Raw genomic sequence first — 112779 nt, forward strand, 5'->3', positions numbered from 1 at the left:
TTGAATGCCTCGTCGTACTTCGTCATGAAAAACACCCCAAAGATTGGATCAACGTCCAACTTTTGGGGTGCAGTTCACCGCGGGGCGCCGTTCTGTTTTGCCGGCAGGGCAGGGTCAGGCCTGCGCGCCGTAGTTGGGGTCGTTGCGGTCGGTCGAGTCGGACTTCTTCTCGCCCTTGACCAGGTCCTCGCGCTTGACGCCCAGCCACATCGCCAGCGCCGCGGCCACGAACACCGACGAGTAGATGCCGAACAAGATGCCGACCGTCAGTGCCAGGGCAAAGTAGTGCAGCGTGGGGCCGCCGAAGAAGAACATCGACAGCACCATCATCTGGGTCGAGCCGTGGGTGATGATGGTGCGCGAGATGGTGCTGGTGATCGCGTTGTCGATGATCTCGTGCGTGGTCATCTTGCGGAACTTGCGGAAGTTCTCGCGGATCCGGTCGAAGATCACCACCGATTCGTTGACCGAATAGCCCAGCACCGCCAGGATCGCCGCCAGCACCGACAGCGAGAATTCCCACTGGAAGTAGGCGAAGAAGCCCAGGATGATGACCACGTCGTGCAGATTGGCGATGATGCCCGCCACCGCGAACTTCCATTCGAAGCGGAACGACAGGTAGATCACGATGCCGGCCACCACGCACAGCAGCGCCAGCAGGCCGTCGGTGGCCAGTTCCTTGCCCACCTGCGGGCCGACGAACTCCACCCGTTGCAGCTTCACGTCAGGCGAGGCCGCCTGCAGCGAGGCCATCACCTGCTCGCTCTGCTGGGCCGAGGTGACGGGCTTGCCGTCCGCGCCCTTCTGCAGCGGCAGGCGGATCATCACGTCGCGCGAGGTGCCGAAGTTCTGCACCTGCACGTCGGTATAGCCCAGCTTGCCCACCTGGCCGCGGATCTTTTCCAGGTCAGCGGCCTGCTGGTAGCTGACTTCCATCACCGTGCCGCCGGTGAATTCGATCGACAGGTGCAGGCCCTTGTGCCAGAGGAAGAACACGGCTGCGGCAAACGTCAGGAAGGAAATCACGTTGAAGACCAACGCGTGCTTCATGAACGGAATGTCGCGCCGGATGCGGAAGAATTCCATGTTGAATCCTGTTCTGTACTGCTAGTTGTTGCTGCTCGCCTTACTTGGCGACCGGCGTGTCGGTGGTGTTGCCCGGCTTCCAGATCTGGCCGATGGCCACGCTCTGCAGCTTCTTCTTGCGGCCGTACCAGAGGTTGACCAGGCCGCGGTTGAAGAACACCGCCGAGAACATCGAGGTCAGGATGCCCAGGCAGTGCACCACGGCAAAGCCGCGCACCGGGCCCGAACCAAAGGCCAGCAGTGCCAGGCCGGCGATCAGCGTGGTCACGTTGGAGTCCAGGATGGTGGCCCAGGCGCGGTCGAAGCCGACCGCGATCGCCATCTGCGGCGACGCGCCCGCGCGCAGTTCCTCGCGGATGCGCTCGTTGATCAGCACGTTGGCGTCGATGGCCATGCCCAGCACCAGCGCGATGGCGGCAATGCCCGGCAGCGTCAGCGTGGCCTGCAGCATCGACAGCACCGCCACCAGCAGCAGCAGGTTCACGCCCAGCGCCACCACCGAGAACACGCCGAACAGCATGTAGTACAGGATCATGAACACGCCGATGGCGGCAAAGCCGTAAGCGACCGAGTCAAAACCCTTCTGGATGTTGTCCGCGCCCAGCGACGGGCCGATGGTGCGCTCTTCGATGATTTCCATCGGCGCGGCCAGCGAGCCGGCGCGCAGCAGCAGCGCCAGGTCGTTGGCGGCTTCGGTGGAGTAGGAGCCAGTGATCTGGAAGCTGGAGCCCAATTCGGACTGGATCGTCGCCACCGTCAGCACTTCGCCCTTGCCCTTTTCGAACAGCACGATCGCCATCGGCTTCTTCAGGTTCTCGCGCGAGACGTCGCGCAGCACGCGGCCGCCCTGGGCGTCGAGCTTGATGTTGACCGAAGGCTGCTGGTTCTGGTCGAAGCCGGCCGAGGCGCTTTCAATGCGGTCGCCGGTGAAGATGACCTGCTTCTTCAGCACCACCGGGGCGCCGTTGCCTTGCGTGAAGAGCTCGCTGCCGAACGGGATCGGGTCGCCCGGGCGCGGGCTGCGCGGCGCGTCGTTGTCGACCAGGCGGGCTTCCAGCGTGGCGGTGCGGCCGATGATGTCCTTGGCCTTGGCGGTGTCCTGCACGCCGGGCAGCTGCACCACGATGCGGTCGGCGCCTTGCTGCTGGATCACCGGCTCGGCCACGCCAAGCTCGTTGACGCGGTTGTGCAGCGTGGTGATGTTCTGCTTGACCGCGGCATCCTGCACGGCCTTGCGGGCGGCTTCGGTGAAGGTGCCGACGATATTGTTGCCGTCCATGGCGAAGGCGACTTCGCGCAGGTTGTCGGCCAGCAGCGGACGCGCGCGGTTGGCGTCGTCGGCGTTGTTGAAGCGCACCGTCAGGCGCTCGCCGTCGCGGTCGATGCCGCCGTGGCGGATGCTCTTGTCGCGCAGCAGGGTGCGCGCGTCGCCGCCAAGGCTGTCGAGCTTCTTGTCGACCGCGCCCTTCATGTCGACCTGCAGCAGGAAGTGCACGCCGCCGCGCAGGTCCAGGCCCAGGTACATCGGCAGCGCGTGCATGGCGGTCAGCCAGCGCGGCGAGCCCGACAGCAGGTTCAGCGCGACCACATAGGTGGGGTCGGCCGCGTCGGGGTTGAGCGTGCGCGACAGGATGTCCTTGGCCTTGAGCTGCTCGTCGGTGGTGCGGAAGCGCGCCTTGACCGAGCCAGACTGGCCGGAAATATCAAAGAAGACGCCGTCGGGCTGCAGCTGGTTCTGTGCCAGGATCTCTTCGACCTGCTTCTGCATCGACAGGTCGACCTTGACCGTGGCCTTGCCCGAGGACACCTGCACCGCAGGCGCCTCGCCGAAGAAATTCGGCAAGGTATAGATGATGCCGATGGCCAGGGCCACCAGGATCACGAGGTATTTCCAAAGCGGATAACGATTCATCTCTGGCCAGTCATTCAGCGGTTGGCGGGGCCGGCGCTGGCGTGGCGCACCACGTCGGCGGGGCCGAACCGGTTTGGCAAACAGCCGCCTGGCAACCACGGATCGAAGCCACCGGGGCTTCGTCGGGCTGGATCAGGCGGCTGCCGGGGCATGCGCGAACGGGCATGCCGGAAAAGACAAAGGCGGGAGTCGCGCGCGCGATCGGTGGATCAGAGCGCCTTCAGCGAGCCCTTCGGCAGCACCGTCGTCACGGCGTTCTTCTGCACGGTGATTTCCGTGCCTTCGGCGATTTCCAGGCTGACGTACTGGTCGGTGACCTTGGTTACCTTGCCCAGGATGCCGCCGGCGGTCACGACTTCGTCGTTCTTGGCCAGCGCTTCGAGCATTGCCTTGGCTTCCTTCTGACGCTTCATCTGCGGGCGGATCATGATGAACCACAGCACGCCAAACATCAGGATGATGGGCAGGAAGCTCATCAGGCCGCCAGCCGCGCCGCCGGTACCGGTGGTCTGGGCAAATGCGTTAGAAATCAGCACGTTGATTCTCCGTCACAAAATTAGTCAAATAATCGATCATTCTACCATTCGCATTCCGCCCACCCTTGGCATTCTAGGGCGGAATACGGGTTTGTTCGGGTGCGCCCGGGACAACTTGCGGCAGGGGTCGGCAAGGCCGGGCGCTCCGGATCGCGGCTCGCCCCCGGATGACCCGGCTATTCGACCGCCGGCAGCGCAAAAGTTCGCGCCAGCCGGCGTTGTCACTGCGTGCCGCGGGCGCGGTCGGCGGCGAACTGGCGGCGGAAGTCGGCAAAGCGGTGATGCTCGATGGCTTCGCGCATCTCGCGCATCAGCTGCAGGTAGTAGTGCAGGTTGTGGATGGTATTGAGGCGCGCGCCCAGGATCTCGCCTACGCGGTGCAGGTGGTGCAGGTAGGCGCGCGAGAAGTTGCGGCAGGTGTAGCAGGCGCAGCTTTCATCGAGCGGACGCGGATCGTTGCGGTGCGCCGCGTTCTTGATCTTGACGTCGCCGAAGCGGGTGAAGAGCCAGCCGTTGCGCGCGTTGCGGGTGGGCATCACGCAGTCGAACATGTCCACCCCGGCGGCGACGCCGGCGACCAGGTCCTCGGGCGTGCCCACTCCCATCAGGTAGTGCGGCTTGTCGGCCGGCAGGCGCGGCGCGACGTGCTCGAGCACGCGCATCATGTCTTCCTTGGGCTCGCCCACCGACAGCCCGCCGATGGCAAAGCCGTGGAAGTCCAGCTCGGACAGGCCCGCCAGCGATTCGTCGCGCAGGTCTTCGTACATGCCGCCCTGGACGATGCCGAACAGCGCGTTGGGGTTGGCCAGGCGCTCGAACTCGTCGCGCGAGCGCTTGGCCCAGCGCAGGCTCATGCGCATCGACTTGGCCGCTTCCTCGTGCGTGGCGGCGCGGCCGTCGATCTCGTACGGCGTGCACTCATCGAACTGCATCACGATGTCGGAGTTCAGCGTGCGCTGGATCTGCATCGAGATCTCGGGCGACAGGAAAAGCTTGTCGCCATTGACCGGAGATGCAAACGTGACGCCATCTTCGGTGATCTTGCGCAGATCGCCGAGCGAAAACACCTGGAAGCCACCGGAATCGGTCAGGATCGGCTTGTCCCAGCCGATAAACTTGTGCAGGCCCTCGTGGGCGTTGACCACGTCCAGCCCGGGGCGCAGCCACAGGTGGAAGGTATTGCCCAGGATGATGTGCGCGCCAATCTCGTTCAGTTCCAGCGGCGACATCGCCTTGACCGAGCCGTAGGTGCCGACCGGCATGAAGATCGGCGTCTCGACCACACCGTGGTTCAGCGTGACGCGGCCGCGGCGGGCGTTGCCGTCGGTGGTGATGAGTTCGAAGTTGAGCATGGCTTGTGATTCTGGATTCAGGCGCCGGGCTGGCGGGTCAGCAGCATGGCGTCGCCGTAGCTGAAGAAACGGTAGCGCTGCTCGACCGCATGGCGGTAGGCGGCGCGGATGGCTTCCACGCCGGCCAGTGCCGACACCAGCATCAGCAGCGTCGACTTGGGCAGGTGGAAGTTGGTGATCAGGGCATCGACCAGCCGGAAATGGTAGCCGGGCGTGATGAAGATATCGGTGTCGCCACTGCCGGCGGCGAGCGTGCCGTCGGCCTGCGCGGCCGATTCCAGCGCGCGCAGCGAGGTGGTGCCGACCGCGATCACGCGGCCGCCGCGCGCGCGGGTGTCGCGCACGGCCTGGGCCAGGTCTGCGGAGACGGCGTACCACTCCGAGTGCATCTTGTGCTCGGCCAGGTTCTCGGTGCGCACCGGCTGGAAGGTGCCGGCGCCCACGTGCAGCGTCAGGAAGGCGCGCCGCACGCCGGCGGCATCGAGCCGCGCGAACAGCGCATCGTCGAAATGCAGGCCCGCGGTGGGCGCGGCCACCGCGCCGGGACTGCGCGCGTAGACGGTCTGGTAGCGGGTCTCGTCGTAGGCGTCCGGGTCGTGCGTGATATACGGCGGCAGCGGCAGGCGGCCGTAGCGCTCGATCAGGTCCAGCGCCGGCTCGGGGAAGCGCAGCGTGAAGAACTGGTCCACGCGCGGGCCAACGGTGACGGCGAAGGCATCGTCGGCCAGGTGCAGCGTGCTGCCCTCGGCCGGGGTCTTGGAGGCGCGCACCTGGGCCAGCACGGTGTGGCTGTCGACCACGCGCTCGACCAGCACCTCGATCTTGCCGCCGCTGGGCTTGTGGCCGAAGAAGCGCGCCTTGATCACGCGGGTGTCGTTGAAGACCAGCAGGTCGTCGGGACGCAGGTAGTCGATGATCTCGCTGAAGGCGCGGTCGACCATGCGCACCGCGTCGGCGGTGTCGGCCGGGGCCAGCCGTTCGACCACCAGCAGCCGGCTCGCGCTGCGGTCGGGCAGCGCGCTCTGGGCAATCAGTTCTGGCGGCAGCGGGAAATCGAAATCGGAAAGCGTCAACATCGTGGGAGCGGCGGGCTGCGCGATCCCATGCAGGCCGGAGCGGGGCACAAAACGGCACTCCGCTGCCCGTGGTGGCAGCCGGCATGGGTACAATCGGCGAATCCGATATTGTAAGGCCACGGGCGCGCTTGCCGCCGGGCCGGGCGTGATACCGGCTATTCGCCGGCGCCGCGCCAGCCAACCCCGCAGCACGAGAGCGACCGCTGCCAACTTTTTCGCCGATGCCCGGAACCGCCGCTGAACCGATCCACGACCCCGCCGACGCCGCCAAGGAAACGGCGGCGCCCGCGCGCGGCAAGGCCGGCGAAGCCAGGGGCAAGGCCGCCGCCTCCGGCACGTCCTCCGCGGCCGCGCGCCTGGCCAAGCTCGGCCTGCGCCGTCCCGTCGACCTGGTGCTGCACCTGCCGATGCGCTATGAGGACGAGACCACGCTGGCGCCGATCGCCGAGGCCATCCACCGCGCCGGGCTCGGGCTGCCGGCGCAGGTGGAGGGCGAGGTCATCTCCAACGAAGTCACGTTCCGGCCGCGCCGCCAGCTGGTGGTCAAGATCGCCGACGACAGCGGCGAGCTGACGCTGCGCTTCCTGAACTTCTACGGCAGCCAGACCAAGCAGATGGCCGAAGGCGTGCGCCTGCGCGTGCGCGGCGAGGTGCGCGGCGGCTTCTTCGGCGCCGAGATGGTCCACCCCACGGTGCGTCCGGTGGTGCCCGGCGAAGCGCTGCCTGACCGCCTGACGCCGGTGTATCCGTCCACCGCCGGCATCCCGCAGGCCTATCTGCGCAAGGCCATCGGCGGCACGCTGTCGCGCACGCCCATGCCCGAGACGCTGCCGCGGGCTGTGCTGGAGGGGCCGCTGGCACGCCTGCACCTGCGCCCGCTGGCTGACTGCCTGCGGTTGCTGCACGCGCCGCCGCCGCAGGAGAGCGAGGCCGCGCTGGCCGACCGCTCGCATCCGGCCTGGCAGCGCATCAAGTTCGATGAGCTGCTGGCGCAGCAGATCTCGCTGCGGCGCGCGCACGCGGCGCGCCGCGAAAAGACCGCGCCGACCATGCCGCGCCGCGAGGGCGGCCTGCTGACGCGCTTCCTGGCCGCGTTGCCGTTCCGGCTGACCGGGGCGCAGCAGCGCGTGGTCGAAGAAATCGCCGCCGACATGACGCGCCCGCACCCGATGCACCGGCTGCTGCAGGGCGACGCGGGCAGCGGCAAGACCATCGTCGCCGCGCTGGCAGCCTGCCAGGCGATCGATGCCGGCTACCAGGCCGCGCTGATGGCGCCCACCGAAATCCTGGCCGAGCAGCACTACCGCAAGCTGTCCGCATGGCTGGAGCCGCTGGGCGTGCCGGTGGCGTGGCTGGCCGGCAGCCAGAAGGCGCGCGACAAGCGCGAGGCCGTGGCGCGCGTGGAATCGGGCGAGGCGCAGCTGGTGATCGGCACCCACGCGCTGATCCAGGACACCGTGCGCTTTGCCAGGCTGGGGCTGTCGGTGGTCGACGAGCAGCACCGCTTCGGCGTGGCGCAGCGGCTGGCGCTGCGCGGCAAGGCCGGTGCCGCCGACGCCCCCGATTCAGCGGCAACCGCGGCCGAGACCGTGCCGCACCAACTGATGATGTCGGCCACGCCGATCCCGCGCACGCTGGCCATGACGTATTACGCCGACCTCGATGTCTCGGTGATCGACGAGCTGCCGCCCGGGCGCACCCCCATCGTCACGCGCCTGGTCAACGATGCGCGCCGCGACGAGGTGATCGCGCGCGTGCACCATGCCGCCGCCGAGGGGCGCCAGGTCTACTGGGTCTGTCCGCTGATCGAGGAAAGCGAGGCGCTGCAGCTGCAGACCGCGGTCGAGACCTATGAAACGCTGGTGGCCGCGCTGCCCGACCTGCGTGTGGGCCTGGTGCACGGGCGCCTGCCGCCGGCCGAGAAGGCCGCGGTGATGGACGACTTCAGCGCCAACCGCATGCAGGTGCTGGTGGCCACCACCGTGATCGAGGTGGGCGTGGACGTGCCCAATGCCTCGCTGATGGTGATCGAGCATGCCGAGCGCTTCGGCCTGGCGCAGCTGCACCAGCTGCGCGGGCGGGTGGGGCGGGGCAGCGCCGAATCGGTCTGCCTGCTGATGTACCAGGCGCCGCTGTCGCCGACCGCGCGCGAGCGCCTGGCGACCATGCGCGAGACCACCGACGGCTTCGAGATCGCCCGGCGCGACCTGGAAATCCGCGGCCCGGGCGAGTTCCTGGGCGCGCGCCAGTCCGGCGAAGCGATGTTGCGCTTTGCCGACCTGCAGACCGACGCGTGGCTGGTGGAATACGCGCAGGAGGCGGCCGAACTGATGCTGGCGCGCTACCCGGAAGCGGTGGAAGCGCACCTTTCGCGCTGGCTGGGCGGGCGCGAGCACTACCTCAAGGCTTGAGTGCGGGCTGGTTTTTCGACGGATGTGCGCCATCCAGCGCACCTGCCGGTTCGCTGCGGACAATTCGGGCTGGCGCTCTGACAGAAGCGGCAATCGAAGGTAAAATCTATCGCCTACCGGAAACTGATAAGTCATGACGCTCACCGAACTCAAGTACATCGTCGCCGTGGCGCGCGAGCGCCATTTCGGCCGGGCCGCCGAAGCCTGCTTTGTGTCGCAGCCGACGCTGTCGGTCGCGATCAAGAAGCTGGAAGACGAACTCAACGTGCAGATTTTCGAGCGCGGCACCTCCGAGGTGTCGGTGACGTCGGTCGGCGAGCAGATCGTGGCGCAGGCCCAGCGCGTGCTTGAACAGACCATGGCCATCCGCGAGATCGCCAAGCAGGGCAAGGACCCGCTTGCGGGTCCGTTGCGGGTGGGCGTGATCTACACCATCGGTCCGTACCTGCTGCCGTCGCTGGTCAAGCAGATGATCGAGACCGTGCCGCAGATGCCGCTGATGCTGCAGGAGAACTACACCCACAAGCTGATCGAGCTGCTCAAGCAGGGTGAGATCGACTGCGCGGTGATGGCCGAGCCGTTCGCGGATTCGGGCCTGACGGTGCGCCCGCTCTATGACGAGCCCTTTGTCGTCGCCGTGCCGCGCGGCCATCAGCTGGCGCAAGCGCGCTCCATCGACCCCGATGAACTGAAGCAGCAGACCATGCTGCTGCTGGGCAGCGGCCACTGCTTCCGCGACCATGTGCTGGGCGTGTGCCCGGAACTGTCGCGCTTCTCGCAGGCGGCCGACGGCATCCAGAAGACCTTCGAGGGCTCATCGCTGGAAACCATCCGCCATATGGTGGCCAGCGGGGTCGGCATCACCGTGCTGCCGCGCACCTCGGTGCCCGACCTGAAGGCCAAGGGCGACATGCTGTCCTATGTGCCGTTTGCCGATCCGGTGCCCGACCGGCGCGTGGTGCTGGCCTGGCGCAAGAGCTTCACCCGGCTGCCGGCGATGGAAGCGCTGGCCAACGCCGTGGCCGCGTGCGAGCTGGCCGGCGTGCGCAAGCTGGACGCCAAGGAGCTGGCCGAAGCGGCCTGATCTTCCTGCCCCCGCAGTACAGGCATTTCCCTCGGCCGCACCGGAGATTCCGCTGCGGCCGTTGTCATTTCCGGCCCCGCAACGGGGTATTTCACGGACCTGTCTTCGGGCGGTCACCTTCCGCTGCGATAAGTTGCAGGAATCCCAGATAGATTTGACCTAATACATAGGTATAAATAATTGAATTCTCAATTCGATAGATCGTTGGTAGGCTGACTCCTGTCGATGCAGATGGCATCGACCTGAGACAGGAACCAATGATGAGCACCAGCGCCCAGTTCTCTCCAGCAACAATCAACGGGCGCCCGTTTCCCCTCCGCATGGGGCGCTGCCTGCTCGATTGCCTTGCCTGCTATGCCGCCGCGCTCTGATGCGGCGTTCCCTTTCAGCCCACCCACAAAGAGGAAAAGATGAGCAAGAAGGACACCCTTACCACTGCCGCCGGCGCACCCGTCGCCGACAACCAGAACTCGCAGACGGCCGGTCCGCGCGGCCCGATGCTGCTGCAGGATGTCTGGTTCCTCGAAAAGCTGGCCCACTTCGACCGCGAGGTCATCCCCGAGCGGCGCGTGCATGCCAAGGGTTCGGGCGCCTATGGCACGCTCAAGATCACCCACGACATCACCAGGTACACCAAGGCTTCGGTCTTTGCCCAGGTCGGCAAGGAAACGCCGCTGTTCATCCGCTTCTCGACCGTGGCCGGCGAACGCGGCGCGGCCGATGCCGAGCGCGACGTGCGCGGCTTCTCGATCAAGTTCTACACCGATGAAGGCAACTGGGACGTGGTCGGCAACAACACCCCGGTGTTCTTCGTGCGCGACCCGCTCAAGTTCCCGGACTTTATCCACACGCAGAAACGCAATCCGCGCACCAACCTGCGCGACCCGATCGCGGTGTGGGACTTCTGGTCGCGCCATCCGGAATCGCTGCACCAGGTCACCATCCTGATGAGCGACCGCGGCCTGCCGCAGAACTACCGCCAGATCCACGGCTTCGGCTCGCACACGTACTCGTTCATCAACGCGAACAACGAGCGCTTCTGGGTCAAGTTCCACTTCAAGTCGCAGCAGGGCATCGCCAACTGGACCAATGAAGAAGCGGCCAAGGTCGTGGCAACGGACCGCGAAAGCGCGCAGCGCGACCTGTTCGAGAACATCGAGCAAGGCAATTTCCCGCGCTGGAACCTGCGCGTGCAGGTCATGCCGGAGGCCGATGCGGCCAGGTACCACATCAATCCGTTCGACCTGACCAAGGTCTGGCCGCACAAGGACTACCCGCTGATCGACGTGGGCGTGCTCGAGCTCAACCGCAACCCGGACAACTACTTTGCCGAGGTCGAGCAGGTGGCGATGAATCCGGCCAATATCGTGCCGGGCATCGGCTTCTCGCCCGACAAGATGCTGCAGGGGCGGCTGTTCTCGTACGGGGACACGCAGCGCTACCGCCTGGGGATCAACCACAACCAGATCCCGGTGAATGCGCCGAGATGCCCGTTCCACAACAGCTTCCACCGTGACGGCGCGATGCGCGTGGACGGCAACCAGGGCGGCAAGCTCAACTACGAGCCCAACCGCGAAGGCGCCTACGCCGCCAGCGAGCGCGCGATCGAGCCGCCGCTGGCACTGGATGGCGCCGCCGACCACTGGGACCACCGCGTCGACCCGGACTACTACAGCCAGCCCGGCGCGCTGTTCCGCCTGTTCGACGAAGGCCAGCGCCAGCGCCTGTTCGCCAATATCGCGGCAGCGATGCAGGGCGTGCCTGAGGCGATCGTGCGCGTGCAGCTGGAGCACTTCGCCAAGGCCGACCCGGCCTACGGCGAGGGCGTGAAGCGCGCGCTCAACCTGAAGTAAGCGGCAGCCTTGCGCGGCGCCCGTGGCGGGATGCCGCGTCGCGGAGAACGATGATGGCGATGATCCGGTTGTTTATCGAAGAGTGGCGGCAGCTGTGGCATGACGGGCACGACCAGCCCGGGCGCGCCGATGCCGCGCGGCTGCGCCACAAGCTGTGGCGCAAGGAAATCGGCGCTGCCGTGATCGTGCTCGGCGCAGCCGTGATGTTCAGCGAGGTGGCCCGGGGTTTGGCCGGGATTGCCGGCTAGTGCAATAATGCGGGTACTGCGCCGCCCAGCCCCAAAACATGGCAAGCCCGGCGGCGCCCCTCGTGGCTTTACCAGAACGGAGCGTATTTACCATGGCAAAGAAGAATGAGATGAGCGTGAATATCGGTATTTCCGACAAGGACCGCAAGAAGATCGCGGAAGGCCTGTCCAAGCTGCTGGCGGACACCTACACCCTCTACCTCAAGACCCATAATTTCCACTGGAACGTGACGGGTCCCATGTTCAATACGCTGCATCTGATGTTCGAGACCCAGTACACCGAACTGGCGCTCGCCGTGGACTCGATCGCCGAGCGTATCCGCGCACTGGGCTACCCGGCACCGGGCACCTACAAGGAGTACGCCCGCCTGTCGTCGATCGCGGAGGAAGAGGGCGTGCCCGAGGCCACCGAAATGATCCGCAAGCTGGTCGAAGGCCAGGAAGCCGTGGTGCGCACCGCGCGCTCGCTGTTCCCGGTGATCGACGCCGCCGGCGACGAACCGTCGGCCGACCTGCTGACCCAGCGCATGCAGACGCATGAAAAGACCGCGTGGATGCTGCGCGCGATGCTGGCCTGAGGCCAGCTGGCCACCTCCGGCTGCCCTTCAGTGGCGGCCGGCACTGCGCGTCGCAACCGTCCGGGCTGCGGCGCGTTTTCATTGAATCCTCCTTCCCGGATCCGCGCAGTGCAGACCCTCTCGCCGTTGCCCCCCACGCCCATGCTTGAACGCCTTTCCCTCTACGCGCGCCTGGTGCGCATCGACAAGCCGATCGGCACGCTGCTGCTGCTGTGGCCGACGCTGTGGGCCATGTGGATGGCCGCGGGCGGGCCGCCGGCGTGGGGGCTGTTCTGGATCTTCGTGGCGGGCACCTTCCTGATGCGCTCGGCTGGCTGCGCCATCAACGACTGGGCCGACCGCGACTTCGACAAGCACGTCAAGCGCACCAGGGAGCGGCCGCTGACCGCGGGCAAGATCGCCGCGTGGGAAGCGCTGGCCGTCGCCGCCGTGCTGGCGCTGGTGGCTTTTGCGCTGGTGTTGCCGCTCAATGCGCTGACCAAATGGCTGGCAGTGGTGGCGGCGGTGGTGGCGGGCACTTACCCGTTCTTCAAGCGCTTCTTTGCGATTCCGCAGGCTTATCTCGGCATTGCGTTTGGCTTTGGTATCCCGATGGCGTTTGCCGCGATCCAGGACCAGGTGCCGCCGGTGGCGTGGCTGATGCTGCTGGCCAATGTGTTCTGGGCGGTGGCGTATGACACGGCTTATGCGATGGTCGATCGTGACGACGACCTCCTGATCGGCATGAAGACTTCGGCCATTACCTTTGGCCGCTTCGACGTGGCGGCGATCATGCTCTGCTATGCCGCGTTCCTGGCGCTGATGGCGTGGGCGGGGGTGCTGCTGGGGCTGGGGTGGCCTTACTGGGTGGGGCTGGCGGCGGCTGCCGGTTGCGCCGGGTATCACTACACGCTGATTCGCGATCGGGACCGGATGCGGTGTTTCGCGGCGTTCCGGCATAACAACTGGCTGGGGGCCTGTGTGTTTGCGGGGACGGCGGTGGCTTATGCGATTCGCTGATTTACGCGATTGCTAACGGTCCGCTACCGGTTTGCCCCCCTCTCCCGCTTGCGGGAGGGGAGCGTTCACAAAGGGCGGCGGCCAGGTCAGAGCGCCTGTGGTCTGCCCGCCCCTCAATCCTTCCCGAACTCCGCCCCCATCTCCTTGCCCCGCGCCGCGGCAGCATGCATCGCGCGCACGAAGGCATCACCAATGCCCGAAGCTTCCATCGCCGTCAGCGCCGCGTAGGTCGTGCCGCCCTTGGACGTCACGCGCTCACGCAGCGTCGACACCGGCTCGGAAGACTGCCCGGCCAGGGTAGCAGCGCCACGGAAGGTCTCGACCGCCAGTTCGCGGCCTTGCTCCGCCGTCAGGCCCAGCTCGGTGGCGGCGCGTTCCATCGCCTCGATAAAGTAGAAGACATAGGCCGGCCCACTGCCGGAAATGGCGGTGACCGCATCGATCTGGTCATCCCCATCCACCCACACGCACTTGCCGACGGCCTCAGCCACCGCGCTGGCGATCGCGCGGTCTTCGGCCGACAGCCCGGCCGGCGCGGCCAGCCCGGTCATGCCCATGCCCGCCAGCGCCGGCGTATTCGGCATCGCCCGCACCAGCCGTGTGCGCCCGTCCAGCCAGCGCTCCATGTCCTGCAGCCGGATGCCGGCGGCCACGCTGATCACCAGGTTGCCCTTGCCGCTGGCCGGCAGGATTGGGAGCAGCTGCGCCGCGGCGTCGCGGAACTGCTGCGGCTTGACCGCCAGCACCAGCACGTCGCTGGCGCCGAAGGCGGCGTCCGGCGCGCCGGCGGCGTGCACGCCGAGGTCGCGCGCCAGGCGTTGCTGGGCCTCGGGGAAGGGGTCGACCACGCGGATCGAGCCGGCCGGCACGCCGCGGGCGATCAGGCCGCCGATCAGTGCGGTGGCCATGTTGCCGCCGCCGAGAAAGCCAAAGGTAAGGGTATCGAGCATGGGGATCCGTTGGGGGCTTGGAGGGAATGGACTGGGCGCGCCGGGCTACGGGTACTGGCGCGCTCCGAAAATGGCGGTGCCGATCCGCACCAGCGTGGCGCCCTCGGCGATGGCGGCTTCCATGTCGCCCGACATGCCCATCGACAGCGTGTCGAGGTCCAGGCCGTCGGCGCGCAGCGCCTGCAGCATGGCGCGCATGGCCGCGAATGGGCGGCGCTGCGCGGCGGGTTCGTGCTCGGGCTCCGGGATGGCCATCAGCCCGCGCAGGCGCAGGCCGGGCAGCGCGGCGACGGCATGTGCCAGTGCGGGTACCTCTGCCGGGGCGACGCCGCTCTTGCTGGCTTCGCCGCTGATATTGACCTGGATGCAGACCTGCAGCGCCGCCATGCCGGCCGGGCGCTGGGCCGACAGCCGCTCGGCGATCCTGAGCCGGTCGACGGCGTGCACCCAGTCGAAATGCTCCGCCACCAGGCGGGTCTTGTTGCTCTGCAGCGGGCCGATGAAATGCCATTGCAGGCGGTGGCGCAGGTCGGCCAGCGCGGCGATCTTGTCGACGCCTTCCTGGACGTAGTTTTCGCCGAAAGCGACCTGTCCGGCGGCGTATGCGGCCCTTATGCGGTCGGGGGGAGCGGTCTTGGAAACCGCCAGCAGGGCGATGTCCGCGGGCTGTCTGCCGGCTTGTTGTGCGGCCGCCGCGATGCGCTGGTGAACGGCTTGCAAGTTGGCGGCAATTACAGACATAATCCGGCGAACATACAAAAGAAAGTACGCAAAGTACTGATAACTAGGGTGGGGTCATTATAGATGGACATCGCGCAGCTATTGGCTTTCGCTGTCAAGAACAAGGCGTCTGATCTTCATCTCTCCGCGGACATGCCGCCGATGGTGCGGATCCACGGCGACATGCGCCGGATCAACATCGCCTCGATGACGCACAAGGATGTCCACGCCATGGTGTACGACATCATGAGCGATACCCAGCGCAAGGCCTACGAAGAACGCCTCGAAATCGATTTCTCGTTCGAGATCGCCGGCCTGTCCCGCTTCCGGGTCAATGCCTATAACACCCAGCGCGGCGCCGCCGCGGTGTTCCGTACCATTCCCTCCAAGGTGCTCACGCTCGAAGAGCTGCGCGCGCCCGCGGTGTTTGCCGACCTGTGCATGAAGCCGCGCGGGCTGGTGCTGGTGACGGGCCCGACCGGCTCGGGCAAGTCCACCACGCTGGCGGCGATGGTCGACCATCGCAACGAAAGCGACATGGGCCACATCCTCACGGTGGAGGACCCGATCGAATTCGTGCACAGCTCCAAGAAGAGCCTGATCAACCAGCGCGAGCTGGGGCCGCACACGCATTCGTTTGCCAACGCGTTGCGCTCGGCACTGCGTGAAGACCCGGACGTGATCCTGGTGGGTGAGCTGCGCGACCTGGAAACCATCCGCCTGGCGCTGACCGCGGCCGAGACCGGCCACCTGGTCTTCGGCACGCTGCACACCAGCTCAGCAGCCAAGACCATCGACCGCGTGGTCGATGTGTTCCCGCCCGAAGAGAAGGACATGGTGCGCACCATGCTGTCGGAATCGCTGGAGGCGGTGATCTCGCAGACGCTGCTGAAGACGCGCGACGGCAATGGCCGCACCGCCGCGCACGAGATCATGATCGCCACGCCCGCGATCCGCCACCTGATCCGCGAGAACAAGATCGCGCAGATGTACTCGATGATGCAGACCAGCAGCGGGCTGGGCATGCAGACGCTGGACCAGTGCCTGTCTGACCTGATCAAGCGCAGCGTCATCAGCTACAACGACGCGCGCGCCATCGCCAAGAACCCCGACGCGTTCATGGGCTGAGGCCCGCTCCCCAGCAGGACACCGCCATGCTCGATCGCGAATCCGCCGCCAAGTACATCAACGACCTGCTGGAGCTGATGGTCAGCAACCGCGGCTCGGACCTGTTCATCACCTCTGACTTCCCGCCGGCGATCAAGGTCGACGGCAAGATCAAGCCGGTGTCGCAGCAGCCGCTGAACCCGACCCAGGCGCTGGGCCTGGTGCGCTCGGTGATGAACGAGCGCCAGGTGCAGGACTTCGACACCAGCCGCGAATGCAATTTCGCGATCACCGCGCCCAAGGCCGGGCGCTTCCGCGTGTCGGCCTTTATCCAGCAGGGCAAGGCCGGCATGGTGGTGCGCACCATCAATACGCGCATTCCCTCGGTGGCCGACCTGGACCTGCCGGCGACGCTGCATGAGGTGGTGATGGCCAAGCGCGGGCTGGTGATCGTGACCGGCGCCACCGGCTCGGGCAAGTCGACCACGCTGGCGGCAATGCTGGATCACCGCAACGCGCATTCGTACGGCCATATCATCACCATCGAGGATCCGATCGAGTACGTGCATGCGCACCAGAACTGCATCGTCACGCAGCGCGAGGTCGGCATCGATACCGAGTCCTGGCACGTGGCGCTGAAAAACACGCTGCGCCAGGCGCCCGACGTGATCCTGATCGGCGAAATCCGCGACCGCGAGACCATGGAGTACGCGATGCAGTACGCCGAGACCGGCCACCTGTGCCTGGCCACGCTGCACGCCAACAATGCCAACCAGGCGATCGACCGCGTGGTCAACTTCTTCCCCGAGGAAAAACGCCAGCAGCTGCTGATCGACCTGTCGCTGAACCTGAAGGCGATGATCTCGCAGCGCCTGCTGCCGCGCGCCGGCAAAAAGGGGCGGGTGCCGGCGGTGGAGATCATGATCGGCACGCCGCTGGTGGCCGACCTGATCTTCAAGGGCGAGATCCACGAGCTCAAGGAAGTCATCAAGAAGTCGCGTGAGCAGGGCATGGTCTCGTTCGACCAGGCGCTGTTCGACCTGTACGAGGAAGGCAAGATCACCTACGAGGACGCGCTGCGCAACGCCGACTCGCTTAACGACCTGCGCCTGATGATCAAGCTGCACAGCGCGAGCGCCAAGGACACCGACCTGGGTGCCGGCACCGAGCATCTCAATGTCATCTGATTCGTGCACGGCGATGCGCATGGCGTTATGCTTGGGCCACGCAAGGGCCAGTTCCGGCCCCAGGAGTCTGCCATGAGCAATGTCTACCAGTTCGAAGCCAACTCGCTGGCCGGCCAGCCGGTACCGCTGTCGCAGTTCCAGGGCAAGGTGATGCTGGTCGTCAACACCGCCAGCGAATGCGGGTTCACGCCGCAGTACGAGGGCCTGCAGAAGCTCTACGACGAATACCACGAGCGCGGCCTGGAGGTGCTGGGCTTCCCGTGCAACCAGTTCGGCAAGCAGGAGCCGGGCGATGCGCAGCAGATCGGCCAGTTCTGCGAAACGCGCTTTGCGGTGCGCTTCCCGATGTTCGCCAAGATCGACGTGAACGGTGCCGACGCCCATCCGCTGTACCAGTGGCTGACCACGGAAAAGCGTGGCGTGCTCGGTACCCAGGGCATCAAATGGAATTTCACCAAGTTCCTGCTGCGCCGCGACGGCACGGTGTTCAAGCGCTATGCGCCGACCACCAAGCCCGACGAGCTGCGCGCCGATATCGAGATGCTGCTGTCCGACCCGGCCGCCTGAACAGTACTAGGTGCCGCTGGCGCGCACCGCGCGCAGGAAACCGTTGAGCGAGCGGTCGGGCGTTTCGTGGAAATGGTCGTCCAGCATGCGGATGGCGCGGCAGCGGTCCAGCCGGAAGCTGCGATAGTCCGAGCGCGTGGTGCACCACGTCGCCAGCAACCAGGCATTGCCCCAGAAGAACAGGCCCAGCGGCATCACCACGCGTTCGGTGATGCGCTGCTGCACGTCGCAATAGTCGAGCAGCAGCAATTTCTGTTCGCCCAGCGCGCCGTGCACCACGTCGAAGGCCTCGCGCACATGCGCCTGGTTGACGTATTCCGGCGCGAACACGCGGCTTTGCTGCGCCGCCAGCCGGCGCGGCGGCGGCAGCGCGGCCATCAGTTTTTCCAGCGCGGGATCGGCCGCGGCGGCCAGCGCGCCGCCGCCCCAGGCTTTCAGGAGGCGCAGGCCGGCGACCAGCGCTTCGACTTCCATGGCGGTGAACATCAGCGGCGGGACATCGAAGTCGGCGCGCAGCCGGTAGCCGATGCCGGCCTCGCCCTCGACCGGCACGCCTGACAGCGACAGCGCCTGGATATCACGGTAGACGGTGCGTTCCGACACCCCGAGCCGCTGCGCCAGCAGCGCCGCCGTGGTCAGGCGGCGGCCGCGCAGCACCTGCACGATCTGGAACAGGCGGTCGGCGCGGCGGCTCATCGGGGGCGGCTTGCCATCGGGGTCAACCGGCCACGGGCTCGTGCAGCCCGATGCGGTTGCCTTCGCTGTCGGTGATATGGGCGATGCGGCCGATCTCGCCCGGCAGGCGCAGCGGCCCGAACACGGTCTTGCCGCCGGCGCGCGCGGCGCGCTCCAGCAGCACATCCAGTTCCGGCGCATGCAGGTACGGCACCGCGCCGTAGTAGTTGCTGGGGCGATAGCCCTCGCCGGCGACCAGCGCGCCGCCCGGGTCGGGGTGGGGGAACACCGCCATGTCGACCTGGCTCATGGTCTCGCGGCGCAACTGGATATTGAACACCTGCTCGTAGAAGCCGACCGCGCGGCTCATGTCGACGACGGGGATTTCCAGCCAGTTAATCAGACGGTTGCTCATGACAGACTCCTTGGTTCCAGGTGAAGGGGAGTGGGGAGTTCGCATCATGCGCGGGGGCTGCTGACAGCGTGCTGTCAGGAGCGTGTCAGTGTGGCATCCACGCCGCCATCACCGGCACCATGATCGCCGTCAGCACGCCGTTCAGGCCCATGCCCAGCGCGGCAAAGGCGCCGGCTTCCTGGTTGACCTGGAAGGCGCGCGCGGTGCCGATGCCGTGGGCCGCCACGCCGGTGGCGAAGCCGCGCACGCTGTAGTCGCGGATGCGCAGCAGGTTCAGCACGCTGGTGGCGCTGACCGCGCCGATGATGCCGGTTGCCATCACCAGCACCGCCGTCAGCGAGGGCAGCCCGCCGATCTTCTCGGCCACGCCCATGGCGATCGGGATCGTCACCGACTTGGGCGCGAGCGAGCGCACGGTCTCGGGCGATGCGCCCAGCAGCCAGGCAATTCCCACCGCCGACACCACCGCCACCACCGAGCCCGCCACCAGTCCTGCCAGCAGCGGGAACACATGGGTGCGCAGCTTGGGCAGCTGCAGGTACAGCGGCACCGCCAGTGCCACCGTGGCCGGCCCCAGCAGGAAGTGCACGAACTGCGCGCCGTCGAAGTAGGTCTTGTAGGGCGTGCCGGTGACGGTCAGCACCGTGACCAGCAGCGCCACCGCGATCATCACCGGGTTGGCCAGCGGCGAGAAGCGCGAACGCTCATAGATGCGGAAGGCAAAGACGTAGGCCAGCAGCGTGGCGGTCAGCCCGACCAGCGGGCTCGCGGCCAGGTAGACCCAGATCTCGTTGAGGCGGGGCGTGATCATGCCTGCTCTCCTTTCGCATCGGCGGGAGGCGTGTCCGGCGTATCGGAGCGCTTGCGCATCAGCATGCGCGTGACCACGGCGGTGGTGGCGATGGCCAGCCAAGTGGACACTACCAGCGCCACCAGGATCGGCATCCATTCGCCCTCGATGCGGTTGGCATGGACCATGATGCCTACGCCGGCCGGCACGAACAGCAGCGACAGGTGCTTGAGCAGCTCAGTGGTGGTGCCCTGGATGATGGGCAGCAGGCGGTCGTCGAAGACGAGCCAGCCGAACAGCAGGATCATGCCCAGCACGGGGCCGGGCACCGGCAGGGTCAGGGCGTAGCTGATCACCTCACCGATGGACTGGAAAACCAACAGGATTGCAAAGGTCTGGAGCATGGGGGCGTGGCGTTTGGTCGCAGGTGCGCGGCGCGCGTCCGGAAGGGATGCGCGCTGCCGCCCATGCTGCCCGCCCGCGCTAGCCGAGCATCTTGTCGACCAGTTCGATCCAGTGCATCACCGGGGTGCCGGTGCCGCCCTGCAGGTGCGAGATGCAGCCGATATTGGCCGAGACGATGGCTTCGGGCTGCGTGGCCTGCAGTTTGGCGAGCTTGTCGTCGCGCAGGCGGTAGGCCAGTTCCGGCTGCAACACCGAATAAGTGCCCGCCGAGCCGCAGCACAGGTGGCTGTCAGCGCAGAGTTTGACTTCGACGCCGAGGCCGGTCAAGAGCGCTTCGACTTTGCCGCGGATCTGCTGGCCGTGCTGCAGCGTGCAGGGCGGGTGGTAAGCCACGCGCCGGTTGTCGCGCGGGACCGCGCCGGCCAGGGTGTGCAGCTCGTCGGCAAAGTCCGGCAAGACTTCGGACAGGTCGCGCGTCAGTGCCGAGACGCGGCGGGCGCGCTCGGCGTACTTCGGATCGTTGCGCAGCAGGTGGCCGTAGTCCTTGACCATCGCGCCGCAGCCCGAGGCGGTCATCACGATGGCCTCGGCGCCGTCCTCGATATGCGGCCACCAGGCATCGATATTGCGGCGCATATTGTCGAGGCCGCCGTCGTGGTCGCCGGTGTGGAAGCGGATCGCGCCGCAGCAGCCGGCTTCGCGCGCCACCAGCAGTTGTACGCCGACACGGTCGAACACACGCGCAGTTGCGGCATTGATGTTGGGCGACATTGCCGGCTGCACGCAGCCGTCGAGCAACAACATCTTGCGTGCATGCGCATTGCGCGGCCACGTGCCGGGCGCGGTGGTGCTGGACAGCGCCGGCACCTTGTTGCGCAGCGTGCCCGGCAGCAGCGGGCGCACCATCTGGCCCAGGCGCAGCGCCGTGCCGAACAGCGCCGGGCGCGTCAGCCCCTCGCGCAGCACCCAGCGCGCGATGCGCTCGCGGGCGGGGCGCTGCACGCCTTCGGCCTCGAGCTTGTCGTCGACCAGCTTGCGGCCGATATCGACCAGGCGGCCGTAGCGCACGCCCGACGGGCAGGTCGATTCGCAGTTGCGGCAGGTCAGGCAGCGGTCCAGGTGCAGGCGCGTGCTTTCGGTGATGGCATGGCCTTCCAGCACCTGCTTCATCAGGTAGATGCGCCCGCGCGGGCCGTCCAGCTCATCGCCGAGCAACTGGTAGGTGGGGCAGGTGGCGGTGCAGAAGCCGCAATGCACGCAGTTGCCGACGATGGATTTGGCTTCCTCGCCTTCGGGCGTGTTGCGAAGAAAATCGGCCAGGTTCGTTTGCATGGTGTGGGGAGGTTGTGCCGGGGGATGCCTGGACGTGCCGGATCAGAGCCCGGGGTACATGCGCTGCGGGTTGAAGATGCCGGCCGGGTCGAAGGTCTCTTTCAGGCGGCGGTGGATCGCGGCCAGCGGCGAGGCCAGCGGCGTGAACACGCCCACTGACTTGTCGCCGTTGCGGAACAGCGTGGCATGGCCGCCGGCGGCCTGCGCCACGGCGCGCACGCTTTCGGCATCGGTCTTGTCAGTGCCGTCCTCGGGCAGCCACCAGCGCTGGCCGCCGCCCCATTCGATCAGCTGTGGGCCGGGCAGCTCCAGCGGCGCGGCGATGGTGGGCACCGCCAGGCGCCACAGCGCGCGGCCCGCCTGGGCGGGGGCGAAGAACGGGTGGGTCTGCTCGCGCAGCGATTGCCACAGCGCCGCGGCTTCCGCAGCGTCCACGCGCTCGCCGCCCAGCCTGGCGCAGGCGGCGCGCACGGCGGCGGTGGCGCCGGCCAGGCGCACGTGAAGCACGCCCGCGTGCCAGGCCGAAGACGCCAGCGGCAGCGGCTGGCCGCCCCAACGGTTCAGGTGCTCGATGGCATCGGCCTGCGCCAGCTCGAAGCGCAGGGTGGCCTCGTCGAACGGTGCCGGCAGCACCTTGACCGACACTTGCAGGATCAGCCCGAGCGTGCCGAGCGAGCCCGCCAGCAGCCGCGACACGTCATAGCCCGCCACGTTCTTCATCACCTGGCCGCCGAAGTCCATCACCTCGCCGCGGCCGTCCATCAGCTGCGCGCCCAGCATGAAGTCGCGCAGCGCGCCCGCCGTTTGCCGGCGCGGGCCCGACAATCCCGCGGCCACGGCGCCGCCCAGCGTCGCGGTGCTGGGCTGGCCCGGCAGTGCGAAATGGGGCGGCTCGAAGGCCAGCATCTGGCGCTTCTCGGCCAGCGCCGCCTCGATCTCGGCCAGCGGCGTGCCGCAGCGCGCGGTGATCACCAGTTCGGCCGGGTCGTAGTCGACGATGCCGGCATAGGCGCGCGTGTCCAGCAGCTGGCCCGCGGCGGGCTGGCCGTAGAAGTCCTTGCTGCCGCCGCCGTGCAGCCGCAGCGCGGTGCGGGTCTCGGTGGCTTGCCTGACGGCGTCGCGGATGGCGTCGAGGGTGGCTTGCATATGCGTCGTGGGGTAGGGAAGGCCGGCTCAGGAGCCGGCAGGCCCGCCGGGCACTTCCGGCCGGTCGTTCTGGTATTCGGGCAGCTGGCTGCCGCAATGCTTGCAGTAGCCGGCGTCGGGTTCGTGGCCCTCGGTCAGGCAATGGGTGCAGGTGCGCGTGGTGAGCGGCCGCTTCAGGATGCTGGCGGCCAGCTCGGCGCCGACGATGCCGGTGGGGAAGGCGATGATGCCGTAGCCCAGCAGGATGGTCAGCGAGGTGATGAACTGCCCCAGCGGGGTCTTGGGCACCATGTCGCCGAAGCCCGTGGTGGTCAGCGTCACCACCGCCCAGTACATGCTGACCGGGATGCTGGTGAAGCCGTGCTGCGGGCCTTCCACCACGTACATCACCGTGCCCAGGATCACCGTGATGATGAACACCGTGCCCAGGAACACGAAGATCTTGCGGCGGCTGTTGACCAGCGCGCGGTACAGGATCTCGGCTTCCTCGAAGTACACGGTCAGCTTCAGGATCCGGAACACGCGCAGCAGCCGCAGCAGGCGCACGTCGATCAGGAAATGCAGCTCGGGCAGGAAGAAGGCCAGCCAGGTCGGCATGATCGAGATGAAGTCGATGATGCCGTAGAAGCTGAACACATAGCGCCACGGCCGGCGCACCACCAGGATGCGCATCACGTACTCAGCCGTGAAGAACAGCGTGAACATCCATTCCAGCACGGTGAACGCCAGCCCCAGGCGGTTGTTCACCGCGGGCAGGCTGTCGAGCATCACCACCATCACGCTGGCGACGATGGCCAGCAGCAGCGCGACATCGAAGAGCCGGCCCTCGCGGGTATCGGCCTCGAAGATGATGGTGTACCAGCGCTGGCGCCAGCCGGTCTCGGGCTGGCCCAGGCGCTCGCGGACGAACGCTTCCTGCTGCTGGCGTCGGCGTGGATTGGACATGGCGTGGCTCAGAAGCGCGGCAGTTCCGGGTGCGGCAGCAGGCCCCGCTTCACATGCATCTTGCCGTACTCCGCGCAGCGCGCCAGCGTGGGGATGGCCTTGTCCGGGTTGAGCAGCCGCGCCGGGTCGAAGGCGGCCTTGACGCCGAAGAAGGCGTCGCGCTCGGCGGGCGAGAACTGCACGCACATCGAGTTGAGCTTCTCCACGCCCACGCCGTGCTCGCCGGTGACGGTGCCGCCCAGTTCCACGCAGGTTTCCAGGATGTCGGCGCCGAACAGCTCGGCGCGGTGCCATTGGTCCTGGTCCGCGCCATCGAACAGCACCAGCGGGTGCATGTTGCCGTCGCCGGCATGGAACACGTTGATGCAGCGCAGGCCGTACTTTTGCTCCATGGCTTCGATGCGCCTGAGCAGCGTGCCGATGTGCTTGCGCGGGATGGTGCCGTCCATGCAGTAGTAGTCCGGCGAGATCCGGCCGGCGGCGGGGAAGGCGTTCTTGCGGCCGCTCCAGAAGCGCAGGCGCTCGGCTTCGTTCTGCGAGACCACGATGCGGGTGCAGCCCGATGCCGTCAGCACCGCGCTCATGCGTTCGATTTCCTCGGCCACTTCTTCCGGGGTGCCGTCGGATTCGCACAGCAGGATGGCGGCGGCATCCAGGTCATAGCCCGCATGCACGAACTGCTCGACCGCGGCGGTGGCGGGCTTGTCCATCATTTCCAGTCCGGCCGGGATGATGCCGGCGGCGATCACGTCCGCCACCGCATTGCCGCCTTTCTCGACATCGTCGAAGCAGGCCATGATCACCTGCGCCAGCTGCGGCTTGGGGATCAGGCGCACCGTGACCTCGGTGACCACGGCCAGCATGCCTTCGGAGCCGATCAGCACGGCCAGCAGGTCCAGGCCCGGCGAGTCGGGGGCCTCGGAGCCGAACACCACCACCTCGCCCTCCATCGTCACCGCGCGCACGCGCAGCACGTTGTGCACGGTGAGGCCGTACTTCAGGCAGTGCACGCCGCCGGAGTTCTCGCTGACGTTGCCGCCGATGGTGCAGGCGATCTGCGAGGACGGGTCCGGCGCGTAGTACAGGTTGTGGGGTGCGGCGGCGTCGGAGATTGCCAGGTTGCGCACGCCCGGCTGGACCACCGCGGTGCGCGAGTACGGATCGACCGACAGGATGCGCTTGAACTTGGCCAGCGACAGCACCAGGCCCTCGGCGATCGGCATGGCGCCGCCCGACAGGCTGGTGCCGGCGCCGCGCGGCACCACCGGCACGCCCAGCTTGTGGCACAGGCGCAGGATCGCGCAGACCTGTTCCTCGGTGTCGGGCAGGGCCACGGCCATCGGCACCTGGCGGTACGCGGCCAGGCCGTCGCATTCATAGGGGACGGTGTCTTCCGGCTTCCACAGCAGCGCGGCATCCGGCAGGATCTGCGCCAGGCCGGCCAGCAGCGCGCTGCGGCGGCCTTCGGCCGTGGCATGGGCGCCGTCGGGGGCGATGGTTTGGGCTTCGTGCGGGGCATTCATGAACGACTCCTGTGGGGCCTCCTGGATGGCGGCCGGTGCGCGGCCTGCCGGTCGCGGCAATGCAGGGCCTGCCGCGGGGGACGGGTGACTATAGCGCAGGGCACCTGGCACGGGCACCACGGGACACGTGAATTCCGCATGGCAGGCCGATCAAAAATGCTCATCATGGCTGCGCGGGAAATCACTCCTGGCAGGCGGCGCAAGTCCAGCGTACACCGCAGCGCGGGTGCAGGGAAGGCGGTCCGGCCGGACTCAGCGTGCCGGCGGCTGCGGCAGGAAGCAGACCATGTCGAGCTTGTCGTGGAAGTGCGGCGCGACGTACAGCGCATCCGGCTCCAGCCCCGTGCGCACGAAGCCGAGCGACTCATACAGCCGCACCGCGCCCGCGCTGCCGGCATTGACGCACAGTGTCACCTGGCGCACGCCCGGCATGGCGGCGGCCTGTTCCATGGCCCGCTCCATCAACGCGCGGCCGAGCTTGCGGTCGCGCCAGCCCGGGGCCACGTACATGCCCCAGATAAAGGCCTTGTGCCGGTGCTTGGCGTTTTCCTCGCGCATCACCCCGACCACGCCGGCCAGCGCGCTGCCATCGCTGCCGTCGACAAAGGCGCCGAATACGGCCTTGCCCTCGGTCGCGGCCAGGCGCCCGGCGACGACTTCCAGCGGCCGGTCCTGTTCCTCTTCCAGGCTGGAAGCGAAGGCTTCCGGCGCTTCGGCCAGGCCGCGCAGCCGCAGCGCCTGGAAGGCGGCGGCATCGGCGGGGGTCAGCAAGCGGATTTCCATGAGGTCGGTCTCCTACCAGTCCAGGCTCAGCAGCCAGTCGACGAAATAGCGCGCCTCGGGCTTGAGCGGGGCCTGTTCGCGCTCGACGATGTAGTAGCCGTGCGGCGAGACCGATTCCACATCCAGCAGCCGCACCATCTGCCCCAGCGACAGCCAGTGCCGTGCCATGCGCTGGCGCACCAGCGCCACGCCCTGGTTGGACGCGATCGCCTCCAGCATCAGGCCGATGTCATTGAACTGCGGTCCGGTTTGCGGCTCGGCCCAGTCCAGCCCGGCAGTCTCGAACCACGGCTTCCACGGCTCCAGCGGACTGCGCAGCAGCACCAGGCCGTGCAGGTGCTCGGGCTTGGTGATGGCGCGGCCGTTGACGCGCTCGTAGTACTCGCGCCCGCACGCCGGGAACACCGGCTCGACCAGCAGCCGGGTGGTCTTCAGGTCGGGGTAGCGGCCGGTGCCGTAGCGGATCTCGACATCGGTGTCCTCGGCCTTGACGTCCAGGAACGGGATCGCCAGGTGCAGCTCGAGGTCGATATGCGGATACAGCGCGCCGAACTCAGGCAGGCGCGGCACCAGGTGCTGGCGCCCGAAGGTGGGCGGGATCGCCACCCGCAGCCGGGTGCGCAGCTTGTTGTATTCGGGCCGCGCCAGTTCGTTGAGCGACTTGAGCGCGTCCTGCACGTTGCGCAGGTAGCGCGTGCCGGCGGCGGTCAGCCGCAGCGCCGCGTTGGCGCGCACGAACAGGTCTTCGCCCCACAGCTCCTCAAGATTCTTGATGCGGTGCGAGACCGCGCTGGGCGTGACCGACAGCTCTTCGGCCGCGCGCGCGAAGCTGCCCAGGCGCGCCGCTGCCTCGAACGCGATCAGCAGGTGCAGCGGCGGGACGCGGTTGAACATCGAGGCCATCTGCCCGGTACGCCTTACTGCGTGCCCGCGCGCGTGGCGCTGAAGATCTTGCCCGGGTTCAGGATGTGGTTGGGGTCCAGCGCGTCCTTGATCGCGCGCATCAGGTCGAGCGCGTCCTCGCCGTGTTCTTCCACCAGGAAGCGCTGCTTGTGCAGGCCCACGCCGTGCTCGCCGGTGCAGGTGCCGCCCATCGCCAGCGCGCGCTCGACGATGCGCTGGTTGATGGCCTCGGCCTCGGCCATCTCTTCGGGCTTGTCGGGGTCGACCAGGATCGCCACGTGGAAGTTGCCGTCGCCGACATGGCCGACGATGGGGCAGGGCAGCGCCGAGGCGTTCAGGTCCTTCTCGGTCTCGGTGACGCAGTCGGCCAGGCGCGAGATCGGCACGCACACGTCGGTGGTCACCGACTTGCAGCCCGGCTTGAGCTGCAGCATGGCGAAGTAGGCGGTATGGCGCGCGTTCCACAGCCGGCTGCGGTCTTCCGGGCGGGTGGCCCACTCGAAGCCCTGGCCGCCGTGCTCGGCGGTGATCTGCTGCACGGTCTCGGCCTGCTCGCGCACGCCGGCCTCGGTGCCGTGGAATTCGAAGAACAGGTGCGGGGTCTCGGGCAGGGTCAGGTTGTCGTGGCGGTTGATGGCGCGGATCGCCAGCGCATCGACGAACTCCACGCGCGCCACCGGCACGCCCAGCTGGATGGTCTGGATCACCGCCTGCACCGCGCTGCCCATGCTGGGGAAGGCGCACACCGCGGCGGAGATCGCTTCCGGCTGCGGGTAGAGCCGCACCGTCACCTCGGTGATGATGCCGAGCGTGCCTTCGCTGCCGATAAAGAGCCGGGTCAGGTCGTAGCCCGCCGCCGACTTGCGCGCCTGCGTGCCGGTGCGGACCACGCGGCCGTCGGCGGTCACCACCGTCAGCGCCAGCACGTTCTCGCGCATGGTGCCGTAGCGCACCGCGTTGGTCCCGGAGGCGCGCGTGGCGCACATGCCGCCCAGCGAGGCGTCGGCGCCCGGGTCGATCGGGAAGAACAGGCCGGTGTCCTTGATTTCCTGGTTCAGTTGCTTGCGCGTGACGCCCGGCTGCACGGTCACGGTCAGGTCCTCGGGCTGCACCGCCAGCACGCGGTTCATCTGCGACAGGTCCAGGCTGATGCCGCCTGCCACCGCCAGCAGATGGCCTTCCAGCGACGAGCCGGCGCCATACGGGATCAGCGGCACGCCATGCTGGTTGCACAGGCGCGCCACCTCGGCCACTTCCTCGGTGCTGTGGGCGAAGACCACGGCATCGGGCACGGCTGGCGGGAACGGGGATTCGTCGCGGCCGTGGTGTTCGCACACGCCTGCGGAGGTGGTGAAGCGGTCGCCGAAGCGCGCCGCCAGGGCTTCGCTGAAGGCGGGCGGCAGCGGACGGCGGGCGAGGGTGGCGGGCGGCGTGGGGTGGTTCATGCGGGTCTCCGGCGGGTCGGCGCTACGGTGGTGCCGGCGGCGGCAGTCCGGAGCAAGCTCCGGTCTGGCCGGCAGGGGCGCGACCCGGTTATCGAATGGACGATGAATGGGGTACCGGCATTCTACGCCGCGCGGCGGCTCATGCACCCTGGCGGGGCACGCCGGCGGCCGGCGGCCGGCAGGTACTGGCCGATAGCCGCACAGCAAGCGCCGGGACACAAGCGCTTGGCCCGCCGAGGCGGTCCGGCGCGATAATGCATCTTTCCCTTGGCGCCTCGCGTTGCAGGGCGGACCACGACTACCACACGCTTACGAGGAGACCGGCATGGGCAACCGCCTGTCCAAGATTGCCACCCGCACCGGCGACGCCGGCACCACCGGCCTGGGCGACGGCAGCCGCATCGGCAAGGCCAGCCTGCGCATCGCCGCCATCGGCGACGTCGACGAACTCAACTGCCACGTCGGCGTGCTGCTGACCGAGGCCCTGCCGGACGACGTGCGCGCCGCCCTGCTGCATATCCAGCACGACCTGTTCGACCTGGGTGGCGAGCTGTCCATCCCGGGCTACACCCTGCTCAAGCCTGAGCAGGTGGTGCAGCTCGACACCTGGCTCGCCGACTACAACGCCAACCTGCCGCGGCTGGCCGAATTCATCCTGCCCGGCGGCAGCCGCGCCGCGGCGCAGGCCCATGTCTGCCGCACCGTGTGCCGCCGTGCCGAGCGCGCGCTGGTGGCGCTGGGCGCGGCCGAGCCGCTGAACGACGCCCCGCGCCAGTACCTGAACCGGCTGTCGGACCTGATGTTCGTGCTGGCGCGGGTGCTGAACCGGGCCGGCGGCGGTTCCGACGTGTTGTGGCAGCGTGATCGCGACGCGCCGGGAGGTATGGAATAGGCCACTTTCGCCGACCGCGCCGCGCCGGCGGCTTAACCTGCGGCGGCGGATGCCGTTGTATGCGTGCAGAAACCGAGAAAATTACTCGGACTTGCTGGTTCTGCCCTTGAAAAGCCCCCGGACGGCCACATTTCGGCCTCAGGTTGAATTGCAGCCGCGCGGATAGCGCCGGCTCAAGAGGAGAGAATAATGGGTAAGATCATCGGTATCGACCTCGGTACCACCAATAGCTGTGTCGCGATCCTGGAAGGCAACACCCCCAAGGTCATCGAAAACTCGGAGGGTGCCCGCACCACCCCGTCGATCATCGCCTACATGGAAGACGGCGAGATCCTGGTCGGCGCGCCGGCCAAGCGCCAGGCCGTCACCAATCCGCGCAACACCCTGTACGCGGTCAAGCGCCTGATCGGCCGCAAGTTCGAAGAGAAGGAAGTCCAGAAGGACATCGGCCTGATGCCGTATTCCATCGTCAAGGCCGACAACGGCGACGCATGGGTGTCGGTGCGCGACCAGAAGCTGGCGCCGCCGCAGGTTTCCGCCGAAGTGCTGCGCAAGATGAAGAAGACGGCCGAGGACTACCTCGGCGAGCCGGTGACCGAAGCCGTGATCACCGTGCCGGCCTACTTCAACGACTCGCAGCGCCAGGCCACCAAGGATGCCGGCCGCATCGCCGGCCTGGACGTCAAGCGCATCATCAACGAGCCGACCGCGGCTGCGCTGGCGTTCGGCATGGACAAGAACGAGAAGGGCGACCGCAAGATCGCCGTGTATGACCTCGGCGGCGGCACCTTCGACATCTCGATCATCGAGATCGCGGACGTGGACGGCGAGAAGCAGTTCGAAGTGCTGTCGACCAACGGCGACACCTTCCTGGGCGGCGAAGACTTCGACCAGCGCATCATCGACTACATCATCAGCGAGTTCAAGAAGGACCAGGGCGTGGACCTGTCCAAGGACGTGCTCGCGCTGCAGCGCCTGAAGGAAGCCGCTGAAAAGGCCAAGATCGAACTGTCGAGCTCGCAGCAGACCGAGATCAACCTGCCGTACATCACGGCCGATGCCTCGGGTCCGAAGCACCTGAATCTGAAGATGACCCGCGCCAAGCTCGAATCCCTGGTGGAAGAGCTGATCACGCGCACCATCGAGCCGTGCCGCATCGCCATCAAGGACGCGGGCGTCAAGGTCAGCGACATCGACGACGTGATCCTGGTCGGCGGCATGACCCGCATGCCCAAGGTGCAGGAACAGGTCAAGGAGTTCTTCGGCAAGGAAGCGCGCAAGGACGTGAACCCGGATGAAGCCGTGGCCGTCGGTGCCGCGATCCAGGGCTCGGTGCTGTCGGGCGACCGTACCGACGTGCTGCTGCTGGACGTGACGCCGCTGTCGCTGGGGATCGAGACCCTGGGCGGCGTGATGACCAAGATGATCACCAAGAACACCACCATCCCGACCAAGCATGCGCAGGTGTTCTCGACCGCCGACGACAATCAGCCGGCGGTGACCATCAAGGTGTTCCAGGGGGAGCGTGAAATGGCCTCCGGCAACAAGCTGCTGGGCGAGTTCAACCTGGAAGGCATTCCGCCCGCAGCGCGCGGCACGCCGCAGATCGAAGTGTCGTTCGACATCGACGCCAACGGCATCCTGCACGTGGGCGCCAAGGACAAGGCGACCGGCAAGGAAAACCGGATTACCATCAAGGCGAACTCGGGCCTGTCGGAAGACGAGATCCAGCGCATGGTCAAGGACGCCGAGGCCAACGCCGAGGAAGACAAGAAGGCCCGCGAGCTGGCTGATGCCCGCAACCAGGCCGACGCGCTGATCCACTCGACCAAGAAGGCGCTCACCGAATACGGCGACAAGCTGGAAGCCGGCGAGAAGGAAAAGATCGAAGCCGCGATCAAGGAACTGGAAGACGCCGCTCGCGGCGGCGACAAGGCCGAGATCGATGCCAAGGTCAACGCGCTGTCCGAAGTCAGCCAGAAGCTGGGCGAGAAGGTCTACGCCGACATGCAGGCCAAGGCTGGCGAAGGCGCCACGGCCGGTGCCGCTGCCGGTGCCGGCGCGGCCGGTGGCCAGCAGGCGCAGCCGCAGGACGACAACGTTGTGGACGCCGAATTCAAGGAAGTCAACGACAAGAAGTAATCGGGACACGCGGGCGGCGGTGCAGGCACTGGCCGGCACCGCTCCCGCCCCGACGCCGGGCGCGGCCATCGGACCCAGCGGGAAACCGCCGTCGGATGCCTCGCTCGGCTTTTTTGCTATTCGCCGGTATCACGCCGCATGTGCGTGCCGGCCAAAAGGGTTTGAGCCACCATGGCAAAACGTGACTATTACGAAGTGCTCGGGGTAGGCAAGAACGCGAGCGACGACGAGATCAAGAAGGCTTATCGCAAGCTCGCGATGAAGTACCACCCGGACCGCAATCCGGAAGGCAAGGACGGCAAGATCGCCGAGGAAAAATTCAAGGAGGTCAAAGAGGCCTACGAGATGCTTTCCGACCCGGAGAAGAAGGCGGCCTACGACCAGTATGGCCATGCCGGTGTCGACCCCAATATGGCGGGCGGCTTCGGCGGCGCGCAGGGCTACGGCGGTTTCGCCGAGGCCTTTGGCGACATCTTCGGCGACATCTTCGGCCAGCAGGCCGGCGGCCGTCGCGGCGGCGGTGGCCCGCAGGCCTATCGCGGCGCCGACCTGCGCTACAGCATGGAGATCTCGCTGGAGCAGGCCGCGCACGGCCACGAGGCGCAGATCCGCGTGCCGCACTGGGACGACTGCGACCACTGCCACGGCAACGGCGCGGAGCCGGGCTCGAGCGTGGAAACCTGCCCGACCTGCCACGGCGCCGGCCAGGTGCGCGTGTCGCAGGGCTTCTTCACTATGCAGCAGACCTGCCCGAAGTGCCACGGCAGCGGCAAGTACATCCCCAAGCCGTGCACCAAGTGCCACGGCCAGGGCAAGCTGAAGTCGCAGAAGACGCTGGAGGTGAAGATCCCGGCCGGCATCGACGAAGGCATGCGCATCCGCTCGTCCGGCAACGGCGAGCCGGGTATCAACGGCGGCCCCCCGGGCGACCTGTATGTGGAAGTCCACATCAAGGCGCACCCGATGTTCGAGCGCGACGGCGACGACCTGCACTGCCAGATGCCGATCTCCTTCGCCACCGCGGCGCTGGGCGGCGACCTGGAAGTGCCGACGCTGAGCGGCAAGGCCACCTTCCCGGTGCCTGAAGCCACCCAGTCCGGCAAGACCTTCCGCCTGCGTGGCAAGGGCATCAAGGGCGTGCGTTCCGGCTATCCGGGCGACCTCTATGTGCATGTGAACGTGGAGACGCCGGTCAAGCTGACCGAGGCGCAGAAGGACATGCTGCGCCAGTTCGACCGCTCGGTGCATGAGGGCGGCTCGCGCCACAGCCCGCAGGAGCAATCCTGGCTGGACAAGGTGAAGAGTTTCTTCAGCTGACCGGGTTTGCAGTATCGGACCGGCCACGTGCGAGCGTGGCCGGTTTTGTTTTTGGCGCGCGATAATGCCAAGGTTGTCCCCACCGCTCCTTTCCTGACGATTTCCCCGTGGTAGCAAGCATCCAGCCCCCGCCCTCTCCCCCGGCCCCTCTCCCGCAAGCGGGCGAGGGGAGCACACCGCCAGCAAGCGGAGAGGCCTTCGTCCTTCTCGACGACGCCACGGCCCCGGCGGCGCAAGCCGCATCACGCCTCTACACCGGCTTCATCCGTGAAGATGTCTTGCCCGCCGGCAGCGACATCGCGCAGCTCGACACCATGCTTGCCGACGGCTGGCGCCAGGGCTGGCATGCCACCCTGTTTGCCCCCTACGAATTCGCCGGCGCGCTGGTCGATGCCCCGGTGCACACTGGCAACGCGATGCCGTTCCACGACGGCGCGCTGCGCCTGCTGTGGTTCCGCAACCTGCGCCGGCTCGATGCCGCGGCGGTCACGGCGTGGCTGCAGGCGAAAGCCGACCCCAGGCCGGCGGGCCTGATGGGCGTGGCTTCCGATACCTCCCGCGAGGCCTTCGACGACGCCATCGCCCGCATCCACCAGTGGATCGAAGCCGGCGACACCTACCAGGTCAACTACACCCAGCGCCTGCACTTCGATGCCTTTGGCGACCCGGTGGCGCTGTACGCTGCGCTGCGCGCCGCGCAGCCGGTACCGTATGGCGTGCTGGCCAGCCTGCCGGATGGCGCCACGGTGCTGTCGCTGTCGCCCGAGCTGTTCGTGCGCCACGACGGCCAGGGCCACCTGCTGACCCGGCCGATGAAGGGCACCGCGCCGCGCTCGGGCGATGCCGTGCGCGATGCGCAGGCCGCCGCCGCGCTGGCCGCCGATGCCAAGAACCGCGCCGAGAACGTGATGATCGTCGACCTGCTGCGCAACGACCTGGGGCGCATCGCGCAGCCGGGCAGCGTGGCGGTGCCGGAGCGCTTTGCGGTGCAGCCGTTTGGCGCGGTGCTGCAGATGACCTCTACCGTCACCGCGACGGCGCGGCCCGGCACGCGCTTTGGCGCGCTGATGGCGGCGCTGTTCCCGTGCGGCTCCATCACCGGCGCGCCCAAGCGGCGCACCATGCAGATCATCGCCGAACTGGAAGGCACGCCGCGCGGGCTGTACACCGGGGCGATCGGCTGGATCGATGCGCCAACCGACGAAGGCACCGCGGGACCGTTCGCGCTGTCGGTGGCAATCCGCACGCTGGTACTGGCGCCTCTCGCGGATACTGGCCTGCGCGCGGGTGAAATGGGCGTGGGCGGCGGCATCGTCCATGACAGCGTCGCGGCGGAGGAATTCGATGAGTGCGGCTGGAAGGCGCGTTTCCTGACGCGGCACGATCCCGGCTTTACGCTGTTCGAGACCATGCGCGTGCAGGACGGCGAGTGCCTTTACCTGGCGCGGCACCTTGCGCGCATTGGCGCTTCGGCACATACGTTCGGCTTCGCTTTCGATGCCGATGCGGCACGCAACGCGGTGGCCGCGCAGGTAGCGCAGCTGGGCACGGGGACATGGCGCCTGCGTATGAGCGTGGACAAGCGCGGCGCGCTCGCATTTGCCAGCGGCGCGGTGGTACCGATGCCGGCCGGTCCGGTCAGGATCGATATCGCCCCCGAGCCACTACCCGCCGCCGATCCGCTGCGCCGCCACAAGACCAGCGCGCGCGCAGTGTTCGATGCGGGCTGGCAGGCCGCCGAGCGTGCCGGTGGCTTTGACCGGCTGTTCTTCAACACGCGCGGTGAACTGCTGGAAGGCGGGCGCAGCTCGGTCTTCGTCCGCATCGATGGCCGCTGGCTGACGCCGCCGCTGTCGGCCGACATCCTGCCCGGCGTGATGCGCGCGGTGGCGCTGGACGAGGGTGGGGCGGCGCTGGGCGCCCCCGGCGAAGCGGTGACGGAAGCGGTGATCACGCGCGCGATGCTCGCGCGCGCCGAGGCCATCGTCCTGGTCAACGCCTTGCGCGGCGCGATGCCGGCGACGCTGGGCCAGTAAGCCTGAAGACTAAGGGTGGTGCGTGTCCAGCACGCCGTCGCCCAGCTTCCAGCGCACCACGCCCGGCAGGTTGATCAGCTCGCGGTCGTGGCAGATCATCACCACGGTGCGGCCTTCCGCGGCCAGGTCGCCGACCAGCCCAATCACCTGCTCGCGCGCATGGCCGTCCAGGCTCGAGGTAGGCTCATCCAGCAGCAGCAACTCCGGCTCCAGCACCTTGGCGCGCGCCAGCGCCACGCGCTGGATCTCGCCGCCCGACAGGTATTCGGGCGCGGTGTCCTGCAGGTGCGACACGCCGGCCCAGCCCAGCGCCTCGCCCACGCGGCGGGCGATCTCGTCGCGCGGCATCCCGCGTGCGTGCAGGCCGTAGGCGATGTTCTCGCGCACCGAGGTGCGGAACAGGTACGGATGCTGGTGCAGGTAGGCAATGCGCTGGCGCAGCGCCGGCGGCAGCGGGGAGAGGGGGGCGTCGTGCGCCTGGCCGTGCGCGTCGGTCCACTGCGCGCTGGCGCCGGGTGCCGGCTCCAGCCCGGCCAGCATGCGCAGCAGCGTGGTCTTGCCGGCGCCGTTCATGCCGGTCAGCACGATCGCGGTGGCGCGCGGGATCACCAGCCTGTCGATGGCAAAGAGCTTGCGCAGGCCGATGGTGCGCGCCAGTCCGCGCACAGTCAGCAGCGGGCTGTGGTCATGGGCAACCGAGGGGGTCATCGGCGGAAGCCTCCGGCACCCTGCAGCCAGGCCATGCCGATATTGACCAGCAGCGCCAGCGCCACCAGCACGATGCCCAGCGCAATGCCCTGGGCGAACTCGCCCTTGCTGGTTTCCAGCGCAATGGCCGTGGTGATGGTGCGGGTGGAGCCTTCGATATTGCCGCCGATCATCAGCGCCGAGCCGACCTCGGCAATCACGCGCCCGAAGCCGGCGACCACCGCCGCCATCAGCCCGAAGCGCAGTTCGCGGATCACCGTCAGGAAGGTGCGCCAGCGCCCGGCGCCCAGCACCCAGGCGGTCTCGCGCAGGCGCACGTCGGCGCCCTGCAGGGTCGACAGCGCAAACGCCAGCACCACCGGGAAGCCGATCACTGCCTGCCCCAGCACCATGCCCGCCGGCGTGAACAGCAGGTGCAGGCTGCCCAGCGGGCCCTGGCGCGTCAGCAGCAGGTAGAGGACCAGCCCGACCAGCACGGTCGGGAACGACAGGAAGGCCTGCGCCACCACCACCACCGCACGCCGGCCCGGGAACTGCCGCGTGGCGATCAGCCAGGCCGCGGCGATCGCCGGCACCGTGGCCAGCGCCAGTCCCAGCACCGCCACCATCAGCGAGGTCCAGACGATGAACCACAGGCCGGCGTCGCCGCTGGCCAGCAGGCGGAAGGCGTCGGCGGTGGCGGTGCCGATCTCCACCGGCTCAGGCGGAGAAGGTGTGCTCGGCGGCGGGGAAGCTGCCGTCCTTGACGGCGGCCACGTAGGCGCGCACGGCCGCCTCGATCGAGGTCTGGCCGTCCATGAAGTTGCGCACGAACTTGGCCTTGCGGCCCGGGTAGATATTGAGCATGTCCTGTAGCACCAGCACCTGGCCGGAGCAGTCCGCGCCCGCGCCGATGCCGATGGTGGGGACCGTCAGCGATTGCGTGATCTCGCCGGCCAGCGCCGCGGGCACCGCCTCCATCAGCACCACCTGCGCGCCGGCGGCCTGCAGCGCCAGCGCGTCGCGCTTGAGCTGGGCCGCGCCGGCGTTGGTCTTGCCCTGCACCTTGAAGCCGCCCAGCGCGTGCACCGACTGCGGCGTCAGGCCGATATGCGCGCATACCGGGATGCTGCGCTCGACCAGGAACTTGACGATCGGCGCCAGCCAGTCGCCGCCTTCGAGCTTGACCATCTGCGCGCCGGCCTTCATCAGCGTGACCGCGCTGGCAAACGCGGCCTCAGGCGTGGGATAGGTGCCGAACGGCAGGTCCGTCAGCAGCAGCGAGGTCTGGTTGCCGCGCGCCGCGCATTCGGTGTGGTAGGCCATCTGTTCCAGCGTGACCGGCAGCGTGGTCTGCTGGCCCTGCATCACATTGCCCAGCGAATCGCCGACCAGGATCATTTCCACGCCGCAGTAGTCGAGCAGCGCGGCGAAGCTGGAGTCGTACGCGGTCAGCATGGCGATTTTCTCGCCGGCGTCACGCATCGCCTGCAGTTTGGGAATCGTGATGGTCTTGCGGGAGGGATCGAGGAGGTAGCTCATGGCAGTGCCCATATAGGACGGCTTTGCCGGTGCCGGGAGGGCCGCCCGCACGGCAACGACAGCCGTCGTTATTGTGTTGGGTCTGGCAGGCGGAGCCTGTCAGGGCGCAGCGAGATTGAGAAAGGCCTTGCGGCCGCGCATGTTTTCGATGCGCGACAGTAGTGTACGGAAATCGTCATCATTGTCCACCGGATTGAAGTGGGCGGTGTCGACCACCATCACCGGGGCGTCGTCGTACCGGTGGAACAATTCGCCGTAGGCGCCGGCCAGGCGCTGCAGGTAGTGTTCGTCGATGCCGGCCTCGCCGGGCTCGCCGCGGCGCACGATGCGCTCGCGCAAGAGCGACGGGGTGGCCTGCAGCACGATCACCAGGTCGGCGCGCTGCGGCGGCAGGTCAAGGCGTGCGGCGATGGCGTCGTAGAGCGCCAGTTCGTCGTCGGACAGCGTCAGCGCCGCGTGCAGCCGGTCCTTGGCCATCAGGAAATTGGTGACCATGCGCTGTCCGGCCAGCACCCCCGCCTGCCATTGCTGCAGCTGCACCGCGCGCTGGGTCAGGCACCACAGCTGCAGCGCCAGCGCATGGCGCGCGGGATCGCGGTAGAAGGGTTCGAGGAAGGGGCTGCGGCGTGCGCTGTCGGGCAGCTCCTGGGCCTGCAGCGTGCGCGCCAGGCGCTGGGCCAGCGAGGTCTTGCCGGATCCGACGGGGCCTTCGACGACGATGCGGCGCAGGTGATCGAGCATGGCGCTCCGGGCTTCAGTGGGGTGGAAGGCTGCGCCGCGGGCGCCGCCGGGCGGGGTCAGCCAGGGCTGCCGCCATCGCCGGTCTCGCCAGCGGCGGCCTGCATGCGCAGGCACTTGCAGGTAGAGACCTTCTCGATGCGCTGCGCGCCCACGCCGGCCAGGTAGTCGGCGGCGCGTCCGCGCCCGGGGATGGCCAGCGCGGCGTCCAGCTCCAGCAGCGGTACCAGCGTGAAGGCGCGCTCGGTCAGGCGCGGGTGCGGCACCGTCAGGTGCTCGTGGTCGTGCTGCTCGTCGCCGAACAGCAGCAGGTCCAGGTCCAGCGTGCGCGGCGCGTTGCGGAACGGACGCTCGCGGCCGAACTGGTCCTCGATGTGGTGGCAGATGCGCAGGAGCTGCGCCGCGGTGAACGAAGTCTGCACCTTGACCACCGCGTTGTAGTAGTCGTCGCCGCCGGCATCGACCGGGGCGGTGCGGTAGAGCGATGAGCGCGCCAGCACCGTGATGCCGACCTGCTGGGCCAGACACACGATGGCGTCCTTGATGGCCTGGCGGGCATCGCCAAGATTGGCCCCGATGCCGATGAAGGCAAGCGTCATTTAGGTTTCCTCCGGCTGGCCGGGGCCGGCATGTGCTGCCTCGCCCGCGTCCGTGTCGCTCCGGGAAGACACTTTATCCGATTTCCGCGGACCGCGCCGGCGGCGCTTCTTGCGTGCCGGGCCTTCGCCCTCGGCGCCCTGGCCACCCTGACTGCCATGACCACCTTGACCACCGGGGCCGCGCGCGCTGCGTACCGCGTCGATCAGGTCCTCGCGCTCGCCCGGGTCGGCGTCCTGGAAGTCCTGCCACCAGGCGGCCAGTTCCTCGGGCAGCTCGCCCGACTGGCAGCGCAGGTGCAGGAAGTCAAAGCCGGCACGGAAGCGCGGCGACTCCAGCAGGCGGAACGGCATGCGGCCCACGCGCTTTTCAAAGCGCGGCTGCATGCCCCAGATATCGCGCATGTCGGTGACGAAGCGGCGCTGGATCGCCAGCTGGCCGGTCTGCTTTTCCAGCACCATGTCCATGGCGGTGTTCAGCGCGGCAATGGCGTGCTCGCCCTCTTCGCGCAGCCTGGTCCAGCGCTGCAGCACGTGGTGCCACAGCAGCGCGGCGAACAGGAAGCCCGGCGAGACCGGCTTGCCGGCCTGCACGCGGCGGTCGGTGTTGTCCAGCGCCAGCTGCACGAAGCGCTGGCCCATGGGCTGCTCCAGCGCCACGTCCAGCAGCGGCAGCAGGCCCTGGTGCAGGCCTGCCTTGCGCAGCTCCTGCAGCGAGGCCCAGGCGTGGCCGGACATCAGCAGCTTGAGCATCTCGTCGAACAGGCGCGCGCTGGGCACGTTGTGGATCAGCGACGCCAGGCCGGCGATCGGGTGGCGCGTGGCCTCGTCGATGTCGAAGCCGGTCTTGGCGGCGAAGCGCACCACGCGCAGCATCCGGATCGGGTCTTCGCGGTAGCGCGTGACCGGGTCGCCGATCATGCGCAGCGTGCGCGCGCGGATGTCTTCCATGCCGTGATGGTAGTCATGCACGGTCTGCGCGGCCGGGTCGTAGTACATCGCGTTGATGGTGAAGTCGCGGCGTTCCGCGTCTTCGGCCTGCGAGCCCCACACGTTGTCGCGCAGCACCCGGCCCGAGGCATCGATCGCATGGGTCTTGCTGTCGAGCTCGGCGCGCTTGAGGCGGCGGCCTTCGGGCAGGGTCTCGCTGGCGATGGCGTCGACCAGCGCGCGGAAGGTCGAGACCTCGATGATTTCCTGCTCGCGCCCGCCGTAGAAGGTCACGTGCACGATCTGGAAGCGCCTGCCGATGATGCGCGAGCGCCGGAACAGCGCCTGCACCTGGTCGGGCGTGGCGTTGGTCGCGACGTCGAAATCCTTGGGCTTGATGCCGAGCAGCAGGTCGCGCACCGCGCCGCCCACGATGTAGGCCTGGTAGCCGGCCTGCTGCAGCGTGGAGGTGACCTTGACGGCATTGCGCGACAGCAGCGCGGGGTCGATCTGGTGTTCGTCGGCGCCGACGATGCGCGGCGTATGGGCGCGGCCGGTGCGGCGCAGCTTGGGGCTGGGTTTGCCCAGCAGCCGGGTAATGAGCTTCTTGATCACGTCAGAACAGATCCATGATGCGCCAGCCTGCCGCGGCGGCGTGGTGGCGCAGGCGATCGTCCGGGTTGGTGGCGATCGGCTCGGAGACTTTTTCCAGCAAGGGCAGGTCGTTGGCCGAGTCGCTGTAGAAGGTGGTCGTTTCGAAGTGGTCCCACTGCGCGCCCTGGCTCCTGAGCCAGGATTCGACGCGGGTGATCTTGCCTTCGCGGAAGCTGGGCACGCCGTGGACCTCGCCGGTGAACTGGCTTTCCGGCTTGCCGTCGATGGTGGCGGGCTCGGTGGCGATCAGGTGCTTGATGCCGAAGGCCGCGGCGATCGGCGCGGTGACAAAGCTGTTGGTGGCGGTCACCACGGCGCACAGGTCGCCGGCTTCCAGGTGCTTGTAGACCAGCGCGCGCGCCTGCGGCGTGATCACCGGGTCGATCACCTCGTGCATGAAGCGCACCCGCATGGCATCGAGCCGGTCGCGCGGGTTGGCCGCCAGCGGCGCCAGCGCAAAGCGCAGGAAGGCCTGGATATCGAGGGTGCCGGCCTTGTAGTGGCCGTAGAACTCGTCGTTCTTCTGCCGGTAGGTTTCCTCGTCGACGACGCCCAGGCGGACCAGGAAGCGGCCCCATTCATGGTCGCTGTCGGTCGGGATCAGGGTGTGGTCGAGGTCAAAGAGTGCCAGATTCATGGGCGGCGATTTTACCTTAAGGCGAGAGGTCGGGCGGGCAGGCAGGCAGGCGCCGGGGCCGCATTGGGTGCGGTATGGGCGCCGATCCGGCGCTAATCCCGGAATTCAGCAAACATTTCACGCAGCAGCGGCAGCGTCACAGGGCGCTTGCGTTCCAGCGAGTAGGTGTCGAGCGCGTCCAGCAGCGCCATCAGGCTGGGCATGTCGCGGTAATGCCGCGTCACCAGCCAGTGCGTGATCTCCGGCGACAGCTGCAGGCCGCGCTCGCGTGCCGCATGCAGCACAGCGGCCTTCTTGTCGTCGTCCGACAGCGGCGCGACCTGGTACACCAGGCCCCAGCCCAGGCGCGTGCGCAGGTCTTCGCGCACCGGCATCGCGCGCGGGGCCAGGCCGCCGGCCACCACCAGCGCGGTGCGCACGTGGGCGCGCACCTCGTTGTAGAGCGAAAACACCGCGATCTGGCGCGCTTCATCCAGCAGCTCGACGTCATCGACGGTGTAGAGGTGGCACCACGGGTCGAACAGGAAGTCCGACAGCGGGTGGTGCGGGCTCAGGTAGCGGCTGCGGATGCCGTGCTGCGGCCCGGCCTCGCATAGCGCGTGCAGCAGGTGGGTACGGCCGCAGCCGACCTCGCCCCACAGGTAGACCAGCCGGTCGCTGGCGTGCTCCTGGGCGAGCGCGGCGGGCAGTTCGCGCAGGCGCTGCACCGCCTCGCGGTTGGATGCCACCACGAAATTCTCGAAGGTCGAAGGCGGCGGGCTGCCCAGCTCGAGCGACAGTTGCTTGGGACGCGGGGACATGACGTATGGCTAACTTGCGGGTGTGGGCAGCAGTGGGGCAGCCGTTATTTTCGGTACAGGTCGCTGGCCAGGTAAACCCGCCGCAGCTGCCGCGCGCCGACCAGCAGCACGGCACAGGTCGGCAGCGCCAGCAGCACGCCGAAGAAGCCGAACAGCTGGCCGAAGGCGAGCAGCGCGAAGATCACCACCAGCGGGTGCAGGCCGATGCGCTCGCCCACCAGGCGCGGCGTCAGGTAGAAGCTCTCGATAAACTGGCCGAAGCCGTAGACCACCGCCACCGCGGCCAGCCCGTACCAGTTGCCGAACTGCAGCAGCGCGGCCAGGATCGCCATGACCAGCCCGACACCAAAGCCAATATACGGGATAAACACCGCCAGTCCCGTGAAGACCCCGACCGGCACGCCGATATCGAAGCCGGCGATGGTCAGGCCGATCGAGTAGATCGCCGCCAGGATCACCATCACCAGGATCTGGCCGCGCAGGTATTGCGACAGCAGCGCGTCGGTCTCGTTGGTCAGTTCGCGCACCTTGGGCACCCAGCGGCGCGGCACCACGCCCTCGATGCGGCGCATCACCATGTGCCAGTCCATCATCAGGTAGAACATGACGATGGGCACGATAAAGACGATGCCGGCCACCGTGATCAGCGCCGAGCCCGACATCTTGACGTAGTTCAGCAACACCACCAGCAGGTCTTCCGGGCTGGCGGAGAAGCGGTCCGACAGCATGTTGCGCAGGCCCGGGAAGTCAAAGCGGATGCGCACGCCGAACTCCGCCAGCCGGGGCGAGACCACGGAGTTGAGCTTCTTCAGCAGGATCGGCAACTGTTCGCGGATCTGCGGGATCTCGCGTTGCAGCACCGCGATCGCCAGCAGTACCAGCATCACGCAGATCACCGTCAGCAGCAGGATCATCAGCGTCACGCCGACCGCGCGCGGCACCCGGCGGCGCTGCAGCCAGTCCACGCCCGGGTTGAGGATATAGGCGAAGATGAACGCGAACAGGAACGGCGTCAGCACCGGCGCCAGCGCGATGATGGCGGCGAACAGCGCGACGGCCACGACGACCCAGAGCAGGATACGCTTGGCCTCTTGGTTCAACAGCGGGGCATTCATCAATAGTTGGGGGGACGGGCGACTGCGCCGTTTGCGGCGGAATCTCGCCGGAAACTGGAAGCGGGGGGCCTCTATCCGTTAAAATTGCAATTCTACTGGACTCGCGCCCGCCTTCCGATGCCAAGCAACGGAAGCCGCAGTGGCCCGAGCGCCGGATTCCTCACTTTATTTCCTCCAGGACAAGCAGGTTCCCATGAGCGCATCCCCGACCGCCGGCCAGGCAGGCCTTTCCTACCGCGACGCCGGTGTTGATATCGATGCCGGCGACGCACTGGTCGACCGCATCAAGCCGTTTGCCAAGCGCACCATGCGCGAAGGCGTGATGGCGGGCATCGGCGGGTTCGGTGCGCTGTTCGAACTGTCGAAGAAGTTCCAGGAGCCGGTGCTGGTGTCGGGCACCGACGGCGTCGGCACCAAGCTCAAGCTTGCGTTCCAGCTCAACCGCCATGACACCGTCGGCCAGGACCTGGTCGCCATGAGCGTCAACGACATCCTGGTGCAGGGTGCCGAGCCGCTGTTCTTCCTCGACTACTTCGCCTGCGGCAAGCTGGACGTGGACACCGCCGCCACCGTGATCCAGGGCATCGCCCGCGGTTGCGAACTGGCCGGCTGCGCCCTGATCGGCGGCGAAACCGCCGAAATGCCCAGCATGTACCCGGACGGCGAATACGACCTGGCCGGCTTTGCCGTCGGTGCGGTCGAAAAGAAGAAGATCATCGACGGCAGCACCATCACCCCGGGCGACGTGGTGCTGGGCCTGGCTTCGTCGGGCGCGCACTCCAACGGTTACTCGCTGGTGCGCAAGATCATCGAAGTGGCCAAGCCGGACCTGAACGCCGACTTCCACGGCCAGCGCCTGCAGGACGCGATCATGGCGCCGACGCGCATCTACGTGAAGCCGCTGCTGTCGCTGATCGAAACCCTGCCGGTCAAGGGCATGGCCCATATCACCGGCGGCGGCCTGACCGAGAATGTGCCGCGCGTGCTGGCGCAGGACGTCACCGCCGTGCTCAAGCGCGATGCCTGGACGCTGCCGCCGCTGTTCCAGTGGCTGCAGGCGCAGGGCCGCGTGGCCGACGACGAAATGCACCGCGTGTTCAACTGCGGCATCGGCATGGTCGTGATCGTGGCCAAGGAAGATGCTGAGCGCGCTATTCGCCACCTGCAAGCGGCCGGCGAGGCCGTGTGGCAGATCGGTGAGATCCGCGAACGCGCCGAGGGCGAGGCGCAGACCATCGTGGTCTGACGACACCGAAGCCTTCCGGCAAGAACGGCGCATGCCTTAGGGCATGCGCTTTTTTTTCGTCCAGCGTACGGCTCATCAGGGTTTACCCAAAGCCTCACACCCGCTTTGTGCCCTGCGCTGCCCGAGTCCCGTTTTCGTGCATCGCACCAAAATCCAGCATGCATCTTCACCAAGTCTGACAAACAATATTTTGCTTGATTGTATGGCGGTTTATCGCCTAATGTACTGAGCAAAGACGCGGCACACGTATGCCGCGTCCGGAGACAACGCCTCCGCGCGATGCCGGCAACCACCGGCGGCGCAGGGCGCAGGCCAGGACCATTGGAGGATCCACCATGCAAGCAGTCAGCATCGACGCAGCGGCAAAAGGCGCGTCGGCCCAGAAGCAGTCCGTCGCGCGCGTCGCCGGGGCCAGCCTCGCCGGCACCACGCTCGAGTTCTACGACCACTTCATCTACGGATCGGCCGCCGCGCTGGTCTTCCCCAAGCTGTTCTTCCCGCAGAGCGACCCGCTGACCGCGACGCTGCTGTCCTTTGCCAGCTACGGCGTGGCCTTCGTGGCGCGGCCGCTGGGCGCGGCGATCTTCGGCCATTTCGGCGACAAGATGGGCCGCAAGTCCATCCTGATCATTACGCTGCTGATGATGGGCCTGGCCACCTTCGGTATCGGCCTGCTGCCGACCTATGCCGCCGCGGGCGCGCTGGCACCGGTGCTGCTGGTGCTGCTGCGCGTGGTGCAGGGCCTGGCGCTGGGCGGCGAATGGGGCGGGGCGGCGATCATGGTCAACGAGCTCGACCCTGAAGGGAAACGGCGCGGCATCCTCGGCAGCCTGGTGCAGCTCGCCGCGCCGATCGGCCTGCTGCTCGCCAACGGCGTATTCGCGCTGGTGACCTGGCAGGTCTCGGAAGAAGCCTTCCTGAGCTGGGGCTGGCGCGTACCGTTCCTGCTGTCGGCGCTGCTGGTGGGCGTCGGGCTCTACATCCGCTCCAACGTGCGTGAATCCGGCATGTTTGAGAAGCTGGAGGAATCCCACGCCGAAGCGCGCGCGCCGATCATGGAAGTGCTGCGCAACTACAAGAAGCAGCTGCTGATCGCCTTCGGCGCGCGGCTGGGCGGCGACATCGCCTTCTATGTGTTCACCCTGTTCCTGCTGTACTTCGTGCCGACCAAGCTGGGCCTGCCCAAGAGCATCGCGCTCAATGCCGTGCTGCTGGGTGCGGTGGCGCAGATCCTGTTCATCCCGGTGGCCGGTTACCTGGCCGACCGCATCGGGCGCCGCCCGGTGCTGATGATCGGCGGCATCGGCGGTGCGGTGTGGGCCTTTGTCTTCTTCACGCTGGTCAAGACCGGCAGCCCGGCTTTGATCATGCTGGCCTCGTTCGTCGGCATGGTGCTGGTGTCGTTCATGTTCTCGCCGCTGGCGTCGTTCCTGCCGGAGCTGTTTGCCACCCGGGTGCGCGTGACCGGTGCCTCGCTCGGCTTCCAGTTCGCTGGTGTGTTCGGCGGCGCGCTGGCCCCGCTGATCGCGGTGGGCCTGCTCGACCGCTTCGGCAGCACCGCGCCCGTTGCGCTGTACCTGGCGGCGGTGTGCGCGCTGATCGCAATCGCCGCGGCGGCCGCGCGGGAAACCAATCGCATGCACCTGTCCGACGCGGACCGCTGAATGCGGACCAAGGCGAGCGGCAGCAACAATCTTCTCGTGAGCAGTATCGTGAAACAGTTCGACCTGATCATCCGCAACGGCACCGTGGTGACCGCCAGCGACACCATGCAGTGCGATATCGGCATCGCCGGCGGCCGCATCGTGCAACTCGGCCACGACCTGGGCGAGGCCGCGCAGACCATCGACGCCAGCGGCAAGCTGGTCTTGCCGGGCGGCGTCGATGCGCACTGCCACCTGGACCAGCCGATGCCGGACGGCCTCAGGATGGCTGACGACTTCCGCACCGGCTCGGTGTCGGCGGCCTGCGGCGGAACCACTACCGTGATCCCGTTCGCCGCGCAGGAGAAGGGCCATTCGCTGCGCGCGGCGGTGAACGACTACCACCAGCGCGCCGACGGCAAGGCTGTGGTCGACTACGCCTTCCACCTGATCGTGGCCGATCCTACCGAGGCGGTGCTGCAGGACGAACTGCCGGGGCTGATCCGCGAGGGCTATTCGTCGTTCAAGGTCTACATGACCTACGACGACCTCAAGCTGAACGACCGCGAGATCCTTGAGGTGCTGTCGGTGGCGCGCCAGGAGGGCGCGCTGGTGATGGTGCACGCCGAGAATTCGGACTGCATCGCCTGGCTGACCGAGAAGCTGGGAGCGGCGGGCAACACCGCGCCGAAGTTTCACGCGCTGGCCCGGCCGATGGCGATCGAGCGCGAGGCCACGCACCGCGCCATCACCTTCTCCGAACTGGTCGACGTGCCGATCCTGATCGTCCATGTATCGGGCAAGGAAGCGGTCGAGCAGATCCGCTGGGCGCGCAACCGCGGCATGAAGATCTTTGCCGAGACCTGCCCGCAATACCTGTTCCTGACCGCCGACGACCTCGATCAGCCCGGCTACCACGGCGCCAAGTGCGTGTGCAGCCCGCCGCCGCGCGACCGCAGCAACCAGGAAGTGATCTGGGACGGCCTGGCCGACGGCCTCTTCACCATCTTCTCGTCCGACCATGCACCGTTCCGCTACGAAGACGCGCAGGGCAAGAAGCCTGGCGGCAAGGAAGTCCCGTTCCAGTACATCCCCAACGGCATTCCCGGCCTGGAAACGCGGCTGCCGCTGCTGTTCTCGGCTGGCGTGGTGGGCGGCCGCATCTCGGTCAACCAGTTCGTCGCGCTGACCTCGACCAACCCCGCCAAGCTCTACGGCCTGCATCCGCGCAAGGGCACCATCGCCATCGGCGCCGATGCCGACCTGGCGATCTGGGATCCGCAGCGTGAGGTGACGATCCGCAACGCCGACCTGCATCATGCTGTCGACTACACCCCGTATGAAGGCCTGCGCGTGACCGGCTGGCCGGTGACCACGCTGGTGCGCGGCAAGGTCGTGGCGCATGAGGGCGAGGTGCTGGCCGAGGCCGGCCACGGCCGGTTCCTGCCGTGCGGCCTGCCGGAGATGGCCAGGCCGCGCTATCGCACCTCGGGTGGCAGCCTGTGACGGCAGCCTTGCCGATGCTTTGACTGAAACGACTGACATGGAACTGACCAACCGCCTGGACGCCACCACTATCGCGGCCCGCGTCGCCGCCGGCCGCCTCGATCCCGCCGAGGTGGTCGCCGCCTTCCAGGCCCGCATCGCGGCGCGCAATGACCAGCTCAACGCCGTGTTCGAGCAGCGCCAGGAACTGGTCGATGCCGACCTGGCGCAGCTGCGCGCGCGCCTGGCGCAGGGCGAGCGCCCGTTGCTGGCGGGCGTGCCGGTGATCGTCAAGGACGTGATCTGGAGCCAGGGCCGTCGCGTCACGCAGGGCTCGCAGCTGTACCGCGACTTCATTGCGCCCGCCGACGCGATTGCGGTCGAGCGCCTGCACCAGGCCGGCGCGATCGTGCTCGGCATGGGCAATACCTCGGAGTTCGCCTGCAAGGGCCTGACCACCAACAAGGTCTACGGGCTGACGCGCCATCCGCTCGATGCCACGCTGACCGCGGGCGGCTCGTCTGGCGGCTGCGCGGTGGCGGTGGCGGCCGGCATGGCGCCGCTGGCGCTGGGCACCGACGGCGGCGGTTCCAGCCGGCGCCCGCCAGCGCATGCCGGCGTGGTCGGCTTCAAGCCTTCCTACGGCGCGATTCCCGATTCGGTCGGCTTTCCCCATGCCTTCAATGGCATCCAGGTGATTGCGCCGATCACGCGCACGGTGGCTGACGCCGAGCTGATGTTCGAGGCGCTGGCCGGCGCCGATCCGCGCGATCCCGATACGCTGGGCTTCTCGCTTGGCGCCGCGCGCCCGCTGCATACGCTGAAGATCGCGGTCAGCCCGCGCCTGGGCCTGGACACCCCGGTCGACGACGATGTCGCGCAGGCCTTCGAGCAGGCCGTGGCCCGGCTGCAGGCCGCGGGCCTGACCATCGAGCGTGCCGACCCGGCCTGGCCGAAGGGCGCCGACGAGGCCGCGCTGATGCCGCTGCAGCATGTCGGCCTGGCCAATCTCTACGGCGAGGCCTGGCGCCGCGACCCGGAGCTGTTCGATCCCGACGTGGCGCGCCAGATCGAGCGCGGGCTGGCCTGGAGCGGCGCCGACGTGGCCCGCGCGCGCGAAGCCAGCCACCAGATCGCGCTGGCCATGGCCGGGTTCTTTACCGGCTATGACCTGCTGCTGTGCCCGACCACCCCGTGCGTGGCGTGGCGCAACGACCGGCTCGGGCCGGAGCGGATCGGCGGCGTGGCGGTGGAGCCGCGCGCCCATGCGGTGTTCACGCCCTTCTTCAACCATGCGCTGGCGCCGGCCATTTCGGTGCCCTGCGGCCATGGCCGCGACGGGCTGCCGGCGGGCCTGCAGATCGCCGGCCCGCGCGGTGCCGACCGCAACGTGCTGGCCGCGGCCAGGCTGGCCGAAAGCGTGCTGGCGCCGTTGCTCAACCCTGCCGGATAACGTCATGCGAATCCTTGTCCTGAATCCGAACACCAGCGCAGGCATCACCGCGCGGCTGATGGCCGCTGCCACCGAGGCCGCGGCCGCCGGCACCGAGCTGGTGCCGCTGACCGCCAGCCGCGGCGTGCCCTATATCGCCACGCGCGCCGAGGCGCAGATCGGCGGTGCCATCGCGCTCGAGATGCTGGCCGAGCACCATGGCCAGTTCGACGCGGCCATCATCGCGGCCTTCGGCGACCCCGGCCTGATGGGCGCGCGCGAACTGTTCGACCTGCCGGTGGTGGGCATGGCCGAGGCGGCGATGCTGTCGGCCTGCATGCTGGGCCGGCGCTTTGCCATCGTGACCTTTGCGCGGGCGCTGGGGCCCTGGTATGAGGAGTGCGTGGACATGCATGGCCTGCGCGGCCGGCTGGCCGGCATCCGCATGCTCGATGGCAGCTTTGCCTCGGTGTCGGACGTGCAGGAAGAGAAGGAAGCCGTGCTGGTGGAACTGGCCAACCGCGCCGTGGCGGAGGATGAAGCCGATGTGGTGATCCTGGCCGGCGCGCCGCTGGCCGGCCTGGCCGCGCGCGTGCGCGACCGCATTCCGGTGCCGGTGGTCGACCAGATGGCCGCCGCCGTCAAGCAGGCCGAGGCGCTGGTCGCGCTGCAGCCGCGCAAGGCCACAGCGGGCACGTTCCGCCGCCCGGATGCCAAGCCCACGCTGGGTTTGCCCGCGGCGCTGGCGGCGCGCATCGAGCACCGCTAAGCCGCCTCGCCGCCGATGACGCCGCGGCTCAGACCGCGGCGAACACCGCTTCCAGATCGACCTTTTCCTCAGCCGGCAGCTCCAGCCGCAGCGTGCTTTCGACATGGCCGAGGTGCTCCGCCATCAGCCGCGCGGCGCGCTCGCCGTCGCCGGCTTCCAGTGCATCGACGATGTCGTCGTGTTCATGGTGCGGGCACGACGGCACGCCCGGCGCGTCATAGAGCGCGATGATCAGGCAGGTCAGCGAGCACAGCTCGCGCATGTACTTGCCCAGGTACTGGTTGCCGGTCATTTCCGCCAGCTTGCAGTGGAACTCGCCCGACAGCCGGATGATGGCGCGGCGGTCGTTGCTGTCGCGCGCCTGTGCTTCCTGGCGCGTGGTTTCGCGCAGCGCGCGCACACCCGGCGCGCCGATGGCGCCGGCCAGGTCGCGCACCAGCGCGGGTTCCAGCAGGTGGCGTGAATGCAGCACCTGGCGCGCTTCGGCCACGCTCGGGCTGGAGACGAAGGTGCCGCGGTTGGGATGCACCGTCAGCACGCCTTCATGCGCCAGCTTGGCAAAGGCCAGCCGCACCTTGGTGCGGCTCACGCCGAACACGCCGCCCAGCTTTTCCTCGACCAGCTTGGTGCCCGGCGGCAGCCGGTGCTCCCAGATCGCGGTCAGGATGCGGTCGGCGATGGCCTCGACCGACGCGCCGCGCGCACTGTCCGCGTCGGTCTCATTGATACCGTCGGTGGCGGGCAGGTCGGCTTTGGTTCGTGGCATGGTGGTTGGCGTTGACGGCCCGGAAAAAGACAGTCGATGTCGTTATTGTATGGCGGCTCGCCATCAAGTGTATAACAGCGGCGTCGGGCCGGTTGCCGTTCTTACTGCGCGCCGAGCTTGTCCAGCGCCTCGCCGGTCACGCGGCAGATGCGCCAGTCAGGAAGCACGTCGGCGCCCATGGCCTGGTAGAAGTCGATCGACGGCTGGTTCCAGTCCAGCACCGACCATTCGAAGCGGCCACAGCCGCGTTCGACCGCCAGCGCCGCGAGGTGCTTGAGCAGCGCCTTGCCCAGGCCGTGGCCGCGCCAGGCCGGATCGACATAGAGGTCTTCCAGGTACAGGCCGGGCCTGGCCAGGAAGGTCGAGAAATTGTGGAAGAAGAGGGCAAAGCCGACGGCTTGCCGGCCGCCATCGGTGCCGACTTCGACCAGCACCGCTTCGGCATGCGGCGTGGCGCGGAACAGTGCATCCTGGATCTTCTGCGGCGTGGCTTCGACGATATGCGTCAGCTTTTCGTATTCGGCCAGCGCCAGGATCAGGTTGAACAGCGTCTCGCTGTCGGCGGCGGTGGCGGGGCGGAGCGTGAAGGCGGGCTTGGACATGCTGGGTCGGCTCTCCGGAAAACAGGGATTCGGAATTATCGCCTGTGCGTCACTTGCCGCGCCAGCTTGCATGCAATCGGGTCAGTGCCCGAAGTCCGCCAGCTTGCGCACCTGGTCGACATACCCGGGCGCCAGGCAATCCACCACCAGCCGCTCGGGCGTGCTGCGCAGCCAGGTCAGCTGGCGCTTGCACAGCTGGCGCGTGGCGGCGATGCCGCGCTCGCGCATGGTGGCAAAGTCTGCGTCGCCGTCGAGGTACTCCCATACCTGCCGGTAGCCGACGCAGCGGATCGACGGCAAGCCCGGATGCAGGTCGCCGCGCCGGCGCAGCCGCTCGACTTCCTCGATAAAGCCGTTGGCCAGCATCGCGTCATAACGCTGCGCGATGCGCGCGTGCAGCGCCAGGCGGTCCGATGGCTCCAGCGCAATCACGCGGAAGCGCTGGTCCGCCGCGCCGGCAAAGGTGCGCCCCTCGGCCTGGCGCGCCAGCAGCGCCGACATCGGCTGGCCGGACAGGCGATGGATCTCCAGCGCGCGCTGGATGCGCTGCGCGTCATTGGGCGCGAGCCGCGCCGCGGTGACCGGGTCGACCTCGGCCAGCATCGCATGCAGCGCCGGCCAGCCGCGCTCGGCGGCAAGCTGGTCGAGCTCCGCGCGCAGCGCGGCATCGGCCTGGGGCAGGTCATTGAGCCCCTGCGTCAGGGCCTTGTAGTAGAGCATGGTGCCGCCGACGATCAGCGGCACATGGCCGCGCGCGCGGATCTGTGCGATCAGCCGTTCGGCATCGGTGACGAACTGCGCCGCGGAGTAGCTGTCGGCCGGGTCGATGATGTCGATCAGGTGGTGCGGCGCGGCTGCAAGTTCTTCGCGCGTGGGCTTGGCGGTGCCAATATCCATCTCGCGGTACACCAGCGCCGAATCCAGGCTGATGATCTCCACCGGCGCGTCGGCCGCCAGTGCCAGCGCAGCCGCGGTCTTGCCCGAGGCGGTGGGGCCGAGCAGGCAGACCACGGGCGGATGCGTGGCGGAATCGTGGGGTACGGCGGACATCGGAAACCTTGGATGAGTCGTGCGGGCGAGCGGCTTACTGCCCGCGCAGGAACAGCCGGTCCAGCTCGGTCACGGTCAGTTGCACCCAGGTCGGGCGGCCGTGGTTGCACTGGTCGGCGCGCTCGGTCTGCTCCATCTGGCGCAAGAGCGCGTTCATTTCCTCGAGCGTGAGCTTGCGGTTGGCGCGCACCGCGCTGTGGCAGGCGAGGGTGGCCAGCAGTTCGTTGCGGCGCTCGGCCAGCACGCGCGAGCCGCCATAGGCATGCAGGTCGCGCAGCACGTCGCGCGCCAGCGCTTCGGTATCGGCCTGCTGCAGCAGCGCCGGCACCGCGCGCACCGCGAGAGTGGTGGGCGACACCGGGGCGATATCGAAGCCCAGCAGCGTCAGCGTCTCCTGGTGTTCTTCGGCCACGCCGATCTCGACCGGGCTGCCGGGCAGCGTGACCGGGATCAGCAGCGGCTGCACCGCCAGGTCGCGCGCGTCCAGGCCGGCCTTGATCTGCTCGTACAGGATGCGTTCGTGCGCGGCATGCATGTCCACCAGCACCAGCCCGCGCGCGTTCTGTGCCAGCACATAGATGCCATGCAGCTGGGCGATGGCGTAGCCGAGCGGGTGGTCGTCGGGGGCGTCGGCAGGATCGGCAAAGCCGGCGCGCGCCGCCGGCGGCAGCCGGTCCAGCAGGCCGGGCGGGTCGTCGGCGCGTGCCGCCTGGGCGTCGGCCAGCCAGGCCGGCGGCTGCGCCGGGGTGCCGGGCATGGCGCCATAGGGCCGCGCCGCCGGTGCGGCGGCATCGCGCACCATGCCCAGGTAGGCCTGGCGTGGCTGGGCGATGCCGAGTTCGGTCTGGCGTGCCGCGGAATAATTGATCCACTGGCCGCCGCCACCACTGCCGCCGCCATAGCCTGGCCGTGCGCCGGCCGCCGGGGTCGCGCCGCCAGGCGGCAGGGTGATCTCGCCGTCGGCGTCGGTATGCAGGCTGTCGCCGTTCCCGCCGGCCTGCCGCGCCAGGCAGCGCTGCACCGCGTGGTAGACGAACTGGTGCACGGCGCGCGATTCACGGAAGCGCACTTCGATCTTCGACGGGTGCACGTTGACGTCGACCATCTCCGGCGGCAGGTCCAGGCACAGCACATAGGACGGGAAGCGGTCGCCGTGCAGCACGTCCTGGTAGGCGCTGCGCACCGCGTGGTTGAGCAGCTTGTCGCGCACGAAGCGGCCGTTGACAAAGAAGTACTGCTGGTCCGGCCGCCCGCGCGAGGCGGTGGGCAGCCCGGCAAAGCCATACAGGTGCAGCGTGTCGGCCTCTTCGTCCAGTGGCAGGCGGGCGCGGGCAAAGTCATTGCCCAGCACCTGCGCGGTGCGGGTGGCGACGTCGCCGGCATTCCAGTGCTCCAGCGGCTTGCCGTTGTGGTGGACCGAGATGGTCACGTCGGGCCGCGCCAGCGCCACGCGCCGCACCATCTCCAGGCAGTGCCCCAGCTCGGTTTGCTCCGATTTGAGGAACTTTCGGCGCGCTGGCGTGTTGAAGTAGAGGTGCTGCACGTCGACGGTGGTGCCGACCCCGCCCGAGGCAGGCTGCACCGTGCCGGTATCGGCGCTGACCTGGGTGGCATGGGCATCGGCCGCGGTGCGGCTGGTCAGGGCCAGCTGGGACACCGAGGCGATCGAGGCCAGGGCCTCGCCGCGGAAGCCCAGCGTCAGCACCGATTCCAGTTCGTCGAGCGACGCAATCTTGCTGGTGGCGTGGCGCATCAGCGCGACCGGCAACTCTGCCGCAGGGATGCCGCAGCCGTTGTCCGTGATGACGATGCGCCGCACGCCGCCTTCTTCCAACCGGATGCCGAGCTGCGTGGCGCCGGCGTCGAGCGCGTTTTCCAGCAACTCCTTGACCACCGAGGCCGGTCGTTCCACCACTTCGCCGGCGGCGATCTGGCTGATGAGCTGGTCCGGCAGCGGCCGGATCGGGCGCGGCTGCTGGGTGGTGCGCAGGGCGGTGCTGGAGGCGGAGGCAGGCATCCGGCGATTATACGTGGACGCCCGCACGGAGTCGGACGCGCAAAGGCGCCGCAGGTGACGGATTGGCGCGGCGGCTCTTGTATGATTCAGGCCAAGGCGGCCCAGGCCGCATCGGACAGAACGCAGTCAACCAAACCATCAACGGGGAACGACTTGGATCTCGCTTTGCAGCTCATCGACATGCTGGTGCATGTCGACAAATACCTCGGCACGGTCATCGACCAGTACGGCCACTGGGTCTATGCCATCCTGTTCCTGATCGTCTTTGCCGAAACCGGTCTGGTGGTCCTTCCATTCCTGCCGGGCGACTCGCTGCTGTTTATCGCGGGCGCCTTCTGCGCAACCGGCGCCATGAACGAGTGGGCACTGATCGGCCTGCTGCTGGTGGCGGCGATTTCCGGCAATACCGTCAACTACCTGGTGGGCAGCTGGATCGGGCCCAAGGTGTTCGACCACCAGTGGCGCTTCCTGGACCAGGATGCGCTGCGCCGCACCCATGACTTCTATGAGCGGCACGGCGGCAAGACGCTGGTGATGGCGCGCTTCGTGCCGATCGTGCGCACCTTCGCCCCGTTCGTGGCGGGCGTGTCGCAGATGACCTTTGCGCGCTTCCAGATGTTCAACGTGGTCGGCGCCGTGGCCTGGGTGGTCGGCCTGGTCTTTGCCGGCTACTTCTTCGGCAACCTGCCGTTCATCCGCCAGTACCTGAACCTGATCGTGCTGGCCGGCATCGGCGCGGCCGTGGTGCCGCTGGTGCTGGGCGGGCTGTGGAAGCTGGTGCGCGGCAACCGCCGCCGGCCCACGCGCGTGGAGCGCTGAGCCAGTGAGGGGCCGCGCAGCCTTCGCGCCCCTTTTTCACTATGAAGCGGGTTCTTAGTTGAGGCTGCGGCTCATCATCCGCAGCGCCGGCATGCGCTCGCGGATCTGGCCGATATCGGCCGCATCGGGCCGGGCCAGCACATAGGCTTCCAGGTCGGCCAGCGCGGGTCGGAAGCACTCCAGGTTGGCGTACGCCAGCCCCCGGTCGCGCACTTCCTCGATCGAACCCGGCAGCAGGATCACCAGCCGGTTCTGCACCGCCAGTAGCCGCTGCCAGCGCGACTCCTGCAGGTAGATTGCCTTCAGGTTGCGCAGCATGCGCGCGACGATCTCGCGGTGGCTGGCCGCGCGCAGGAACAGGCCCAGCGGCACCTGGCTGGCATCGCTGATGCCTTCGCGCTCCAGGTACGGATCCAGCATTTCCTGCAGCCGTTCCTTCGACAGGGTCTCGCCGGTGAGCGGGTCCAGGATCACCTCGCCGGCAGGAATCGTCATGCGCAGCAGGAAATGGTTGGGGAACGACACGCCCTTGAGCGGCAGGCCGATCTGCTGGCCCAGCTCCATGAACAGCACCGCAAGCGAGATCGGGATGCCGCGCCGCTGGCGCAGCACCACGTTCAGGTAGGAGTTGTCGGGGTCGTAGTAGTCGTTCGCGTTCGGGCCGAAACCCAGGTCGCGATAAAAGAAATGGTTCAGCAGGCGCAGCCGCTGGATCGCGGGGGTGCCTTCGGCGATCCGGCGCTTCAGGCGCAGCGCCAGCACGTCCAGCGCCGCAAGCTCGGCCTGCAGGTCCAGGTCGGGGTAGGCGTCCTGCGCGATGGACAGCGCGGTTTCGGTCAGCGGGATGCCGTTTTCGTCAGCCACGAGGCTGGCGAAATAATCCAGGACTTTGGTGGATGTCATGTCGGTTTCCCGGTGCAGCCGCCGGCACCGCGCGCAGCGTGGGTCACCATTGCCGGCTCGTTAGGTGGCCCATGCGTTGGCAGATTCGCTGGCCCATCAGCCGGCGCGGCGCCTGAAGGCAGAGTAGCGCAGTCCCATGAGCCACAGTGTACCGAAGTAGACCACCGCTGCAAGTACCAGGCACGAAGCCAGCAGCGCGATGCGCAGCAGCGGCGTCGCGCCCAGTCCGATCCAGTCGAAGTTGCGCGCGAACCAGAGCAGCATGCCGGACAGCAGCAGCACCGAGGCGCACAGCTGCGCCAGGAACAGCCACCAGCCCGGCGCCGGCCGGTACAGGCCGCGCCGGCGCAGGCCGAAGAACAGCAGCAGCGCGTTGATGGTGGCGCCGGCGCTGATCGACAGCGCCAGCCCGGCATGGCCGATCCACGGCACGAACGCATAGTTGCAGGCCTGCGTGATCACCAGCACCAGCAGTGCGATCTTCACCGGCGTGCGGATATCCTGGCGCGCATAGAAGCCGGGCGCCAGGATCTTGATCGAAATCAGCCCCATCAGGCCGACGCCGTACGAGACCAGCGCCTGGCGCGTCATCTCGACCGCGTGGGCGTCGAACTTGCCATAGTTGAACAGCACGGCGGTCAGCGGCGCGCCGAACACGAACAGCCCCACCGCGCAGGGCACCGCCAGCAGGAAGGTCAGGCGCAGGCCCCAGTCGAGCAGGCTCGAGTACTCGGCATGGTCGCCCGAGGCGTTGGCCTTGGACAGGCTCGGCAGCAGGATCGTCCCCAGCGCCACGCCCAGCAGCGCGGTCGGGAATTCCATCAGCCGGTCGGCATAGGTCAGGTAAGAGACGCTGCCCGCGGCCAGCCGCGAGGCGATATTGGTATTGATGATCTGGCTGATCTGCGCCACCGACACGGCCAGCAGCGCCGGCCCCATCTGCCGCAGGATGCGGCGCACGCCGGGATCGGAGCACGCCGCGCGCAGGTTGAAGCTCAGCCGCGGCATCACGCCCAGGCGCCGCAGCGCCGGCACCTGGATCGCCAGCTGCAGCACGCCGCCGACCAGCACGCCCCACGCCTGCGCGTAGATCGGCTGGTCCATGTGCGGGCCGACGAACAGGGCCGCGATGATCAGGCACAGGTTGAGCAGCACCGGCGTGAAGGCCGGCACCGCGAACTTGCGCCAGGTATTGAGGATGCCGGACGCCAGCGCCACCAGCGAGATCAGGCCGATATACGGGAACATCACCCGCGTCATGAACACGGCCGCGGTATACGTTTCGCTTTGCCCGCGGAAGCCGGTGGCGACCGCGGTCATCACCAGCGGTGCCCCGATCACGCCAAGCAGGGACACGCCCATCAGCACCCAGGTCATGACCGTGGCGACGGCGTCGATCAGTGCCTTGGTCGGCTCGTTGCCGCGCTTGGTGTGGTATTCGCCGAGGATCGGCACGAAGGCCTGCGAGAACGCGCCTTCGCCGAAAATGCGGCGCAGCAGGTTGGGAATGCGGAAGGCCACGTTGAACGCGTCGGTCATCTCCGACGCGCCGAAGGCGCGGGCGATCAGGATCTCGCGCACGAGGCCGGTGACGCGCGAGAGCATCGTCAGGCTGCTGATGGTGGCGAGCGCTTTGAGCAGGTTCAAGGTGCGGGTCGGTGCGGGACGGTGGATCGGTGCGGGCGCACCGCATGTCGGGGACGCCACTGAGACGCGGTCCGGGCGATAAAGTTGCCGGCGCGCCACGTGCCCCGGCACAATGTGGCGCTTATTATACGGATCGGCCCGGCGCCCGCCCGGCCTGAGCTGGCAAAGTGTCCGCCGTGTTGCTTTGTGCGCCGGCATCTGTGTATAATTGCCGATTCACAAGGACAGTTGCGTTCCGGATTCGTGTGTCAGTGCATCCCGGGTCGCTCGATATGACTTAATTGTTGTGTCCCCCGCGGCACGCATCTGAATTCAGGATATTTTTACATGGCAAATTCCGCACAAGCTCGCAAGCGCGCCCGCCAGGCCGTTGCCCAGAACGCTCACAACTCCAGCCTGCGTTCGCGTCTGCGCACCGCCGTCAAGGCCGTCCGCAAGGCCATCGACGCTGGCGATAAGGCCGCTGCCGCCGAGATCTTCAAGAACTCGCAAGCCGTGATCGACAGCATTGCCGACAAGAAGATCGTGCACAAGAACAAGGCTGCACGTCACAAGTCGCGCCTGTCGGCCGCCATCAAGTCGATGGCTGCCTGATCGCTGCCCGGGCCGCCCCGGCGGTCCAGCAGAGGCGGGTGCCCAGGCATCCGCCAACAAAAAAGCTCGTCATCCGACGAGCTTTTTTGCTTTCCGGCGCCAGGCCGGCAGGCTTATTCCAGCGAACAGGCTTCAACCAGCTGCAGGTTGTTGTCGCGCGCAAAATTGAGCACGAAATCCAGCGCCTTGGGTTCAATGTCGCGCAGCCGCACGTCCACCACCACGCATTTGACATTGCCGGCGAAGATCGGCCGCACGTAAGGGGAGTAGGTCAGGCGCGGGTCGCCGCAGTCGCCCTCGGGGCGGAACTGCGCCATCACGCCGCACAGCCGTTCGGCCCAGTCGCTCGGGCGGAAGGTCTTGCCTTCCTTGGTAATGCCTTGGATAAAGAATTCGCGAACGTTGGGGTTCATGAGGCTGGACACTGCGGGTGAGGCGGACGACTCGACGGTAAACCCGCTGGACGGGCGCCCGTTTGACGCGGCCGGGGCGCGTTTGGTTCGCGCTGGTTCCAGCCGGAAGGCGGGGCGTCGGTGTCTTGCGGGGGCACTTTTGATGCCGGCGGCGGGCAGCGGCATGGGTATGCCGGGCCCCGCGTGAATCAGCGGGTATTATATCTTATATAAGAGTTGCGCATAAGGGCGAATCCTGTCGGGAACCTGTCAGCGGGCCCGGGCAAGTGCAGGGCGCAAGTCCGTGCCGGGTTGTCCCGGACTCGCCAAAGCAGAAATAATCCCTTATGATTCTTGCAGTTAAATTGCGTATGCGACGCGAAAGGCGGCTCCGCGGCGCGCTTGAGTCATGAACACTTCGTGACGGCGCGTCCCCACCGAGCCGCCTTCTTTGTTTTATGAGCTCAACCCCGATCAAGCATTACCTCCAGTTCAGCGACTTCACTCCCGACGAGTATGAGTACCTGCTGGATCGCGCGCGGATCCTGAAGGCCAAGTTCAAGAACTACGAGACCTGGCACCCGCTGCACGACCGCACGCTGGCCATGATCTTCGAGAAGAATTCCACGCGTACGCGCCTGTCGTTCGAAGCCGGCATCCACCAGCTCGGCGGCCACGCGGTGTTCCTGAACACGCGCGACTCGCAACTGGGCCGCGGCGAGCCGATCGAGGATGCGGCGCAGGTGATCTCGCGCATGGTCGACATCATCATGATCCGCACTTTCGGCCAGGACATCATCGAGCGCTTTGCCGCGCATTCGCGCGTGCCGGTGATCAACGGCCTGACCAACGAATACCACCCGTGCCAGGTGCTGGCCGACGTCTTCACCTACATCGAGCAGCGCGGCAGCATCCGCGGCAAGACCGTGGCGTGGATCGGCGATGCCAACAACATGGCCTACACCTGGATCCAGGCCGCCGAGCGGCTGGGCTTCACCTTCCATTTCTCGGCGCCGCCGGGCTACCAGCTCGATCCGGCCATGGTGCCGGCGTCGGCCGCCGGCCTGGTCAAGGTCTTCGACGATCCGCTCACGGCCTGCCAGGGCGCCAGCCTGGTCACCACCGATGTCTGGACCAGCATGGGCTTCGAGGCCGAGAACGACGCCCGCAAGCGCGCCTTCAAGGACTGGATGGTCACCACCCCGATGATGGACCGCGCCGAGCCCGACGCGCTCTTCATGCACTGCCTGCCGGCGCACCGCGGCGAGGAAGTCGAGGCCGCCGTGATCGACGGTCCCAAGAGCGTGGTCTGGGAAGAGGCCGAGAACCGCCTGCACGTGCAGAAGGCGCTGATGGAATACCTGCTCTGCGGCCGCTACTGAACCAGCGCGGCGCGGGGGTGAACAGGGAGGGGCCGCGATGGCCCCTCTTTTTACGTCTTTCGTACAGAAACCCAAGGAGATGGAAGTGAGCCAGTTCGACAACGTGTCGGTCGTCAAGAAAGCCAACCTGTACTTTGACGGCAAGTGCGTCAGCCACACCGTGCTGTTCCCGGACGGCACCCGCAAGACGCTGGGCGTGATCTTCCCGGCCGCGCTGACCTTCAACACCGGCGCGCCCGAGATCATGGAAATCAACGCCGGCACCTGCCGCGTGCGCCTGGCCGGTTCGGAAGACTGGCAGACCTATGGCGCAGGCCAGCAGTTCAGCGTGCCGGGCAACAGCAGCTTCGATATCGAGGTGCAGGAAACGCTGGACTACGTCTGCCACTTCGCGTGACAGGCGCGGCGGGCCGGTCCTGGCCCGCCTGCTTTACAGCACTACCGGCTCCGGTTCGATGCGCACGCCAAAGCGCGCCTGCACCGCATCGGCGATACGGTTGGCCAGTGCCAGCAGCATCGCGCCGGTGCCGCCGCCGTGGTGCACCAGCACCAGCGCCTGCTTGCCGTAGACGCCCACCGGCCCATCGGTTACGCCCTTGAAGCCGCAGCGGTCGATCAGCCAGCCGGCGGCCAGCTTGTACGAGCCGTCCGGCTGCGCATAGCTGACCAGGTCCGGGTTGGCCTGCAGCAGCGCGTCGCGCTGCGCGGCGCTGACCAGCGGATTCTTGAAGAAGCTGCCCGCATTGCCCAGCTGCGCCGGGTCGGGCAGCTTGCGCGAACGGATCGCGACCACGGCGTCGCGAATCGTGCCCGCATCGGGCGCGGCCCGGCCATCGAGTTCGCGCGCCAGCTCCCCGTACGACAGCACCGGTTGCCACGCCTTGGGCAGGCTCAGCGTCACCGCCGTGATGATGTAGCGGCTGGCGCCGGCGCGCTTGAACAGGCTGTCGCGGTAGCCGAAGCCGCAGGCCCGCAGGTCCAGCCACACGAATGCGCCGGTGTGGCGGTCATAGGCGCGCACGCCTTCGAAGCGCTCGCGCAGTTCCACCCCGTAGGCGCCGATGTTCTGGATCGGCGCGGCGCCCGCGGTACCGGGGATCAGCGCCAGGTTTTCCAGGCCGGGCATGCCGTCGGCGATGGTGCGGTTGACCAGCGCGTTCCAGTTCTCACCGGCGCCGGCGGTGACCAGCCAGGCATCGCCAGTCTCCTCCGGCTGGTAGCCGGGGATTTCCATCAGCAGCACCAGCGCGTCCAGGTCGCCGGTCAGCACCACATTGCTGCCGCCGCCCAGGACCACCAGCGGCAGGCCGTCGGCACGCGGGTCGGCCAGGGCCGCGGTCAGGTCGGCTTCGCTGCGCACATGCACCGCAAAGCGCGCGCGCGCGTCGAATCCGAATGTATTGTGGCGACGCAGGGGATAGAATTCGTGGAAATCTGCCATGCAAGGGAAAGGTGACGCGGCCGCCGCTGGAGGGCAAGCGACCCGGAACTGCGAGGTAGGCTGGATTATACGGAAGGCGCCGTGCGCGGCCGGCTTCCGGGCATACGGATCACAAGGAGAATGCAATGCCGTCGTTTGATGTAGTGTGCGAAGCGAACATGGTCGAGGTGAAGAACGCCGTCGAGCAGGCCAACAAGGAAATCTCGACGCGCTTCGATTTCAAGGGCTCGGACGCCCGGGTCGAGCACAAGGAAAATGAACTGACTGCCTTTGCCGACGATGATTTCAAGCTGAGCCAGGTCAAGGATGTGCTGATCAACAAGATGGCCAAGCGCAACGTGGACGTGCGCTTCCTGGACTACGGCAAGATCGATAAGATCAGCGGCGACAAGGTCAAGCAGGTGATCACGATCAAGAAGGGCGTGACCGGCGACCTGTCCAAGAAGATCGTGCGCATCATCAAGGACAGCAAGGTCAAGGTGCAGGCCAGCATCCAGGGCGATGCGGTGCGCGTGTCGGGCGCCAAGCGCGACGACCTGCAAAGCGTGATGGCGATGCTGCGCAAGGACGTGTCCGAGGCGCCGCTGGACTTCAACAACTTCCGCGACTGATTCTTGCCCTCCGCGCCGGCGCTCCTGCCGGCGCCGCCTGGCGCTGCCGCACTCAGCGAGGCTGCGGCAGTCCGCCGATTTTAGCGCCGGCCTTGATGCCTTTCTGCGCGAACCATCCCTTGTTCATTTCCAGCGCATAGCGGATCGCCGCCTTCGGGCAATGGTTGCTCTCCGTGCGCGGCGCCATGTCCTCGATATTGACGATGGTGCCGTCATCGGCCAGGAAGGCGATCGACAGCGGCAGCTCGGTGTTGCGCATCCAGAAGCAGTGGCCCGCCTTCTGCTCGAACACGAACAGCATGCCGGCGTTGGGGGCCATGGTCGTGCGGTACATCAGCCCCTGTTCGCGCGCTGCCGGCGTGGCGGCAACCTCGGCCTGGATCGCAAACATGCCCGCGGTGAGCGGCACCACCGGCAGCGCGGCCTGCGCGTGCGCGATCCCGGCGCTCAGCGCGAGCAGGCCGGCAATCGAGGAGCATCGTGACAACAGCGTGTTGGACAGGAAGGGCATGGTGTTCAGTCTGAAATGGCGCGGGCAGCAGCCGCAAGCATAGCGCACGCGCGCCGTGCCGATGTGCGGCGGGCGGTACGTCGCGCATCACGAGCAATCGCGGCAACAAAAAAGGCAGGCGCCTGGCGGCAGCCTGCCTTCTCTTTCCTGCCTCGCGAGCGCACGGGGCAGGGAGGGGCGCCAGCGATTACTGGGCAGCCGGGGCCGAAGCGGCGGGGGCAGCCTTCTTCTTGCTGTGCTTCTTGTGGGTGGTCTTCTTCTTGGTCGTGGTCTTCGGGGCTTCCTTGGTGGCCGCGGGCGCTGCAGCGTCGGCGGCAGCAGGTGCCGAAGCCTGGGCGAAGGCGCCGGTGGCGAACAGGCCAACAACCAGAGCAGCGATCAGTTTTTTCATGACGTATTACCTCGAAGGATGAGAACAGTCGGAAAGATTGACGCGTGATAGGACGTGTCCCCGACAAGAACGAGGCCGCGGTCGCCAGCGTTGACCCGCGACTTGTTAGTTTTTGTAACGAGAACGCCGCTTGGTGTCGTTCGCCTGTCTGGTCTTCGAGACATGGGATCGCGGTGCCGGCTCCTGGCGCATGTGCGGTGCTGCCGGTGCCAGTCCCAGTTGCGCGGGCAACACCTCGCAGCAGGCCCCGGGCGCGAGGCCGAGCGCCCGCAGGTCGAGCGGGCCGATCCCGACGCGCACCAGCCGCAATGTGGGAAAGCCGACCGCGGCGGTCATGCGGCGCACCTGCCGGTTCTTGCCCTCGCGGATCTTCAGCTCCAGCCACGCGGTCGGGATCGCCGCGCGAAAGCGCACCGGCGGCTGGCGCGGCCACAGCCAGTCTGGTGCCTCGATCGCGCGTACCCTGGCCGGCTGCGTGACGAAGTCGCCCAGGTCTACCCCGGCGCGCAGCCGGGCCAGCGCGGCGGCATCCGGAATGCCTTCGACCTGTGCCAGGTAGGTCTTCTCCAGCTTGTGGCGCGGGTCGGCGATGCGGGCCTGCAGCGCGCCGTCGTCGGTCAGCAGCAGCAGGCCCTCGCTGTCGGCATCGAGCCGCCCGGCCGGGTAGACGCCGGGCACGCTCACGCACGCGGCCAGCGTCGGGCGCGTCGGGTGTTCCGAGAACTGGCTCATGGTGCCAAACGGCTTGTTCAGGGCAATCAGGGTCATGGGGCGCAAGTATGCCCCAGCGGCGCGCCGGGCCGGGAGATCGAAGGATCTGGGGTCCGGCCCGATTGGCGGATGATGAAAAATTGCTGCATAATACGAAATTAGTCTTGTGTCTTATATAAGACTGAAGGCAGCCCAGGGTGGCGCAAGGGTGATGCAATGCAGCACGGGCGCGCGGTAAGGCCCGCTACAATGCCACAGCGCCATCTCCCCGAATCTCGCCGACCGGCCACGAACCGGCGGCAGTCACAACCGTTCCGTACTGGAGACGTCATGTACCAACATATCAAGGTTCCGGCCGGCGAAAAGATCACGGTCAACCAGGACTTTTCGCTGAATGTCCCGGACAATCCGATCATTCCTTACATCGAAGGCGACGGTACGGGCCTCGATATCACCCCGGTGATGATCAAGGTGGTCGATGCGGCCGTGGCCAAGGCCTATGGCGGCAAGCGCAAGATCGCCTGGATGGAGATCTACGCCGGCGAGAAGTCGACCAAGGTCTACGGCCCGGACGTGTGGCTGCCGGACGAAACCCTGGAGGTGCTCAAGGACTATGTGGTCTCGATCAAGGGCCCGCTGACCACGCCGGTGGGCGGCGGCATCCGCTCGCTGAACGTGGCGCTGCGCCAGCAGCTGGACCTGTACGTCTGCCTGCGCCCGGTGCGCTACTTTAAGGGCGTGCCCTCGCCGGTGCGTGAACCGGAAAAGACCGACATGGTGATCTTCCGCGAGAACTCGGAGGACATCTACGCCGGCATCGAATGGGCGGCCGAGAGCGAGCAGGCGAAGAAGCTCATTAAGTTCCTGCAGGACGAGATGGGCGTCAAGAAGATCCGCTTCCCGGCGACCTCGGGCATCGGCATCAAGCCGGTCTCGCGCGAGGGCACCGAGCGCCTGGTGCGCAAGGCGATCCAGTACGCCATCGACAACGACAAGCCGTCGGTGACGCTGGTGCACAAGGGCAACATCATGAAGTTCACCGAAGGTGGCTTCCGTGACTGGGGCTACGAACTGGCGCAAAAGGAATTCGGCGCCGAGCTGGTCGACGGCGGCCCGTGGTGCAAGTTCAAGAACCCGAAGACCGGCAAGGACATCGTGGTCAAGGACGCCATTGCCGACGCCTTCCTGCAGCAGATCCTGCTGCGTCCGGCCGAATACTCGGTGATCGCCACGCTGAACCTGAACGGCGACTATGTCTCCGACGCGCTGGCCGCGCAGGTCGGCGGCATCGGCATCGCCCCGGGTGCCAACATGTCTGACTCGGTCGCCATGTTCGAGGCCACCCATGGCACCGCGCCGAAGTACGCCGGCAAGGACTACGTCAACCCGGGCTCCGAAATCCTGTCGGCCGAAATGATGCTGCGTCACATGGGCTGGACCGAAGCCGCGGACCTGATCATCTCGTCGATGGAGAAGTCGATCCTGTCCAAGAAGGTGACGTATGACTTCGCCCGCCTGCTGGAAGGCGCGACGCAGGTGTCGTGCTCGGGCTTTGGCCAGGTGATGATCGACAATATGTAAGCACGGACTCCCGCTGCGGCGGGCGACCTGCCAAGGAAAACCCCGGTGCCGTCTGGTCGGCGCCGGGGTTTTTTCTTGCCCCGGGCGCCAGTGTTGCCTAGAACGTCAGGGGTTGGACTGACGGGCCTGGCGGCCCGAGGAGACAGGCATGGACGATCCCTTCCGCCGCACCGCGTTCGGTGCGGCCCTCTTCTACAAGGACCCGCTGGCGGCCCTGGACTGGCTGGAGCGCGCCTTCGGCTTTGAGCGGGTCATGGTGATCCGCGACCAGCAGGACCAGCTGGTGCATTCTGAAATGCGTTTCGGCGACAGCTACCTGATGGTGGGCAGCGAGTGGGCAGACTTTACCGCCAGCCCGGCCTCGATCGGGGGCAAGAATACCCAGACCCTGCACGTGCACCTGCAGGAAGGGCTGGACCAGCATTGCGAGCGCGCCCGCGCCGCCGGGGCCGTGATCCTGCGCGAGCCGCAGGACGAGTTCTACGGCGACCGGACCTATACGGCCCGGGACGCGGAGGGCCATGTCTGGACCTTCGGCCAGACTGTGCGCAAGGTCACCAGGGAAGAAGCCGAGCAGGCCAGCGGGCTCAAGATCGACGGCTGGGCCTGATGGCCCGGACCCCGGGGCCCAAGCAGAAAGCCCGGCGCAAGGCCGGGCTTTCGGTCGGATGTGGAGCGTGCAGCTGATCCGAGCCGGCACCCGCCGCGCCGCCGTGTCGGCAACGCGGGGCGCCGGCATCGATCCCGTCCCGGGGGAGCTCCCCCCACATCCTGGTTGACCGCTCCGCGGCTCTGCGGCCGGGATGCGGTCGCGGCGCGCTTTAGCTGGCGTCCTGGATATTGGTGGCTTGCTTGCCCTTGGGGCCCTGGACCACCTCGAACGAGACGCGTTGACCTTCCTTCAGCGTCTTGAAGCCGGACATCTGGATAGCCGAAAAGTGCGCAAACAGTTCTTCTTCGCCCTCGTCCGGCTTGATGAACCCGAAGCCCTTGGCGTCATTGAACCATTTGACGATACCGCTTGCCATATACTCCCCCACGAAATAGCAGATTTCAAAGCGGGGAAGCCTTGCCAGCCAGACGGCACGGACTGCGGCGCCATGACCTGCCGCGTCCTGAGGTGCGGCCGGCGATGACGCGCGGCGAGGTGCAATCGCGTGGCGGCCAGTCTCGATGCTGACTCGCCGCCGCGGCGGCCGTGGCCTCCCTGCTCACGGATCACCTGCCTCGGCTGTTGCTTTGGCTCGTTGGCCGTCGACAGGTGTGCGAACGATTCTTCTGGCAAAGCAGGATACTGTCAAGTTGGCGGATTCCCCACTGCCAGCAGGGTGTGGCGGGAATGGGACGGCACCTGGTGGTACCTTGGCGGCATGCGCCAGGGCCGCCGTGCTTGCTGTCCCGCCCGCGCCGGCCACGTGCCTTGCAATGCCTCCCGCGTGAAATCCCGCGTCCTTCCACCACCGGAAACAGGTGGCCCGGCTCTTGAATCCGGCGCCTTTTCCCCAAATTGCAGAGTTGCGAGTAAGGGTTAGAATAAAGCCATGGCTACACGGCTTGCGAATGTCCCACAACGCGAAGCAGGCACCATCCTGGAGCGGAAAGAGCAGGCGCTTAAACCGCCCGCCATGTTCAAGGTGGTGCTGCTTAATGACGACTACACTCCGATGGAGTTTGTAGTGATGATCCTGCAGCAGTATTTCAGCAGGGACCGGGAAACGGCGACGCAGATCATGCTCACCGTGCACCGGGAAGGAAAGGGCGTCTGCGGTATCTACACCAGGGATATTGCAGCGACCAAGGTCGAGCTGGTGTCAACGCACGCGCGGCAGGCGGGGCATCCCCTGCAGTGCGTGATGGAGGAAGCATGATTGCGCAAGAATTGGAAGTGAGCCTGCATATGGCGTTTGTCGAAGCCAGGCAGGCACGCCACGAGTTCATTACCGTGGAGCACCTGCTGCTGGCATTGCTCGACAATCCCACGGCAGCGGAAGTCTTGCGCGCCTGCGCGGCCAATATAGAAGACCTGCGCACCAGCCTTAAGAACTTCATCGCGGATAACACGCCGGTAGTGCCGGGTACCGACGAGGTCGATACCCAGCCCACGCTCGGTTTCCAGCGCGTGATCCAGCGCGCGATCATGCACGTCCAGTCCACTTCCAACGGCAAGAAGGAAGTGACGGGTGCCAACGTGCTGGTCGCGATTTTCGGCGAGAAGGATTCGCACGCCGTCTATTACCTGCAGCAGCAGGGCGTGACGCGGCTGGACGTGGTCAATTTCATCAGCCACGGCATCCGCAAGGACCAGTCCGAGCCCGCCAAGCATGGCGATGCCGCCGGCGAAGGCGAGGGCGGCGACGGCAAGGAAAGCCCGCTCGAGCAATACACCCAGAACCTGAACACGCTGGCCAAGGCCGGCAAGATCGACCCGCTGATCGGCCGCGAGAGCGAAGTCGAGCGGGTGGTCCAGGTGCTGTGCCGCCGGCGCAAGAACAACCCGCTGCTGGTGGGCGAGGCCGGCGTCGGCAAGACCGCGATCGCCGAGGGCCTGGCCTGGCGCATCACCAAGAACGAGGTGCCGGACATCCTGGAAAAGGCGACCGTCTACTCGCTCGACATGGGCGCGCTGCTGGCCGGCACCAAGTACCGCGGCGACTTCGAGCAGCGCCTGAAGGGCGTGCTGAAGTCGCTCAAGGACAATCCGAACGCGATCCTGTTCATCGACGAGATCCACACGCTGATCGGCGCGGGCGCTGCCTCGGGCGGGACGCTGGACGCCAGCAACCTGCTCAAGCCGGCGCTGTCGTCGGGCCAGCTCAAGTGCATCGGCGCGACCACCTTCACGGAATATCGCGGCATCTTCGAGAAGGACGCGGCGCTGTCGCGGCGCTTCCAGAAGATCGACGTGGTCGAGCCTTCGGTCGACCAGACCGTGCAGATCCTGCGCGGCCTGAAGTCGCGCTTCGAGGAGCACCACGGCGTCAAGTACGCGGCCTCGGCACTGACCGCGGCGGCGGAGCTGTCGGCCCGCTTCATTACTGACCGCCACCTGCCCGACAAGGCGATCGACGTGATCGACGAAGCCGGCGCGGCGCAGCGCATCCTGCCGAAGTCCAAGCAGAAGAAGACCATCGGCAAGGGCGAGATCGAGGACATCGTCTCGCGCATCGCGCGCATCCCGCCGCAGAGCGTGAACCAGGACGACCGCAGCAAGCTGCAGACGCTGGACCGCGACCTGAAGTCGGTGGTGTTCGGCCAGGATCCGGCGATCGAGGCACTGGCCTCGGCGATCAAGATGTCGCGCGCCGGCCTGGGCAAGACCGACAAGCCGATTGGCTCGTTCCTGTTCTCCGGCCCCACGGGCGTGGGCAAGACCGAGGTCGCCAAGCAACTCGCCTTCATCATGGGCATCGAGCTGCTGCGCTTCGACATGTCCGAGTACATGGAACGGCACGCGGTGAGCCGCCTGATCGGCGCGCCGCCGGGATACGTCGGCTTTGACCAGGGCGGCCTGCTGACCGAGGCCGTCACCAAGAAGCCGCACTGCGTGCTGCTGCTGGATGAAATCGAGAAGGCGCATCCGGATATCTTCAATATCCTGCTGCAGGTGATGGACCATGGTTCGCTGACCGACAACAACGGCCGGCGCGCCGACTTCCGCAACGTGATCATCATCATGACCACCAACGCGGGGGCGGAGACCATGAACCGCGCCACCATCGGCTTCACCAGTTCGCGCGAGCAGGGCGACGAGATGGCTGACATCAAGCGCATGTTCACGCCGGAGTTCCGCAACCGGCTGGATGCCATGATCAGCTTCCGCTCGCTGGACGAGGAAATCATCCTGCGCGTGGTCGACAAGTTCCTGATGCAGCTGGAAGAGCAGCTGCACGAGAAGAAGGTGGAAGCCAGCTTTACCGAGAAGCTGCGCAAGTTCCTGGCGCACAAGGGGTTCGATCCGCTGATGGGCGCGCGCCCGATGCAGCGCCTGATCCAGGACATGATCCGCAAGGCCCTGGCCGACGAACTGCTGTTCGGCAGGCTGGTTTCGGGCGGCAAGGTGGTGGTGGACCTGGACGAGCAGGACCAGATCAAGCTCGATTTCTCCGAGATCGAGCCGGAACCGCCCGAGGCGCCCGAGGAACAGCGCGCAGAAGCCTGAGCGGTTATCGGCCGCGTTGCCAGCAACGTGGCCGGTCATCGGGCAAAATACGGGGGCGGCAGTCATGCCGCCCCTTTTCTTTTTGTCCCGGCGGTCGCCGGCCATGCCCGTCGGGGCACGGGTTTGCGGCCGCAGCTGGCCGCGCAACCGGCCAGGAATCCAGCCTGAAAACCCTGATGTCCTCTGCCGAACGCACGCGGCGCCGCCGCCTGCTGCTCAAGATCCTGCCGCTGGGCGCCATGCCCGTCCCGATGCTCCACGCCGCTGCCGCCACCGGCGCCGAACCGCTGGCGGGCAACCGCCCGATCGCGCTGGTGCTGCCGTTCCCGCCAGGCGGGAGCGTCGACATCGTGGCCCGGCAGCTGCAGCCCGGGCTGAAGGCGGCGCTGGGGCAGACCGTGGTGGTCGACAACAAGCCGGGCGCGGGCGGCCTGATCGCATCGAGCACCGTGGCGCGCGCGAAGCCGGACGGCACCACCCTGTTGATGGCCTTCGACACCCACGCCATCAACCCTTTCGCCTACAAGCAGCTGCCCTACGATACCTTCCGCGATTTCTCGCCAATCTCGCAGCTGGTGCGCTTTCCGCTGGTGATTGCCGCCAATCCCGCGCTGCCCGTGGCCAATGTGCGCGAGCTGGTGGCGCTGGCCAAGGCCAGGCCCGAAGGCGTGCGCTATGCCTCGTCCGGCATCGGCAGCCTGAACCAGCTGGCGGCCGAGGCGCTGGCGACCGAAGCTGGCGTGCGTATGCTGCATGTGCCCTACAAGGGCGGCGGGCCGGCCGTGCAGGCGGTGCTGTCGAACGAGGTCGATATTTTCTTCAGCAGCTATGCCGCGGTGCAGGCGCACGTGGCCGCACGCACCATCAAGGTGCTGGGCGTGACCGGCACCAGCCGGCTGCGCCAGCTGCCCCAGGTGCCGACGGTGGCCGAGCAGGGGCTCAAGGGCTTCGAGGCCTACTCCTGGATCGGCGTGTTCGGCCCGGCCGGCCTGCCGGCATCCACGGTCACGCGCATTCACGACGCGCTGGTCGAATCGCTGCGCCAGCCGCGCGTGGTCGATGCGCTGGCCGCGCAGGGCTTCGAGATCGTGGGCGGCAGCCCGGCCGACCTCGGCAACCTGGTGCGCCGCGAGCATGACAAATGGCAGGCCGTGGCGCACAAGGCCAATATCCAGTTCGAATGACGATGTCCGGCGCCGGTGCGCCGTGAAACCGAGAGGATGCCGATGGCAACGCAAGCGGAAATGTTCGACCACGCCGTGGTGGTGTGCCCAGACCTCGATGCCGGGGCCCAGGCCTGGCGCCGGCTCGGCTTTACGCTGACGCCGCGCGGCTACCACACGCTCGGCTCGCAGAACCACTGCATCATGCTGCGGCGGGACTACCTTGAGCTGCTGCACGTGACCGCGCCCAGCCCCAACCGCCAGTACTACTGGGATGCGCAGGCGCATGGCGGCGGCTGCGCGGCGATGTCGTGCAAGAGCGCCGACGCCTTTGCCACCGCGGCACGGCTGCGTGCGGCGGGCTGGCACACCTCGGACCCGATCGAGTTCTCGCGTCCGGTGCGGCTGGATGACGGCAGCGAGCACCCGGCCACCTTCCGCGTGACCGCGCTCGACGATGCGCCGGGCGCGCGCTACTTCGTCTGCGAGCACCGTACGCCCGAACTGCTGTGGCGGCCCGAATGGACCCGCCATGCCAACGGCGCGCACAGCATCGCCACCATGTTCCTGGTGGTGGCGCCCGCGCTGGTGGACGCCGCCGCGCGCGCCTACGCGGAGCTGACCGGCGGCGAGCTGACGCAGCTGAGCGAACATGTCTGCAGCCTGGCGCTGGACGATGCCACGCTGGTGGTCAGCACGCCGCAGGCGCTGGCCTCGGCCACCGGCACCGCGCATATCCGGCGCGAGGGGCCGGGCTACGCGGCGATCCGCCTGCGCACCAATGACCTGGCGGCCGCGCGTGCCGGCTGGCGCGAACAGGGTGTGCCGACCCACGACCTGGGCCCGCGCGAGACCCTGGTGCTGGCGGATGCCGCCAGCGGCGTGGCGCTGCTGTTCGAGCAGCAGGGCTGAAATGCAAACTGGCGCCCCGCGGGGCGCCAGTGTCTTGTGCGGCCAGAGGCTGCGTCAGGCGCTGGCCTTGGCGTGATGCACGCCGGTCGAGCCAAAGCCGCCCGCGCCGCGTTCGCTGTCTTCGCTGAATTCTGCCACCGTCGAAAACACCGGCCGCAGCACCGGCACGAACATCATCTGCGCGATGCGCTCGCCCGGCTGGATCACGATCGGCTCGGTGCCGGGCGCATTGCGGTTCCACACGCTGACCATGATCTGGCCCTGGTAGTCGGCATCGATCACGCCGATCGAATTGCCCAGCACCAGGCCCTTCTTGTGGCCCAGGCCCGAGCGCGGCACGATGGTCGCGGCCATGTACGGGTTGCCCATGTGCACGGCGATGCCGGCCGGCACCAGTTGCGCGGGCGTGCCCGGCGCGATCGATACCGGGGCGTCGATGCAGGCATGGAGGTCGATGGCTGCGGCCATTTCGCTCTGGTAGGCGGGCAGGCCCCATTCATTCAGGCGCGCATCGAGCACCTTGATTTCGACGGTCGGGTTCAGTGGCTGGGTCATGGGAATCCTGGGGGGAATCGGTTCAACGGAATAGGTGGCAGCCGCGCATGATACCGGACGCGCGCCCGCCATCAGGGCCGTGCGCGCCCGGGCAGGCGCTGGCCGATCGCCGCCACCAGCTGGCGCGCCAGCGACAGCTTGTCGGCGCGCGGCAGCCGCGTCATGCCGGCGGCGTCGAACAGCACGATCTCGTTGTCGTCCAGGCCGAAGGTATGGTGGCCGATATTGCCGACCAGCAGCGGCACGCCCTTGCGCTGGCGTTTCTGCTCGCCGTACTGCTCCAGGTTCTCGCTCTCGGCGGCAAAGCCGACGCAGTAGGGGGCGTCGGCCCGCGCCGCGACCGTGGCCAGGATGTCGGGGTTCTGCACGAACTGCAGCGTGGGGGTGTCGGTATCGTTGGCCTTCTTCAGCTTCTGCTGCGCGACTTCAGCCGGGCGCCAGTCCGCCACCGCGGCCACGGCGACAAAGACATCCACGCCGTGCAGCTGCGCGATCGCCGCGTCATGCATCTGCTGCGCGCTGCGCACGTCGGTGCGGACCACGCCACGCGGGGTGGGCAGGCCGGTGGGGCCGGCCACCAGCAGCACCTCGGCGCCGGCCTCGCGCGCCGCGCGTGCGATCGAGAAGCCCATCTTGCCGGACGACAGGTTGGTGATGCCGCGCACCGGGTCGATCGCCTCGAAGGTCGGGCCGGCGGTGATCAGCACGCGCTTGCCTTGCAGCGGCTTGGGCTGGAAGAAGGCGATGATGTCGTCGAGCAGTTCTTCGGGCTCCAGCATGCGGCCGTCGCCGACCTCGCCGCAGGCCTGGTCGCCGCTGCCGGGGCCCAGGATCATCACGCCGTCGGCGCGCAGTTGCGCGGCGTTGCGCTGGGTGGCGGGGGCGGCCCACATCTGGCGGTTCATCGCCGGTGCCACCAGCAGCGGGCAGTCGCGCGCGATGCACAGGGTGCTGAGCAGGTCGTCGCACAGCCCGTTGGCCAGGCGCGCCATGAAATCGGTCGAGGCCGGGGCGATGACGATGGCATCGGCCTCGCGCGACAGGTCGATGTGCGCCATGTTGTTGTCGATGCGGGCATCCCACTGCGACAGGAAGACCGGCCGGCCGGACAGGGCCTGCATCGTCACCGGCGTGATGAAATGCGTCGCCGCCTCGGTCATGGCCACCTGCACGGTGGCGCCGGCCTTGGTCAGCAGGCGGACCAGTTCGGCCGACTTGTAGCAGGCGATGCCGCCGGTCAGGCCGAGAACGATGTGCTTGCCGCGCAAATCCATGGTGGGGAACCTGGCTGGGGAGAAAGGGAAATGATACCGGGGAAGCCGGCTGAGGGTTGGCTCCCCATTCCCGCACGGCGGGAGTGGGGCCGGGGGTGAGGGCGGGCGGTTCTGGTGGCGTGGTGCCTTGCTGAACCGCCCCTCACCCTAGCCTCTCCCCGCGAGGGGAGAGGGGAACACAATCAGGGCGCTCAGTGGCGCCGCACCCTGCGCAGCTCGTCCACGATCAGCAGCACCGCGCCGACCGTGATCGCGCAGTCGGCCACGTTGAAGGCCGGCCAGTGGTAGTTGCGCACATAGAAGTCCAGGAAATCGACCACGTGCCCGTAGGCCACGCGGTCGATCACATTGCCGACCGCGCCGCCCAGGATCAGCGACACCGCGAAGCAGAACAGCCGCTGGCCGGTGTGGCGATACAGCAGCCACACGATGAACGCGCCCACCACGATGCCCAGCCCGGTAAAGAACCAGCGCTGCCAGCCGCCGGCATCGGCCAGGAAGCTGAACGCCGCGCCCTTGTTGTAGACCAGCACCAGGTTGAAGAAGCCGGTCACCGGGCGCGATTCACCATAGGTGAAGGTGCGCACGATGACGATCTTGAAGAACTGGTCGAGCACCACCACCAGCAGTGCGAAGGCCATCCACAGCAGCGGGGTGGTGCTGGCGGCCTTGTTGTTGCGGCGTGCCGGGCGCGCGGAACGGGACGTGGTCGATGCCATCAGGCATGGCTCCTGTGTTCACCGGCGCCGAACAGGTTGCTGTCGCAGCGCCCGCAGAGGGTCGGATGGTCCGGGTTGTGGCCGACATCGGCGCGGTAGTGCCAGCAGCGCTCGCACTTGGCATGGGCCGACGGGGTCACCGTGACCAGCAGGTCGCCGGCCTCGGGCGCGTGCGTTACCTTGGCCGACGAGGTCAGCAGCACGAAGCGCAGGTCGTCGCCCAGGCTCTGCAGCGCTTCCAGCACCGGGCCGCCGGCCTGGATGGTCAGCTCGGCCTGCAGCGACGAGCCGATCTCGCCTTCCACGCGCACCGCTTCGAGCTGCTTGGTGACTTCGGCGCGCACTTCGCGCAGCGTGTGCCACTTCTGCAGCAGGTCGTCGGCGCCGTCGTCGACTTCCGGCACCGCGTAGTAGGTGCTGGTGAAGATGGTGTCGGTGTGCTCGGTGCCGTGGGCGAAGATCTGCCACGCTTCCTCGGCGGTGAACGACAGGAACGGCGCCATCCAGTGCAGCATCGCCTGGGTGATGTGGTACAGCGCGTTCTGCGCCGCGCGGCGGGCCTTGGAGTCCGGCGCGGTGGTGTACAGGCGGTCCTTCAGCACGTCGAGGTAGAAGCCGCCCAGGTCCTCGGAGCAGAAGGTCTGCAGCTTGGACACCACCGGGTGGAATTCATACGACTCGTAGTGCGACAGCACTTCCTTTTGCAGCTGCGCGGTCAGCGCCACGGCGTAGCGGTCGATCTCCAGCCATTCCGACGCCGGCAGGGCATGCCTGGCGTGGTCGTAGTCGGACAGGTTGGACAGCAGGAAGCGCAGCGTATTGCGGATGCGGCGGTAGCCTTCCACCACGCGCTTGAGGATCTCGTCCGAGATCGACAGCTCGCCGGAGTAGTCGGTCGAGGCCACCCACAAACGGATGATCTCGGCGCCCATCTTGTTCGAGATGTCCTGCGGCGACACGGTGTTGCCAATCGACTTGGACATCTTGCGGCCTTCGCCGTCGACGGTGAAGCCGTGCGTCAGCAGCGCCTTGTAGGGCGGCTTGCCGTACAGCATCGACGCGGTCAGCAGCGACGAGTGGAACCAGCCGCGGTGCTGGTCCGAGCCTTCCAGGTACAGGTCGGCGAGGCGGCCATCGGCTTCATCGGCGGACGGATCGTACAGGTCGTCGCGGTGCGAGCCGCGGATCACGGACCAGTGCGTGGTGCCGGAGTCGAACCACACGTCCAGCGTGTCGCGGTTCTTCTCGTACTGGCTGGCCTCGTCGCCCAGCAGCTCGGCCGGGTCCAGCGTCTGCCAGGCCTCGATGCCGTGCTGCTCCACGCGCCTGGCCACTTCTTCCAGCAGCTGCGGCGTGCGCGGGTGCAGCGCGCCGGTTTCCTTGTGCAGGAAGAAGGCCATCGGCACGCCCCACTGGCGCTGGCGCGACAGCGTCCAGTCCGGCCGGTTGGCGATCATGTTGTGCAGGCGCTGCTTGCCCCAGGCCGGGAAGAACTCGGTGGCGTCGATGCCGGCCAGCGCGGTCTCGCGCAGGGTGGGGCCGGTCTTGCCGTTCTCGTCGGCCGGGTCCACGTCCATGCCCGCGAACCACTGCGAGGTGGCGCGGTAGATGATCGGCGTCTTGTGGCGCCAGCAATGCATGTAGCTGTGGGTGTACTTGTGCGAATTGAACAGGTTGCCCGAGGCCTGCAGCACCTCGACGATCTTCGGGTTGGCGTCCCAGATCGACAGCCCGCCAAAGAGCGGCAGCGTGCCGGCATAGACGCCGTTGCCCATCACCGGGCTGATGATGTCCGAATCGGCCATGCCGTGCGCCTTGCACGACTGGAAGTCTTCCACGCCGTAGGCCGGCGCCGAGTGCACGATGCCCGAGCCGGTATCGGTGGTGACGTAGTCGCCCAGGTAGACCGGCGACAGGCGGTCATAGCCCGCGTCCATCTTGGCCAGCGGGTGGTGGAAGCGGATTTCCGACAGTGCCGCGCCGGTGGTGGTGGCCACGACCTTGCCTTCCAGGCCGTAGACCTTGAGCTGCTCCTCGACGCGCTCGGTGGCCAGGATCAGGTAGCCGCGCGGGGTCTCGACCAGCGCGTATTCCACTTCCGGGTGCACGTTCAGCGCCTGGTTGCTCGGGATGGTCCACGGCGTGGTGGTCCAGATCACGATCCAGCCGGGCTTGCCGTCGAGCTGCTCGAAGGGCACCTTGAAGGCGTGCGCCAGCTTGTCGGCTTGCGCGAACGGGAAGCCCACGTCGATCGACAGGTCGACCTTGTCCTTGTATTCGACCTCGGCCTCGGCCAGCGCCGAGCCGCAGTCGAAGCACCAGTTCACCGGCTTCAGGCCCCGGAACACATAGCCCTTCTCCATGATCTTGCCGAGCGCGCGCAGTTCATCCGCCTCGTTGCTGTAGTTCATGGTCAGGTAGGGGTGGTCCCAGTCGCCGAGCACGCCCAGGCGTTCGAAATCCACCATCTGGCGCTTGATCTGCTCGGTGGCGTAGGCGCGCGCCTTGGCCTGGACCTCCTGCACCGGCAGGCCCTTGCCGAATTTCTTCTCGATCTGGATCTCGATCGGCATGCCGTGGCAGTCCCAGCCCGGCACGTAGACGGCGTCGAGCCCGGTCAGGCCGCGCGCCTTGATGATCATGTCCTTGAGCACCTTGTTGACGGCGTGGCCGATATGGATGTCGCCGTTGGCATACGGCGGGCCGTCATGCAGCACGAACTTCTTCGCGCCCTTGCGTGCCGCGCGGATCTTCTTGTAGAGCTGCTTGTCCTGCCACTGCTTGACCCACTGCGGCTCGCGCTTGGGCAGGTCGCCACGCATCGGGAAGGGCGTGTCGAGCAGGTTGACCGGATACTTGCTTTTCTCGGGCTTGGCGCGTTTGTCGTCAGACATTTCGATTCTCAGGGCAATTCGGGTTGGCGCGCGGGCGGCGGCAGGCCGGCGGGCGCGCGGAAAGACTGGGGCGGCGGCGTGCGTGCCGGGCCCGCGCCACTGGCGTGCGGGCGGGCGCCGGCCGCTACCTAATTCGGTCGGTGGCGGAGGTGGCGAAGTCGCGCCCGCCGCTGCCTTCGGCCGCGCCCGGGGCGGTCAGACCGAAGAAGGCGCGCGCATCGGCGCTGTCCTTGGCGATGGCGGCGGTGAGCTCGTCCAGGTTGTCAAAGCGCGCTTCGTCGCGCAGCTTCTTCATGAATTCAACCCGCACCAGCTTGCCGTACAGGTTCTCTTTGAAATCGAACAGGTGGACTTCCAGCAGCACCCGGCCGGCGTCCTCGATGGTGGGGCGCACGCCGATGCTGGCCACGCCCGGCAGGGGCTGGTCGGCGATGCCGTGCACCTGCACCACGAAGATGCCGCTGACTGCCGGCCGCTTGTGCGAGATGCGCAGGTTCAACGTCGGGAAGCCCAGGTCGCGGCCCAGCTTGCGGCCGTGGATCACGTGGCCGCTGATGGCATAGCCGTGGCCGAGCAGGCGCCGGGCATGCTCCAGGTCACCGTCGGCCAGCGCCTGGCGCACCGCGGAGCTGGAGATGCGGATGCCGCCTTCGGACACCGATCCCATCTGCTCGACATCGAAGCCGTAGCGGCGCCCGGCTTCCTGCAGGTAGGTAAAGTCGCCGGCGCGCTTGGCGCCGAAGCGGAAGTCGTCGCCGACCAGCACCCAGCGCGCGTGCAGGCCATGCCAGAGCACGTTCTCGACGAACGCCTGCGGCGACTGGGCGGCAAAGTGGGCGTTGAAGTGTTCCACCACCACCCGGTCCACGCCGTTGCGGCGCAGGCTTTCCAGCTTGTCGCGCAGCAGCGCGATGCGGGTAGGGGCCTTGTCCGGGGTGAAGAACTCGCGCGGATGCGGCTCGAAGGTCATCACGCACAGCGGCAGGCCGCGTGCGTCGGCGGCTGCGCGCGCACGCGCGAGCAGCGACTGGTGGCCGCGATGCACACCGTCGAAATTGCCGATGGTGAGCGCGCAGGGCGCCCGGCTTTCGGCGTTGGGCAGGCCGCGGAAGACTTTCACGGGGACGGCGGGAAACGTTTCAGGTAAAGCGAGCATTATAAGGCGAATGGGTCCGCTTGCCGCTCCCGCCGCCCGCGGCCGGTGCCGCGCTGCTGTTTTTGTGCCGCAACCGGCCCTCGCGGCATGGCGCGATGCCGCAAAAGGCGGCATGATATGCCCCACTTCGGCTTCACTTCGGCGCTGGCACCTGCTGCCACCGACATCCGCCCATTCCAAGCCAGCCACACTTGAAAGCGCTGCCCAACCGGTTCTTTTCCCGGCTCCTGCCCCGAGTCCTGCCTCAGGCGACCGCCCAGCTCGACGTCGAGACGCGCGCCAAGCTGATGGCCATCGTGCACAAGAACTCGCCCACGGCGATCGTGGCCTCGGTGCTGCTGCCCGCGCTGACCACACTGGGATTCTGGAACGACGTGAGCCACTCGGCCTTGCTCGGCTGGTGCGCGGTGATGCTGCTGCTGACGGCCGGCGGCCTGTGGTTCTATGTCGGCTACCAGCGCGACCATGCCTCGATGAGCCGTTCCGCGCACACGCGCAAGTGGTGGAACAATATGCGCGCGGTTGCCTTCCTGACCGGCGTGACCTGGGGCAGCTCGGCGCTGCTGCATTTGTATGCAGGCTCGTCGGTGTTCTCCAGCGTGCTGTACCTGCTGACCCTTGGGGTGCTGGCAGGCGGCGCGGTGTCGCAGGCGCCGGTGCCGTCGAACCTGGTCTATGCCGGCGTGCCGATCCTCGTGCCCAATATCCTGATGGCGGAATTCGCCTTCCCCGGCCATGGCGTCTATGTGCAGGTGCTGCTGGTGATCTATGGTCTGATGCTGTCGCGCCATGCCTTGCACCTGCAGGTCACGCTGGTGCGCGCCATCCAGCTCGAGGGCGACAGCCGCCGCCTGGCCAAGCAGTTCCAGGAGGAAAAGGAGCGCGCGCTGCATGCCAGCGAGGAGAAGTCGCGCTTCCTGGCTGCCGCCAGCCACGACCTGCGCCAGCCGGTGCATGCGCTGGTGATGCTGGTGGAGGCGTTGCGCGCGCGCAACCAGTCGTCGGCGCTGCATCCGCTGGTGGAGCAGGTGGCGGCGGGTACCCAGACCATCGACCTCTTGTTCCGTTCGCTGCTGGACCTGTCCAAGCTGGAAGGGCGCAAGGTGTTGCCGACGCTGGAGCCATGCGAGCTGGGTGCGCTGATCCGCGACGTGATGAGCCAGTTTGCCGCCGATGCGCGCGAAAGCGGCCTGACCCTGACCCCGCGCGTGCCCGACGAGCTGTACGCCATGGCCGAGCCGGTGCTGTTGCGCCGGGCCCTGTTCAACCTGGTGCAGAACGCGCTGCGCTACACCCCGCGAGGCGGCGTGCTGGTGACCGCGCGCCAGCGCCGCAAGCATGTGCGGCTGGAAGTCTGGGATACCGGCGCCGGCGTGACACCCGAGCACCTGCCCGACATCTTTTCGCCGTACTACCAGGTCCATAACCCGCAGCGCGACCCGTCGCAGGGCCTGGGCCTGGGGCTGGCCATCTTCAAGGAATGCGTGCGCCTGATGCGCGGCACCTATGGCGTGCGCTCGGTGCCGGGCAAGGGTTCGGTGTTCTGGTTCGCGCTGGCGACGGTGCCGGCCGAGACCGTGGCCAGCGTGCGCGAGATGCGCGCGATGGCGCAGGCGGAAGAGGCCAAGCCCGACCGCCTGCAGGGCACGGTGCTGGTGGTCGACGACGACAGCCAGATCCGCAAGGCCTGGATCGCGCTGATGGAGGCCTGGGGCATCCGCGTGGCCTGCGCCGCGCACGGCGCCGAGGCCGACAAGCTGTTTGCCAAGGGCCTGCGCCCCGACATCATCTTCTGCGACCTGCGCCTGCCCGGCAGCGAGAACGGACTGGATTTGCTCGAGCGCTGGCAGAACACGCAGCCGCAGGCGCGCAGCGCGCTGCTGACCGGCGACCTGAAATCCGCCGCGCTGGCGGCGGCGGAAGAGGCGGGATATTTCGTGCTGCCCAAGCCGGTGGACCCGGCTTCGCTGCGGCTGCTGCTGCGACGCTGGCTGCGGCCGGCCTAGGGCGGGGTGCCGGCCTGCGTTACTGGCGCAGGCGGAACCGCTCCATGCGCGACATCACCTGCATGCGCGTGCGCACGCCCAGGCGCTGCAGGATGGCCGACACGTGCTCCTTGACGGTGTTCTCGGTCAGCCCCAGGCGGCGCGCGATCACCTTGTTCGGCAGGCCTTCCAGCACCAGCGCCAGCACCGAGCCCTGGCGCGGCGTCAGGCCGAGCTCGGCCGGCGTGACCGGAATGCCGTGGGCGGGCCCGAACGACTGCGCGCGGCCGTTCAGGGCCTCATCGGTGGGGAAGGAGGTGTCGCCTGCCAGCACCTTGCGCACCGCGGCGGTGAAGGCATTGGCATCAAGGTGCTTGCCGACGAAGCCGCAGGCCGACAGCGCGCGGGCGCGGCCGACGATCTCGGGGGTGGCCTCGGCGGACATGAAGATGAAGCGTGCGCCGGGGATGACGGTCTTGAACGACTGCATGGCATCGAAACCGGTGCCATCGTTCAGCCAGATATCGAGCAGCACGATATCGGGACGCAGCCCCTGCTGCAGGCTTGTCAGGGCTTCGCGGGCACTGCCGGCGGCATGGACTGCCACATCCGGCATGACTTCGGCGAGGAAAGCCGTAGTGCCTGACAAAGCCATAGGATGATCATCGACCACCAACAACGTCGGTGCAGCGTTCGACATGCGAATTCCCGTTCAAATTCCCGTTTCGTCCTTGTTGTCACCAGCTCTTGGCGAGCACTGTGTCATGCACAGGGTTGGCGCGTGGACGTAGCGCCCACTCTAGCAGAGGGGGCGAAGCGTCACAATCCATCAATCGGGGGTATACGGGCATGCCGTCACATGTTAGACACATCGCGCCCTGTCCGAATCTCGTGAATTAAGCACGTAATGCGTTGGCTTTACCAGAGTTTAGCGCCTTGCCTTGGTAGAATTGCGCGATGAAAAAAATTGTCATCTTGATTTCCGGGCGAGGCTCCAATATGGAAGCCATCGTCCGTGCCTGCGCGGGTGGCGGCTGGCCCGCCCGGGTGGCGGCAGTACTGTCGAACCGGCCGGACGCCGCCGGGCTGCAATTCGCGCAGCAGCATGGCATCGAAACCGGCGTGGTCGACCATCGCCAGCACCCTGACCGTGCCGCTTTTGATGCGGCTTTGGCCGAGGCCATCGACGCCCACGCGCCCGACCTGGTGGTATTGGCCGGTTTCATGCGTATACTCACGCCCGGCTTCGTCGACCGCTATGCGGGCCGGCTGCTGAATATCCATCCGTCGCTGCTGCCATGCTTCCCGGGCCTGAACACCCACAAGCAGGCGCTGGACGCCGGCGTCAAACTGCATGGCGCCACCGTGCACTTTGTCACCCCAGAACTCGACCATGGCCCGATCGTGATCCAGGCTGCACTTGATGTGCAACCCGCGGACACGCCCGAGAGCCTGGCCGCGCGCCTGCTCGAATGCGAGCACGTGATCTATCCCCGCGCCGTGCAATGGTTCGTCGAGGACCGCCTGCAACTGCAGGACGGCGTAGTCAACGTTATCAACCCGGCCGAATCGCAATTGCTGATGGCCATCTCCGCCGATACCCCGGCGGGAGGAGTCAAGGCATGAGTCGCACCCAGGCAGGAACCCGATCCCCGCGCAGCGAAGGACATGCCCCCGCGCGCAGCAAGGGCAAGGGCAGCCCCATCCGCAAGTCGCCCAATGCCAACGGTGCCCCGGTCCGCTCGCATGGCGGCCTGCATGCCACCCATATCCAGCATATCGACCGCCTGCTGGGCAAGGTGATGCTGTTTGCGCGCCCGGCCGATGCCGTGGTGAGCTATTACTTCCGCGAGAACAGCAAGCTTGGCCACCGCGAGCGCGGCATCATCGCCGAGGCCATCTACGCGGTGCTGCGCCGGCGCGTCGAGTTTGCCCAGTTTGCCGAAAGCGGCACGGGCGCGACCTCGCGCCGGCTGGCGCTGCTGGGCCTGGCCGCGACCCTGGGCCGCGACACGCTGACGCCGTTCCTGCATCCCGAAGAAGCCGAGTGGCTGGACCGCCTGACCACGATCGAGCGCTCCAGCCTGGCGCCGCGCGTGCGCGCCAACCTGCCCGAGTGGCTGTACGACGAACTGGTGCGCGGCCACGGCGAGGCCTTCGCCGCGGCCCTGGGCGACGCGCTGCTGCGCCCGGCGCCGCTGGACCTGCGCGTCAACCTGGCCAAGACCAGCCGCGAGGCCGCGCTGGCCGAGCTGCACGCCGCCGGCCTGGGCGCCGAGCCCACGCCGATGGCGCCGGCCGGCATCCGCATGGCCGGCAAGCCGGCACTGAACCAGTTGCCGATCTTCGTCAACGGCCTGGTCGAGGTGCAGGACGAGGGCAGCCAGCTGCTGTGCAACCTGGTCGCACCCAAGCGCGGCGAGATGGTTGTCGACTTCTGTGCCGGCGCGGGCGGCAAGACCCTGGCGCTGGGCGCGGCGATGCGCTCGACCGGCCGGCTCTACGCCTTTGACGTATCGGAAAAGCGCCTGGCCAACCTGAAGCCGCGGCTGGCGCGCAGCGGGCTGTCCAACGTCCATCCGGTGCTGATCGACTCCGAGCGCGACGCCAAGATCAAGCGCCTGGCCGGCAAGGCCGACCGCGTGCTGGTCGACGCGCCCTGCAGCGGCCTGGGCACGTTGCGCCGCAACCCCGACCTGAAATGGCGGCAATCGCCGGAGTCGGTGCTGGAACTGACTGCCAAGCAGAGCGCGATCCTGGACTCGGCCGCGCGGCTGGTGAAGGGCGGCGGCCGCGTGGTCTACGCGACCTGCAGCGTGCTGGAAGCCGAAAACGAGCAGATCGTGCGCGACTTCCTGGCTGCGCACCCCAACTTCCGCCTGGTGCCGGCCGCCGAAGTGCTGGCCGAGCAGAAGATCGAAGTGACCGGGCTGCCGGACAACGGCATGTTTGCCCTGTATCCGCACCTGCACCAGACCGACGGGTTCTTTGCCGCGGTGCTGGAACGCACCAGCTGAACGCCGGTGCCTGCCGGGCCGCCCGCCGATCGCGCGGGCGGCCGCGCCAACCCTGAGTTTCCTCGATGAACGGTGAGACCCTGTCCGACCTGGGTGGCCTGAAAGACCTGAAGGCCTCCCATTCCATGTTCGGCAAGATGCTGGACGACCTGATCCGCGACGCAGGCGGGCCGGGCTTCTTCTGGCAGTTGCTGGTGCTGGCCGGCTGCCTGCTGGTGGCATGGCCGCTGGCGCGCTTCGTGGTGCGGCGCCTGGAAGCGCGCTACCAAGGCTCAAGCTTTTCCGTGCGCTTTGCCGCCGCCAGCCTCGAGCGCGCCATGTTCCCGCTGGCCGGCTGGGTGCTGGTGCTGATGGCCCGCTTTGCGCTGGAGCCGCTGATCCCGATCAGCGTGCTGCGCCTGGCGCTGGTGCCGCTGTTCGGCATCACCTTCCTGAATTTCACCTTCTATGTGCTGCGCCGGGTGATGTCGGGCAGCGGCCAGCTGCATGGCATGCTGCTGCTGGTGGAGAAGGTGCTGACCACGCTGGTGTGGGCCGGCATGGCGCTGTACGTGCTGGGCGTGCTGGCGGACGTGGTGGCGTGGATGCAGGGCGTGCGCTTCGCGATCGGCGGCAAGCAGAAGATCAGCCTGGCCGAGACCCTGATGGCAGTGGTCTGGATCCTGCTGACGGTGCTGGTGGCGCTGTGGTTCGGTTCCTGGCTGGAAGAGCGGCTGATGCGCTCGGCCAACCTCGACGGCAACCTGAAGGTGGTGCTGACGCGCATCTCCAAGGCCTTGCTGCTGCTGGTGTCGCTGCTGCTGAGCCTGTCGCTGGTGGGGATCGACCTGACCGTGCTGTCGGTGTTCGGCGGCGCGCTGGGCGTGGGCCTGGGGCTGGGTTTGCAGAAGATCGCCAGCAACTACATCTCCGGCTTCATCATCCTGCTGGACCGCTCGGTCAAGCTGGGCGACCAGATCACGGTGGACAAGTACACCGGCATCGTGTCGCAGATCCGCACCCGCTATACGGTGGTGCGCAACGGCGATGGCGAAACCCTGGTGCCGAACGAGCAACTGGTGGCGCAGCCGGTGCAGAACCATTCGTTTTCCAATACCAATGTGCGCGTGGCTACCCGGGTGCAGGCAGACTACAACGCCGATCCGGAAACGGTGATCACGCTGCTGACCGCATGCGTGCGCGACCTGCCGCGCGTGCTGCCCGACCCGGAGCCCGCCGCTTTCCTGGTGCTGTTTGCCGACAGCGGCATCGAGTACGAGGTTGCGGTCTTCGTGGCCGATCCGCAGAACGGCAAGCTGGGCGTGCAGTCGGCGATGAACCGCGCGATCTGGCGCACGCTGCGCGAGCATGGGATTTCCATCCCCTATCCGCAGCGTGAACTTCGCGTGCTGGGCGAGGCACCCTTGCCCGGCAACGATCTGCCCCCATCTAAGGCGGTAGCGGATGCAGCGAATGCGGCGAGTGCCGCATAGACCGCAAGATGGGCGCAGCATGCGCCACTCACGGAACGAAAACTGTGGCGCCCCGTCCAAATCCGGGAAATAGCGTATGCTTGCGCGTCGCGCGATCCGGTAGAATGCCGGGTTGTCGCGGGTTGCAGCCTCAGGTTGCAGCGCACGCTCCCACATCAGACAGCCGCCAGATTGCAGCGGCTCGTACCTTGTCCCGCCAGCGCAGGGCCATCCCGGCGCCGGCGCGAGACTCGTGTGCCTGGGAGCCCGGAATGACTTCGGGTCCCGTGGCAGGCGCCAGAAAGCTATCGCAATCACTTGGATTCGCAGCCTTTTTTCTGCGCGTTGCGTGCACCGGCCCCGCCGGGCTGCACGGGAAAGTCCCTGTTTAACCGACGGAGAACAGTTTGTTCGACACTATTCTTGACTGGGCCGCCAACGGCCTTGCCAACTGGACCTGGTGGGAGATCGTCATCTACACGCTCGTGATGACGCATATCACGATCGCCAGTGTCACCATCTTCCTGCACCGCTGCATGGCGCACCGGTCGCTGGATCTGCACCCGATCGCCCAGCATTTCTTCCGCTTCTGGCTCTGGCTGACCACGGGCATGGTCACGCGCGAGTGGACCGCCATCCACCGCAAGCACCACGCCAAGTGCGAAACCGAAGAAGATCCGCACAGCCCGCAGACCCGCGGCATCCGCAAGGTGCTGCTGGAGGGAGCGGAGCTGTATCGTGCCGAATCCAAGAACAAGGAAACCATCGCCAAGTTTGGCCATGGCTGCCCCAATGACTGGGTCGAGCGCAATGTGTACTCGCGCTTCGGCTGGCAGGGTGTCGGCCTGATGCTGATCATCGACCTGGCGCTGTTCGGCGTGATCGGCATGACCGTTTGGGCCGTGCAGATGCTGTGGATCCCGATCCATGCCGCCGGCATCATCAATGGCCTGGGCCACTGGTGGGGCTATCGCAACTACGATTGCGAGGACGCCTCGACCAACGTGTCGCCGTGGGGCCTGATCATTGGCGGCGAAGAGCTGCACAACAACCACCACACCTACCCGACCTCGGCCAAGTTCTCGATCAAGTGGTATGAGTTCGATGTGGGCTGGGGCTATATCCGCGCGATGCAGGCAGTCGGCCTGGCCAAGGTCAAGAAGACCCCGCCCAAGGCGCGCCTGGTGGAAGCCCGCCCGGTTGACCACAACACGCTGGAAGCGATCATCGCCAACCGCTATGACGTGATGGCGCGCTACGCCAAGGCCGTCAAGGGCGCGTTCCGCCAGGAACTGGAAAAGCTCAAGGAAGGCCGCGTGGCCGAGTACCGCAGCTTCAAGCCCGCCAGCAAGTGGTTCCACCGCGAGGAAACCAAGCTGGCCGCGCCGCAGCGCGAACAGCTGGCCAGCATCGTCGAACAGAACAAGGCGCTGCAGACCTTCGTCGAAATGCGCCGTGAACTGGCCGCCATCTGGGGCCGTTCCAACCTGACGCGCGAGCAGCTGCTGCAGCAGCTGCAGGCCTGGTGCCATCGTGCCGAGGCCAGTGGCATCCAGGCGCTGCAAGATTTCTCGCTGCGCCTGCGCCGCTACGCCTGATACAATCCGGCCGCGCCGTATGGTTTGACAAAGCCCCGCCCATGGCGGGGCTTTTGTTTTAGATAAACTCCCCAATATTCTGGCCGGGCCGCATCCCTGCTGGCGAAGGTCTAGAGGAGTACCGGAGATGACCCCACAATCGATCAAGACCGTCGAGTTCGAAAAGCCGAACCTGGCGGATGCCGAAAACGCCACTGGCAGCAGCTGCGTGGCCCATGCCTGGGCCAAGGTGCCGCCGGTGCTGACGCCCGACGAGCGCCAGTCCCTGAAGATGCGTATTCGCCGCCTGCTCAAGGAGCGCAATGCGGTGCTGGTGGCGCACTATTACGTCGACGCCGACCTGCAGGACCTGGCCGAGGAAACCGGCGGCTGCGTCTCCGACTCCCTGGAAATGGCCCGCTTCGGCCGCGACCACGAGGCCCGGACCCTGGTGGTGGCGGGCGTGCGCTTCATGGGCGAGACCGCCAAGATCCTGAGCCCCGAGAAGACCGTGCTGATGCCGGACCTGGACGCGACCTGCTCGCTCGACCTGGGTTGCCCGGCCGATGAGTTCGCCGCCTTCTGCGATGCGCACCCGGACCGCACCGTGGTGGTCTACGCCAACACCAGCGCCGCCGTGAAGGCGCGCGCGGACTGGATGGTGACCTCCAGCATCGGCCTGAAGATCGTCGAGCACCTGCATGCGCAGGGCAAGAAGATCCTGTGGGCGCCGGACAAGCACCTGGGCAGCTATATCCAGAAGCAGACCGGTGCCGACATGCTGCTGTGGCAGGGCTCGTGCCTGGTGCACGACGAGTTCAAGGGCATCGAGCTGGACCTGCTGCGCCGCGAATTCCCCAACGCCAAGATCCTGGTGCACCCGGAATCGCCGGAAAACGTGGTGGCGCAGGCCGACGTGGTCGGCTCCACCTCGCAGCTGATCGAGGCCGCGCAGAAGCTGGACGCGACCGAGTTCATCGTCGCCACCGACAACGGCATCCTGCACAAGATGCGCATGGCGGCGCCCGGCAAGCACTTCATTGAAGCGCCCACGGCCGGCAACAGCGCGACCTGCAAGAGCTGCGCGCACTGCCCGTGGATGGCCATGAACGCGCTCACCAACCTGGCCGAGGTGCTGGAAACCGGCCGCAACGAGATCCATGTCGACCCGGTGATCGGGCGCCAGGCGGTGACCTGCATCAACCGCATGCTGGACTTCGCCGCCGCGCAGAAGCGCAATGTGCGTCCGTCGGCAGACCTGGCCAAGGAACAGGCGCTGTTCCAGGGGATTGGCCCGGCATGAGCGTGAATTCGATTTTCGACAGCTACGGCCCGGCGCTGCAGGCAGCGCTGCAAGCCAATGTGCAGGCCGCCATTGACGAGGATGTCGGCAGCGGCGACCTGACCGGCCTGCTGGTGCCTGCGGCCAAGGCGGCACGCGCGCGCGTGATCGTGCGCGAGTCCGCAGTGCTGTGCGGCCAGCCGTGGTTCGATGCCTGCATGCGTGCGGTCGACCCGGCGCTGGAAGTGCACTGGCTGCAGCAGGAAGGTGCCCGCATGGCGCCCGATTCGGTGGTCTGCGAGATCACCGGCCCGGCGCGCTCGCTGCTGACGGCGGAGCGCCCGTCCCTGAATTTCCTGCAACTGCTGTCGGGCGTGGCCACCGCCACGCGCCGCTATGCCGACCTCATCGCCGGCACCCGCGCGCGCGTGCTGGATACGCGCAAGACGTTGCCGGGCCTGCGCCTGGCGCAGAAGTACGCGGTCCGCATCGGCGGCGGCGAGAACCAGCGGCTGGCGCTGTACGACGGCATCCTGATCAAGGAAAACCATATCGCGGCGGCTGGCAGCATCAGCGCGGCCATGCAGGCGGCGCTGGCGCTCGATACCAGGGCGTCGGTGCAGATCGAGGTGGAAACGCTGGCCGAACTGGAAGAAGCGCTTGCGGCCGGTGCGAAGTCGGTGCTGATCGATAACTTCACCGTGCCGATGATGCAGGATGCGGTCAGGATCAACCGGGGCAGGGCGCTGCTGGAGGTGTCGGGCGGCGTCAATGCCGATACTATCCGCACCTTTGCCGAAACCGGCGTGGACCGGATCTCGGTTGGTGCGCTGACCAAGGACGTGCGGGCGACGGACTATTCGCTGCGGATCATCGGCTGACGCTTCGCGCGATACCAGCAAAACGGGGTGGGGCCTTGCGGCCCCACCCCGTTTTGTTTTGCCTGGCCAGCCGTCAGCGCTTCCTTGTGGCTGGCGGCTGAATCACCGTCGGCAGCGCCTTGGGCAGGGTATCCGGATAGTCCCGGCTGAAGTGCAGGCCCCGGCTTTCATGGCGCGAGTAGGCGCTGTCCACGATCAGCGAGGCCACTTCGACCAGGTTGCGCAGCTCCAGCAGGTCGCTGGTGACGCGGAAGTTGGCGTAGTACTCGGCGATTTCCTCGCGCAGCAGGCCGATGCGGTGCTGAGCGCGCTCCAGCCGCTTGCTGGTGCGCACGATGCCGACGTAGTTCCACATCATGCGGCGCAGCTCGTCCCAGTTGTGCGACACCACCACCTCCTCGTCGGCATCGGAGACGCGGCTTTCATCCCAGGCCGGCAGCGTGATGTCAGGCAGGCCGGCCTTGTCCTTGGAAGCGATGTCCTCGGCCGCGGCGCGGCCGATCACCATGCATTCGAGCAGCGAGTTGGAGGCCAGCCGGTTGGCGCCATGCAGGCCGGTGCAGGCGGTTTCGCCCACCGCGTACAGATTGCCGATATCGGTGCGCCCGGAGGTGTCGGTGACCACGCCGCCGCAGGTGTAGTGGGCGGCCGGCACCACGGGAATCGGCTCGCGCGTGATGTCGATGCCGAGCTCCAGGCAGCGCGCGTGGATGGTCGGGAAGTGTTCTTTCAGGAAGGATTCGGGCTGGTGGCTGATGTCCAGGTAGACGCAGTCCAGGCCGCGCTTCTTCATCTCGAAGTCGATCGCGCGCGCCACCACGTCGCGCGGGGCCAGTTCGGCGCGCGCATCGTGTTCGGGCATGAAGCGGGTGCCATCGGGCAGCTTGAGCAGGCCGCCTTCGCCGCGCACCGCTTCGGAGATCAGGAAAGACTTGGCGTAGGGGTGGTACAGGCAGGTCGGGTGGAACTGGATGAACTCCATGTTCGAAACCCGGCAGCCCGCGCGCCAGGCCATGGCGATGCCGTCGCCGGTGGCCGTATCCGGGTTGGTGGTGTACAGGTAGACCTTGCCGGCACCGCCCGCGGCCAGCACGGTGTGCGTGGCGGTGAGGGTGCGCACCGCGCCGGTGCTGTCGTCCAGTACGTACAGGCCGTAGCAGCGGTTGCCCGGCAGCCCCAGCTTGCGCGAGGTGATCAGGTCGATCGCGAAGTGGTCTTCCAGGATGGTGATGTTCGGGTGCTGCATGGCCTGCTGCAGCAGCGTGCTGACCACGGCATGGCCGGTGGCGTCGGCGGCGTGGATGATGCGCCGGCGGCTGTGGCCGCCTTCGCGCGTCAGGTGGAAGCCCAGTTCGGCCTGCTCGTCGCGCGTGAACGGCACGCCGCGGTCGATCAGCCACTGGATGGCTTCGCGCCCATGCTCCACGATGAAGCGCGTGGCCTCTTCGTCGCACAACCCCGCACCGGCGACGAGCGTGTCCTGCGTATGCTCGTCATGGCTGTCGCCGGAATCCAGCACGGCGGCAATACCGCCCTGCGCCCAGTCGCTGGCGCCCTGGGTCATGGCGCGCTTGCTGAGGATGGCCACCCGGTGGGTGTCGGCCAGTTGCAGCGCGACCGTAAGGCCGGCCAGGCCGCTGCCGACGATGGCGACGTCGAAATTCATGGTGCGGAGTGCGCTGGGGGGCGCCAGGCAAAAAGGAGGAAACGGGAAAGTCTACACCTGAAGCGCCATCCCGCGCATCAGCGCGTCGCGTGGGGGTGGGCGCTTATCGCCCCGCAGGCCTGCGCGGCGCGCAGGCAACAAAAAGCCCCGCGGCATGGCGGGGCTTTCTGGCGGGAACCGGGATCAATTACTTGATCTTGGTTTCCTTGTAAGCGACGTGCTTGCGGGCGACGGGATCGAACTTCATGATCTCCATCTTTTCCGGCATGGTGCGCTTGTTCTTGGTGGTCGTGTAGAAATGACCCGTACCTGCGGTCGATTCCAGCTTGATCTTGTCGCGGCCGCCCTTGCTTGCCATGATGTGCTCCTAATTAGACTTCGCCGCGTGCGCGCAGGTCGGCGAGCACGGAGTCGATGCCTTTCTTGTCGATCAGGCGCAGGCCGGCGTTCGAGACGCGCAGGCTCACCCAGCGGTTTTCGGATTCAACGAAGAAACGACGATTCTGCAGGTTGGGCAGAAAACGGCGCTTGGTCTTGTTGTTTGCGTGGGAAACGTTGTTGCCGACCATCGGCGCTTTCCCGGTCACTTGACAGACGCGTGCCATGAAGCACTCCTAAATCTTCTATTCGTGGACAATGTTCGCAACAGATCAACAAAAGGCGCGCGGGCCCGGACTGCAGCGGTTGAGACTTCAGCAAAACGGGCATTATAGACCGGATTCCCTCGCCGAATCAATGCCTTCTGTGCTTTGGCGTTATCCGGTGTTGCTGCGCTGTATATGCCGTGGCGTTGGCGTCACAGCCCGGGCAGGCGGTCGCAGCAGTCGGCCAGCGAGCGGATTTCCTGGCCGGCCACGATGAAATGGTCGAGCAGCCGCACGTCGATCAGATCGAGGGTGCGCGCCAGTTCGTGGGTCAGGCGGATGTCGCTCTGGCTCGGCGCGGTGGTGCCGCGCGGGTGGTTGTGCGCGACGATGATGCCGGCCGCATTATGCACCAGGGCCTGGCGCGCCACCTCGCGCGGGTAGACGGCGGTGCGCGTCAGCGTGCCGCGGAACAGTTCTTCACTGGCCACCATGCGGTTGCGCGGATCCAGGAACAGGCACAGGAAGACCTCGTGCGGCAGCGGCGCCAGCGTCAGGCGCAGGTAGTTGCGCACCGCCGCCGGGCCGTCGAAGCCGGTGGGCAGGCGCAGCGATTCAGCCAGCGCGCGCCGGGCCAGCTCCGGAATGGCCTGCAGCTGGGCATACTTGGTTTCGCCCATGCCCCGGACGCTTGTCAGTGCGCGCCCCTCGGCCGCGAACAGGGCTGTCAGCGAGCCGAAGCGGTGCAACAGCTCGCGTGCGAGGTCCACGGCACTTTTTCCGGCAGTGCCCACGCGCAGCAGGATGGCCAGCAGCTCGGCGTCGGACAGGGCGGCGGCGCCGCTTTCCATCAGTTTCTCGCGGGGCCGCTCGCAGGCGGGCCAGTTGGCAATGGTCATGAGCACTCCAGGGTAGTCACGCCGTGATGAGGGTGAGGCCGGGCCCGGGGCGGCGGGCAATGGGCCAGTCGAATACAATACGGGTTGTTGACCGCTTGATCACCCATGAATTTGCAAACTTTCGCGTCGGAAACCGACGGCGGCACGGCTGGCCGCAAGACTGTCCAGGCCGACTCTTTCCTGACCCTGCACTACAGCATCGCGCTCGAGAACGGCACCGAGGTCGTCAGCACGTTCGAGGAGAAGCCCGCCACGCTGCTGCTCGGCCAGGGCCAGTTCGCGCCGACGCTGGAGCAGGCGCTGCTCGGCATGCCCGAAGGCGAGCGCATGACCTACCGGCTGGCGCCGGAGCAGGCCTTTGGCCCGCGCAACCCCGAGCTGCTGCAGTGGGTGTCGCTGGCCACGCTGCGCGAGAACAGTTCCTTCGAAGAGGACTACAGCCCGGGCGACCTGGTTGAGTTCAACGCGCCCGGCGGCGGCAAGTACGCGGGTGTGCTCAAGGAGTTCGGCGAGACCGCCGCGCTCTTTGACTTCAACCATCCGCTGGCCGGGCAGACCATCCTGTTCGACGTGCAGCTGATCGGCATTCTCTGAGCGCGCCGCACGTGTGCCGAACCATCCTGATACCGCAGCATGCCTGACCTGACCCCCGCACCCGACGCAGAAATCCTGATGGCGCAGCCGCGCGGCTTCTGCGCCGGCGTGGATCGTGCCATCGAGATCGTCGAGCGTGCGCTCGAGCGCTTCGGCGCGCCCATCTACGTGCGCCACGAGATCGTTCACAACGCCTATGTGGTGGCCGACCTGCGCCGCAAGGGCGCGGTGTTCGTGCGCGAGCTCGACGAGGTGCCCGCGGGCGCCACCGTCATCTTCAGCGCCCATGGCGTGTCGCGCGAAGTGCGTGCCGACGCCGCCGCGCGCGGGCTGCACGTGTTCGATGCCACCTGCCCGCTGGTGACCAAGGTGCATGTCGAGGTGAGCAAGATGCGCGCCGAGGGCTGCGAGATCGTGATGATCGGGCATCGCGGCCATCCGGAAGTGGAGGGCACCATGGGCCAGGCCAGCAGCGGCATGCTGCTGGTGGAGTCGGTGGCCGACGTCGCCACGCTGCAGGTTGCCGACCCGTCGCGGCTGGCCTACGTGACCCAGACCACGCTGTCGGTGGATGAGACCCGCGAGATCGTGGCCGCGCTCAAGGCGCGCTTCGCGCAAATCCGCGAGCCCAAGAAGCAGGACATCTGCTATGCCACGCAGAACCGCCAGGACGCGGTGAAGTTCATGGCGCCGCAGGTGGAGGTGGTGATCGTGGTGGGCAGCCCCAACAGCTCCAATTCCAACCGCCTGCGCGAGCTGGCCGAGCGCCTGGGCGTGCCGGCCTATATGGTGGACGCCCCCGAGCAGGTGCGCCCCGAATGGATCGCCGGCAAGCGCCGCATCGGCCTGACCGCCGGGGCTTCGGCGCCCGAGGCGCTGGCCCAGTCCATCGTCGAGCGCCTGCGTGAGCTTGGCGCGCGCCAGGTGCGCCCGCTTGACGGCATCGAAGAGAACATGGCCTTCCCGCTGCCGCGCGGGCTGCTGCCGGCCAGCGCCGCCGCCTGATCCGGTGCGGGCCGTGCCCGCCTGCCAGCCCCGCCTTGAACAAGGGCGCCGCTTGATGCGGCGCCCTTTGTCTTTGGTACGCCCGATTTGCAGCCGGCCGGCGCGAATAATGCACGGCGATGGTGCAGGTAATACATGGCTGTCCTGCGGATCAGACAAATCAGGGTAATCCCCCGGTTTGGGGTTTTCCCTATTATGGTGCGGCGCTACATTCTGCACATTAGAGAACGGTGCAGCTGAATTTAAATGAAACACCTAATTAATAAAGGCGCATTATAGGTGGTGCCGGCGATGCTTATCCGCCCCATCGGGCGGCGCAGGCACGATTCTTGTAAGTAGGTGAGGCGGCCGCGTCATGTGAGCGGGAATTGCCGCAATCTGTGCATTGGGGAAATTCCCTAGCTCATTTGACCGGTAAATGGTTAAGGATGTTGCGTCGCGTATTGCATCGACTAAGAAAGGGGATACAATGCGCGCGTTTCAAATTGAAACTAAACAAAGGCGGTCCAGGGAAACGTCCGGGAGGCGTTGAAAATCCCTGTCTTCGTGAATCCTAGGAGATCACTCATGCAAATCACGTTTGCCAAGATTCTGCCGATTGCGGCCGCAGTGGCGCTGGTAGCAGCTTGCGGCAAGAAGGAAGAGAAGCCGGCTGATGCGGCGCCTTCAGCGCCGGCGGCAGCCGCTCCTGCAGCGGGCGGCGGTGAAGTCGTCGTCAAGATCGGCCACGCGGCCCCGCTGACCGGCGGCATCGCGCACCTTGGCAAGGACAACGAAAACGGCGCCCGCCTGGCCGTGGAAGAAGTCAACAAGACCGGCCTGGAGATCGGTGGCAAGAAGATCAAGCTGGAACTGATCGGCGAAGACGATGCCGCTGACCCCAAGACCGGCACCTCCGTGGCGCAGAAACTGGTCGACGCCAAGGTCGTGGCAGTGGTCGGCCACCTGAACTCGGGCGTGTCGATCCCGGCCTCGAAGATCTACAGCGACGCCGGCATCGTGCAGATCTCGCCGTCGTCGACCAACCCGGACTACACCAAGCAGGGCTTCAAGACCACCTACCGCGTGGTCGCCACCGATGCCCAGCAAGGCCCGGCACTGGCCAACTACGCCGCCAAGACCCTGCATGCCAAGAGCGTGGCCATCGTCGACGATGCCACCGCCTACGGCAAGGGCCTGGCCGACGAGTTCGAGAAGACCGCGAAGGCGGCCGGCGTGAACGTGGTGGCGCGTGAAGCCACCAACGACAAGGCCACCGACTTCAAGGCCATTCTGACCAAGATCAAGGGCAAGAAGCCTGACGTCATCATGTACGGCGGCATGGACGCCACCGGCGGCCCGTTCGCCAAGCAGGCCAAGGAACTTGGCATCGGCGCCAAGATCGTCGGCGGCGACGGCGTCTGTACCGACAAGGTGGCTGAACTGGCCGGCGATGCCGTGTCGAACATCATCTGCTCGGAAGCAGGCCTGGCCCTGTCGAAGATGGAGACCGGCGCCGAGTTCAACAAGCGCTACCAGGCTCGCTTCAACGCCCCGGTGCAGATCTACGCACCGTTCACGTATGACGCCGTGATGGTCGTGGTCGACTCCATGAAGCGCGCCAACTCGACCGAGCCGGCTGCCATCCTGGCCGAAATGCCCAAGACCAATTACAAGGGCGTGATCGGCAATATCGCCTTCGACGAGAAGGGCGACATGAAGGAAGGCACCATCACGCTGTACGAGTACAAGGACAAGAAGAAGTCCGTCCTCGACGTCGTGAAGATGTAATCTGGGCTTACCGGCCCATCCGAACGGCACCGTGAGTATTTTGCGGTGCCGTTCTTTTTAGCCTCGCCTAATGTAGAAGCATCCTTACCATGGATGGAGCAGGGCAGGTCGCTTACCAGCAAACCAACCACCGCAACGTTACCCATTACACACCATGGTCCCCCCCCCGGCATCCACACCATGCCGCAAGGTCCGGGACTGAAGCAGGAGTTTTCATGGATATCTTTATCCAGCAGATCGTGAACGGTCTGGTGCTCGGCAGCATCTATGCGCTGATCGCACTGGGCTACACCATGGTCTACGGTATTCTCGGCATCATCAACTTCGCCCACGGCGATGTGCTGATGATCGGCGCGCTGACCGCCCTGTCAGCCATCCTCGGATTGCAGAAGTTCGCCCCCGGCCTGCCTGAATGGCTGACGCTGGTGATCGCCACGCTGGTCGCGATGCCGGTCTGCGCGATCCTGTCCTATTCGATCGAGCGGATCGCCTACCGGCCCTTGCGCAATGCGCCACGGCTGGCCCCGCTGATCACCGCCATCGGCGTCTCCATCATCCTGCAGACGATGGGCATGCTGATCTGGTCGCGCAACCCGCTGACCTTCCCGCAGCTGCTGCCGTCTGAGCCGATCGACATCGGCACGACCGGCGCCACCATCACCGGCAAGGAAATGGTCATCATCGGCATGGCCGTGATGGTGATGTCCGGCCTGCTGGCCCTGGTCAACCGCACCAAGCTCGGCCGCGCCATGCGCGCCACCGCCGAGAACCAGAAGGTGGCCGGCCTGATGGGCGTGAACCCCAATTTCGTCATTTCCGCCACCTTCATGATCGGCGCCACGCTGGCCGCGCTGGCCGGCGTGATGATGGCCACCAACTACGGCAATGCCCACTTCTACATGGGCTTCATCCCCGGCCTGAAGGCGTTTACCGCCGCAGTGCTGGGCGGCATCGGCAACCTGGCTGGCGCCATGGTCGGCGGCATGCTGCTGGGCCTGATCGAAGCGCTCGGCGCCGGCTATATCGGCGACCTGACCAACGGCGTCTTCGGTTCGAACTACCAGGACGTCTTTGCCTTTATCGTGCTGATCACCGTGCTCGTCTTCCGTCCGTCCGGCATCATGGGCGAACGCGTGGCGGATCGCGCCTGAGGAGAGCGAATCCATGAATACTCCGATTCCATCCACGGCAGCCGTCGCGGCGCCCACCAAGGTGCCGGCCAAGACCCTGGCCGCACTGATTGGCTTCCTGGTGATCGCCCTGTGCGCACCGTTCTTCGTCCAGACCCTGGGCGGCAACTACTGGGTCCGCGTGCTGGACTTCGCGCTGCTGTACATCATGCTGGCGCTGGGCCTGAACATCGTGGTGGGCTTTGCCGGCCTGCTTGACCTGGGCTATATCGCGTTCTACGCGGTCGGCGCCTACCTGATGGCGCTGCTGGGCTCGCCCCACCTGGCGAACCAGTTCGAGTGGATCCAGCAACTGTTCCCCACCGGCATCCACCTGTCGATGTGGTTCGTGTTGCCGATCGCGATCCTGGTAGCCGCCACTTTCGGCGTGCTGCTCGGGGCGCCAACGCTGAAGCTGCGCGGCGACTACCTCGCCATCGTGACGCTGGGCTTCGGCGAGATCGTCCGCATCTTCATGAACAACCTTGACCGCCCGGTCAACATCACCAACGGGCCCAAGGGCATCACCGCGGTGGACCCGGTCCATATCTTCGGCTTCGACTTCTCGAAGTCGCACGAGATCTTCGGACTCAAGTTCACGCCGGTGTTCATGTACTACTACCTGCTGGTGTTCCTGGTCATCGTGATCGTGTTCGTGAGCCTGCGGCTGCAGACCTCGCGTATCGGCCGCGCTTTCGTGGCCATCCGCGAAGACGAGATCGCCGCCAAGGCAATGGGCATCAACACCCGCAACATCAAGCTGCTGGCCTTCGCCATGGGCGCTTCGTTCGGCGGCGCCTCGGGCGCGGTGTTCGGCGCATTCCAGGGCTTCGTGTCGCCGGAATCGTTCACGCTGTGGGAATCGATCTACGTGCTGGCCATCGTGGTGCTCGGCGGCATGGGCCATATCCCGGGCGTGATCCTGGGCGGCGTCCTGCTGGTGGGCTTCCAGGAGTTGCTGCGCGTGGTGGCGGAGCCGATGCAGACCGGCTTGTTCGGCCATGTCATCGTCGATGCCGAAGTGCTGCGCCAGCTGCTGTTCGGCCTGGCCCTGGTCGGCGTCATGCTGTATCGCCCGGCAGGCATCTGGCCGTCGCCGCGCAAGGAAGACCGCCCGGTGGTGCGCCGTGCGGGCAGCGTGGGCCGTTTCTGACCAGGAGGACAACATGAGCAACAACGATTTCCTCCTGTCGGTACAGGGGGTCAACAAGCGTTTCGGCGGCCTGCAGGCACTGTCCGAGGTGGGCCTGCAGATCAAGCCGGGCGAGATCTACGGGCTGATCGGCCCCAACGGCGCCGGCAAGACCACCTTCTTCAACGTGATCACCGGCCTGTACACGCCGGATTCAGGCGAGTTCGTGCTGGGCGGCAAGCCCTACCAGCCGACCGCCGTGCATGAGGTGGCCAAGGCCGGCATCGCGCGCACGTTCCAGAACATCCGCCTGTTCGGCGAGATGACCGCGCTCGAGAACGTGATGGTGGGGCGCCACGTGCGCTCCAAGGCCGGCGTGTTCGGGGCGATCTTCCGCCCGCCCGCGGTGCGCCGCGAGGAAGAGGGCATCGAGGACATGGCGCACGACCTGCTCGACTATGTCGGCATCGGCAAGTACGCCAACTTCACCGCGCGCAACCTCTCCTACGGCCACCAGCGCCGGCTCGAGATCGCGCGGGCGCTGGCGACCGAGCCCAAGCTGCTGGCGCTGGACGAACCGGCCGCGGGCATGAATGCGACCGAGAAGGTGGAGCTGCGCGGACTGCTCGACAAGATCCGCAACGATGGCAAGACCATCCTGCTGATCGAGCACGACGTGAAGCTGGTGATGGGCCTGTGCAACCGCATGACGGTGCTGGACTACGGCAAGGTGATTGCCCAGGGCCTGCCGCACGAAGTGCAGAACAACCCCGCGGTGATCGAGGCCTACCTCGGCGCATCGGCACACTGATGGCCGGAGGACAAGCAATGACACAGACAGTACTGAAGATCTCCGGCCTCAAGGTCGCGTACGGCGGCATCCAGGCCGTCAAGGGCATCGACCTGGAAATCCGGGACGGCGAGCTGGTGACGCTGATCGGCGCCAACGGCGCCGGCAAGACCACCACCATGAAGGCCATCACCGGCCTGCAGGGCTGGGCCAGCGGCGACGTGGAATACATGGGCAAGTCGATCAAGGGCGTGCCCAGCTACGCGCTGCTTAAGCAGGGCCTGGCGATGGTGCCGGAAGGCCGCGGCGTGTTCGCGCGCATGACCATCACCGAGAACCTGCAGATGGGCGCCTACACGCGCAACGACGACGCCGGCATCAAGGCCGACGTCGAGCGCATGTTCGGCATCTTCCCGCGCCTGAAGGAACGCGCCAACCAGCTGGCGGGCACCATGTCCGGTGGCGAGCAGCAGATGCTGGCAATGGCGCGCGCGCTGATGAGCCAGCCCAAGGTGCTGCTGCTGGACGAGCCATCGATGGGCCTGTCGCCGATCATGGTCGAGAAGATCTTCGAGGTCGTGCGCGACATCTCGGGCCAGGGCGTGACCGTGCTGCTGGTGGAGCAGAACGCGCGTCTGGCGCTGCAGGCTGCCCACCGCGGCTATGTGATGGAGTCGGGCCTGATCACCATGAGCGGGGACGCCAAGCAGATGCTCGACGATCCCAAGGTGCGGGCCGCCTACCTGGGCGAGTAAGGCGCGCGCTGCCGCCTCCCACCCCGCCGCAAGAGGGGTGAGGGAGAGGGCAGGCGCACGCAGGCGCAAGGCCTTTCCCCTTGCTGCGGGGCCCCGCGCAACGCCTGCTCAGGCTGGCGTGCGCGGGTTCTGCGGCGCTGGCTCTCTCCCTCACTCCTTTGCGGCACCACAAAGAAAAAAGCCTCGCGCGAGCGAGGCTTTTTTTCCGTCTGGCGAATGAGCAGGCTCAGGCCAGCTTCTTCAGCAGCGTGCGCAGCATGCCGATCATCTGGTCGATCTCTTCGCGCGTCACGTTCAGCGCCGGCATGAAGCGCAGCAAATTGGCGCGCGGCGCGTTCAGCAGCAGGCCTTGCGGTGCCATGTCGCGGGCTTCTTCCACCAGTTGCGGGCCGATGTCCTTGCCCAGCATCAGCGCGCGCAGCAGACCGTTGCCGCGTTCGCCGGCCAGGCCGAACTCGGCGGACAGCGACAGCAGCTGTTCCCTCAGGTATTCGCCCTTGGCCTTGACGTCGTCGAGGAAGCCCGGCGCGGTCAGCTGCTCGATCACGGCGCTGCCCACCGCGGTCATCAGCGGGTTGCCGTTGTAGGTGCCACCCTGGTCGCCGGCCTCGAAGCTGGCGACCTCGGCCTTGCACAGCAGCGCCGACAGCGGCACGCCGCCGCCGATGCCCTTGCCCAGCGTCATGATGTCCGGCTCCACGCCCGCCAGCTCGTAGGCGAACAGGGTGCCGCAGCGGCCGCAGCCGGTCTGCACTTCATCGACGATCAGCAGCAGCCTGTGCTTGTCGGCCAGCGCGCGCAGGCCCTGCATGAACTCGCGCGTGGCGGGGATCACGCCGCCTTCGCCCTGCACCGGTTCCAGCATGATGCCGACGGTCTTGTCGGTGATCAGCTTCTCCACCGAGGCCAGGTCGTTGAGATCGGCGCGCGGGAAGCCCGGCACCTGCGGCGCGAAGATGGTGTCCCAGCCGGCCTTGCCCGACGCGCTCATGGTGGCGAGCGTGCGGCCATGGAAGCTGTGGTCCATGGTGATGATCTCGAAGGCGCCGTCCTTGTGCTTGCGGCCCCATTTGCGCGCCAGCTTGATCGCGCCTTCGTTGGCCTCGGCGCCGCTGTTGGCGAAGAAGACCTTGTCGAAGCAGCTGTGGTCGGTCAGCTGCCGGGCCAGCTTGAGCATCGGCTCGTTGTAGAAGGCCGGGCTCGGGTTGATCAGCCGGTGCGACTGGGCCACCAGCGCGTCGATCATGCCCTGGTTGGAATGGCCCAGGCAGTTCACTGCCCAGCCCTGCACGAAGTCCAGGTATCGCTTGCCGTTGTGATCCGTCAGCCAGGAGCCCTTGCCCTCGGTGAACACGAGCTCGGGCCGGTTGGTGATGTACATCAGGGATTGGACGGGATACTCAGCAAATGCCATGGCGGACTCCAGGGGTCGGCTTTAAACGATGGACGGACGGGCGTAACAACCGGGACAAAAACAAAAAGCCACGGGGGTTGCCCGTGGCTCGTTGACATGAACAGACGCAGTCGACGGTCAGCCGCGCGGCACCCCAGCGGGGAGCGACGTACGGAAGCTGCGGCGTCGGTTGAAGGTCATGTGCATGCGGGCAAATATAAGGCGCATGCGCCCGGGTGTCAAAACGAATTTTGGCTGGCCCGGGCATTGTTGCGCTGAGGGAACGGCTCTCGGGCGGCCTCAGGCCGCGGGAGTGGCCGGGTGCATGTCGGCCTCGGAGGTGAACGAGTCGGCGAAGAACGCGTCCTCGTGCAGCTTGCACTGGCGGGTGAAGTCGCCGCGCGCGGCATTGATCATCACCGGGGCGCCGCAGGCATAGACCTCGTGGCCCGACAGGTCGGGATGGTCGGCGATCACGGCCTGGTGGACAAAGCCGGTGCGGCCCTGCCAGTTGTCTTCAGGCAGCGCGTCGGAGATCACCGGCACGTAGCGGAAGTTGGGCAGCTCGCGCGCCCACTGCTCGCACAGCGCGTGCATGTACAGGTCCTTGGGCCGGCGGCCGCCCCAGTACAGGGTCATCGGGCGCTGGATGCCGGTGTAGGCGGCGTGCTCGACGATGGCCTTGATCGGCGCGAAGCCGGTGCCGGAAGCCAGCAGGATGATCGGGGCCTCGGACTCCTCGCGCAGGAAGAAGCTGCCCAGCGGGCCCTCGAAGCGCAGGATGTCGCGCTCCTTCATGGCCGGCTGGCCTTCCCTGGCGCCGAAGACATAGTCGGTGAAGGCGCCGCCGGGCATATGGCGGATATGCAGTTCGATCGGGCCGTCTGCATGCGGCGGCGTGGCGATCGAATAGCTGCGGCGCTTGCCGTCGCGCAGCAGGAATTCCACGTACTGGCCGGCCAGGTACTGCATGCGCTCGGTCGCCGGCAGCTGCAGCTTGATGGCGATCACGTCGTCGGCCAGGCGCTCGATCGCGGTCACGCGGCACGGCACCTTCTTGATCGGGATGTCGCCCGCGCCGTGGACTTCGCGGCACTCGATGGTGACGTCCGAGGCGGCGTTGGCGCAGCAGAACAGGGCGCGGCCCTCGGTCTTCTCCTGCGCGGTCAGTGCCGCCGGGGCGTGGTCGCCCTGCACGATGGTGCCTTCGAGCACGCGGCCCTTGCACGAGCCGCAGGCGCCGTTCTTGCAGCCGTAGGGCAGCCCGATGCTGTGGCGCAGGGCCGCGCCGAGGATGGTTTCGTCCGCTGCCACTTCAAACTTGTGGCCGCTGGGCATGACGGTTACTTGATAAGCCATAATCGGTCTATGAGCCAAATTCTGTCGAAGCTGCAGCCCTCGCGCCTCCCACAAGTCCCGCGGCTGCCGGCGCCTTCGCGCCGGCTGGGCCGCCCGCGCCTGTTGATCGTCGGCTGCGGGGATGTGGGGACGCGCTGCCTGCGAATCCTGTCGTCGCGCATGCGTGTCTTTGCCGTGACTTCACAGCCGGCGCGCCGCGCTGAACTGCGCGCCGCCGGCGCGGTGCCGCTGGTGGCGGACCTGGACCGGCCGGCCACGCTGGCACGGCTGCACGGGCTGGCCACGCAGGTGCTGGACCTGGCGCCGCCGCCCGGGCAGGGCGAAGGCGATCCGCGCACGCGTGCCTTGCTCGCCGCCTTGCGCCGGGCGGCCTGGCGCAAGGCCAGGACGTCGGCCGGCATGCTTCCCGGCGAGCCCGCCATTCTACCCGACCGGGGCAGGCCCCGCGCTGCGTTTGTCTACGCCAGCACGTCGGGCGTGTACGGCGACCGGCAGGGCGCCCGGGTCTCGGAGTTCCACGCCGTGCGGCCCCAGACCGCCCGCGCGCGCCGCCGCGTGGCCGCCGAGCAGGCAGTGCGCGGCTTCGGCCGCGATGCCGGCTGGCGTGCCAGCATCGTGCGCATCCCCGGCATTTATGCCAAAGACCGCCTGCCGCTGGCGCGCCTGCACCGCGGCACGCCCGCGCTGGTGCCGCAGGACGATGTCTACACCAGCCATATCCATGCCGACGACCTGGCGCGCACCATGGTCGCGGCGCTGTTCCGCGGCCGCGCGCAGCGCGTGGTCCATGCCAGCGACGACACCGAGCTGCGCATGGCCGACTACTTCGACCTGGTCGCCGACCGCCGCGGCCTGCCGCGCCCGCCGCGCATCACGCGCGGGCAGGCGCATGAAGTGATCGACAAGACGCTGCTGAGCTTCATGAGCGAATCGCGCCGCCTCGACAACCGCCGCCTGAAACGCGAGCTGCGCCTGCGCCTGCGTTACCCCACCGTCACCTCCTTCTTCGACACCTGACCGCCTTGCCGGCGCGCCCCAGTGCGCCTGGCACGGGGTTTGCTGCGCCTTTGCGCCGTTTTATTCCTGTCTATACAGCAGCACTTCCATCGCCCCGGCCTGGTGCCGGCACCGCAATCCGTGAACCGGGGTGGTGCGAGGCCTGTTGAGGAGTCCCGCTCTGGAAAGCGCCTTTCAAGGTCTTTATCCGCCTGGTTGCTTGGTGGAAGCCCTACGTTGACTTGTATATACAGGTACTGTTTAATGTCCGAAAACGAGCGCGGCCGCACGCATGGCCTGCCGTCGACGGACACACCAAAGGAGCGTACAGATGAGGAATCACAGCAGGATTCGCGGTCGGATGGCAGTGCAGGCCGCGGTGCTGGTTGCGGCATTGGGGGCTGGTGCGGCCCAGGCGCAGAACACCCAGGTCACGCTGGGCATGAGCGGCTGGACCGGTTTCGCGCCGCTGACGCTGGCCGACAAGGCCGGCATCTTCAAGAAGCACGGCGTGGACGTCGACATCAAGATGATCCCGCAGAAGGACCGCCACCTGGCGCTGGCCTCGGGCGCGATCCAGTGCGCGGCCACCACGGTGGAAACGCATGTGGCCTGGAACGCCAACGGCGTGCCCATCACCCAGATCGTGCAGCTCGACAAGTCCTACGGCGCCGACGGCCTGGCCGTGCGCAGCGACGTCAAGACCTTTGCCGACCTGAAGGGCAAGACCATCGGCGTCGATGCGCCGGGCACCGCGCCGTATTTCGGCCTGGCCTGGATGCTGAAGAAGAACGGCATGACGCTCAAGGACGTCAAGACCACCACGCTGTCGCCGCAGGCGGCCGCGCAGGCCTTCGTGGCCGGCCAGAACGACGGCGCCATGACCTATGAGCCGTACCTGTCGACGGTGCGCCAGAACCCGGACAAGGGCAAGATCCTGGCGACCACGCTCGACTACCCGATGGTGACCGACACGCTGGGCTGCGCGCCGAAGTGGCTTAAAGAGAATCCCAAGGCCGCGCAGGCGCTGGTCGACAGCTACTTCGAGGCCCTGGAGATGATCCAGAAGGAGCCGGCCAAGGCCAACGACATCATGGGCGCTGCGGTCAAGCAGACCGGCGAGCAGTTCGCCAAGTCCTCCGCCTACCTGCGCTGGCAGGACCGCGAGGCCAACCGCAAGTTCTTTGCCGGCGAGCTCGCCAGCTTCAGCAAGGAAGCAGCGGCGGTGCTGCTGGAAATCGGCGTGATCCGCCAGGTGCCGGACGTGACGGCGCTGTATGACGCGCGTTTCCTCAAGTAACCGACAGTCTTCAGGAGGCGTGACGTCATGACGCAAGCCAGACTTGGAACACCCGCCCCGGCCGCTGCCGCGGCGGTCCCTGCCGCAGCGGCGGCGCCGGTGCGCCGGCGCCACCCGTGGCTGGCCCCGCTGGTGCCGGTGGCGCCCAACACGCGCTGGATGCTGGGCCTGTCCTTCTTCGTGCTGTTCTTCGGCATCTGGGCCGTGGTAACGCTGGGCGGCTTCGTGCCGCGCACGTTCCTGGCCGACCCGATGACGATGGCCAAAGAGGGCTTCATCCTGTTCACCGAGCACAACTTCATCGGCGACATCGGCATGACCGTGTGGCGCGTGGTCGGCGGCTTCGTGCTGGCCGCGGTGCTGGCGGTGCCGCTGGGCATCTTCATGGGCGCGTACAAGGCGGCCGAGGCGTTCTTCGAGCCCTTCGTGTCGTTCTGCCGCTACCTGCCCGCGTCGGCCTTTATCCCGCTGCTGATCCTGTGGGCCGGCATCGGCGAGACCCAGAAGCTGCTGGTGATCTTCATCGGCTCGTTCTTCCAGATCGTGCTGATGGTGGCGGTCGCCGTCGGCGGCGCGCGCAAGGACCTGGTGGAGGCGGCCTACACGCTGGGCGCCAACAGCGCCGGCATCGTGCGGCGCGTGCTGATCCCCGGCGCCGCGCCCGAGATCGCCGAGATCCTGCGGCTGGTGCTGGGCTGGGCCTGGACCTACGTGATCGTGGCCGAGCTGATCGGCTCGTCGTCGGGCATCGGGCACATGATCACCGACAGCCAGGCGCTGCTCAATACCGGGCAGATCATCTTCGGCATCATCGTGATCGGCTGCATCGGCCTGGTCTCGGACCTTGTCTTCAAGCGCGCCAACCAGCGCCTGTTCCCGTGGAGTTCGATCCAATGAGCGCACTGTCCATCCAGCAGGTCTCGCGCACCTTCTCCAACCCGCGCGGCGGCCAGACCCTGGCGCTGCAGCCGGTCGACTTCGAGGTCCGCGACAATGACTTCGTCACCATCCTCGGGCCTTCGGGCTGCGGCAAGTCCACGCTGCTGCGCATCGTCGCGGGGCTGGATACACCCTCCAGCGGCCGCGTGCTGCTCGACGGCCAGCCGGTGTCCGCCCCCGGCGCGGACCGCGGCATGGTATTCCAGTCGTACACACTGTTCCCGTGGCTGACGATCGAGCAGAACGTGCGCTTCGGCTTGCGCGAGCGCGGCATGAGCGCGGCCGAGCAGAAGGAGCGCAGCGACTTCTTTATCCAGCGCGTGGGACTGCGCGGCTTCGAGCACCATTTCCCCAAGCAGCTGTCGGGCGGCATGCAGCAGCGCACCGCGATTGCGCGCGCGCTGGCCAACGATCCCAAGATCCTGCTGCTCGACGAACCGTTCGGCGCGCTCGACAACCAGACCCGGGTGCTGATGCAGGAGTTGCTGCTGGGAATATGGGAGGCGTCGCGCAAGACGGTATTATTCGTGACCCATGATATCGACGAGGCCATTTTCATGGCCAACCGGGTGGCGGTGTTTTCTGCCAGGCCGGGTCGGATCAAAAGCGAGATCGCGGTGGATTTCCCGCATCCGCGCCATTACACCGTCAAGACCACTCCGGAGTTCTCCGCGCTCAAGGCGCGGCTGACCGAGGAGATCCGCGCCGAGGCCATGGCCTCGGCCGAGCACTAGGCATCCAACCAACGCCATGAACCACGCCGCCGGCACCGCTTCTTCCGCTTCTGCCTCTCCCACCGCGCTCTACCAGCAGGTGAAGGAGTACATCGCCCGCCAGATCCAGAGCGGCGCGTGGCAGCCGGGCGACCGGGTGCCGTCGGAGCAGGAGCTGGTGAACCGCTTCAGCGTCTCGCGCATGACCGTCAACCGGGCGCTGCGCGAGCTGCAGGAGCAGGGCCGGGTGGTGCGGGTGGCCGGCGTGGGCACCTTCGTGGCGGAGCACAAGCCGCAGTCGACGCTGCTGTCCGTGGTCAACCTGCAGGACGAGATCCGCATGCGCGGCCATGACTATGCCTGCGACGTGATCCTGGTTGAGCGCGTCTCGGCCTCGATCGAGGTGGCCGCCGCGCTGGAGCTGCGCACCGGCGAATCGGTGTACCACTCGGTCTGCGTGCATCGCGAGGACGGCGTGCCGGTGCAGCTGGAGGACCGCTATGTCAACCCGCGCGTGGCGCCGGACTTCATCGGCCAGGATTTCAGCGAGACCCAGCCCGGCGAATACCTGCTGCGCCATGTGCCCTACGATCAGGTAGAGCACGTGGTCGATGCCATTGCCGCCACGCCGGAGCAGGCCGCGCAACTGGAAATGCCGGCCACGCAACCTTGCCTGATGCTGACGCGCCGCACCTGGACCAACGGCGTGCCGGTGACTTTCGTGCGCTGCCTGCATCCGGGCAACCGCTACCGCCTCGGCAGCCGCTTCCGCGCCGACGGCAACCCCGCTTTCGGCTGAATCACAAGATCCGGCCGCACGGTCCAACTTTTACTCTAAGCTGTATAGACAGGAACATACAAATGAGCGCCAGCCAACACGACGACCAAGCTTCCCGCCCGCTGCTGACCTTGCAGCCGGGCCAAGTCACCCTGGCCGACCTGCGCCGCATCTACCGCGGCGAGGTGCGCCTGGCCATGGCCGAATCGGCCTGGGCCGGCGTGCGCGCCGCGCAGGCCACGGTGCAGGACATCATCGACGCCGACGCCGTGGTCTACGGCATCAACACCGGCTTCGGCAAGCTGGCGCAGAGCCGCATCCCGCACGACAAGCTGGCCCAGCTGCAGCGCAACCTGGTGCTGTCGCACAGCGTCGGCACCGGCCCGGACCTGGCCGAAGACACCGTGCGCCTGATCCTGGCGATCAAGGCCGTGAGCCTGGCGCGCGGCCATTCGGGCGTGCGGCCGGAACTGATCGAGGCGCTGCTGGCGCTGGCCAACCACGGCGTGACGCCGTGCATCCCGGCCAAGGGGTCGGTGGGCGCCTCGGGCGACCTGGCGCCGCTGGCGCATATGTCGTGCACGCTGATCGGCGTGGGCGACGTGCTGGTCGACGGCAAGCGCGTGCCTGCCGCCGAGGGCCTGGCGCACGCCGGCCTGCAGGCCTTCGAGCTGGGCCCCAAGGAAGGCCTGGCGCTGCTCAACGGCACCCAGGTGTCGACCGCGCTGGCGCTGGCCGGCCTGTTCGCCGCCGAAGACGCCTTTGCCGCCGGGCTGGTGGCGGGCGCGCTGTCGCTGGAAGCGATCAAGGGCTCGGTCAAGCCGTTCGACGCCCGCATCCATGAGGCGCGCGGCCAGGCCGGCCAGATCGCCGTGGCCGGCTCAGTGCGCGCGATGCTGGACGGCAGCGAGATCGTCGACTCGCACAAGACCTGCGGCCGCGTGCAGGACCCATACTCGATCCGCTGCCAGCCGCAGGTGATGGGCGCGTGCCTGGACAACCTGCAGCACGCCGCGCGCATCCTGCAGATCGAGTCCAACGCCGCCTCGGACAACCCGCTGGTGTTCTCCGCGCAGGGCGACGTGGTCTCGGGCGGCAACTTCCACGCCGAGCCGGTGGCCTTTGCCGCCGACATCATCGCGCTGGCGATTGCCGAGATCGGCGCGATTTCCGAACGCCGCCTGGCGCTGCTGCTCGATACCGGGCTGTCGGGCCTGCCGCCGTTCCTGGTGCGCGATGGCGGCCTGAACTCGGGCTTCATGATCGCGCAGGTGACCGCGGCCGCGCTGGCCTCCGAGAACAAGGCGCTGGCGCATCCGTCCAGCGTCGACAGCCTGCCGACCTCGGCCAACCAGGAAGACCATGTGTCGATGGCCACCTACGGTGCGCGCCGCCTGGGCGAGATGGCCGCCAACACCGCGGTGGTGGTCGGCATCGAGGCCATGGCCGCGGCGCAGGGCATCGAGTTCCACCGCCCGCTGAAGTCGTCGCCGCTGGTGGAGCAGGAACTCGCCCGCATCCGTGCGCGCGTGGCCTTTGTCGAAGAGGACCGCTACCTGGCACCGGATATCGAAGCGATGAAGCAATGGGTGGTGCAGGGCGATGCGGGCGCGGGCTGGCCCGATGCCGTGCGCGCGATCCTGCCGACCAACCTGTCGTAACGCGCCCCGCGCCGACACTGCCAGACCAGACCCGCAGCAGGAGAACAAGACATGAACGCCAACGAAAACCAATTCATCCAGCGCGGCCAGCGCGAAATCCGCGCGCCACGCGGCAGCCAGCTGCACTGCAAGAACTGGCTGATCGAAGCCGCCTACCGCATGATCCAGAACAACCTCGACCCGGACGTGGCCGAGCGCCCGCAGGACCTGGTGGTCTACGGTGGCATTGGCAAGGCGGCGCGCAACTGGGAGTGCTTCGACGCCATCCTGGACAGCCTGCGCCGCCTGGGTGAGGACGAGTCGCTGCTGGTGCAGTCGGGCAAGCCGGTGGGCGTGTTCCGCACCCATGCCGATGCGCCGCGCGTGCTGATCGCCAACTCCAACCTGGTGCCGCACTGGGCCAACTGGGACAAGTTCAACGAGCTGGACCGCGCCGGCCTGATGATGTACGGCCAGATGACCGCGGGCTCGTGGATCTACATCGGCACGCAGGGCATCGTGCAGGGCACCTACGAGACCTTTGTCGAGGCCGGCCGCCAGCACTACAACGGCGACCTGTCGGGCAAGTGGATCCTGACCGCGGGCCTGGGCGGCATGGGCGGCGCGCAGCCGCTGGCGGGCGTGCTGGCCGGCGCCTGCGTGCTGGCGATCGAGTGCCAGGAGTCGCGCATCGATTTCCGCCTGCGCACGCGTTATGTCGACAAGAAGGCCACCACGCTCGACGAGGCGCTGGCGATGATCGCCGAGGCCACGCAGAAGAAGGAAGCGATCTCGGTCGGCCTGCTCGGCAACGCCGCCGAGATCCTGCCGGAGCTGGTCAAGCGCGCGCAGGCCGGCGGCATGCGCCCGGACATCGTCACCGACCAGACCTCGGCGCACGACCTGGTCAACGGCTACCTGCCGGCCGGTTGGACTGTCGACCAATGGGAAGCGGCGCGCACGCAGGATCCCAAGTCGGTGGAAGCCGCCGCGCGCCCGTCCATCGTCAAGCACGTCCAGGCCATGCTCGACTTCCAGAAGATGGGCGTGCCGACGGTCGACTATGGCAACAATATCCGCCAGGTCGCGTTCGACGAGGGCGTGAAGAACGCCTTTGATTTCCCGGGCTTCGTGCCGGCCTATATCCGTCCGCTGTTCTGCCGCGGCAAGGGCCCGTTCCGCTGGGTCGCGCTGTCGGGCGATCCGGAGGATATCTACAAGACCGATGCCAAGATGAAGGAGCTGTTCCCCGAGGACAAGCACCTGCACCGCTGGCTCGACATGGCGCACGACCGCATCGCCTTCCAGGGCCTGCCCGCGCGCATCTGCTGGGTGGGTCTGGACGAACGCCACCGCGCCGGCCTGGCCTTCAACGAGATGGTCAAGTCTGGCGAGCTGAAGGCGCCGGTGGTGATCGGCCGCGATCACCTGGACTGCGGCTCGGTGGCTTCACCCAACCGCGAGACCGAGGCCATGCGCGACGGCTCGGATGCGGTGTCGGACTGGCCGCTGCTCAACGCGCTGCTGAACACCGCGGGCGGTGCCACCTGGGTCAGCCTGCACCATGGCGGCGGCGTCGGCATGGGCTTCTCGCAGCATTCGGGCGTGGTGATCGTGTGCGACGGCACCGATGCCGCGGCCCGGCGCATCGAGCGCGTGCTGTGGAACGACCCGGCCACCGGCGTGATGCGTCATGCGGATGCGGGCTATGACATCGCCATCGAATGCGCGCACGAGAAGGGCCTGAACCTGCCGATGGTGAAGGGCGCATGAGCCTGACGCTATTTCAACGGTTCGCGCTGGCCGAGATCGCGCCCACGCGCTGGAAGAACGGTGGCGGCAACACGCGTGAGATCGCGGTGTGGCCGCCGGGCGCCGGCATGGATGACTTCATGTGGCGCCTGAGCGTGGCCGATATCGGGCAGGACGGCCCGTTCTCGGCGTTTCCCGGCATCGATCGCCAGATCGTGCTGCTGGAGGGCGCCGGCGTGACGCTGCGTGCGGACGACGCCAGCTTCAGCCACCGCCTTGAACATATCGGCGAGCCCTTCGCCTTCTCCGGCGATACCAGCCTGCAGGCGACGCTGATCGACGGCGTTACGCGCGACTTCAATGTGATGACGCGGCGCGGCCACTGCCGCGCGCGCGCCGAGGCGTTCCGGCATGGGTTTGCGCCTGGCGCCGGCGGCCATGCCGTCTGCCTGCTGGCCGTCAGCGGCGCATGGCAGGCGCAGGATGCCGGCCTGCTGCTGCAAGCGGGCGAAGGGGCGCTCTACGGCGCTGCGGAACCCCCATCCACGCCATCGTTTGAACCTGTGGGCGACGCGGCCCTGTGCCTGTGCGTCACCCTTGAGACGGAGCCCGGTCAATGACGCTACCCTCTGTATCGTCCGCGCCCAGCGCGGACGGCGTCTGGCACAACTGCCACCTGCTGCCCGATGCCGATCCGGCGCACGCGATCCCCGATGCCGCGCTGGTGGTGGAGCATGGGCGCATCGCCTGGCTGGGCGCCGCCGCGGACCTGCCCGACGCCTATCGCGGCGCGGCGCGCCATGATGCCCACGGGGCATGGATCACGCCCGGGCTGGTCGACTGCCATACGCACCTGGTCTACGGCGGCCAGCGCGCCGACGAGTTCGCGATGCGGCTGGCCGGCGCCGGCTACGAAGAGATTGCGCGCGCCGGCGGCGGCATCGTCTCGACCGTGCGCGCCACGCGTGCCGCAGATGAAGACACGCTGTTTGCCCAGGCCGCCGCGCGCCTGCAGCCGCTGCTGGCCGAGGGCGTCACCGCCATCGAGATCAAGTCGGGCTACGGGCTGAACCTTGAAGCCGAGCGCAAGCAGCTGCGCGTGGCGCGCCGGCTTGGCGAGCACTTTGGCGTCTCGGTCCACACCACCTTCCTGGGCGCGCATGCATTGCCGCCGGAATACGCGGGCCGTGCCGATGACTACATCGACCTGGTCTGCAACACCATGCTGCCGGCACTGTCCGACGAAGGGCTGGTCGACGCCGTCGATGCCTTCTGCGAATCGATCGGCTTTTCGATTGCGCAGACCGGGCGCGTGTTCGAGGCGGCGGCGCGCCATGGCGTGCGCGTCAAGCTGCATGCCGAGCAACTGAGCAACCTCGGCGGCGCCGCGCTCGCCGCTCGCCACCGCGCCTTGTCCGCCGATCACCTCGAGCATCTCGACGAGGCCGGCGTCGCGGCGATGGCGGAGGCCGGCACGGTGGCGGTGCTGCTGCCCGGCGCCTACTATTTCCTGCGCGACACCAACCTGCCGCCGATCGCGCTGCTGCGCCAGTACGGCGTGCCGATGGCAATCTCGACCGATCACAATCCGGGCACGTCGCCGGTCACTTCGCTGCTGCTGATGATGAATATGGCCTGCACCCTGTTCCGCCTGACCGTGCCCGAAGCGCTTGCCGGCGTGACCGGGCACGCCGCGCGTGCGCTGGGCGCATCGGATCGCCACGGGCGGCTGGAAGCGGGGCGCGTGGCCGACTTCGCGCTGTGGCGCATCGATTCGCCCGCCGAGCTGGCGTACTGGTTCGGCCGCAACCCGGTCGCGACGGTGGTGCGGCAAGGGCGTGTGCATGCGCACGAAGGAGCCTCGGCATGAGCGGCACGCAACTCTTCGCTCCGTTTGCGCTGCTGCCAACCGGCTGGGCGCGCGATGTGCTGCTGGCCTGGGATGAGCAGGGCCGCTTCACCACCGTGCAGACCGGCGTACTGCCGGGTGCAGGCGTGCCGCATGCGGCCGGTCCCGTGCTGCCCGGCATGCCCAACCTGCACTCGCATGCGTTCCAGCGCGGCTTTGCCGGCCTGACGGAATTCCGCAGCCGCCCGCAGGGCGACGATCCGGCTGGCGCCGATTCATTCTGGAGCTGGCGCACGCTGATGTACCGCTTCGCGCAGCGGCTCTCGCCGGACACGCTGGAGGCCATTGCCACCCAGCTTTATATCGAGATGCTGCGGGCGGGCTACACCAGCGTGTGCGAGTTCCACTACGTCCATCACGATGCCGGCGGCAAGCCCTATGCCGATGCCGCCGAGATGTCGCTGCGGCTGCTGCGCGCGGCGCAGCGCACCGGCATCGGCATGACGCTGCTGCCGGTGCTGTACCAGACCGCCGGCTTTGGCGGCAAGCCGCCGCTGGCCGAGCAGCGCCGCTTCCTGCACGACACCGACGCGATGCTGCGGCTGCTGGAACGGCTGGCTCCCGCGTGCGCGCAGTCCGGCGCGCGGCTGGGGCTGGCACCGCACTCGCTGCGCGCGGTGCCGGAGGAAAGCCTCGCGCACGCACTGGCGGGACTGCAGGCGATCGATCCGCAGGCGCCCATCCATATCCATATCGCCGAGCAGCAGAAAGAGGTCGACGACTGCATCGCGTGGTCGGGCACGCGCCCGGTGACGTGGCTGTTCGACCATGTACAGGTCGACGCGCGCTGGTGCCTGGTGCACGCTACCCATATGGACTGGGACGAGCGCCGGCGCCTGGCGCACAGCGGCGCGGTGGCTGGCATCTGCCCGACCACCGAGGCCAACCTGGGCGACGGCGTGTTCGAGGCCGCGCCCTACCTGGCGCAGCAGGGCGCATGGGGCATCGGCTCCGACAGCCATGCCAGCGTCAGCGTGGCCGAGGAGCTGCGCTTGTTCGAATACGGCCAGCGGCTCGGCCTGCAGCGGCGCAATGTGCTGGCGTCCGACACGCATGCACAGGTGGCTGACCGGCTGTATCTCGAAGCCGTGGCTGGTGGCACGCGTGCCAGCGGCCGCGCCGTGGCGGGGCTTGTGCCAGGGCAGCAGGCCGATTTCGTGGTGCTGGATGGCGCGCATCCGACGCTGGCGGGCCTCGACGGCCCGCAGGCGCTGGCCACCCATGTGTTTGCCTGCCACGGTCATGAGACACTAGCGGATGTCCGCACCGCCGGACGCAGCCGCGTGCAGCATGGCGCGCATCCGCTGCAGGCGGATGCGGGGCGCCTGTTCATCGCGGCGCGCGCCGGCCTGCTGGCCGACTGAAACCGGGCTACGCCCACTGCATCGCAAAGACAATGTCCTTCTCCACCGATACCCCCGCCTTCACCCTGCATCGCGGCACGCGCCCGTTGCTGGTATCGATGCCGCACGTCGGCACGCACCTGCCGGCTTCGGTCTCGCAGCGCCTGACGGCCGAAGCGCGCACCGTGCCCGACACCGACTGGCACCTGGAACGCCTCTACAGCTTCGCCCGCGAGCTGGGTGCGTCGGTGCTGGTGGCCACGCATTCGCGCTACGTGGTCGACCTGAACCGCCCGCCCGATAACGCCAACCTGTATCCCGGCCAGGACACCACGGGCCTGTGCCCGGTCGACACCTTCGACAAGACGCCGCTGTACGCCGACGGCAACGGCCCCGACGATGCGGAAATCGCCGCACGCCGCGATGCGATCTGGCGCCCGTACCACCAGGCGCTGGCCGCGGAACTGGCCCGCCTGAAGGCGGAGCACGGCACCATCGCGCTGTGGGATGCGCATTCGATCCGCTCGGTGCTGCCGCGCTTCTTCGAAGGCAGGCTGCCGGACTTCAACCTCGGCACGGCCAACGGCGAGAGTTGCGACGCGTCGCTTGCGGACCAGCTGCTCGAGCAGGCCGGCGCGGTGGCCGGCCATACCGCGGTGCTCAACGGGCGCTTCAAGGGCGGCTATATCACGCGCCAATACGGCAAGCCGCAGGACGGCGTGCACGCGGTGCAGCTCGAGCTGTCGCAGGTCGCCTACATGAGCGAGACGTATCCGTTCGCCTACGACGAGGCGCGTGCGGCGGCATTGCAGCCGGCTTTGCGAGGGATGCTGGCGACGGTGCTTGAGTTCGTCGAAACGCGCTAAGGCGCTGGCGCGGCACGATGGCAGCCGCGCAGCGCTGCCAGCTCACGCCAAGCGCTGACCAAGCCGCAGGCGGTAGAGCGAAGTGCTGGCGGCGATGAACAAGGCATTGCCCTCGGCGCCGCCGAAGGTGAGGTTGCCGACCTTCTCCGGCACGGGAATATGCGCCAGCCGCGTCCCGTCCGGATGGAAAACCTGCACGCCGCTGGCGCTGCTGGCAAAGAGCCAGCCGCGCCGGTCCACGCGAAATCCATCCGGCAGTCCGGGCGCGATGAGGGCGAAGACCCGCGGGTTGGCC

General features: G+C 67.4%; 106 protein-coding genes (1 of these 106 only partly in view). 54 read left to right on the top strand and 52 right to left on the bottom strand.

The features are described 5' to 3' along the window. Positions 1-114: 114 nt before the first annotated feature. From secF to queA, 5 genes are all read right to left on the bottom strand, one after another. Entirely contained in the window at positions 115-1086 is a 972-nt protein-coding gene (secF, locus tag AC3WVS_RS16980; RefSeq protein ID WP_492319614.1) for a protein translocase subunit SecF, read from the bottom strand. Positions 1087-1126: 40 nt separating this feature from the next. After that, positions 1127-2998, bottom strand: a complete 1872-nt coding sequence (gene secD, locus AC3WVS_RS16985) for a protein translocase subunit SecD (protein WP_492319615.1) — start codon at positions 2996-2998, stop codon at positions 1127-1129. Positions 2999-3207: 209 nt separating this feature from the next. Then, positions 3208-3534, bottom strand: coding sequence for a preprotein translocase subunit YajC (yajC, locus tag AC3WVS_RS16990; protein ID WP_010815061.1), 327 nt, complete (start codon positions 3532-3534; stop codon positions 3208-3210). Positions 3535-3755: 221 nt separating this feature from the next. Further along, positions 3756-4886: a tRNA guanosine(34) transglycosylase Tgt gene (gene tgt, locus AC3WVS_RS16995; RefSeq protein ID WP_492319616.1), complete on the bottom strand. Its 1131-nt coding sequence runs from the start codon at positions 4884-4886 to the stop codon at positions 3756-3758. A 17-nt stretch (positions 4887-4903) separates the two neighbouring features. Beyond that, on the bottom strand, positions 4904-5962 hold the full coding sequence (gene queA, locus AC3WVS_RS17000) for a tRNA preQ1(34) S-adenosylmethionine ribosyltransferase-isomerase QueA (RefSeq protein WP_492319617.1): 1059 nt from the start codon (positions 5960-5962) through the stop codon (positions 4904-4906). 221 nt (positions 5963-6183) lie between these two features. On the opposite strand from queA, the gene recG reads away from it, so the two are divergent. The 6 genes from recG to ubiA all read left to right on the top strand — a co-directional run bounded on the left by recG (position 6184) and on the right by ubiA (position 13135). Continuing rightward, complete coding sequence (gene recG / locus AC3WVS_RS17005; protein ID WP_492319618.1) at positions 6184-8373, top strand: ATP-dependent DNA helicase RecG; 2190 nt, start codon at positions 6184-6186, stop codon at positions 8371-8373. Between the two features lie 133 nt (positions 8374-8506). Next, positions 8507-9457, top strand: a complete 951-nt coding sequence (locus tag AC3WVS_RS17010) for a LysR substrate-binding domain-containing protein (protein WP_010815057.1) — start codon at positions 8507-8509, stop codon at positions 9455-9457. Between the two features lie 410 nt (positions 9458-9867). Further along, complete coding sequence (locus tag AC3WVS_RS17015) at positions 9868-11310, top strand: catalase (RefSeq protein WP_492319619.1); 1443 nt, start codon at positions 9868-9870, stop codon at positions 11308-11310. Positions 11311-11360: 50 nt separating this feature from the next. Then, on the top strand, positions 11361-11558 hold the full coding sequence (locus tag AC3WVS_RS17020) for a hypothetical protein (RefSeq protein WP_492319620.1): 198 nt from the start codon (positions 11361-11363) through the stop codon (positions 11556-11558). A 92-nt stretch (positions 11559-11650) separates the two neighbouring features. Continuing rightward, positions 11651-12136, top strand: coding sequence for a Dps family protein (locus AC3WVS_RS17025; RefSeq protein WP_010815054.1), 486 nt, complete (start codon positions 11651-11653; stop codon positions 12134-12136). A gap of 141 nt (positions 12137-12277) precedes the next feature. After that, the gene (ubiA, locus tag AC3WVS_RS17030; RefSeq protein ID WP_010815053.1) at positions 12278-13135 is read left to right on the top strand and encodes a 4-hydroxybenzoate octaprenyltransferase; all 858 of its coding nucleotides are present in this window, start codon (positions 12278-12280) and stop codon (positions 13133-13135) included. Between the two features lie 113 nt (positions 13136-13248). On the opposite strand, the gene proC is transcribed toward ubiA, so the two are convergent. Both proC and AC3WVS_RS17040 read right to left on the bottom strand, forming a co-directional pair. Then, positions 13249-14085, bottom strand: coding sequence for a pyrroline-5-carboxylate reductase (gene proC / locus AC3WVS_RS17035; protein ID WP_492319621.1), 837 nt, complete (start codon positions 14083-14085; stop codon positions 13249-13251). Positions 14086-14130: 45 nt separating this feature from the next. After that, positions 14131-14826, bottom strand: a complete 696-nt coding sequence (locus AC3WVS_RS17040; protein ID WP_492319622.1) for a YggS family pyridoxal phosphate-dependent enzyme — start codon at positions 14824-14826, stop codon at positions 14131-14133. A gap of 63 nt (positions 14827-14889) precedes the next feature. On the opposite strand from AC3WVS_RS17040, the gene AC3WVS_RS17045 reads away from it, so the two are divergent. The 3 genes from AC3WVS_RS17045 to AC3WVS_RS17055 all read left to right on the top strand — a co-directional run bounded on the left by AC3WVS_RS17045 (position 14890) and on the right by AC3WVS_RS17055 (position 17666). Then, positions 14890-15933: a type IV pilus twitching motility protein PilT gene (locus tag AC3WVS_RS17045; RefSeq protein ID WP_010815050.1), complete on the top strand. Its 1044-nt coding sequence runs from the start codon at positions 14890-14892 to the stop codon at positions 15931-15933. 26 nt (positions 15934-15959) lie between these two features. After that, the gene (locus tag AC3WVS_RS17050; RefSeq protein ID WP_010815049.1) at positions 15960-17099 is read left to right on the top strand and encodes a PilT/PilU family type 4a pilus ATPase; all 1140 of its coding nucleotides are present in this window, start codon (positions 15960-15962) and stop codon (positions 17097-17099) included. A gap of 72 nt (positions 17100-17171) precedes the next feature. Next, positions 17172-17666 (top strand): glutathione peroxidase, encoded by a 495-nt coding sequence (locus tag AC3WVS_RS17055; RefSeq protein WP_010815048.1) that lies wholly within the window; start codon positions 17172-17174, stop codon positions 17664-17666. Between the two features lie 6 nt (positions 17667-17672). Here AC3WVS_RS17055 and AC3WVS_RS17060 read toward each other — a convergent pair whose 3' ends face one another. From AC3WVS_RS17060 to AC3WVS_RS17110, 11 genes are all read right to left on the bottom strand, one after another. Further along, entirely contained in the window at positions 17673-18362 is a 690-nt protein-coding gene (locus AC3WVS_RS17060; protein WP_010815047.1) for a helix-turn-helix transcriptional regulator, read from the bottom strand. 22 nt (positions 18363-18384) lie between these two features. Then, a complete protein-coding gene (locus AC3WVS_RS17065; protein WP_492319623.1) occupies positions 18385-18756 on the bottom strand; it encodes a VOC family protein in 372 nt (123 codons plus the stop codon). Between the two features lie 85 nt (positions 18757-18841). After that, positions 18842-19567 carry an LrgB family protein gene (locus AC3WVS_RS17070; protein ID WP_492319624.1) on the bottom strand — a complete coding sequence of 242 codons (726 nt, stop codon included), beginning with the start codon at positions 19565-19567 and terminating at the stop codon, positions 18842-18844. Next, positions 19564-19950 carry a CidA/LrgA family protein gene (locus AC3WVS_RS17075; RefSeq protein ID WP_492319625.1) on the bottom strand — a complete coding sequence of 129 codons (387 nt, stop codon included), beginning with the start codon at positions 19948-19950 and terminating at the stop codon, positions 19564-19566. Before AC3WVS_RS17075 ends, AC3WVS_RS17070 begins: the two co-directional genes overlap by 4 nt. 79 nt (positions 19951-20029) lie before the next feature. After that, positions 20030-21283 carry a glycolate oxidase subunit GlcF gene (glcF, locus tag AC3WVS_RS17080; RefSeq protein ID WP_492319626.1) on the bottom strand — a complete coding sequence of 418 codons (1254 nt, stop codon included), beginning with the start codon at positions 21281-21283 and terminating at the stop codon, positions 20030-20032. A gap of 42 nt (positions 21284-21325) precedes the next feature. Beyond that, positions 21326-22429 carry a glycolate oxidase subunit GlcE gene (gene glcE / locus AC3WVS_RS17085; protein ID WP_492319627.1) on the bottom strand — a complete coding sequence of 368 codons (1104 nt, stop codon included), beginning with the start codon at positions 22427-22429 and terminating at the stop codon, positions 21326-21328. Positions 22430-22456: 27 nt separating this feature from the next. Continuing rightward, the gene (locus AC3WVS_RS17090; protein WP_492319628.1) at positions 22457-23374 is read right to left on the bottom strand and encodes an ion transporter; all 918 of its coding nucleotides are present in this window, start codon (positions 23372-23374) and stop codon (positions 22457-22459) included. A gap of 8 nt (positions 23375-23382) precedes the next feature. Next, on the bottom strand, positions 23383-24897 hold the full coding sequence (locus AC3WVS_RS17095) for an FAD-linked oxidase C-terminal domain-containing protein (RefSeq protein WP_010815040.1): 1515 nt from the start codon (positions 24895-24897) through the stop codon (positions 23383-23385). 252 nt (positions 24898-25149) lie between these two features. Next, a complete protein-coding gene (locus tag AC3WVS_RS17100) occupies positions 25150-25680 on the bottom strand; it encodes a GNAT family N-acetyltransferase (RefSeq protein WP_492319629.1) in 531 nt (176 codons plus the stop codon). 12 nt (positions 25681-25692) lie between these two features. Beyond that, entirely contained in the window at positions 25693-26583 is an 891-nt protein-coding gene (locus AC3WVS_RS17105) for a LysR substrate-binding domain-containing protein (RefSeq protein WP_114133744.1), read from the bottom strand. A 14-nt stretch (positions 26584-26597) separates the two neighbouring features. Continuing rightward, on the bottom strand, positions 26598-28028 hold the full coding sequence (locus AC3WVS_RS17110) for an FAD-binding oxidoreductase (protein ID WP_492319630.1): 1431 nt from the start codon (positions 28026-28028) through the stop codon (positions 26598-26600). Positions 28029-28353: 325 nt separating this feature from the next. Between AC3WVS_RS17110 and AC3WVS_RS17115 the strand changes: the two genes are divergently transcribed. The 4 genes from AC3WVS_RS17115 (at position 28354) to pabB (ending at position 34415) form a co-directional block, all read left to right on the top strand. Then, positions 28354-28920, top strand: coding sequence for a cob(I)yrinic acid a,c-diamide adenosyltransferase (locus tag AC3WVS_RS17115; protein WP_492319631.1), 567 nt, complete (start codon positions 28354-28356; stop codon positions 28918-28920). Between the two features lie 189 nt (positions 28921-29109). Next, positions 29110-31062, top strand: coding sequence for a molecular chaperone DnaK (gene dnaK, locus AC3WVS_RS17120; protein ID WP_010815035.1), 1953 nt, complete (start codon positions 29110-29112; stop codon positions 31060-31062). A gap of 171 nt (positions 31063-31233) precedes the next feature. Continuing rightward, on the top strand, positions 31234-32379 hold the full coding sequence (gene dnaJ, locus AC3WVS_RS17125; protein ID WP_492319632.1) for a molecular chaperone DnaJ: 1146 nt from the start codon (positions 31234-31236) through the stop codon (positions 32377-32379). Between the two features lie 107 nt (positions 32380-32486). Then, complete coding sequence (gene pabB, locus AC3WVS_RS17130) at positions 32487-34415, top strand: aminodeoxychorismate synthase component I (protein ID WP_492319633.1); 1929 nt, start codon at positions 32487-32489, stop codon at positions 34413-34415. A gap of 9 nt (positions 34416-34424) precedes the next feature. On the opposite strand, the gene AC3WVS_RS17135 is transcribed toward pabB, so the two are convergent. The 9 genes from AC3WVS_RS17135 to AC3WVS_RS17175 form a co-directional block, all read right to left on the bottom strand. Beyond that, a complete protein-coding gene (locus AC3WVS_RS17135) occupies positions 34425-35123 on the bottom strand; it encodes an ATP-binding cassette domain-containing protein (RefSeq protein ID WP_010815031.1) in 699 nt (232 codons plus the stop codon). Next, positions 35120-35818, bottom strand: a complete 699-nt coding sequence (locus AC3WVS_RS17140) for an ABC transporter permease (RefSeq protein ID WP_010815030.1) — start codon at positions 35816-35818, stop codon at positions 35120-35122. The genes AC3WVS_RS17135 and AC3WVS_RS17140 overlap by 4 nt, the downstream gene beginning before the upstream one ends. Before the next feature lie 4 nt (positions 35819-35822). Further along, positions 35823-36644 carry a 3-methyl-2-oxobutanoate hydroxymethyltransferase gene (panB, locus tag AC3WVS_RS17145; RefSeq protein ID WP_492319634.1) on the bottom strand — a complete coding sequence of 274 codons (822 nt, stop codon included), beginning with the start codon at positions 36642-36644 and terminating at the stop codon, positions 35823-35825. Between the two features lie 99 nt (positions 36645-36743). Continuing rightward, a complete protein-coding gene (locus AC3WVS_RS17150; RefSeq protein WP_010815028.1) occupies positions 36744-37385 on the bottom strand; it encodes a deoxynucleoside kinase in 642 nt (213 codons plus the stop codon). Between the two features lie 56 nt (positions 37386-37441). Further along, positions 37442-37981: a 2-amino-4-hydroxy-6-hydroxymethyldihydropteridine diphosphokinase gene (gene folK, locus AC3WVS_RS17155; RefSeq protein WP_010815027.1), complete on the bottom strand. Its 540-nt coding sequence runs from the start codon at positions 37979-37981 to the stop codon at positions 37442-37444. Further along, positions 37982-39523 (bottom strand): polynucleotide adenylyltransferase PcnB, encoded by a 1542-nt coding sequence (gene pcnB / locus AC3WVS_RS17160; RefSeq protein WP_010815026.1) that lies wholly within the window; start codon positions 39521-39523, stop codon positions 37982-37984. It abuts the gene before it with no gap. 1 nt (position 39524) lies between these two features. Beyond that, positions 39525-40199, bottom strand: coding sequence for a histidinol-phosphatase (locus AC3WVS_RS17165; protein WP_058697802.1), 675 nt, complete (start codon positions 40197-40199; stop codon positions 39525-39527). A 92-nt stretch (positions 40200-40291) separates the two neighbouring features. Beyond that, entirely contained in the window at positions 40292-40999 is a 708-nt protein-coding gene (gene hda, locus AC3WVS_RS17170; RefSeq protein WP_492319635.1) for a DnaA regulatory inactivator Hda, read from the bottom strand. Between the two features lie 44 nt (positions 41000-41043). Beyond that, positions 41044-42114 (bottom strand): AI-2E family transporter, encoded by a 1071-nt coding sequence (locus tag AC3WVS_RS17175; protein ID WP_492319636.1) that lies wholly within the window; start codon positions 42112-42114, stop codon positions 41044-41046. A gap of 193 nt (positions 42115-42307) precedes the next feature. On the opposite strand from AC3WVS_RS17175, the gene purM reads away from it, so the two are divergent. From purM to AC3WVS_RS17200, 5 genes are all read left to right on the top strand, one after another. After that, positions 42308-43360 (top strand): phosphoribosylformylglycinamidine cyclo-ligase, encoded by a 1053-nt coding sequence (purM, locus tag AC3WVS_RS17180; protein ID WP_492319637.1) that lies wholly within the window; start codon positions 42308-42310, stop codon positions 43358-43360. A 335-nt stretch (positions 43361-43695) separates the two neighbouring features. Continuing rightward, positions 43696-45024 carry an MFS transporter gene (locus tag AC3WVS_RS17185; RefSeq protein ID WP_010815021.1) on the top strand — a complete coding sequence of 443 codons (1329 nt, stop codon included), beginning with the start codon at positions 43696-43698 and terminating at the stop codon, positions 45022-45024. Positions 45025-45072: 48 nt separating this feature from the next. Further along, on the top strand, positions 45073-46509 hold the full coding sequence (gene hydA / locus AC3WVS_RS17190; RefSeq protein ID WP_492319638.1) for a dihydropyrimidinase: 1437 nt from the start codon (positions 45073-45075) through the stop codon (positions 46507-46509). A 37-nt stretch (positions 46510-46546) separates the two neighbouring features. After that, positions 46547-47941 carry an amidase gene (locus AC3WVS_RS17195; RefSeq protein ID WP_492319639.1) on the top strand — a complete coding sequence of 465 codons (1395 nt, stop codon included), beginning with the start codon at positions 46547-46549 and terminating at the stop codon, positions 47939-47941. Positions 47942-47945: 4 nt separating this feature from the next. Continuing rightward, positions 47946-48689 carry an aspartate/glutamate racemase family protein gene (locus tag AC3WVS_RS17200; RefSeq protein ID WP_492319640.1) on the top strand — a complete coding sequence of 248 codons (744 nt, stop codon included), beginning with the start codon at positions 47946-47948 and terminating at the stop codon, positions 48687-48689. Between the two features lie 28 nt (positions 48690-48717). On the opposite strand, the gene AC3WVS_RS17205 is transcribed toward AC3WVS_RS17200, so the two are convergent. The 4 genes from AC3WVS_RS17205 to mutL form a co-directional block, all read right to left on the bottom strand. Further along, the gene (locus AC3WVS_RS17205) at positions 48718-49455 is read right to left on the bottom strand and encodes a GntR family transcriptional regulator (protein WP_492319641.1); all 738 of its coding nucleotides are present in this window, start codon (positions 49453-49455) and stop codon (positions 48718-48720) included. A gap of 101 nt (positions 49456-49556) precedes the next feature. Continuing rightward, positions 49557-50057, bottom strand: a complete 501-nt coding sequence (locus AC3WVS_RS17210; RefSeq protein WP_492319642.1) for a GNAT family N-acetyltransferase — start codon at positions 50055-50057, stop codon at positions 49557-49559. Positions 50058-50138: 81 nt separating this feature from the next. Further along, positions 50139-51107, bottom strand: coding sequence for a tRNA (adenosine(37)-N6)-dimethylallyltransferase MiaA (gene miaA, locus AC3WVS_RS17215; protein WP_439668232.1), 969 nt, complete (start codon positions 51105-51107; stop codon positions 50139-50141). A gap of 34 nt (positions 51108-51141) precedes the next feature. Continuing rightward, positions 51142-53124 (bottom strand): DNA mismatch repair endonuclease MutL, encoded by a 1983-nt coding sequence (gene mutL / locus AC3WVS_RS17220; protein WP_492319643.1) that lies wholly within the window; start codon positions 53122-53124, stop codon positions 51142-51144. Between the two features lie 165 nt (positions 53125-53289). On the opposite strand from mutL, the gene AC3WVS_RS17225 reads away from it, so the two are divergent. Then, entirely contained in the window at positions 53290-53943 is a 654-nt protein-coding gene (locus AC3WVS_RS17225) for a VTT domain-containing protein (RefSeq protein ID WP_035821236.1), read from the top strand. Between the two features lie 54 nt (positions 53944-53997). On the opposite strand, the gene AC3WVS_RS17230 is transcribed toward AC3WVS_RS17225, so the two are convergent. Together AC3WVS_RS17230 and murJ are read right to left on the bottom strand one after the other, a co-directional pair. After that, on the bottom strand, positions 53998-54846 hold the full coding sequence (locus AC3WVS_RS17230; protein WP_340524264.1) for a SirB1 family protein: 849 nt from the start codon (positions 54844-54846) through the stop codon (positions 53998-54000). A gap of 96 nt (positions 54847-54942) precedes the next feature. Then, positions 54943-56493, bottom strand: coding sequence for a murein biosynthesis integral membrane protein MurJ (gene murJ / locus AC3WVS_RS17235; protein ID WP_492319644.1), 1551 nt, complete (start codon positions 56491-56493; stop codon positions 54943-54945). A 327-nt stretch (positions 56494-56820) separates the two neighbouring features. Here murJ and rpsT point away from each other — a divergent pair, with 327 nt between their 5' ends. Next, positions 56821-57087 (top strand): 30S ribosomal protein S20, encoded by a 267-nt coding sequence (gene rpsT / locus AC3WVS_RS17240; RefSeq protein WP_010815010.1) that lies wholly within the window; start codon positions 56821-56823, stop codon positions 57085-57087. 113 nt (positions 57088-57200) lie between these two features. Here the strand turns inward: rpsT and AC3WVS_RS17245 are convergent, their stop codons facing one another. Beyond that, on the bottom strand, positions 57201-57500 hold the full coding sequence (locus tag AC3WVS_RS17245) for a DUF3579 domain-containing protein (protein WP_492319645.1): 300 nt from the start codon (positions 57498-57500) through the stop codon (positions 57201-57203). Positions 57501-57937: 437 nt separating this feature from the next. Here AC3WVS_RS17245 and argF point away from each other — a divergent pair, with 437 nt between their 5' ends. Then, positions 57938-58861: an ornithine carbamoyltransferase gene (gene argF / locus AC3WVS_RS17250; RefSeq protein WP_035821233.1), complete on the top strand. Its 924-nt coding sequence runs from the start codon at positions 57938-57940 to the stop codon at positions 58859-58861. A gap of 85 nt (positions 58862-58946) precedes the next feature. Next, positions 58947-59258: a pyrimidine/purine nucleoside phosphorylase gene (gene ppnP / locus AC3WVS_RS17255; RefSeq protein WP_010815007.1), complete on the top strand. Its 312-nt coding sequence runs from the start codon at positions 58947-58949 to the stop codon at positions 59256-59258. Between the two features lie 33 nt (positions 59259-59291). On the opposite strand, the gene murB is transcribed toward ppnP, so the two are convergent. Then, complete coding sequence (gene murB, locus AC3WVS_RS17260) at positions 59292-60302, bottom strand: UDP-N-acetylmuramate dehydrogenase (RefSeq protein WP_492319646.1); 1011 nt, start codon at positions 60300-60302, stop codon at positions 59292-59294. Positions 60303-60427: 125 nt separating this feature from the next. Between murB and AC3WVS_RS17265 the strand changes: the two genes are divergently transcribed. Then, entirely contained in the window at positions 60428-60913 is a 486-nt protein-coding gene (locus AC3WVS_RS17265) for a YajQ family cyclic di-GMP-binding protein (protein ID WP_492319647.1), read from the top strand. A 52-nt stretch (positions 60914-60965) separates the two neighbouring features. On the opposite strand, the gene AC3WVS_RS17270 is transcribed toward AC3WVS_RS17265, so the two are convergent. The 3 genes from AC3WVS_RS17270 to AC3WVS_RS17280 form a co-directional block, all read right to left on the bottom strand. Beyond that, positions 60966-61424: a DUF192 domain-containing protein gene (locus AC3WVS_RS17270; protein ID WP_492319648.1), complete on the bottom strand. Its 459-nt coding sequence runs from the start codon at positions 61422-61424 to the stop codon at positions 60966-60968. 187 nt (positions 61425-61611) lie between these two features. Then, positions 61612-61815 (bottom strand): hypothetical protein, encoded by a 204-nt coding sequence (locus tag AC3WVS_RS17275; RefSeq protein ID WP_340524285.1) that lies wholly within the window; start codon positions 61813-61815, stop codon positions 61612-61614. 105 nt (positions 61816-61920) lie between these two features. Continuing rightward, the gene (locus AC3WVS_RS17280) at positions 61921-62583 is read right to left on the bottom strand and encodes a pseudouridine synthase (protein WP_492319649.1); all 663 of its coding nucleotides are present in this window, start codon (positions 62581-62583) and stop codon (positions 61921-61923) included. A gap of 273 nt (positions 62584-62856) precedes the next feature. On the opposite strand from AC3WVS_RS17280, the gene icd reads away from it, so the two are divergent. After that, positions 62857-64107 (top strand): NADP-dependent isocitrate dehydrogenase, encoded by a 1251-nt coding sequence (gene icd / locus AC3WVS_RS17285; RefSeq protein WP_492319650.1) that lies wholly within the window; start codon positions 62857-62859, stop codon positions 64105-64107. 148 nt (positions 64108-64255) lie between these two features. Then, positions 64256-64717, top strand: a complete 462-nt coding sequence (locus tag AC3WVS_RS17290; protein WP_010815000.1) for a VOC family protein — start codon at positions 64256-64258, stop codon at positions 64715-64717. A gap of 211 nt (positions 64718-64928) precedes the next feature. On the opposite strand, the gene AC3WVS_RS17295 is transcribed toward AC3WVS_RS17290, so the two are convergent. Continuing rightward, positions 64929-65135 (bottom strand): cold-shock protein, encoded by a 207-nt coding sequence (locus AC3WVS_RS17295; RefSeq protein WP_010814999.1) that lies wholly within the window; start codon positions 65133-65135, stop codon positions 64929-64931. 513 nt (positions 65136-65648) lie between these two features. On the opposite strand from AC3WVS_RS17295, the gene clpS reads away from it, so the two are divergent. The 4 genes from clpS to AC3WVS_RS17315 all read left to right on the top strand — a co-directional run bounded on the left by clpS (position 65649) and on the right by AC3WVS_RS17315 (position 70341). Then, on the top strand, positions 65649-65975 hold the full coding sequence (gene clpS, locus AC3WVS_RS17300) for an ATP-dependent Clp protease adapter ClpS (RefSeq protein WP_010814998.1): 327 nt from the start codon (positions 65649-65651) through the stop codon (positions 65973-65975). After that, positions 65972-68266 (top strand): ATP-dependent Clp protease ATP-binding subunit ClpA, encoded by a 2295-nt coding sequence (gene clpA / locus AC3WVS_RS17305; protein WP_010814997.1) that lies wholly within the window; start codon positions 65972-65974, stop codon positions 68264-68266. Before clpS ends, clpA begins: the two co-directional genes overlap by 4 nt. Positions 68267-68442: 176 nt before the next feature. Beyond that, complete coding sequence (locus AC3WVS_RS17310) at positions 68443-69450, top strand: tripartite tricarboxylate transporter substrate binding protein (protein ID WP_492319651.1); 1008 nt, start codon at positions 68443-68445, stop codon at positions 69448-69450. 42 nt (positions 69451-69492) lie between these two features. Then, positions 69493-70341, top strand: a complete 849-nt coding sequence (locus tag AC3WVS_RS17315) for a VOC family protein (RefSeq protein ID WP_492319652.1) — start codon at positions 69493-69495, stop codon at positions 70339-70341. A gap of 54 nt (positions 70342-70395) precedes the next feature. On the opposite strand, the gene dut is transcribed toward AC3WVS_RS17315, so the two are convergent. The 5 genes from dut to AC3WVS_RS17340 all read right to left on the bottom strand — a co-directional run bounded on the left by dut (position 70396) and on the right by AC3WVS_RS17340 (position 76903). Continuing rightward, on the bottom strand, positions 70396-70896 hold the full coding sequence (dut, locus tag AC3WVS_RS17320) for a dUTP diphosphatase (protein ID WP_492319653.1): 501 nt from the start codon (positions 70894-70896) through the stop codon (positions 70396-70398). A gap of 71 nt (positions 70897-70967) precedes the next feature. Further along, the gene (gene coaBC, locus AC3WVS_RS17325) at positions 70968-72170 is read right to left on the bottom strand and encodes a bifunctional phosphopantothenoylcysteine decarboxylase/phosphopantothenate--cysteine ligase CoaBC (protein ID WP_492319654.1); all 1203 of its coding nucleotides are present in this window, start codon (positions 72168-72170) and stop codon (positions 70968-70970) included. Between the two features lie 191 nt (positions 72171-72361). Beyond that, entirely contained in the window at positions 72362-72889 is a 528-nt protein-coding gene (gene lspA / locus AC3WVS_RS17330; RefSeq protein WP_492319655.1) for a signal peptidase II, read from the bottom strand. Beyond that, positions 72889-75783: an isoleucine--tRNA ligase gene (ileS, locus tag AC3WVS_RS17335; protein WP_492319656.1), complete on the bottom strand. Its 2895-nt coding sequence runs from the start codon at positions 75781-75783 to the stop codon at positions 72889-72891. The genes lspA and ileS overlap by 1 nt, the downstream gene beginning before the upstream one ends. 124 nt (positions 75784-75907) lie before the next feature. Further along, a complete protein-coding gene (locus AC3WVS_RS17340) occupies positions 75908-76903 on the bottom strand; it encodes a bifunctional riboflavin kinase/FAD synthetase (RefSeq protein ID WP_035821206.1) in 996 nt (331 codons plus the stop codon). A 227-nt stretch (positions 76904-77130) separates the two neighbouring features. Here AC3WVS_RS17340 and AC3WVS_RS17345 point away from each other — a divergent pair, with 227 nt between their 5' ends. Beyond that, complete coding sequence (locus tag AC3WVS_RS17345; protein ID WP_492319657.1) at positions 77131-78945, top strand: hybrid sensor histidine kinase/response regulator; 1815 nt, start codon at positions 77131-77133, stop codon at positions 78943-78945. Positions 78946-78964: 19 nt separating this feature from the next. On the opposite strand, the gene AC3WVS_RS17350 is transcribed toward AC3WVS_RS17345, so the two are convergent. Beyond that, a complete protein-coding gene (locus AC3WVS_RS17350; protein ID WP_011615962.1) occupies positions 78965-79624 on the bottom strand; it encodes a response regulator in 660 nt (219 codons plus the stop codon). A 257-nt stretch (positions 79625-79881) separates the two neighbouring features. Between AC3WVS_RS17350 and purN the strand changes: the two genes are divergently transcribed. The 6 genes from purN to nadC all read left to right on the top strand — a co-directional run bounded on the left by purN (position 79882) and on the right by nadC (position 87132). Continuing rightward, on the top strand, positions 79882-80550 hold the full coding sequence (gene purN, locus AC3WVS_RS17355) for a phosphoribosylglycinamide formyltransferase (RefSeq protein WP_492319658.1): 669 nt from the start codon (positions 79882-79884) through the stop codon (positions 80548-80550). Then, positions 80547-81941, top strand: coding sequence for an RsmB/NOP family class I SAM-dependent RNA methyltransferase (locus AC3WVS_RS17360; RefSeq protein ID WP_492319659.1), 1395 nt, complete (start codon positions 80547-80549; stop codon positions 81939-81941). The genes purN and AC3WVS_RS17360 overlap by 4 nt, the downstream gene beginning before the upstream one ends. A 65-nt stretch (positions 81942-82006) precedes the next feature. Next, positions 82007-83413, top strand: coding sequence for a mechanosensitive ion channel family protein (locus tag AC3WVS_RS17365; RefSeq protein WP_492319660.1), 1407 nt, complete (start codon positions 82007-82009; stop codon positions 83411-83413). Positions 83414-83799: 386 nt separating this feature from the next. Further along, a complete protein-coding gene (locus tag AC3WVS_RS17370; protein ID WP_492319661.1) occupies positions 83800-84990 on the top strand; it encodes a DesA family fatty acid desaturase in 1191 nt (396 codons plus the stop codon). Between the two features lie 127 nt (positions 84991-85117). Continuing rightward, the gene (gene nadA, locus AC3WVS_RS17375; protein ID WP_492319662.1) at positions 85118-86272 is read left to right on the top strand and encodes a quinolinate synthase NadA; all 1155 of its coding nucleotides are present in this window, start codon (positions 85118-85120) and stop codon (positions 86270-86272) included. Next, on the top strand, positions 86269-87132 hold the full coding sequence (gene nadC / locus AC3WVS_RS17380) for a carboxylating nicotinate-nucleotide diphosphorylase (RefSeq protein ID WP_492319663.1): 864 nt from the start codon (positions 86269-86271) through the stop codon (positions 87130-87132). Before nadA ends, nadC begins: the two co-directional genes overlap by 4 nt. Before the next feature lie 73 nt (positions 87133-87205). Here nadC and nadB read toward each other — a convergent pair whose 3' ends face one another. From nadB to radC, 4 genes are all read right to left on the bottom strand, one after another. Further along, a complete protein-coding gene (gene nadB, locus AC3WVS_RS17385; protein ID WP_010814981.1) occupies positions 87206-88798 on the bottom strand; it encodes an L-aspartate oxidase in 1593 nt (530 codons plus the stop codon). Between the two features lie 187 nt (positions 88799-88985). After that, entirely contained in the window at positions 88986-89156 is a 171-nt protein-coding gene (gene rpmG, locus AC3WVS_RS17390; RefSeq protein WP_010814980.1) for a 50S ribosomal protein L33, read from the bottom strand. 13 nt (positions 89157-89169) lie between these two features. Continuing rightward, positions 89170-89403 carry a 50S ribosomal protein L28 gene (gene rpmB / locus AC3WVS_RS17395; protein WP_006575661.1) on the bottom strand — a complete coding sequence of 78 codons (234 nt, stop codon included), beginning with the start codon at positions 89401-89403 and terminating at the stop codon, positions 89170-89172. 191 nt (positions 89404-89594) lie between these two features. After that, positions 89595-90281: a RadC family protein gene (radC, locus tag AC3WVS_RS17400; RefSeq protein ID WP_492319664.1), complete on the bottom strand. Its 687-nt coding sequence runs from the start codon at positions 90279-90281 to the stop codon at positions 89595-89597. Positions 90282-90386: 105 nt separating this feature from the next. Between radC and AC3WVS_RS17405 the strand changes: the two genes are divergently transcribed. The 7 genes from AC3WVS_RS17405 (at position 90387) to AC3WVS_RS17435 (ending at position 97496) form a co-directional block, all read left to right on the top strand. After that, a complete protein-coding gene (locus AC3WVS_RS17405) occupies positions 90387-90875 on the top strand; it encodes an FKBP-type peptidyl-prolyl cis-trans isomerase (protein WP_010814978.1) in 489 nt (162 codons plus the stop codon). Positions 90876-90914: 39 nt separating this feature from the next. Beyond that, positions 90915-91880 (top strand): 4-hydroxy-3-methylbut-2-enyl diphosphate reductase, encoded by a 966-nt coding sequence (gene ispH, locus AC3WVS_RS17410; RefSeq protein WP_492319665.1) that lies wholly within the window; start codon positions 90915-90917, stop codon positions 91878-91880. Positions 91881-92447: 567 nt separating this feature from the next. Beyond that, entirely contained in the window at positions 92448-93650 is a 1203-nt protein-coding gene (locus AC3WVS_RS17415; protein ID WP_492319666.1) for a branched-chain amino acid ABC transporter substrate-binding protein, read from the top strand. Between the two features lie 215 nt (positions 93651-93865). Further along, positions 93866-94801, top strand: a complete 936-nt coding sequence (locus tag AC3WVS_RS17420) for a branched-chain amino acid ABC transporter permease (protein ID WP_439668224.1) — start codon at positions 93866-93868, stop codon at positions 94799-94801. Positions 94802-94814: 13 nt separating this feature from the next. After that, positions 94815-95972 carry an ABC transporter permease subunit gene (locus tag AC3WVS_RS17425; RefSeq protein ID WP_010814974.1) on the top strand — a complete coding sequence of 386 codons (1158 nt, stop codon included), beginning with the start codon at positions 94815-94817 and terminating at the stop codon, positions 95970-95972. A gap of 13 nt (positions 95973-95985) precedes the next feature. Next, the gene (locus tag AC3WVS_RS17430; RefSeq protein ID WP_492319667.1) at positions 95986-96762 is read left to right on the top strand and encodes an ABC transporter ATP-binding protein; all 777 of its coding nucleotides are present in this window, start codon (positions 95986-95988) and stop codon (positions 96760-96762) included. A gap of 17 nt (positions 96763-96779) precedes the next feature. Further along, positions 96780-97496, top strand: coding sequence for an ABC transporter ATP-binding protein (locus AC3WVS_RS17435; protein WP_492319668.1), 717 nt, complete (start codon positions 96780-96782; stop codon positions 97494-97496). A 226-nt stretch (positions 97497-97722) separates the two neighbouring features. On the opposite strand, the gene AC3WVS_RS17440 is transcribed toward AC3WVS_RS17435, so the two are convergent. Both AC3WVS_RS17440 and AC3WVS_RS17445 read right to left on the bottom strand, forming a co-directional pair. Next, the gene (locus AC3WVS_RS17440) at positions 97723-98910 is read right to left on the bottom strand and encodes an acetylornithine transaminase (protein WP_492319669.1); all 1188 of its coding nucleotides are present in this window, start codon (positions 98908-98910) and stop codon (positions 97723-97725) included. Positions 98911-99189: 279 nt separating this feature from the next. Beyond that, positions 99190-100248 (bottom strand): CDP-6-deoxy-delta-3,4-glucoseen reductase, encoded by a 1059-nt coding sequence (locus AC3WVS_RS17445; RefSeq protein ID WP_492319670.1) that lies wholly within the window; start codon positions 100246-100248, stop codon positions 99190-99192. 9 nt (positions 100249-100257) lie between these two features. On the opposite strand from AC3WVS_RS17445, the gene AC3WVS_RS17450 reads away from it, so the two are divergent. The 11 genes from AC3WVS_RS17450 (at position 100258) to hutG (ending at position 112484) form a co-directional block, all read left to right on the top strand. Beyond that, positions 100258-101265 carry an NAD-dependent epimerase/dehydratase family protein gene (locus AC3WVS_RS17450; RefSeq protein WP_492319671.1) on the top strand — a complete coding sequence of 336 codons (1008 nt, stop codon included), beginning with the start codon at positions 100258-100260 and terminating at the stop codon, positions 101263-101265. A 310-nt stretch (positions 101266-101575) separates the two neighbouring features. Further along, positions 101576-102544 carry an ABC transporter substrate-binding protein gene (locus AC3WVS_RS17455; protein ID WP_492319672.1) on the top strand — a complete coding sequence of 323 codons (969 nt, stop codon included), beginning with the start codon at positions 101576-101578 and terminating at the stop codon, positions 102542-102544. A 27-nt stretch (positions 102545-102571) separates the two neighbouring features. Continuing rightward, a complete protein-coding gene (locus AC3WVS_RS17460) occupies positions 102572-103441 on the top strand; it encodes an ABC transporter permease (protein WP_010814967.1) in 870 nt (289 codons plus the stop codon). Further along, positions 103438-104217, top strand: coding sequence for an ABC transporter ATP-binding protein (locus tag AC3WVS_RS17465; protein WP_010814966.1), 780 nt, complete (start codon positions 103438-103440; stop codon positions 104215-104217). The genes AC3WVS_RS17460 and AC3WVS_RS17465 overlap by 4 nt, the downstream gene beginning before the upstream one ends. A gap of 16 nt (positions 104218-104233) precedes the next feature. Next, positions 104234-104995 (top strand): histidine utilization transcriptional repressor HutC, encoded by a 762-nt coding sequence (hutC, locus tag AC3WVS_RS17470; RefSeq protein ID WP_492319673.1) that lies wholly within the window; start codon positions 104234-104236, stop codon positions 104993-104995. A 62-nt stretch (positions 104996-105057) separates the two neighbouring features. Then, positions 105058-106635: a histidine ammonia-lyase gene (gene hutH, locus AC3WVS_RS17475; protein ID WP_492319674.1), complete on the top strand. Its 1578-nt coding sequence runs from the start codon at positions 105058-105060 to the stop codon at positions 106633-106635. Between the two features lie 51 nt (positions 106636-106686). Continuing rightward, entirely contained in the window at positions 106687-108387 is a 1701-nt protein-coding gene (gene hutU / locus AC3WVS_RS17480) for a urocanate hydratase (RefSeq protein WP_492319675.1), read from the top strand. Further along, positions 108384-108986, top strand: a complete 603-nt coding sequence (locus AC3WVS_RS17485; RefSeq protein WP_492319676.1) for a HutD/Ves family protein — start codon at positions 108384-108386, stop codon at positions 108984-108986. Before hutU ends, AC3WVS_RS17485 begins: the two co-directional genes overlap by 4 nt. After that, a complete protein-coding gene (gene hutI, locus AC3WVS_RS17490) occupies positions 108983-110236 on the top strand; it encodes an imidazolonepropionase (protein ID WP_492319677.1) in 1254 nt (417 codons plus the stop codon). Before AC3WVS_RS17485 ends, hutI begins: the two co-directional genes overlap by 4 nt. After that, positions 110233-111639, top strand: coding sequence for a formimidoylglutamate deiminase (locus tag AC3WVS_RS17495; protein ID WP_492319678.1), 1407 nt, complete (start codon positions 110233-110235; stop codon positions 111637-111639). Before hutI ends, AC3WVS_RS17495 begins: the two co-directional genes overlap by 4 nt. A 32-nt stretch (positions 111640-111671) precedes the next feature. After that, positions 111672-112484: an N-formylglutamate deformylase gene (gene hutG, locus AC3WVS_RS17500; RefSeq protein ID WP_492319679.1), complete on the top strand. Its 813-nt coding sequence runs from the start codon at positions 111672-111674 to the stop codon at positions 112482-112484. A 42-nt stretch (positions 112485-112526) separates the two neighbouring features. On the opposite strand, the gene AC3WVS_RS17505 is transcribed toward hutG, so the two are convergent. Further along, on the bottom strand, positions 112527-112779 hold the end of the coding sequence (locus AC3WVS_RS17505; RefSeq protein WP_492319680.1) for an SMP-30/gluconolactonase/LRE family protein. Its footprint extends 656 nt past the window's final position; the window shows 253 of its 909 coding nt (coding positions 657-909); its start codon lies off the right edge, out of view — the gene reads right to left on this strand; the stop codon is at positions 112527-112529.

The sequence above is a fragment of the Cupriavidus sp. CPT47-8839-RL05A genome, from assembly GCF_058792255.1.

Bases quoted from the DNA above. Each gene is read 5' to 3' on its own strand.
- secF (WP_492319614.1), bottom strand. From the start codon at position 1,086: ATGGAATTCTTCCGCATCCGGCGCGACATTCCGTTCATGAAGCACGCG.
- secD (WP_492319615.1), bottom strand. From the start codon at position 2,998: ATGAATCGTTATCCGCTTTGGAAATACCTCGTGATCCTGGTGGCCCTG.
- tgt (WP_492319616.1), bottom strand. From the start codon at position 4,886: ATGCTCAACTTCGAACTCATCACCACCGACGGCAACGCCCGCCGCGGC.
- queA (WP_492319617.1), bottom strand. From the start codon at position 5,962: ATGTTGACGCTTTCCGATTTCGATTTCCCGCTGCCGCCAGAACTGATT.
- recG (WP_492319618.1), top strand. From the start codon at position 6,184: ATGCCCGGAACCGCCGCTGAACCGATCCACGACCCCGCCGACGCCGCC.
- AC3WVS_RS17010 (WP_010815057.1), top strand. From the start codon at position 8,507: ATGACGCTCACCGAACTCAAGTACATCGTCGCCGTGGCGCGCGAGCGC.
- AC3WVS_RS17015 (WP_492319619.1), top strand. From the start codon at position 9,868: ATGAGCAAGAAGGACACCCTTACCACTGCCGCCGGCGCACCCGTCGCC.
- AC3WVS_RS17020 (WP_492319620.1), top strand. From the start codon at position 11,361: ATGATGGCGATGATCCGGTTGTTTATCGAAGAGTGGCGGCAGCTGTGG.
- AC3WVS_RS17025 (WP_010815054.1), top strand. From the start codon at position 11,651: ATGGCAAAGAAGAATGAGATGAGCGTGAATATCGGTATTTCCGACAAG.
- ubiA (WP_010815053.1), top strand. From the start codon at position 12,278: ATGCTTGAACGCCTTTCCCTCTACGCGCGCCTGGTGCGCATCGACAAG.
- proC (WP_492319621.1), bottom strand. From the start codon at position 14,085: ATGCTCGATACCCTTACCTTTGGCTTTCTCGGCGGCGGCAACATGGCC.
- AC3WVS_RS17040 (WP_492319622.1), bottom strand. From the start codon at position 14,826: ATGTCTGTAATTGCCGCCAACTTGCAAGCCGTTCACCAGCGCATCGCG.
- AC3WVS_RS17045 (WP_010815050.1), top strand. From the start codon at position 14,890: ATGGACATCGCGCAGCTATTGGCTTTCGCTGTCAAGAACAAGGCGTCT.
- AC3WVS_RS17050 (WP_010815049.1), top strand. From the start codon at position 15,960: ATGCTCGATCGCGAATCCGCCGCCAAGTACATCAACGACCTGCTGGAG.
- AC3WVS_RS17055 (WP_010815048.1), top strand. From the start codon at position 17,172: ATGAGCAATGTCTACCAGTTCGAAGCCAACTCGCTGGCCGGCCAGCCG.
- AC3WVS_RS17060 (WP_010815047.1), bottom strand. From the start codon at position 18,362: ATGAGCCGCCGCGCCGACCGCCTGTTCCAGATCGTGCAGGTGCTGCGC.
- AC3WVS_RS17065 (WP_492319623.1), bottom strand. From the start codon at position 18,756: ATGAGCAACCGTCTGATTAACTGGCTGGAAATCCCCGTCGTCGACATG.
- AC3WVS_RS17070 (WP_492319624.1), bottom strand. From the start codon at position 19,567: ATGATCACGCCCCGCCTCAACGAGATCTGGGTCTACCTGGCCGCGAGC.
- AC3WVS_RS17075 (WP_492319625.1), bottom strand. From the start codon at position 19,950: ATGCTCCAGACCTTTGCAATCCTGTTGGTTTTCCAGTCCATCGGTGAG.
- glcF (WP_492319626.1), bottom strand. From the start codon at position 21,283: ATGCAAACGAACCTGGCCGATTTTCTTCGCAACACGCCCGAAGGCGAG.
- glcE (WP_492319627.1), bottom strand. From the start codon at position 22,429: ATGCAAGCCACCCTCGACGCCATCCGCGACGCCGTCAGGCAAGCCACC.
- AC3WVS_RS17090 (WP_492319628.1), bottom strand. From the start codon at position 23,374: ATGTCCAATCCACGCCGACGCCAGCAGCAGGAAGCGTTCGTCCGCGAG.
- AC3WVS_RS17095 (WP_010815040.1), bottom strand. From the start codon at position 24,897: ATGAATGCCCCGCACGAAGCCCAAACCATCGCCCCCGACGGCGCCCAT.
- AC3WVS_RS17100 (WP_492319629.1), bottom strand. From the start codon at position 25,680: ATGGAAATCCGCTTGCTGACCCCCGCCGATGCCGCCGCCTTCCAGGCG.
- AC3WVS_RS17105 (WP_114133744.1), bottom strand. From the start codon at position 26,583: ATGGCCTCGATGTTCAACCGCGTCCCGCCGCTGCACCTGCTGATCGCG.
- AC3WVS_RS17110 (WP_492319630.1), bottom strand. From the start codon at position 28,028: ATGAACCACCCCACGCCGCCCGCCACCCTCGCCCGCCGTCCGCTGCCG.
- AC3WVS_RS17115 (WP_492319631.1), top strand. From the start codon at position 28,354: ATGGGCAACCGCCTGTCCAAGATTGCCACCCGCACCGGCGACGCCGGC.
- dnaK (WP_010815035.1), top strand. From the start codon at position 29,110: ATGGGTAAGATCATCGGTATCGACCTCGGTACCACCAATAGCTGTGTC.
- dnaJ (WP_492319632.1), top strand. From the start codon at position 31,234: ATGGCAAAACGTGACTATTACGAAGTGCTCGGGGTAGGCAAGAACGCG.
- AC3WVS_RS17135 (WP_010815031.1), bottom strand. From the start codon at position 35,123: ATGACCCCCTCGGTTGCCCATGACCACAGCCCGCTGCTGACTGTGCGC.
- panB (WP_492319634.1), bottom strand. From the start codon at position 36,644: ATGAGCTACCTCCTCGATCCCTCCCGCAAGACCATCACGATTCCCAAA.
- AC3WVS_RS17150 (WP_010815028.1), bottom strand. From the start codon at position 37,385: ATGCTCGATCACCTGCGCCGCATCGTCGTCGAAGGCCCCGTCGGATCC.
- folK (WP_010815027.1), bottom strand. From the start codon at position 37,981: ATGACGCTTGCCTTCATCGGCATCGGGGCCAATCTTGGCGATGCCCGC.
- AC3WVS_RS17165 (WP_058697802.1), bottom strand. From the start codon at position 40,199: ATGAATCTGGCACTCTTTGACCTCGACCACACCCTGATCCCGACCGAC.
- hda (WP_492319635.1), bottom strand. From the start codon at position 40,999: ATGTCCCCGCGTCCCAAGCAACTGTCGCTCGAGCTGGGCAGCCCGCCG.
- AC3WVS_RS17175 (WP_492319636.1), bottom strand. From the start codon at position 42,114: ATGAATGCCCCGCTGTTGAACCAAGAGGCCAAGCGTATCCTGCTCTGG.
- purM (WP_492319637.1), top strand. From the start codon at position 42,308: ATGAGCGCATCCCCGACCGCCGGCCAGGCAGGCCTTTCCTACCGCGAC.
- AC3WVS_RS17185 (WP_010815021.1), top strand. From the start codon at position 43,696: ATGCAAGCAGTCAGCATCGACGCAGCGGCAAAAGGCGCGTCGGCCCAG.
- AC3WVS_RS17195 (WP_492319639.1), top strand. From the start codon at position 46,547: ATGGAACTGACCAACCGCCTGGACGCCACCACTATCGCGGCCCGCGTC.
- AC3WVS_RS17200 (WP_492319640.1), top strand. From the start codon at position 47,946: ATGCGAATCCTTGTCCTGAATCCGAACACCAGCGCAGGCATCACCGCG.
- AC3WVS_RS17205 (WP_492319641.1), bottom strand. From the start codon at position 49,455: ATGCCACGAACCAAAGCCGACCTGCCCGCCACCGACGGTATCAATGAG.
- AC3WVS_RS17210 (WP_492319642.1), bottom strand. From the start codon at position 50,057: ATGTCCAAGCCCGCCTTCACGCTCCGCCCCGCCACCGCCGCCGACAGC.
- miaA (WP_439668232.1), bottom strand. From the start codon at position 51,107: ATGTCCGCCGTACCCCACGATTCCGCCACGCATCCGCCCGTGGTCTGC.
- mutL (WP_492319643.1), bottom strand. From the start codon at position 53,124: ATGCCTGCCTCCGCCTCCAGCACCGCCCTGCGCACCACCCAGCAGCCG.
- AC3WVS_RS17230 (WP_340524264.1), bottom strand. From the start codon at position 54,846: ATGACATCCACCAAAGTCCTGGATTATTTCGCCAGCCTCGTGGCTGAC.
- rpsT (WP_010815010.1), top strand. From the start codon at position 56,821: ATGGCAAATTCCGCACAAGCTCGCAAGCGCGCCCGCCAGGCCGTTGCC.
- AC3WVS_RS17245 (WP_492319645.1), bottom strand. From the start codon at position 57,500: ATGAACCCCAACGTTCGCGAATTCTTTATCCAAGGCATTACCAAGGAA.
- argF (WP_035821233.1), top strand. From the start codon at position 57,938: ATGAGCTCAACCCCGATCAAGCATTACCTCCAGTTCAGCGACTTCACT.
- murB (WP_492319646.1), bottom strand. From the start codon at position 60,302: ATGGCAGATTTCCACGAATTCTATCCCCTGCGTCGCCACAATACATTC.
- AC3WVS_RS17265 (WP_492319647.1), top strand. From the start codon at position 60,428: ATGCCGTCGTTTGATGTAGTGTGCGAAGCGAACATGGTCGAGGTGAAG.
- AC3WVS_RS17270 (WP_492319648.1), bottom strand. From the start codon at position 61,424: ATGCCCTTCCTGTCCAACACGCTGTTGTCACGATGCTCCTCGATTGCC.
- AC3WVS_RS17275 (WP_340524285.1), bottom strand. From the start codon at position 61,815: ATGAAAAAACTGATCGCTGCTCTGGTTGTTGGCCTGTTCGCCACCGGC.
- AC3WVS_RS17280 (WP_492319649.1), bottom strand. From the start codon at position 62,583: ATGACCCTGATTGCCCTGAACAAGCCGTTTGGCACCATGAGCCAGTTC.
- icd (WP_492319650.1), top strand. From the start codon at position 62,857: ATGTACCAACATATCAAGGTTCCGGCCGGCGAAAAGATCACGGTCAAC.
- AC3WVS_RS17290 (WP_010815000.1), top strand. From the start codon at position 64,256: ATGGACGATCCCTTCCGCCGCACCGCGTTCGGTGCGGCCCTCTTCTAC.
- AC3WVS_RS17295 (WP_010814999.1), bottom strand. From the start codon at position 65,135: ATGGCAAGCGGTATCGTCAAATGGTTCAATGACGCCAAGGGCTTCGGG.
- clpS (WP_010814998.1), top strand. From the start codon at position 65,649: ATGGCTACACGGCTTGCGAATGTCCCACAACGCGAAGCAGGCACCATC.
- clpA (WP_010814997.1), top strand. From the start codon at position 65,972: ATGATTGCGCAAGAATTGGAAGTGAGCCTGCATATGGCGTTTGTCGAA.
- AC3WVS_RS17310 (WP_492319651.1), top strand. From the start codon at position 68,443: ATGTCCTCTGCCGAACGCACGCGGCGCCGCCGCCTGCTGCTCAAGATC.
- AC3WVS_RS17315 (WP_492319652.1), top strand. From the start codon at position 69,493: ATGGCAACGCAAGCGGAAATGTTCGACCACGCCGTGGTGGTGTGCCCA.
- dut (WP_492319653.1), bottom strand. From the start codon at position 70,896: ATGACCCAGCCACTGAACCCGACCGTCGAAATCAAGGTGCTCGATGCG.
- coaBC (WP_492319654.1), bottom strand. From the start codon at position 72,170: ATGGATTTGCGCGGCAAGCACATCGTTCTCGGCCTGACCGGCGGCATC.
- lspA (WP_492319655.1), bottom strand. From the start codon at position 72,889: ATGGCATCGACCACGTCCCGTTCCGCGCGCCCGGCACGCCGCAACAAC.
- ileS (WP_492319656.1), bottom strand. From the start codon at position 75,783: ATGTCTGACGACAAACGCGCCAAGCCCGAGAAAAGCAAGTATCCGGTC.
- AC3WVS_RS17350 (WP_011615962.1), bottom strand. From the start codon at position 79,624: ATGTCGAACGCTGCACCGACGTTGTTGGTGGTCGATGATCATCCTATG.
- purN (WP_492319658.1), top strand. From the start codon at position 79,882: ATGAAAAAAATTGTCATCTTGATTTCCGGGCGAGGCTCCAATATGGAA.
- AC3WVS_RS17360 (WP_492319659.1), top strand. From the start codon at position 80,547: ATGAGTCGCACCCAGGCAGGAACCCGATCCCCGCGCAGCGAAGGACAT.
- AC3WVS_RS17365 (WP_492319660.1), top strand. From the start codon at position 82,007: ATGAACGGTGAGACCCTGTCCGACCTGGGTGGCCTGAAAGACCTGAAG.
- nadA (WP_492319662.1), top strand. From the start codon at position 85,118: ATGACCCCACAATCGATCAAGACCGTCGAGTTCGAAAAGCCGAACCTG.
- nadC (WP_492319663.1), top strand. From the start codon at position 86,269: ATGAGCGTGAATTCGATTTTCGACAGCTACGGCCCGGCGCTGCAGGCA.
- nadB (WP_010814981.1), bottom strand. From the start codon at position 88,798: ATGAATTTCGACGTCGCCATCGTCGGCAGCGGCCTGGCCGGCCTTACG.
- rpmG (WP_010814980.1), bottom strand. From the start codon at position 89,156: ATGGCAAGCAAGGGCGGCCGCGACAAGATCAAGCTGGAATCGACCGCA.
- rpmB (WP_006575661.1), bottom strand. From the start codon at position 89,403: ATGGCACGCGTCTGTCAAGTGACCGGGAAAGCGCCGATGGTCGGCAAC.
- radC (WP_492319664.1), bottom strand. From the start codon at position 90,281: ATGACCATTGCCAACTGGCCCGCCTGCGAGCGGCCCCGCGAGAAACTG.
- AC3WVS_RS17405 (WP_010814978.1), top strand. From the start codon at position 90,387: ATGAATTTGCAAACTTTCGCGTCGGAAACCGACGGCGGCACGGCTGGC.
- ispH (WP_492319665.1), top strand. From the start codon at position 90,915: ATGCCTGACCTGACCCCCGCACCCGACGCAGAAATCCTGATGGCGCAG.
- AC3WVS_RS17415 (WP_492319666.1), top strand. From the start codon at position 92,448: ATGCAAATCACGTTTGCCAAGATTCTGCCGATTGCGGCCGCAGTGGCG.
- AC3WVS_RS17420 (WP_439668224.1), top strand. From the start codon at position 93,866: ATGGATATCTTTATCCAGCAGATCGTGAACGGTCTGGTGCTCGGCAGC.
- AC3WVS_RS17425 (WP_010814974.1), top strand. From the start codon at position 94,815: ATGAATACTCCGATTCCATCCACGGCAGCCGTCGCGGCGCCCACCAAG.
- AC3WVS_RS17430 (WP_492319667.1), top strand. From the start codon at position 95,986: ATGAGCAACAACGATTTCCTCCTGTCGGTACAGGGGGTCAACAAGCGT.
- AC3WVS_RS17435 (WP_492319668.1), top strand. From the start codon at position 96,780: ATGACACAGACAGTACTGAAGATCTCCGGCCTCAAGGTCGCGTACGGC.
- AC3WVS_RS17440 (WP_492319669.1), bottom strand. From the start codon at position 98,910: ATGGCATTTGCTGAGTATCCCGTCCAATCCCTGATGTACATCACCAAC.
- AC3WVS_RS17445 (WP_492319670.1), bottom strand. From the start codon at position 100,248: ATGGCTTATCAAGTAACCGTCATGCCCAGCGGCCACAAGTTTGAAGTG.
- AC3WVS_RS17450 (WP_492319671.1), top strand. From the start codon at position 100,258: ATGAGCCAAATTCTGTCGAAGCTGCAGCCCTCGCGCCTCCCACAAGTC.
- AC3WVS_RS17455 (WP_492319672.1), top strand. From the start codon at position 101,576: ATGAGGAATCACAGCAGGATTCGCGGTCGGATGGCAGTGCAGGCCGCG.
- AC3WVS_RS17460 (WP_010814967.1), top strand. From the start codon at position 102,572: ATGACGCAAGCCAGACTTGGAACACCCGCCCCGGCCGCTGCCGCGGCG.
- AC3WVS_RS17465 (WP_010814966.1), top strand. From the start codon at position 103,438: ATGAGCGCACTGTCCATCCAGCAGGTCTCGCGCACCTTCTCCAACCCG.
- hutC (WP_492319673.1), top strand. From the start codon at position 104,234: ATGAACCACGCCGCCGGCACCGCTTCTTCCGCTTCTGCCTCTCCCACC.
- hutH (WP_492319674.1), top strand. From the start codon at position 105,058: ATGAGCGCCAGCCAACACGACGACCAAGCTTCCCGCCCGCTGCTGACC.
- hutU (WP_492319675.1), top strand. From the start codon at position 106,687: ATGAACGCCAACGAAAACCAATTCATCCAGCGCGGCCAGCGCGAAATC.
- AC3WVS_RS17485 (WP_492319676.1), top strand. From the start codon at position 108,384: ATGAGCCTGACGCTATTTCAACGGTTCGCGCTGGCCGAGATCGCGCCC.
- hutI (WP_492319677.1), top strand. From the start codon at position 108,983: ATGACGCTACCCTCTGTATCGTCCGCGCCCAGCGCGGACGGCGTCTGG.
- AC3WVS_RS17495 (WP_492319678.1), top strand. From the start codon at position 110,233: ATGAGCGGCACGCAACTCTTCGCTCCGTTTGCGCTGCTGCCAACCGGC.
- hutG (WP_492319679.1), top strand. From the start codon at position 111,672: ATGTCCTTCTCCACCGATACCCCCGCCTTCACCCTGCATCGCGGCACG.